Annotated in this window: 111 protein-coding genes, 6 tRNA genes and 1 pseudogene (1 of these 118 running past the window's edge); 45 read left to right on the top strand and 73 right to left on the bottom strand. The window is 52.9% G+C overall.

Annotated features, from left to right (window positions below; genetic code table 11):
* The 6 genes from FDX11_RS05515 to nrdG form a co-directional block, all read left to right on the top strand.
* Window positions 1-117, top strand: partial view of a PTS fructose transporter subunit IIC gene (locus FDX11_RS05515; RefSeq protein ID WP_137397599.1) — the 3' portion only. The gene continues 1293 nt to the left of window position 1, outside the view; the window shows 117 of its 1410 coding nt (coding positions 1294-1410); its start codon lies beyond the left edge, outside the window; it ends in the stop codon at window positions 115-117.
* Between the two features lies 1 nt (window position 118).
* Window positions 119-2728: a glycoside hydrolase family 38 C-terminal domain-containing protein gene (locus FDX11_RS05510; RefSeq protein WP_137397598.1), complete on the top strand. Its 2610-nt coding sequence runs from the start codon at window positions 119-121 to the stop codon at window positions 2726-2728.
* Complete coding sequence (locus tag FDX11_RS05505; RefSeq protein ID WP_042312723.1) at window positions 2725-4428, top strand: sugar phosphorylase; 1704 nt, start codon at window positions 2725-2727, stop codon at window positions 4426-4428. The genes FDX11_RS05510 and FDX11_RS05505 overlap by 4 nt, the downstream gene beginning before the upstream one ends.
* Window position 4429: 1 nt before the next feature.
* Window positions 4430-5014 (top strand): fructose PTS transporter subunit IIA, encoded by a 585-nt coding sequence (locus FDX11_RS05500; protein ID WP_042312726.1) that lies wholly within the window; start codon window positions 4430-4432, stop codon window positions 5012-5014.
* Window positions 5015-5393: 379 nt separating this feature from the next.
* Complete coding sequence (nrdD, locus tag FDX11_RS05495; RefSeq protein WP_038636715.1) at window positions 5394-7532, top strand: anaerobic ribonucleoside-triphosphate reductase; 2139 nt, start codon at window positions 5394-5396, stop codon at window positions 7530-7532.
* Window positions 7533-7652: 120 nt separating this feature from the next.
* The gene (gene nrdG, locus FDX11_RS05490; protein WP_061382751.1) at window positions 7653-8117 is read left to right on the top strand and encodes an anaerobic ribonucleoside-triphosphate reductase-activating protein; all 465 of its coding nucleotides are present in this window, start codon (window positions 7653-7655) and stop codon (window positions 8115-8117) included.
* A 32-nt stretch (window positions 8118-8149) separates the two neighbouring features.
* Here nrdG and FDX11_RS05485 read toward each other — a convergent pair whose 3' ends face one another.
* From FDX11_RS05485 to pmbA, 11 genes are all read right to left on the bottom strand, one after another.
* Entirely contained in the window at window positions 8150-10063 is a 1914-nt protein-coding gene (locus FDX11_RS05485; protein WP_137397597.1) for a BglG family transcription antiterminator, read from the bottom strand.
* A 21-nt stretch (window positions 10064-10084) separates the two neighbouring features.
* The gene (locus tag FDX11_RS05480) at window positions 10085-10825 is read right to left on the bottom strand and encodes a KDGP aldolase family protein (protein WP_042312737.1); all 741 of its coding nucleotides are present in this window, start codon (window positions 10823-10825) and stop codon (window positions 10085-10087) included.
* On the bottom strand, window positions 10822-11940 hold the full coding sequence (locus tag FDX11_RS05475) for a DgaE family pyridoxal phosphate-dependent ammonia lyase (protein WP_042312739.1): 1119 nt from the start codon (window positions 11938-11940) through the stop codon (window positions 10822-10824). The genes FDX11_RS05480 and FDX11_RS05475 overlap by 4 nt, the downstream gene beginning before the upstream one ends.
* Window positions 11924-13057: an amidohydrolase/deacetylase family metallohydrolase gene (locus FDX11_RS05470; RefSeq protein ID WP_137397596.1), complete on the bottom strand. Its 1134-nt coding sequence runs from the start codon at window positions 13055-13057 to the stop codon at window positions 11924-11926. The genes FDX11_RS05475 and FDX11_RS05470 overlap by 17 nt, the downstream gene beginning before the upstream one ends.
* A 58-nt stretch (window positions 13058-13115) precedes the next feature.
* Window positions 13116-13760 (bottom strand): DUF4310 family protein, encoded by a 645-nt coding sequence (locus tag FDX11_RS05465; protein ID WP_038636652.1) that lies wholly within the window; start codon window positions 13758-13760, stop codon window positions 13116-13118.
* Between the two features lie 11 nt (window positions 13761-13771).
* On the bottom strand, window positions 13772-14548 hold the full coding sequence (locus FDX11_RS05460; protein WP_006686375.1) for a DUF4311 domain-containing protein: 777 nt from the start codon (window positions 14546-14548) through the stop codon (window positions 13772-13774).
* Between the two features lie 22 nt (window positions 14549-14570).
* The gene (locus FDX11_RS05455) at window positions 14571-14870 is read right to left on the bottom strand and encodes a DUF4312 family protein (RefSeq protein WP_038636649.1); all 300 of its coding nucleotides are present in this window, start codon (window positions 14868-14870) and stop codon (window positions 14571-14573) included.
* A 2-nt stretch (window positions 14871-14872) separates the two neighbouring features.
* On the bottom strand, window positions 14873-15235 hold the full coding sequence (locus FDX11_RS05450) for an SFCGS family glycine-rich protein (protein ID WP_008786042.1): 363 nt from the start codon (window positions 15233-15235) through the stop codon (window positions 14873-14875).
* A gap of 10 nt (window positions 15236-15245) precedes the next feature.
* Window positions 15246-15554 carry a PRD domain-containing protein gene (locus FDX11_RS05445; RefSeq protein ID WP_016151467.1) on the bottom strand — a complete coding sequence of 103 codons (309 nt, stop codon included), beginning with the start codon at window positions 15552-15554 and terminating at the stop codon, window positions 15246-15248.
* 310 nt (window positions 15555-15864) lie between these two features.
* Window positions 15865-16251: a cytochrome b562 gene (cybC, locus tag FDX11_RS05440; RefSeq protein ID WP_061382747.1), complete on the bottom strand. Its 387-nt coding sequence runs from the start codon at window positions 16249-16251 to the stop codon at window positions 15865-15867.
* 86 nt (window positions 16252-16337) lie between these two features.
* Complete coding sequence (pmbA, locus tag FDX11_RS05435; RefSeq protein WP_137397595.1) at window positions 16338-17690, bottom strand: metalloprotease PmbA; 1353 nt, start codon at window positions 17688-17690, stop codon at window positions 16338-16340.
* 95 nt (window positions 17691-17785) lie between these two features.
* Here pmbA and yjgA point away from each other — a divergent pair, with 95 nt between their 5' ends.
* Entirely contained in the window at window positions 17786-18337 is a 552-nt protein-coding gene (yjgA, locus tag FDX11_RS05430; RefSeq protein WP_038636638.1) for a ribosome biogenesis factor YjgA, read from the top strand.
* Window positions 18338-18436: 99 nt separating this feature from the next.
* On the opposite strand, the gene mpl is transcribed toward yjgA, so the two are convergent.
* Window positions 18437-19813, bottom strand: a complete 1377-nt coding sequence (gene mpl, locus FDX11_RS05425; protein ID WP_016151460.1) for a UDP-N-acetylmuramate:L-alanyl-gamma-D-glutamyl-meso-diaminopimelate ligase — start codon at window positions 19811-19813, stop codon at window positions 18437-18439.
* A 175-nt stretch (window positions 19814-19988) separates the two neighbouring features.
* Between mpl and fbp the strand changes: the two genes are divergently transcribed.
* A complete protein-coding gene (fbp, locus tag FDX11_RS05420) occupies window positions 19989-20987 on the top strand; it encodes a class 1 fructose-bisphosphatase (RefSeq protein WP_042312748.1) in 999 nt (332 codons plus the stop codon).
* Between the two features lie 101 nt (window positions 20988-21088).
* On the opposite strand, the gene FDX11_RS05415 is transcribed toward fbp, so the two are convergent.
* From FDX11_RS05415 to ytfQ, 5 genes are all read right to left on the bottom strand, one after another.
* Window positions 21089-22201 carry a methyl-accepting chemotaxis protein gene (locus tag FDX11_RS05415; RefSeq protein WP_081953364.1) on the bottom strand — a complete coding sequence of 371 codons (1113 nt, stop codon included), beginning with the start codon at window positions 22199-22201 and terminating at the stop codon, window positions 21089-21091.
* Between the two features lie 103 nt (window positions 22202-22304).
* On the bottom strand, window positions 22305-23306 hold the full coding sequence (yjfF, locus tag FDX11_RS05410; RefSeq protein WP_042312751.1) for a galactofuranose ABC transporter, permease protein YjfF: 1002 nt from the start codon (window positions 23304-23306) through the stop codon (window positions 22305-22307).
* Window positions 23293-24315: a galactofuranose ABC transporter, ATP-binding protein YtfT gene (gene ytfT / locus FDX11_RS05405; RefSeq protein WP_137397594.1), complete on the bottom strand. Its 1023-nt coding sequence runs from the start codon at window positions 24313-24315 to the stop codon at window positions 23293-23295. The genes yjfF and ytfT overlap by 14 nt, the downstream gene beginning before the upstream one ends.
* A gap of 13 nt (window positions 24316-24328) precedes the next feature.
* Window positions 24329-25831, bottom strand: a complete 1503-nt coding sequence (ytfR, locus tag FDX11_RS05400; RefSeq protein ID WP_137397593.1) for a galactofuranose ABC transporter, ATP-binding protein YtfR — start codon at window positions 25829-25831, stop codon at window positions 24329-24331.
* Between the two features lie 103 nt (window positions 25832-25934).
* Entirely contained in the window at window positions 25935-26891 is a 957-nt protein-coding gene (ytfQ, locus tag FDX11_RS05395) for a galactofuranose ABC transporter substrate-binding protein YtfQ (protein ID WP_042312755.1), read from the bottom strand.
* 309 nt (window positions 26892-27200) lie between these two features.
* On the opposite strand from ytfQ, the gene ppa reads away from it, so the two are divergent.
* Window positions 27201-27728 carry an inorganic diphosphatase gene (ppa, locus tag FDX11_RS05390; protein WP_038636623.1) on the top strand — a complete coding sequence of 176 codons (528 nt, stop codon included), beginning with the start codon at window positions 27201-27203 and terminating at the stop codon, window positions 27726-27728.
* A gap of 104 nt (window positions 27729-27832) precedes the next feature.
* Here the strand turns inward: ppa and FDX11_RS05385 are convergent, their stop codons facing one another.
* Genes FDX11_RS05385 through tamA form a run of 3 tightly spaced genes read right to left on the bottom strand, consistent with a single transcriptional unit; the run spans window position 27833 to window position 33686 of the window.
* On the bottom strand, window positions 27833-28177 hold the full coding sequence (locus tag FDX11_RS05385; protein WP_003025723.1) for a gamma-glutamylcyclotransferase: 345 nt from the start codon (window positions 28175-28177) through the stop codon (window positions 27833-27835).
* A 2-nt stretch (window positions 28178-28179) separates the two neighbouring features.
* Window positions 28180-31956 carry an autotransporter assembly complex protein TamB gene (gene tamB / locus FDX11_RS05380; RefSeq protein WP_137397592.1) on the bottom strand — a complete coding sequence of 1259 codons (3777 nt, stop codon included), beginning with the start codon at window positions 31954-31956 and terminating at the stop codon, window positions 28180-28182.
* Entirely contained in the window at window positions 31953-33686 is a 1734-nt protein-coding gene (tamA, locus tag FDX11_RS05375; RefSeq protein ID WP_079225621.1) for an autotransporter assembly complex protein TamA, read from the bottom strand. The genes tamB and tamA overlap by 4 nt, the downstream gene beginning before the upstream one ends.
* A gap of 212 nt (window positions 33687-33898) precedes the next feature.
* On the opposite strand from tamA, the gene msrA reads away from it, so the two are divergent.
* Both msrA and FDX11_RS05365 read left to right on the top strand, forming a co-directional pair.
* Window positions 33899-34537 (top strand): peptide-methionine (S)-S-oxide reductase MsrA, encoded by a 639-nt coding sequence (gene msrA, locus FDX11_RS05370; protein WP_042312762.1) that lies wholly within the window; start codon window positions 33899-33901, stop codon window positions 34535-34537.
* 151 nt (window positions 34538-34688) lie between these two features.
* On the top strand, window positions 34689-36029 hold the full coding sequence (locus FDX11_RS05365; RefSeq protein WP_003025713.1) for a hemolysin family protein: 1341 nt from the start codon (window positions 34689-34691) through the stop codon (window positions 36027-36029).
* Window positions 36030-36096: 67 nt separating this feature from the next.
* Here the strand turns inward: FDX11_RS05365 and FDX11_RS05360 are convergent, their stop codons facing one another.
* Window positions 36097-36303 carry a DUF1107 domain-containing protein gene (locus FDX11_RS05360; protein WP_003025710.1) on the bottom strand — a complete coding sequence of 69 codons (207 nt, stop codon included), beginning with the start codon at window positions 36301-36303 and terminating at the stop codon, window positions 36097-36099.
* A gap of 327 nt (window positions 36304-36630) precedes the next feature.
* Between FDX11_RS05360 and FDX11_RS05355 the strand changes: the two genes are divergently transcribed.
* A complete protein-coding gene (locus FDX11_RS05355; protein ID WP_061382743.1) occupies window positions 36631-37188 on the top strand; it encodes a YtfJ family protein in 558 nt (185 codons plus the stop codon).
* Here FDX11_RS05355 and cysQ read toward each other — a convergent pair.
* Window positions 37178-37918: a 3'(2'),5'-bisphosphate nucleotidase CysQ gene (gene cysQ / locus FDX11_RS05350; protein WP_137397591.1), complete on the bottom strand. Its 741-nt coding sequence runs from the start codon at window positions 37916-37918 to the stop codon at window positions 37178-37180. The genes FDX11_RS05355 and cysQ overlap by 11 nt on opposite strands.
* Before the next feature lie 188 nt (window positions 37919-38106).
* Between cysQ and FDX11_RS05345 the strand changes: the two genes are divergently transcribed.
* Complete coding sequence (locus FDX11_RS05345; protein WP_137365042.1) at window positions 38107-40050, top strand: bifunctional 2',3'-cyclic-nucleotide 2'-phosphodiesterase/3'-nucleotidase; 1944 nt, start codon at window positions 38107-38109, stop codon at window positions 40048-40050.
* A 62-nt stretch (window positions 40051-40112) separates the two neighbouring features.
* Here the strand turns inward: FDX11_RS05345 and FDX11_RS05340 are convergent, their stop codons facing one another.
* Complete coding sequence (locus tag FDX11_RS05340) at window positions 40113-40493, bottom strand: helix-turn-helix domain-containing protein (RefSeq protein WP_038642973.1); 381 nt, start codon at window positions 40491-40493, stop codon at window positions 40113-40115.
* 90 nt (window positions 40494-40583) lie between these two features.
* Between FDX11_RS05340 and FDX11_RS05335 the strand changes: the two genes are divergently transcribed.
* From FDX11_RS05335 to FDX11_RS05325, 3 genes are all read left to right on the top strand, one after another.
* Complete coding sequence (locus tag FDX11_RS05335; protein WP_137397590.1) at window positions 40584-41432, top strand: SDR family oxidoreductase; 849 nt, start codon at window positions 40584-40586, stop codon at window positions 41430-41432.
* Between the two features lie 81 nt (window positions 41433-41513).
* A complete protein-coding gene (locus tag FDX11_RS05330; RefSeq protein WP_137397589.1) occupies window positions 41514-42338 on the top strand; it encodes an AraC family transcriptional regulator in 825 nt (274 codons plus the stop codon).
* Between the two features lie 76 nt (window positions 42339-42414).
* Window positions 42415-43383, top strand: coding sequence for a DMT family transporter (locus FDX11_RS05325; RefSeq protein WP_137397617.1), 969 nt, complete (start codon window positions 42415-42417; stop codon window positions 43381-43383).
* Between the two features lie 61 nt (window positions 43384-43444).
* On the opposite strand, the gene FDX11_RS05320 is transcribed toward FDX11_RS05325, so the two are convergent.
* Window positions 43445-45016 (bottom strand): methyl-accepting chemotaxis protein, encoded by a 1572-nt coding sequence (locus FDX11_RS05320; RefSeq protein WP_061382738.1) that lies wholly within the window; start codon window positions 45014-45016, stop codon window positions 43445-43447.
* A 244-nt stretch (window positions 45017-45260) separates the two neighbouring features.
* On the opposite strand from FDX11_RS05320, the gene ytfE reads away from it, so the two are divergent.
* Window positions 45261-45923 carry an iron-sulfur cluster repair protein YtfE gene (gene ytfE, locus FDX11_RS05315; protein ID WP_079225626.1) on the top strand — a complete coding sequence of 221 codons (663 nt, stop codon included), beginning with the start codon at window positions 45261-45263 and terminating at the stop codon, window positions 45921-45923.
* 83 nt (window positions 45924-46006) lie between these two features.
* Here the strand turns inward: ytfE and cycA are convergent, their stop codons facing one another.
* A complete protein-coding gene (cycA, locus tag FDX11_RS05310) occupies window positions 46007-47416 on the bottom strand; it encodes a D-serine/D-alanine/glycine transporter (protein ID WP_137397588.1) in 1410 nt (469 codons plus the stop codon).
* A gap of 308 nt (window positions 47417-47724) precedes the next feature.
* Entirely contained in the window at window positions 47725-48345 is a 621-nt protein-coding gene (gene fklB / locus FDX11_RS05305; RefSeq protein ID WP_038642968.1) for an FKBP-type peptidyl-prolyl cis-trans isomerase, read from the bottom strand.
* Between the two features lie 219 nt (window positions 48346-48564).
* Here fklB and FDX11_RS05300 point away from each other — a divergent pair, with 219 nt between their 5' ends.
* Window positions 48565-49215, top strand: a complete 651-nt coding sequence (locus FDX11_RS05300; RefSeq protein WP_137371456.1) for an OapA family protein — start codon at window positions 48565-48567, stop codon at window positions 49213-49215.
* Window positions 49216-49262: 47 nt separating this feature from the next.
* Here FDX11_RS05300 and FDX11_RS05295 read toward each other — a convergent pair whose 3' ends face one another.
* From FDX11_RS05295 to FDX11_RS05270, 6 genes are all read right to left on the bottom strand, one after another.
* Complete coding sequence (locus tag FDX11_RS05295; protein WP_137350097.1) at window positions 49263-50186, bottom strand: DMT family transporter; 924 nt, start codon at window positions 50184-50186, stop codon at window positions 49263-49265.
* Between the two features lie 141 nt (window positions 50187-50327).
* Entirely contained in the window at window positions 50328-50777 is a 450-nt protein-coding gene (gene rplI / locus FDX11_RS05290; RefSeq protein WP_003025676.1) for a 50S ribosomal protein L9, read from the bottom strand.
* 41 nt (window positions 50778-50818) lie between these two features.
* Window positions 50819-51046, bottom strand: a complete 228-nt coding sequence (gene rpsR / locus FDX11_RS05285; RefSeq protein ID WP_000135199.1) for a 30S ribosomal protein S18 — start codon at window positions 51044-51046, stop codon at window positions 50819-50821.
* 4 nt (window positions 51047-51050) lie between these two features.
* Window positions 51051-51365: a primosomal replication protein N gene (gene priB / locus FDX11_RS05280; RefSeq protein ID WP_006686338.1), complete on the bottom strand. Its 315-nt coding sequence runs from the start codon at window positions 51363-51365 to the stop codon at window positions 51051-51053.
* A 6-nt stretch (window positions 51366-51371) separates the two neighbouring features.
* Complete coding sequence (gene rpsF, locus FDX11_RS05275) at window positions 51372-51767, bottom strand: 30S ribosomal protein S6 (RefSeq protein WP_003025672.1); 396 nt, start codon at window positions 51765-51767, stop codon at window positions 51372-51374.
* A gap of 158 nt (window positions 51768-51925) precedes the next feature.
* Window positions 51926-52690 (bottom strand): TSUP family transporter, encoded by a 765-nt coding sequence (locus FDX11_RS05270; protein WP_137397587.1) that lies wholly within the window; start codon window positions 52688-52690, stop codon window positions 51926-51928.
* A 298-nt stretch (window positions 52691-52988) separates the two neighbouring features.
* Here FDX11_RS05270 and yjfY point away from each other — a divergent pair, with 298 nt between their 5' ends.
* Together yjfY and FDX11_RS05260 are read left to right on the top strand one after the other, a co-directional pair.
* A complete protein-coding gene (gene yjfY / locus FDX11_RS05265) occupies window positions 52989-53264 on the top strand; it encodes a DUF1471 family protein YjfY (protein WP_003025668.1) in 276 nt (91 codons plus the stop codon).
* 170 nt (window positions 53265-53434) lie between these two features.
* Entirely contained in the window at window positions 53435-54628 is a 1194-nt protein-coding gene (locus FDX11_RS05260; protein ID WP_137397586.1) for an MFS transporter, read from the top strand.
* A 62-nt stretch (window positions 54629-54690) separates the two neighbouring features.
* Here FDX11_RS05260 and FDX11_RS05255 read toward each other — a convergent pair whose 3' ends face one another.
* From FDX11_RS05255 to ulaA, 6 genes are read right to left on the bottom strand one after another with little or no spacing between them, the layout of a single operon-like run.
* Window positions 54691-55377, bottom strand: coding sequence for an L-ribulose-5-phosphate 4-epimerase (locus FDX11_RS05255; protein WP_137365037.1), 687 nt, complete (start codon window positions 55375-55377; stop codon window positions 54691-54693).
* Entirely contained in the window at window positions 55377-56231 is an 855-nt protein-coding gene (locus FDX11_RS05250) for an L-ribulose-5-phosphate 3-epimerase (RefSeq protein ID WP_137365036.1), read from the bottom strand. Before FDX11_RS05250 ends, FDX11_RS05255 begins: the two co-directional genes overlap by 1 nt.
* A gap of 9 nt (window positions 56232-56240) precedes the next feature.
* Entirely contained in the window at window positions 56241-56891 is a 651-nt protein-coding gene (ulaD, locus tag FDX11_RS05245) for a 3-keto-L-gulonate-6-phosphate decarboxylase UlaD (protein ID WP_003025660.1), read from the bottom strand.
* Window positions 56892-56903: 12 nt separating this feature from the next.
* Window positions 56904-57371 carry a PTS ascorbate transporter subunit IIA gene (gene ulaC / locus FDX11_RS05240; protein WP_006686330.1) on the bottom strand — a complete coding sequence of 156 codons (468 nt, stop codon included), beginning with the start codon at window positions 57369-57371 and terminating at the stop codon, window positions 56904-56906.
* An 11-nt stretch (window positions 57372-57382) separates the two neighbouring features.
* Entirely contained in the window at window positions 57383-57688 is a 306-nt protein-coding gene (gene ulaB, locus FDX11_RS05235) for a PTS ascorbate transporter subunit IIB (protein ID WP_001577590.1), read from the bottom strand.
* A 15-nt stretch (window positions 57689-57703) separates the two neighbouring features.
* On the bottom strand, window positions 57704-59101 hold the full coding sequence (gene ulaA / locus FDX11_RS05230; RefSeq protein ID WP_137397616.1) for a PTS ascorbate transporter subunit IIC: 1398 nt from the start codon (window positions 59099-59101) through the stop codon (window positions 57704-57706).
* Window positions 59102-59467: 366 nt separating this feature from the next.
* Between ulaA and ulaG the strand changes: the two genes are divergently transcribed.
* On the top strand, window positions 59468-60532 hold the full coding sequence (gene ulaG / locus FDX11_RS05225; RefSeq protein WP_038636551.1) for an L-ascorbate 6-phosphate lactonase: 1065 nt from the start codon (window positions 59468-59470) through the stop codon (window positions 60530-60532).
* A gap of 107 nt (window positions 60533-60639) precedes the next feature.
* Window positions 60640-61395: an HTH-type transcriptional regulator UlaR gene (gene ulaR, locus FDX11_RS05220; protein ID WP_042312798.1), complete on the top strand. Its 756-nt coding sequence runs from the start codon at window positions 60640-60642 to the stop codon at window positions 61393-61395.
* Here the strand turns inward: ulaR and yjfP are convergent.
* Entirely contained in the window at window positions 61392-62141 is a 750-nt protein-coding gene (yjfP, locus tag FDX11_RS05215) for an esterase (RefSeq protein ID WP_137397585.1), read from the bottom strand. The genes ulaR and yjfP overlap by 4 nt on opposite strands.
* Window positions 62142-62322: 181 nt before the next feature.
* On the opposite strand from yjfP, the gene bsmA reads away from it, so the two are divergent.
* Entirely contained in the window at window positions 62323-62652 is a 330-nt protein-coding gene (bsmA, locus tag FDX11_RS05210; protein ID WP_038636544.1) for a biofilm peroxide resistance protein BsmA, read from the top strand.
* Window positions 62653-62799: 147 nt separating this feature from the next.
* The gene (gene yjfN, locus FDX11_RS05205) at window positions 62800-63075 is read left to right on the top strand and encodes a DUF1471 family protease activator YjfN (protein ID WP_077223936.1); all 276 of its coding nucleotides are present in this window, start codon (window positions 62800-62802) and stop codon (window positions 63073-63075) included.
* An 87-nt stretch (window positions 63076-63162) separates the two neighbouring features.
* Here yjfN and FDX11_RS05200 read toward each other — a convergent pair whose 3' ends face one another.
* From FDX11_RS05200 to nnr, 15 genes are all read right to left on the bottom strand, one after another.
* On the bottom strand, window positions 63163-64785 hold the full coding sequence (locus FDX11_RS05200) for an isovaleryl-CoA dehydrogenase (RefSeq protein WP_137397584.1): 1623 nt from the start codon (window positions 64783-64785) through the stop codon (window positions 63163-63165).
* A gap of 120 nt (window positions 64786-64905) precedes the next feature.
* Window positions 64906-65637, bottom strand: coding sequence for a 23S rRNA (guanosine(2251)-2'-O)-methyltransferase RlmB (rlmB, locus tag FDX11_RS05195; RefSeq protein WP_038636534.1), 732 nt, complete (start codon window positions 65635-65637; stop codon window positions 64906-64908).
* Between the two features lie 72 nt (window positions 65638-65709).
* The gene (rnr, locus tag FDX11_RS05190) at window positions 65710-68172 is read right to left on the bottom strand and encodes a ribonuclease R (protein ID WP_137397583.1); all 2463 of its coding nucleotides are present in this window, start codon (window positions 68170-68172) and stop codon (window positions 65710-65712) included.
* 38 nt (window positions 68173-68210) lie between these two features.
* Entirely contained in the window at window positions 68211-68636 is a 426-nt protein-coding gene (gene nsrR / locus FDX11_RS05185; protein ID WP_137365027.1) for a nitric oxide-sensing transcriptional repressor NsrR, read from the bottom strand.
* 216 nt (window positions 68637-68852) lie between these two features.
* Complete coding sequence (gene purA / locus FDX11_RS05180; RefSeq protein ID WP_003025606.1) at window positions 68853-70151, bottom strand: adenylosuccinate synthase; 1299 nt, start codon at window positions 70149-70151, stop codon at window positions 68853-68855.
* A 102-nt stretch (window positions 70152-70253) separates the two neighbouring features.
* A complete protein-coding gene (locus FDX11_RS05175; RefSeq protein ID WP_042312802.1) occupies window positions 70254-70451 on the bottom strand; it encodes a DUF2065 family protein in 198 nt (65 codons plus the stop codon).
* 82 nt (window positions 70452-70533) lie between these two features.
* A complete protein-coding gene (gene hflC / locus FDX11_RS05170; protein WP_042312803.1) occupies window positions 70534-71538 on the bottom strand; it encodes a protease modulator HflC in 1005 nt (334 codons plus the stop codon).
* Between the two features lie 2 nt (window positions 71539-71540).
* Entirely contained in the window at window positions 71541-72794 is a 1254-nt protein-coding gene (hflK, locus tag FDX11_RS05165; RefSeq protein ID WP_042312805.1) for an FtsH protease activity modulator HflK, read from the bottom strand.
* Window positions 72795-72920: 126 nt separating this feature from the next.
* Window positions 72921-74201, bottom strand: a complete 1281-nt coding sequence (hflX, locus tag FDX11_RS05160) for a ribosome rescue GTPase HflX (RefSeq protein WP_042312807.1) — start codon at window positions 74199-74201, stop codon at window positions 72921-72923.
* 74 nt (window positions 74202-74275) lie between these two features.
* Complete coding sequence (gene hfq, locus FDX11_RS05155) at window positions 74276-74584, bottom strand: RNA chaperone Hfq (protein WP_003025584.1); 309 nt, start codon at window positions 74582-74584, stop codon at window positions 74276-74278.
* A gap of 84 nt (window positions 74585-74668) precedes the next feature.
* Window positions 74669-75619: a tRNA (adenosine(37)-N6)-dimethylallyltransferase MiaA gene (gene miaA / locus FDX11_RS05150; RefSeq protein ID WP_038636521.1), complete on the bottom strand. Its 951-nt coding sequence runs from the start codon at window positions 75617-75619 to the stop codon at window positions 74669-74671.
* Window positions 75612-77465, bottom strand: coding sequence for a DNA mismatch repair endonuclease MutL (gene mutL, locus FDX11_RS05145; protein WP_137365026.1), 1854 nt, complete (start codon window positions 77463-77465; stop codon window positions 75612-75614). The genes miaA and mutL overlap by 8 nt, the downstream gene beginning before the upstream one ends.
* A gap of 9 nt (window positions 77466-77474) precedes the next feature.
* Window positions 77475-78800 (bottom strand): N-acetylmuramoyl-L-alanine amidase AmiB, encoded by a 1326-nt coding sequence (amiB, locus tag FDX11_RS05140; RefSeq protein ID WP_137397582.1) that lies wholly within the window; start codon window positions 78798-78800, stop codon window positions 77475-77477.
* 16 nt (window positions 78801-78816) lie between these two features.
* Window positions 78817-79278: a tRNA (adenosine(37)-N6)-threonylcarbamoyltransferase complex ATPase subunit type 1 TsaE gene (gene tsaE / locus FDX11_RS05135; protein WP_008786002.1), complete on the bottom strand. Its 462-nt coding sequence runs from the start codon at window positions 79276-79278 to the stop codon at window positions 78817-78819.
* Window positions 79250-80797 carry a bifunctional ADP-dependent NAD(P)H-hydrate dehydratase/NAD(P)H-hydrate epimerase gene (gene nnr / locus FDX11_RS05130; protein ID WP_137397581.1) on the bottom strand — a complete coding sequence of 516 codons (1548 nt, stop codon included), beginning with the start codon at window positions 80795-80797 and terminating at the stop codon, window positions 79250-79252. Before nnr ends, tsaE begins: the two co-directional genes overlap by 29 nt.
* Here nnr and queG point away from each other — a divergent pair.
* On the top strand, window positions 80796-81935 hold the full coding sequence (gene queG, locus FDX11_RS05125; RefSeq protein ID WP_137397580.1) for a tRNA epoxyqueuosine(34) reductase QueG: 1140 nt from the start codon (window positions 80796-80798) through the stop codon (window positions 81933-81935). The genes nnr and queG overlap by 2 nt on opposite strands.
* Window positions 81936-82203: 268 nt before the next feature.
* On the opposite strand, the gene FDX11_RS05120 is transcribed toward queG, so the two are convergent.
* The 6 genes from FDX11_RS05120 to orn form a co-directional block, all read right to left on the bottom strand.
* Window positions 82204-82279 (bottom strand) — tRNA-Gly (locus FDX11_RS05120).
* Between the two features lie 37 nt (window positions 82280-82316).
* Window positions 82317-82392, bottom strand: a tRNA-Gly gene (locus tag FDX11_RS05115).
* A gap of 37 nt (window positions 82393-82429) precedes the next feature.
* A tRNA-Gly gene (locus tag FDX11_RS05110) sits at window positions 82430-82505 on the bottom strand.
* A gap of 37 nt (window positions 82506-82542) precedes the next feature.
* Window positions 82543-82618: transfer RNA gene (locus tag FDX11_RS05105), tRNA-Gly, on the bottom strand.
* Between the two features lie 156 nt (window positions 82619-82774).
* Window positions 82775-82850, bottom strand: a tRNA-Gly gene (locus tag FDX11_RS05100).
* A 241-nt stretch (window positions 82851-83091) separates the two neighbouring features.
* Complete coding sequence (orn, locus tag FDX11_RS05095) at window positions 83092-83637, bottom strand: oligoribonuclease (protein ID WP_006686300.1); 546 nt, start codon at window positions 83635-83637, stop codon at window positions 83092-83094.
* A gap of 105 nt (window positions 83638-83742) precedes the next feature.
* Between orn and rsgA the strand changes: the two genes are divergently transcribed.
* From rsgA to mscM, 3 genes are all read left to right on the top strand, one after another.
* Entirely contained in the window at window positions 83743-84795 is a 1053-nt protein-coding gene (gene rsgA / locus FDX11_RS05090) for a small ribosomal subunit biogenesis GTPase RsgA (RefSeq protein WP_170972957.1), read from the top strand.
* Window positions 84796-84886: 91 nt separating this feature from the next.
* Window positions 84887-85855: an archaetidylserine decarboxylase gene (gene asd, locus FDX11_RS05085; RefSeq protein WP_137365023.1), complete on the top strand. Its 969-nt coding sequence runs from the start codon at window positions 84887-84889 to the stop codon at window positions 85853-85855.
* A 17-nt stretch (window positions 85856-85872) separates the two neighbouring features.
* A complete protein-coding gene (gene mscM / locus FDX11_RS05080) occupies window positions 85873-89187 on the top strand; it encodes a miniconductance mechanosensitive channel MscM (RefSeq protein WP_042312827.1) in 3315 nt (1104 codons plus the stop codon).
* Between the two features lie 55 nt (window positions 89188-89242).
* Here the strand turns inward: mscM and FDX11_RS05075 are convergent, their stop codons facing one another.
* The 4 genes from FDX11_RS05075 to epmA form a co-directional block, all read right to left on the bottom strand.
* A complete protein-coding gene (locus FDX11_RS05075; RefSeq protein WP_079225638.1) occupies window positions 89243-89557 on the bottom strand; it encodes a YjeO family protein in 315 nt (104 codons plus the stop codon).
* On the bottom strand, window positions 89557-90273 hold the full coding sequence (locus tag FDX11_RS05070; protein WP_137397579.1) for a hypothetical protein: 717 nt from the start codon (window positions 90271-90273) through the stop codon (window positions 89557-89559). Before FDX11_RS05070 ends, FDX11_RS05075 begins: the two co-directional genes overlap by 1 nt.
* A gap of 295 nt (window positions 90274-90568) precedes the next feature.
* Entirely contained in the window at window positions 90569-92071 is a 1503-nt protein-coding gene (gene yjeM / locus FDX11_RS05065; protein WP_079225639.1) for a glutamate/gamma-aminobutyrate family transporter YjeM, read from the bottom strand.
* Between the two features lie 213 nt (window positions 92072-92284).
* A complete protein-coding gene (gene epmA / locus FDX11_RS05060) occupies window positions 92285-93262 on the bottom strand; it encodes an elongation factor P--(R)-beta-lysine ligase (protein WP_003830517.1) in 978 nt (325 codons plus the stop codon).
* Window positions 93263-93586: 324 nt separating this feature from the next.
* On the opposite strand from epmA, the gene frdA reads away from it, so the two are divergent.
* Genes frdA through frdD form a run of 4 tightly spaced genes read left to right on the top strand, consistent with a single transcriptional unit; the run spans window position 93587 to window position 96877 of the window.
* Entirely contained in the window at window positions 93587-95377 is a 1791-nt protein-coding gene (gene frdA / locus FDX11_RS05055) for a fumarate reductase (quinol) flavoprotein subunit (RefSeq protein WP_038636496.1), read from the top strand.
* Window positions 95370-96104, top strand: coding sequence for a fumarate reductase iron-sulfur protein (gene frdB, locus FDX11_RS05050; protein ID WP_006686291.1), 735 nt, complete (start codon window positions 95370-95372; stop codon window positions 96102-96104). Before frdA ends, frdB begins: the two co-directional genes overlap by 8 nt.
* Before the next feature lie 10 nt (window positions 96105-96114).
* Window positions 96115-96510, top strand: a complete 396-nt coding sequence (gene frdC, locus FDX11_RS05045) for a fumarate reductase subunit FrdC (RefSeq protein WP_006686290.1) — start codon at window positions 96115-96117, stop codon at window positions 96508-96510.
* A gap of 10 nt (window positions 96511-96520) precedes the next feature.
* Window positions 96521-96877 carry a fumarate reductase subunit FrdD gene (gene frdD, locus FDX11_RS05040; protein ID WP_003025535.1) on the top strand — a complete coding sequence of 119 codons (357 nt, stop codon included), beginning with the start codon at window positions 96521-96523 and terminating at the stop codon, window positions 96875-96877.
* Window positions 96878-96895: 18 nt separating this feature from the next.
* On the opposite strand, the gene ampR is transcribed toward frdD, so the two are convergent.
* Entirely contained in the window at window positions 96896-97771 is an 876-nt protein-coding gene (gene ampR, locus FDX11_RS05035; RefSeq protein WP_137365180.1) for a LysR family transcriptional regulator AmpR, read from the bottom strand.
* Window positions 97772-97902: 131 nt separating this feature from the next.
* On the opposite strand from ampR, the gene blaCMY reads away from it, so the two are divergent.
* Together blaCMY and FDX11_RS05025 are read left to right on the top strand one after the other, a co-directional pair.
* Window positions 97903-99048: a CMY-2 family class C beta-lactamase gene (gene blaCMY, locus FDX11_RS05030; RefSeq protein ID WP_042312838.1), complete on the top strand. Its 1146-nt coding sequence runs from the start codon at window positions 97903-97905 to the stop codon at window positions 99046-99048.
* A 94-nt stretch (window positions 99049-99142) separates the two neighbouring features.
* Window positions 99143-99676: a lipocalin family protein gene (locus FDX11_RS05025; RefSeq protein WP_042312840.1), complete on the top strand. Its 534-nt coding sequence runs from the start codon at window positions 99143-99145 to the stop codon at window positions 99674-99676.
* Here FDX11_RS05025 and sugE read toward each other — a convergent pair.
* Window positions 99673-99990 carry a quaternary ammonium compound efflux SMR transporter SugE gene (gene sugE, locus FDX11_RS05020; protein ID WP_000118520.1) on the bottom strand — a complete coding sequence of 106 codons (318 nt, stop codon included), beginning with the start codon at window positions 99988-99990 and terminating at the stop codon, window positions 99673-99675. The genes FDX11_RS05025 and sugE overlap by 4 nt on opposite strands.
* Window positions 99991-100245: 255 nt before the next feature.
* On the opposite strand from sugE, the gene FDX11_RS05015 reads away from it, so the two are divergent.
* A complete protein-coding gene (locus FDX11_RS05015) occupies window positions 100246-100845 on the top strand; it encodes a LuxR C-terminal-related transcriptional regulator (protein ID WP_042312843.1) in 600 nt (199 codons plus the stop codon).
* A gap of 30 nt (window positions 100846-100875) precedes the next feature.
* Here the strand turns inward: FDX11_RS05015 and ecnB are convergent, their stop codons facing one another.
* From ecnB to efp, 3 genes are all read right to left on the bottom strand, one after another.
* On the bottom strand, window positions 100876-101022 hold the full coding sequence (gene ecnB, locus FDX11_RS05010) for a lipoprotein toxin entericidin B (protein WP_032940256.1): 147 nt from the start codon (window positions 101020-101022) through the stop codon (window positions 100876-100878).
* A 107-nt stretch (window positions 101023-101129) separates the two neighbouring features.
* Window positions 101130-101264 carry a lipoprotein antitoxin entericidin A gene (gene ecnA, locus FDX11_RS05005; RefSeq protein ID WP_016151394.1) on the bottom strand — a complete coding sequence of 45 codons (135 nt, stop codon included), beginning with the start codon at window positions 101262-101264 and terminating at the stop codon, window positions 101130-101132.
* Window positions 101265-101321: 57 nt separating this feature from the next.
* Window positions 101322-101888, bottom strand: coding sequence for an elongation factor P (gene efp, locus FDX11_RS05000; protein ID WP_006686282.1), 567 nt, complete (start codon window positions 101886-101888; stop codon window positions 101322-101324).
* A 41-nt stretch (window positions 101889-101929) separates the two neighbouring features.
* On the opposite strand from efp, the gene epmB reads away from it, so the two are divergent.
* Together epmB and yjeJ are read left to right on the top strand one after the other, a co-directional pair.
* Window positions 101930-102958 (top strand): EF-P beta-lysylation protein EpmB, encoded by a 1029-nt coding sequence (epmB, locus tag FDX11_RS04995; RefSeq protein ID WP_137397578.1) that lies wholly within the window; start codon window positions 101930-101932, stop codon window positions 102956-102958.
* Between the two features lie 184 nt (window positions 102959-103142).
* Window positions 103143-104006: a YjeJ family protein gene (gene yjeJ / locus FDX11_RS04990; protein WP_137397577.1), complete on the top strand. Its 864-nt coding sequence runs from the start codon at window positions 103143-103145 to the stop codon at window positions 104004-104006.
* A gap of 88 nt (window positions 104007-104094) precedes the next feature.
* Here the strand turns inward: yjeJ and FDX11_RS04985 are convergent, their stop codons facing one another.
* From FDX11_RS04985 to FDX11_RS04975, 3 genes are all read right to left on the bottom strand, one after another.
* Window positions 104095-104448, bottom strand: coding sequence for a DUF4156 domain-containing protein (locus tag FDX11_RS04985; RefSeq protein WP_042312852.1), 354 nt, complete (start codon window positions 104446-104448; stop codon window positions 104095-104097).
* 133 nt (window positions 104449-104581) lie between these two features.
* Complete coding sequence (gene groL / locus FDX11_RS04980) at window positions 104582-106228, bottom strand: chaperonin GroEL (protein WP_006686275.1); 1647 nt, start codon at window positions 106226-106228, stop codon at window positions 104582-104584.
* Window positions 106229-106271: 43 nt separating this feature from the next.
* Entirely contained in the window at window positions 106272-106565 is a 294-nt protein-coding gene (locus FDX11_RS04975) for a co-chaperone GroES (protein ID WP_000027827.1), read from the bottom strand.
* A gap of 275 nt (window positions 106566-106840) precedes the next feature.
* Here FDX11_RS04975 and yjeH point away from each other — a divergent pair, with 275 nt between their 5' ends.
* The gene (gene yjeH / locus FDX11_RS04970) at window positions 106841-108106 is read left to right on the top strand and encodes an L-methionine/branched-chain amino acid transporter (protein WP_061382719.1); all 1266 of its coding nucleotides are present in this window, start codon (window positions 106841-106843) and stop codon (window positions 108104-108106) included.
* Between the two features lie 49 nt (window positions 108107-108155).
* On the opposite strand, the gene FDX11_RS04965 is transcribed toward yjeH, so the two are convergent.
* Window positions 108156-108632, bottom strand: a complete 477-nt coding sequence (locus FDX11_RS04965; protein WP_006686272.1) for an FxsA family protein — start codon at window positions 108630-108632, stop codon at window positions 108156-108158.
* A gap of 337 nt (window positions 108633-108969) precedes the next feature.
* Here FDX11_RS04965 and aspA point away from each other — a divergent pair, with 337 nt between their 5' ends.
* From aspA to FDX11_RS04930, 7 genes and pseudogenes are all read left to right on the top strand, one after another.
* On the top strand, window positions 108970-110406 hold the full coding sequence (gene aspA, locus FDX11_RS04960) for an aspartate ammonia-lyase (protein WP_032940252.1): 1437 nt from the start codon (window positions 108970-108972) through the stop codon (window positions 110404-110406).
* Window positions 110407-110520: 114 nt separating this feature from the next.
* Window positions 110521-111822, top strand: a complete 1302-nt coding sequence (gene dcuA / locus FDX11_RS04955) for an anaerobic C4-dicarboxylate transporter DcuA (RefSeq protein ID WP_038636462.1) — start codon at window positions 110521-110523, stop codon at window positions 111820-111822.
* A gap of 131 nt (window positions 111823-111953) precedes the next feature.
* A complete protein-coding gene (cutA, locus tag FDX11_RS04950; protein ID WP_003025447.1) occupies window positions 111954-112301 on the top strand; it encodes a divalent cation tolerance protein CutA in 348 nt (115 codons plus the stop codon).
* Window positions 112277-113986 (top strand): protein-disulfide reductase DsbD, encoded by a 1710-nt coding sequence (locus FDX11_RS04945; protein ID WP_137397576.1) that lies wholly within the window; start codon window positions 112277-112279, stop codon window positions 113984-113986. The genes cutA and FDX11_RS04945 overlap by 25 nt, the downstream gene beginning before the upstream one ends.
* Window positions 113987-114022: 36 nt before the next feature.
* Entirely contained in the window at window positions 114023-114598 is a 576-nt protein-coding gene (locus tag FDX11_RS04940) for a transcriptional regulator (RefSeq protein ID WP_006686267.1), read from the top strand.
* A gap of 305 nt (window positions 114599-114903) precedes the next feature.
* A tRNA-Phe gene (locus tag FDX11_RS04935) sits at window positions 114904-114979 on the top strand.
* 160 nt (window positions 114980-115139) lie between these two features.
* Window positions 115140-115235, top strand: a pseudogene (locus FDX11_RS04930) (GNAT family N-acetyltransferase); the annotation flags it as partial.
* Window positions 115236-115343 lie beyond the last annotated feature (108 nt).

The raw sequence follows: 115343 nt of genomic DNA, 5'->3' as shown, positions 1-115343 counted from the left end.
TGGCCGCTTGCCACCAACGTTACGGGTTATCTAATCAGTGTTTTCGCAGGCTCTCTGGTGTGCGCGTTAGGCGTGCTTTTCTTCAGCCCGAAACTGGCAACAAATTCAGGAAAGTAAAATGAGTCATATCCATGTCATCGCGCACACGCACTGGGATCAAGAGTGGTATTTCACCCTACAGGACAGCAATATTCTGGCATCGCGAAACTTTGCCGATGTTATCGACACTTTAGAAATTCACCCCGATTACACCTGTTACCATTTCGATGGACAAACCGCTGTTGTTGAGGATTTTCTGGCCGTCAATCCGCAGTATGTTAACCGTCTGAAAAAACTCGTCAAACACAAACGGCTTTTTATAGGCCCCTGGTATACCCAAACGGATACTTTCAACGTTCACGGCGAATCGATTATCCGCAACCTGAAATACGGCATTCTTTCTGCGCGAAAACTGGGTCATGCTATGATGGTGGGCTATCTGCCCGATACATTTGGTCATAACAGCCAACTCCCTACACTGCTCCGCGGATGCAACCTGGATAACATCGTTTTCTGGCGGGGCATTAATCATGATACTCAGGCTGAGCAGAGCCAGTTTATCTGGCGTGCGCCGTCAGGCTCGGAAGTGATTGCCTGCGTAATGCCGTTCGGCTATGGCGCGGCCAAAAACATTCAGCCAGACGATGCGCACCTGCAAGAAAAAATCTTTCCGATGGTTAATCTCATCCGTCAACGTTCTGGCCTGAATGACCTGCTCCTGCCCTGCGGCGGCGATCAGGTCAACATCGATCCCAACTTGCCGAAAATTCTGCAGACAGTCAGTAAAAAATCATCAGAAGGTGATCGGTTCCTGCTCTCATCGCTGGAAACGTATATCGATACGCTTCGTCAGCAAGCCAAAGGATTTACCTGCTGGCAAGGAGAGTTGAAGTCACCGCGCTATACCCGGATCCACAAAACCATCGGCTCCGTCCGCTACGACATTAAAAAGAAAAATTACGATGTCGAGCAATTTTTACTGGGTAAACTGGAGCCAACGATCGCGCTGGCTCGCCAGCATGGCATTGATGTCAACCTCCAGTGGGTTGATCAAATCTGGAAAAACCTGTTACGCAATCATGCCCATGACTCCATAGGCGGATGCAACAGTGATGCGACTAATCGGGACATTCTTCACCGCCTGGAACAGACCGAACAACTCAGCCATAGCCTGTGGAATCTGGTGATGAAAGAGTTGGCGATGGCCAGTAGCCAGGAGAACGATCTCGTTGTGGTAAACCCCGGCGCTACGTCCTGGTCCGGGATCATCAACGCCACACTGTACAGCCGCACGCCCTCCCTGAAGCTCTTCATTGATGAGCAGCCTCTCTCATTTAGCATGATAGAACAAACGGAACTCCCCGGCGGACGCATGATTCAGGTTACGCCGCAGGGTGAAAAAGAAGTTGAGCTTGCGCCTTATTACCGCTCGCAAGTCGCCATCGACGTAGCACAGTTGCCCGCGCTGGGTTACATCAATATTGCCGTTCGCGAGAGTGAGCACGCAGTCTCTACGCTCCGCTCTTGTGCTGAAAGCCATATTGAGAATGAGCATTATCGGCTAACCCTGGGTGGTGGAACGCTGACGTTTGAGGATAAACGCAGCGGTAGGGTAATTGCTGATCTGCTAGCGTTTGAAGACTGTGCAGATGCTGGCGACAGTTATGATTTTTCGCCACTGGAGGGCGATATCCCCAACCAGTTCAATAATTTTTCGCTCCTCGCTTGTGAAAAAAGTCAGCATGTCGAGCGTTTAACGCTAGGAATCACTCTCAGTCTGCCTTCTTCATTAAGCCAACGTGCAACACAAGATTGTCCGGTACAGATTGTATGCGAGCTACGCCAAGGTGAAGCCCAACTTTTCATTGATGCTCATGTGGAAAACAAGGTTTGCGACCACCGTCTGCGTCTGCTGATCAACAGCGATATTCACACCCGTGAATCAATAGCCTCACAGCCTTTCGGCATTATTCACCGACCCGTGGCCGATGCCCCCGCTGACTGGCGGCAACATTATCGCGAGAAGCCCGTCGATATTGAAACCAGTGAGGGAATTATTGCCATTGCGGAAAACAACAAGGCGCTGATCGTTAACAGCCTGGGCATGAAGGAATTTCAGATCCTGCAAAACGGGACCTCGCAGCTTGCGCTGACGCTCTTCAAATCGACAGGCGTTTTAGGGCGTGACGATCTGGCCTGGCGTCCTGGGCGCGCTTCCGGAATCAATAACACTGTCATTTACACGCCAGAAGCTCAGTTACACAAGCCTCTGCATTTTAGCCTGACGTTGTCTCTCGCCGAACGCGCCGACCATTTGACATTACGTCGCCTGGAAACCCGAGTGCTACGCCAGCCATTCAATTGGCAGAATCAGAAATTGAACACACTGGATAACCGCCTGGAACGCTTCACGCTCAATTTTACACCGCGTTCACTTCCAGAAACCTTCAGCCTGCTGTCGCTTCCAGAGCCGCTCATTCTTTCGGCGCTCCCCCACGCCCAGACGGTAAATGGCACGATCCTACGTGTTTTCAATGCCGGAGAGCATCCGGTTGAGCTTCCGCCATTTCTGCAAGAGATGTCACAGATTAACTATCTGGAAGAACCCGTTGAACACTGCCATGAAATTGCACCGTTCGCCACCTGCGATTTCCTTCTCCCACAACCGGAGCGTCACGTAAAAGTATGAATAATTCCCCGCGTGAAACATTTATCCGCGAGACGCTGGCGCAGCTCTATCCGCAAGCTGATCATCAGGCAATCGCGGCAAAAATTGAGCAACTTATCCAATACTGGAAACCCAAAACACAAACGGCAGTACCGTTAGATCAGAGCCGCATCTGGATGATCGCCTATGGTGATAGCATCTGCGCGCAAGGGGAAAATCCTCTGTCGATTCTCCACCAGTTTGCAAAACTGTGGTTAAAAGGGACGATCAGCGATATCCATCTGTTACCTATGTTCCCCTGGTCCTCCGATGATGGTTTCAGCGTGGTGGATTACCGGCAGATTGATCCCAATCTTGGGCAATGGTCAGATATTGCGGCACTGGCTGGCGATTTTAATTTGATGTTCGATTTTGTGATTAACCATATTTCACAGCAAAGCCGTTGGTTTCAGGGCTATCTTCGCGGCGAGCCTCGCTACCAGAACTACTTTATCAACGCCGATCCGGATGAGGATTATCATCTGGTAACCCGCCCACGGACGCTGCCGTTGCTTACCCCCTTCAAGCGATCGACAGGGGAAACGTCACACATCTGGACGACATTCAGCGCCGATCAGATCGATCTCAATTTTCGTGAATCTGACGTTTTATTGGAAAGCATTGATATTATGCTGGAGTATGCCTCACGCGGCGCCCAGGCGATTCGACTCGATGCCGTAGGCTTCCTGTGGAAGGAAAGCAACAGCAGCTGTATTCACCTGCCGCAGACCCATCTGATCATAAAACTCTGGCGAGCGATTCTGGAAGAGAACTGGCCTGACTGCCTGTTGATTACCGAAACCAATGTGCCACATCAGGAAAATATCAGCTATCTGGGTTCAGGGGATGAGGCTCACATGGTGTATCAGTTCCCGTTACCCCCTCTGACGTTACACGCTTTCCTGCGCGGCAATGCGCGTTGGCTACGTCAGTGGGCGCAAAGCCTGGAACAGGAAACGTTTCCAGACAACACCACCTTTTTCAATTTTCTCGCCAGCCACGACGGCATTGGATTGAGACCCGTTGAAAATATCCTCTCTACGGAAGAAAAAACGTTTCTGGTCAATGAAGTAGAACGCAAGCAAGGGCGTATTTCCTGGCGTACCAATCCTGACGGCAGCCAGTCACCTTATGAAATGAATATAAACTTCCTGAGTGCATTAAGCGAACCGGGGGAGGCTACTGACAGACAGGTCGCCAGGTTCGCCGCCGCTCACGCCATCCTCTTTATGCTGCGGGGCGTACCTGCAATTTACTACCACAGTCTTCTTGGTAGTGAAAACGATCTGCACGGGCTTAATACATCAGGGCTAAATCGTCGCATTAACCGTGAAAAGCTGGATTTCGCCGCCACGCATCAGGCATTAGTCACCCCTGAATCCCGACAAGCGAAGATCTATGCTGCGCTGTCGAGATTACTTCGGGTACGTAAACAGCATCCCGCTTTCTCACCATCATCGTCTCAGCAAGTCCTTGAACTGCCAGACGCACTGTTTGGTGTCAAACGCCAGATGGGGGGAGAAACCCTGTACTGTGTTGTCAATCTCACTGCAATCACACAACCACTTTCTTTGCCCACCGAAGGAACAGATCTTCTGATGGGGACACCCTTTAACGGCGCTTGCCTGCTAACCGGCTGGCAAACAGTATGGATCCGTACCGCGACGCAACCGGAGGAATAATATGGAACTGTCGGCACTTACTCGCTCTGAATTAATTTTTATCGATCCACCGCACACTTCTCCCGATGCAGTTATTCGGCATATGTCTTCGGCACTGTTTGAATGCGGACTGATTACTAATAACGAGGATTTTATTGACAGCGTTCTCCGCCGAGAAAAGGAAGGACCAACGGCACTGGGCGAAGAGCTGGCCGTCCCTCATGGAAAATGTGACTCTGTCGTAAAGGCATCGTTTTGTGTCGCCCTCTTTCCCGAGCCGATATTGTGGCCGGGTCTTGAAGGGCCTGAACCTGTACGGTTGGTGTTCCTGCTTGCGATTCCGCCAAATGAAGCCGGCACCACGCATATGCAATTGCTGACCCAGCTTACCTCGTCGCTGGTTGAGGATGAGATGCGAAACGCCATTCTTAATGCCACGTCCGTAGAACAGGTGTTAACGCTGCTCTCACCCAGCACTGCCCCTGCTCAGGAAGCGCCAGAACGTCGCGTGAAAGGTCAGCGCCTTGTCCCTCTTATTCTGGGTCTGGTTGCCCTTGCGGCCTTCATTAACGCGGGTATCCATTGGATGCAGTCGTTATCATCATAACCCTTACTGGGCAGTGTGATACCTGCCCAGCTTTACCTTCCTGTTTTTGCTGAATAAATAATCAGAATTTTCCAAGGGTAATTTACAATCGGCTGTAGCGCCCGTCATCTGTACGCTCCGATTTTTACTTTGCGCTACATCAAAAAAATCGTAAACATCCTTGATGCAAATCACTACATATAGAACTTAAAATGCACGCCGACCCAATATGTTGTATTAATCGCCTATAATTGCTACAACTACAATGCACCGCTTCACGGTGGAATTGTGGATAACGTGGGTCAGGATTGCGGGAAGTCATTGGCAATAGAGATGAATAAAGCCATGGCCGCTTCCCCAACCTCTGTGGATAACCTGTTCTTATAAATATGGAGTGATCATGACACCGCATGTGATGAAACGAGATGGCTGTAAAGTGCCGTTTAAATCAGAGCGCATCAAAGAAGCCATTCTGCGTGCAGCTAAAGCAGCGGGAGTCGATGACGCAGATTACTGTGCCACCGTCGCAGAAGTCGTTAGTAGCCTGATGAATGAGCGCAGCCAGGTCGATATCAACGAGATCCAGACAGCGGTAGAAAACCAGCTGATGTCTGGCCCGTACAAACAACTCGCCCGTGCGTACATCGAATATCGCCACGACCGTGATATCCAGCGTGAAAAACGTGGCCGTCTGAACCAGGAAATTCGTGGTCTGGTTGAGCAAACCAACTCTGCTCTGCTGAATGAAAACGCCAACAAAGACAGTAAAGTGATCCCGACCCAGCGCGACCTGCTGGCCGGTATCGTCGCCAAACACTATGCGCGCCAGCACCTGCTGCCGCGTGATGTCGTTCAGGCGCACGAGCGTGGTGATATTCACTATCACGATCTCGACTACTCGCCGTTCTTCCCGATGTTTAACTGCATGCTGATCGACCTGAAAGGTATGCTGACGCAGGGCTTTAAGATGGGTAACGCGGAGATTGAACCGCCAAAATCCATCTCTACCGCGACCGCCGTGACCGCGCAAATCATCGCGCAGGTTGCCAGCCATATTTATGGCGGTACCACCATTAACCGTATTGACGAGGTTCTCGCGCCGTTCGTGACCGAGAGCTTTAATAAACATCGTAAAACCGCTGAAGAATGGCAGATCCCGGACGCCGACGGTTATGCCCATTCCCGTACCGAGAAAGAGTGCTACGACGCATTCCAGTCCCTCGAATATGAAGTGAACACCCTGCATACCGCCAACGGTCAGACGCCGTTCGTCACCTTTGGTTTTGGCCTGGGAACCAGTTGGGAATCGCGTTTGATTCAGCAGTCTATTCTGCGTAACCGCATTGCTGGCCTGGGTAAAAACCGTAAAACCGCGGTGTTCCCGAAACTGGTGTTCGCGATTCGCGATGGTCTGAACCACAAGTTTGGCGATCCGAACTACGATATCAAGCAGCTGGCGCTGGAGTGCGCGAGCAAGCGTATGTATCCGGACATCCTGAACTACGATCAGGTGGTCAAAGTCACCGGTTCGTTCAAAACACCAATGGGCTGCCGCAGCTTCCTCGGCGTGTGGGAAAACGAGAATGGTGAACAGGTTCACGATGGTCGCAACAACCTCGGCGTTATCAGCCTCAACCTGCCGCGTATCGCGCTGGAAGCCCATGGCGATGAAGCCACCTTCTGGAAACTGCTCGACGACCGTCTGGTACTGGCGCGTAAAGCACTGATGACCCGTATCGCGCGTCTGGAAGGCGTAAAAGCCCGCGTTGCACCCATTCTGTATATGGAAGGTGCCTGCGGCGTGCGTCTGAAAGCGGACGATGACGTGTCTGAAATCTTTAAAAACGGTCGCGCATCTATCTCTCTGGGCTACATCGGTATTCACGAAACCATCAACGCGCTGTTTGGCGACAAGCATGTGTATGACAGCGAGCAGCTGCGCGCCAAAGGTATCGCCATTGTGGAACGTCTGCGTCAGGCGGTCGATCAATGGAAAGATGAGACTGGCTACGGCTTTAGCCTGTACAGCACGCCGAGTGAAAATCTGTGTGACCGCTTCTGCCGTCTGGATACCGCCGAGTTTGGCGTGGTGCCGGGCGTAACCGACAAAGGTTACTACACCAACAGCTTCCACCTCGACGTGGAGAAGAAGGTGAACCCGTACGATAAGATCGATTTCGAAGCGCCATATCCGCCGCTGGCGAGCGGGGGCTTCATTTGCTACGGCGAATACCCGAATATTCAGCACAACCTGAAAGCGCTGGAAGATGTTTGGGATTACAGCTATCAGCACGTGCCGTATTACGGAACCAACACGCCAATCGATGAGTGCTACGAGTGCGGCTTTACCGGTGAGTTCGAGTGCACCAGCAAAGGCTTCACCTGCCCGAAATGTGGTAACCACGACGCCGCGCGCGTGTCGGTCACCCGCCGCGTGTGCGGTTATTTAGGCAGCCCGGACGCACGTCCGTTTAACGCCGGCAAGCAGGAAGAAGTGAAGCGCCGCGTTAAGCATTTAGGCAATGGGCAGATCGGTTAATATCCGTTTGCAAAGGCCGTAGGCCTGATAAGACGCAATCGCGTCGTCATCAGGCATCACAATGTTGCCGGATGCGGTGCAAGCACCTTATCCGGCCTACATGCTTTCTGGACACCCGCTATGCGCTACCATCAATACTATCCCGTCGACATCGTCAACGGCCCAGGAACCCGCTGCACCCTGTTTGTATCAGGGTGCGTGCACGAATGTCCCGGTTGCTATAACAAAAGTACCTGGCGGCTCAATTCCGGCGAGCCGTTTACCAAAGAGATGGAAGATAAGATCATTGCCGATCTGAACGACACGCGTATTCACCGTCAGGGGATCTCGCTGTCGGGCGGCGATCCCCTGCATCCGCAAAACGTGCCGGATATCCTGCAACTGGTACAGCGTATTCACGCTGAGTGTCCGGGGAAAGATATCTGGGTGTGGACCGGCTACAAGCTCGATGAACTCAACGCCGCACAGATGCAGGTGGTCGATTTCATCAACGTGCTGGTCGATGGTAAATTTGTGCAGGACCTGAAAGACCCGGCGCTTATCTGGCGCGGTAGCAGCAACCAGGTCGTGCATCATTTGCGTTGATCTCCAGGCGGTTAATATTCTGTTTTCCGCCTTTAAAAACGACTCACGCACTCCATCGCGACCGTTTTGAACTCGGTGAAATTCCGGCACGCGCAGAGCCGCGTCATGGCGCGTTCGCGCAGGAAAGTGACGAAAATATCGTAGATAGCCATCGCTTCTTCGTATTCGCTTTTGCTGATGGCGAGCAGGAAGATCACGTGCGCCGTTTCATCGCCCCAGGCAATTCCCTGCGGGGCGAGGATGGTGTAGACCACCGTTTTCTTAGCCAACAGACCGAGGGAGTGCGGCAGGGCGATGCCGTCACCCAGCATAGTGCTGACGATGGCCTCACGCTCGACAACCGAATCAAGAAACTCCGCATCGACAAAGCCTTCATCCTGCAACTGACGGCATAATGTATTGAACAACGTTTGTTGATCCATTGGGCCATCGATAATGCGGAAATGGGCGGCATCGAAAAATTTGTTCAGCATCCACGGACGGGTTCTGTCGACCAGCACCAGTTTGCCAATCTGCTCCAGTTGATAATCGGTAGGGAACGGCGCAATCATCACCACAGGCTTATCTTTTTCTCCGATTCGCGCGGTCGAAATCACGAAGTCTTCGCTGATGCTTTCCCGCTGTTCGTAGTCGCGCAGCGTCACGGTATCGACGATTTCTATCTGCGGATATTTACGCGCCAGCACCGCTTCAATCATCCGCGCCATCGCATTTCCGGCATCGCATACCAGCAGAACTTTCGGTTGCCTTTGATAACCAATGTTGTAACTACGCTCCAGCCCAACACCGATATGCAGGACGAGGAAACCAATCTCATTTTCACTGATGGTGTACGGCGTATATTTGCCCCATCCCGAGACGGCGGCCAGCGTCATATCCCATGCCATCGGATAGTGCTGTTTAATATTTTCCAGTAGCGGATTGGGGATCATTATCTGGTAGCGCACCCGGGTGATCATCGTTTTAATATGCGTCAGCAGGTCGGCATGTAACTGTTTGTCATTCAACAGGTTGTAATTGTACTGGCTGTTGATAAACCGCAGGATGTAATTAACCAGCGCTTCGTCATCATCCGCATTAATAGCACTGGGGGCGATCTCCTGAACCTGACGGGCGGCAATATGCACCTGCAGCCAGTTCTCTTCAGAAATGGAGAGCGGTTTATCCGCCAACCGATGCAATACCGCCGCGATTTCCCGCGTGGCCAGGCATACAGATTGATCGGCTTCCTCTGCGGCAAATTCCGGTAGCGGATACCCTTCGCTAATCCGCCGTACTGCCACCGCGCAGTACAAACGCAAAAACAGCTCGCCCTCATCGGTCAGGCGGATATGGAAACGGGAAAAAATGTCCTGCAAAACGGGTTGCAGTTGCTCAGGGATCCCGGCGTTCAATGCTTCTTCGGTCACCAATGGGTGCTGCGGATCCTGCTGTGCCAGCATCCACAGCAGATCGGTCAAACAGGCGCGGATCGCCATCTCGCTGCCGAACAGCTTCATGCCATGACGGGGGCGCGTTTCCAGCGTCAGGTGATAACGTTGCAGATGCTCGCGCACCTCAGCCATATCGTTTTGCAGCGTCGCGCGGCTGATAAACCATTCATCAGCCAAATCTTCCAGCTTCAGCGAAAAGGCCGACGTCAGAAAGCGAGCTATCAGCCAGTGAACCCGTTCCTGGCTGGTGCGTGGGATACGCAGCAACGTGTCGGGCTGCTGCGTCTGCAGGGCATGAAAACTTGCCGGATCGTCAATTTTGAGCTGATAACCGTTACCCCGGCTGAGGACAAACTGCGCGCCATACTGGGTGAGCAGTGCGTTTAACGCGGTGATGTCCGCCCGTACGGTGCGTGTGGAAACCGACAACCGCTGCGCCAGCTCGTCCTGTGGAAGCGCTTCGTTTTGCAACATGCCAAATAGCTGCGCTAAACGTTGGTTGGGGAATCGCACGTCAGTTTCCTCATCAGTCAATTAGCCTACGCAGGCCCGGGTCATCGCCATCAGTTGGCGTACGTCGTCCGGACGGGTATTACCACTCACCTTATCAATAATCGAACTATAGATGTGAGGAATGATTTTGCTCACTCCGGCATCGAGGGCGATCTGCAGGATTTCACTGAAATTATCCAGATCGATCCCGCCCGTTGGCTCCAGCCAGAAGTCATGACGCGCGCAGGCCTGGGCGACCGCGATGTATTCGTCACGGCATTGCAGGCCGCCCATCGGGAAGTATTTAATTGAGCTGCCGCCCATATCTTTGAGCAGCGCAATGGCGGTTTCTACCGGCACAATGCCGTCCGGTGCTTTGCTGCTTAGCGGACCGGTGGAAATCTTTACCAGCCCCGGCGTACCGGTTGGTGAAACCAGACCGTTGACCACCGTGTCCTGCTGGCCCAGCAGCGCACGACTGGTCGCCACGCCGGTAAAGACCTGATTGACATGCTGGGGCTGCACCTGACGGGAAATTTCACTGACCATCGCCGACTGGTTAGGATCGCCCGCCCCCAGCCCCACGGAGAGCGCATTGTCGATAAGCGCCGCGTATTCACGCATATCCGTTACCGCGCTTGCGACATCCGGGTAATTTTTTGACAATACGCCAACCAGCACGTGCCCTTCCGCCGCCTCGTAAATCTCCTGGGCATTTTCTTTGGAGCCTGCCAGTACGTTCAGGCAGACGCGGTCGCGATAAAAGTTAGGGATCAGTTTCATGCTTTTTTCTCCTGCGAAATCACTTCACCAATTCGACGGGCCACAATCTCCAGCTGCGCGCGATCGACGCTGCGCACATCGGCTTCGATAATGCCTTCGTTGGCTTTGTAACCACGGAAGTAAATCGCGTACTCCCCTTGCTTCAGCGCGTCGACCAGTTCGCCAGTGGCGATCCCGGTTACCGCTTCGTCAAACTTAATTTCCGTACGCGCGATGTCGCGCCCTGCACTGTCCCACACCACGCGGGCGCTTACGCCGTGAAGCTGATTCAAGTTATTAATAAACGGCGTCATTTTCTCGACCATTTCCGCACCGCTCTCTTTCTGCGCGTTGAGGTACAGTTCAATAGCGCAGGTCAGGCCAAGTATTCCCTCTTTACCCACTTTCATTGCCCGGCCAATACCCGCCGTTTGACGTTTTACCCACTCAACGTATTGAGTTTTACCGATCACCAGACCGCTGGTTGGCCCTTCAATTGCCTTCGCACCGCTATAGATAACGAGATCTGCGCCCACGCGGTAGTAGCACTGCAAATCTTCTTCCGCCGCCGCGTCCACAATCAGCGGTAGATTATGCGTGCGCGCCACCACCGCAGCCTGCTCCACGCTGAGCATACTTTTCTGTACGCAGTGGTGAGATTTGATATACAGAATGGCCGCGGTGCGCGGTGTGATGGCTGCCGCTAACTGCGCTGCGGAACATTCGTTGGCATAACCGGCTTCTACGACCTTGCCGCCGCCAAGCGCTACCATGGTGCCCACCGGCGCGCCAAAGTTGACGTTGTGACCTCTGGGCAACACGATTTCGTTGTTGTCGATGGGCGTAACGTGCAGGTTCTCCAGCAGCCAGTCGCTGTCTTTAACCAGCACAGCCGCGACCGACTGGGCGATCCCGGCTGAAGCGCAGGAGACAACTGTTGCCCCTTCCACTTCCAGCAATTTCGCGATGTAGTCACCGGTTTTATTCACCAGGTCTTTCATCTCAAAGTATTGGTTCATCCCGGCTATTGCGGCCTCAACCACTTCGGGTCGCGGCGTAGACACACCGAGTGCCGTCATGCGACCTGATGTGTTAATCACCTGTTTTAATTTGTATTTCTCAAAAATCGAAGGCATGTTCCGCGCTCCCTTGTTCGGTCATATAGCCCTTGCCCGCACGTATTGCGGCAAGCGGCACCAGCAGTTGTTCAGCCTGCAGGCTGTCGTTTTCTGCATCTACCAGCACGGTTGGCTGGCGCTTAAGCGTAAAGAGGGTTAAATCGGCATCCAGACCGACCTGCAGTCGCCCCTTCTGTTTCAGGCGCAGACCATTGGCAGCATGGGCGGTAACGCATTCAATGACCTGCGGAAGCGACATGCCAATGGCAAGAAATTTCGACATCACATTCGCCAGGGAATACACCGGGCCGCTAATACGGTTGCGACAATAAATATCGGAGCTGATGGTGTGCGGCAAAATACCCAGGCTGATGGCGCGTTTCGCCACTGCAAAGCTCAGGCTGGCGGTGCCATGCCCAACGTCCAGACGCACGCCGCGTGAAATCGCCCGCGTCACTGATGCCCGCAACTCACCTTGCGGCGTCAGAATGCGGTTCGGCTTACCGTTGTAGCAGTGGGTAATGATGTCGCCTGCGCTCAGGCGCTCGGCGATCTCATCCAGATCCGGCGGGTTGTTGCCGATATGCACCATCAGCGGCAGGCCACCGTTCTGCGCCTGCATCGCTTTGGCGCGCTCCAGCGGCGTGATGCCGTTAACCCCTACCACGCTGCTGCTCATGCGCGCCTTCAGGCCGACGATAAAGTCCGGGTGACGTTTCACCGCCTGCCGCACCGCATCGGCGTCAATATTGGCCATGTTAGCCAGCTCGTTTTGGGCGATCAGCCCAACGCGTGAAACATTCAGCAGCGCATAAACCTCGGTGGCCGCATCACGAGTCAGCGTATAAAAATCGTCAATATCATCAGCGCCTGTGCTACCGGCATCCACCACGGTGGTAACGCCAGTGGCAACACCCACACTGTCCGGTTCGTCATGGTAAATCGGCGATTTCGGGTAGCAGTGAACGTGAGAATCAATCCAGCCCGCGCTAACGTAACATTCGCCGCGCAGGTCAATGGTTTTCAGCGCCGGACCATCAACGTCACCCAACGCCGCGATTTTGCCACCCTGAAGGGCAATATTAGTCAGCGTGTCATCGACCAGACGCGCATGGCGCAGGAGTAAGTCAAACATCGTTCTCTCCTTTGCCGGATGGCGGCGTAACCGCTTTATCCGGCCTACAAATCAACCGTTAGCTAATGGCAATCGGGAAGATGGAACCGAGGATCATCGCGCCGAGAATCGCCCCGCCGGTGATCGGTTTTTGCCAGATATAAAACAGCAGCGCACCCAGCAGTGAACCGACGCCAATCGGAATGGAGGCCGTCATCGCACTGAGGATAATCAAGGGACCGAGGAAGCGGCCAGAAGCGTTACCGGCCCCCATCATCACGTCCGCTCCGTAGGTTGAGTCGCTCTGATTGATGGTGAACTTACGCGCCAGAATGATGATGTAGCCAATCGCCAGACCAATCACTAGGCCGGTGACCAGCGAGGCAGCGAAGTTGGCGACCGGGAAGATAATGCCCGCGCCCAACAGCAGCGCCGGAACGCCTAACCCGACCCCGGTCTGGATCGCCCCGCCGATATCCAGAATCCCCACCAGCGAACCTTCAATGATGCGGGCAAACAGGAAGCTGGCGCCAAATGCCGCTACCGCCCCGTAGGAGCCGGTGTCCATTCCCGCTTTCAACATCGCCACGAACGCCACTTCGTTGAATGCGCCGATACCGTACAGGTAGTACATGTGCGTTCCGGCAAACACGCCGGATGAGAGCAGGCCAACGAAGATCGGGAACGACCAGTCAGCGAACCAAAAACCTTTATTCTGTTCCATGATGGCCTCCGTTATTTACCGCTGAGCGAGTTGTGGATAAGTTCCAACCAGTCAGGCACGGTCAGATGGAAGGATTCGATCATCTTCATGTCGAAGCCGCGGAAGAAGCCGCTCAGGACGAACAGCGCGACGATAGCCACCATCATCACTTTCGTCACGTGGTTCCAGCCGCTCTCTTCAACACCTTTGCCGATCAAAATGCCAAGCACCAGACCCGGGACGGCGTTGCCCATAATTAACTGCGCCGCGCCGCCAAAAACGGTAGCCCAGAAGCCGGATTTCTTGCCGGCATCAATCGCTGCCAGCCAGAAAATCACTGGCATCACGGTGTTGACCAGCAGGTTTGCCGCGGGCACCAGCACCTTAACGGCAGTAACCTGTAGCGCTTCCGGTACGGATGACGCGGTGAGGTTCAGGAAGGTCACGACAATCATGCCGATAACACCGCAGGCAATCGCCATGCGCTTAGGATCATGCAGCGTTTCACCAACGTTGCGATTTTTAATCATCAGCGCGGCGGCGCCCCAGTTGGGGATGATGCGATGGTCGACGTCCTGCGTGAACGCCCCTGCGGCAACGGAAGAAGCCCAGGCGTTAAAGAAAAAGCCCAGGCCGAACGAGAAGTGAGAAGCCGGATCCCCTTCACAGGAATTCAGTTCTCCCAGAGTACGAAACGCGCCCATCCCTTGAGTGGTCGGCGCATGAAACATGCGTGCAGCCCCAGCGCCGACACCGACGCCAACCAGGCCGCCGATGATGAGCGATTTTATTAATATTATCAGGAACATAATTATGCCTTTTAATAAAGAATCAGCGTTGCGTAACGAAATCCACCTTGTCGAGATTGATGGCAGTCACGTTGACGGTCACGTCCAGCTCCACGCTGAAGGTGCGTCTTTCCCGGCGCAGGAAGAGGAACAAAAACGCCTCTTTGCGCACCGTTTCACGCGCTTGAACAACCTGCACATCCTGTGGCTCAATACGCAGTAAGATATGCGGGGACGCTTTCATCACCGCAGCCTGAACGTGGTTCAGAGCATCGGCAAAGGCGCGCGCTTTGGCCTCCCCCTTGCCCGTGACTCTCACCGTGGTGGTGAATTGCTCTTTCATGCTTAAGCGCCGTATTTCTTTTGCCACGCCTGTACCAGGCGCTCACCGAGTTCTTCTTTGTCCATAAAACCGAACCCCAGCACGTTGCAGCCTTCATTGATGGCGGTTACCCCTTCATCGACCGAGCGCATACCATATTTCGCCTTGTAGCCATATTTGGTTTGCGCGGTAATCGCGCCCGCCCCGCCGCTGCCGCAAAACGAGATGCCAAAGGTGGCATTTTCCGCTTTCATCACATCGCCCAGCTTCATATCTGCCGCCACACCCGGCACCACGACCGCTCGGCCACCCGCTTTCTCAACGCCTGCCGCCACTTTCTGGCCTTTACCCAGACGATCGCCAATCACTACGGTAATTTGTTCCATCTTTTGCTCCTTACAGGTTGTCTTTCGCGACTTCGAAGTGCACCGACAGCAGCCAGGCCTCTTCCTCAGGAAGATTGCCAAACTCAGCGACCACGTCGCGGGCAAGCGCCATTGATTCGGCAGATATTTCATCGAACAAGCTGGCATCGACTTCTGGTAAGGGTTCACCCGTTACCGAGCGGTGCGCCATAGCGCGAACATGCGATGTCAGCATCTGTTCCTGTACGGCGTTGGGAATAATGTGGCGTTCACGCAGCAAGGCATACACCTGCGCCAGCATGCGGTCGGCCAGTTCAACCGATTCCCCCATGTCATTCATTACAGCTCCGTTATTCACTCGTCTTACCCCGCTAATGGCTCTGAGGGTAAATTAGCGGTGGGGGTTAAAAGTTTGTAGCGAGTTGTTTTCCACTTCGAAGTGGAAAGAGGCGCAGCGATAGTGATCTATGCCGCAGAAAAGGCGATATTTGCGCTTTAGTGGCGGGAAATTGTGACGGGTATCGCAAGAGATGAGCAGAAAACAGCCGGTTCGGCGAATGATTTCCCTAACTCTAAAGTTGAAAAAATGTGACGGGGATAGCCTTTGGCGTCTTATCCGGCCTACGATTATGCAGGCCGGATAGAGCAGATTAACGGAACTTCTTGTGGTTTTCGTTGCGTGTTTTTTTCAGGTCTTCCGCAACGGCTTTCGCCTCTTTGACTTTACCTTCGTTCGCCAGCTTCAACGCGCCGTCGATCTGACCGATCAGCGTGTCAAAGCCGTGGCGGAAATCCTTCATCTCCGGGCTGTCCGGGGATTTGTTTTCCAGCTTCGGCGGCGTTCCCTTTTGCGCGTCCAGCGCGGCTGCACGCATTTTGGTTAACGCGTCTTTCAGCTCAGTCGCATTATCCGTTTTTTCGACGATTTTCAGGTTGTCGTTGAGGATCCCCATATCGTCTTCAAGATCGGCTGCAAATGCAGAAGAACCAAGAACCAGCGTTGAAGCTGCGACGATCGCTAACAGGTGTTTACGCATTGCTCACTTCCTTTTTTATTATTCAAAAATAAACAAACGCCAGATACCCTCAATAATTCACGCCACAGCTTGAAGTATGACGGGTATTATTGCCCGGCGATCTTCATCTCCGGCAACAGGACTGAACCACACTGAATATTACTGCGCGTTTCAATATCGTTGCCGACGGTGACGATATTACGCCACATCTCTTTTAAGTTGCCGGCGATGGTAATTTCACTCACCGGGTACTGAATTTCGCCGTTTTCGACCCAGAAGCCCGCCGCGCCACGCGAGTAATCGCCGGTAATGCCGCTTACGCCCTGCCCCATCAGCTCAGTCACCACCAGGCCCGTGCCCATCTCTTTGAGCATCTGCTCGAAGCTTAGACCTTGTCCAGGAATACGCCAGTTGTGAATCCCGCCCGCATGACCGGTGCTCTTCACCCCCAGCTTACGGGCAGAGTAGTTGGTCAGCAGCCACTGGGTCAAAATGCCGTCTTTAATAATGTCACGGCGCTCTGTGCGTACGCCTTCGCTGTCAAATGGCGAGGAGGCCAGCCCTTTCAGGAGATGTGGATGCTCTTCAATGGTCAACCATTCCGGCAGAATTTGTTTGCCCAGCGAGTCCAGCAGGAAGGTGGATTTGCGATATACGGAGCCACCAGCAATCGCGCCGACCAGGTGTCCGAACAGTCCAGTCGCCACTTCATTGGCGAAAATGACCGGCGCTTTCATGGTGGAAAGCTTACGCGGAGACAGGCGAGATAAGGTACGGCGCGCGCAGTCTGCCCCTACCCATTCCGGCGTTTGCAGATCGCCCATCGCCCGGCCAATGGTGTAAGCGTAATCACGCTCCATATCGCCATTTTCTTCCGCGATCACGCAGCTGGAAAGGGAATGACGCGTGGAGCAGTAGCCCTGCAGCATGCCATGGCTGTTGCCAAACACTTTGATGCCATAGTGGCTGTTAAAACTGCCGCCTTCGGTATTGGTGATACGCTTATCAGCCTGCAGCGCCGCTTGTTCAGCACGAGCAGCCAGTTCGATGGCTTCATCAGGGGAAACGTCCGCGGGGTGGAACAGGTCCAAATCGGGCGCATCAAAGGCCAGCAGTTCTTTATCTGCCACGCCCGCGCACGGATCCGGCGAAGTGTAGCGTGCAATATCCAGCGCGGCCTGGACGGTACGGGCAATCGCCTGCGGACTTAAATCGGTGGAGGATGCGCTGCCCTTACGGTTCTGGTGATAAACCGTAATCCCCAGCGCGCCATCGCTATTGAATTCTACGTTCTCCACTTCACCATAACGGGTGCTGACGCTAATACCCGTGGTCTTGCTAACAGCGACTTCCGCGCCATCCGACTTACCTGACGCTAATTCCAGAGCCGTCGAGACCGCTTCTTCCAGAATCTTACGCTGCGCTTCAACTTGTGAGATTACTTTCATCGCAAATGCCATAATGTAGAGAGAGTTTCTCTGAAGTCTAACAGAGAACCGTTTTTCAGTGCGCATCTTAACTGGTAACATTAGCCTCTTTTTTTAAGGAGCCTGACATGACTAAGCAGCCCGAAGACTGGCTCGACGACGTTCCCGGTGATGACATCGAAGACGAAGACGATGAAATTATCTGGGTCAGTAAAAGTGAAATAAAACGTGACGCCGAGGAGTTAAAACGCCTGGGTGTGGAACTGGTAGAACTGGGGAAAAACGCGCTGGATAAAATCCCGCTCGACGCGGATTTACGTGCCGCCATTGAGCTGGCCCAGCGCATTAAGATGGAAGGTCGCCGCCGCCAGCTGCAGCTGATTGGCAAAATGTTGCGCCAGCGCGATGTTGATCCTATCCGTCAGGCGCTGGACAAGCTGAAAAACCGCCACAACCAGCAGGTCGTTGTCTTCCATAAGCTGGAGCAACTGCGTGACCGTATGGTTGACGGTAGCGATGAAGCCATCGAAGAAGTGATGAACCTGTGGCCTGATGCCGATCGTCAGCAACTGCGTTCGCTGGTGCGTAACGCCAGGAAAGAAAAAGCGGGCAACAAGCCGCCGAAATCAGCGCGTCAGATTTTCCAGTACCTGCGTGAACTGGCGGAAAACGAGGCGTAACCTCTTCGTCTGCCGAAAGTGCCGGATGGCGGTACAAACACCTTATCCGGCCTACAACGCATCGTAGGCCCGGTAAGCATAGCGCCACCGGGCATTTTTTTACTCTTCTTCTGCCTGAGCTTTCTTCGCCAGGCCATCCAGCAGTTTCTGATGAATGCCGCCAAACCCGCCGTTGCTCATCACCAGGATGTGATCGCCTGGCTGTGCGGTTTTCACCACCATATCTGCCAGCGCATCCACATCGCCGCTCCAGTGCGCAGGCTGTACGCAGGCTTCAGCGACTTCTGCTACCTGCCACGGAATGTGCGGCGGTTGCAGCAGGAACACTTCGTCCGCACGACCTAACGATGGCGCCAGGTCATCTTTGCACAGGCCCATTTTCATGGTGTTCGAGCGAGGTTCCAGGACCGCGATAATGCGCGCAGTGCCGCCCACTTTACCGCGCAGTGCAGCAAGCGTTGCCAGAATCGCCGTCGGGTGATGAGCAAAATCGTCATACACCGTCACGCCGTTCGCTTCGCCGCGCAGTTCAAGACGACGACGGGCGTTGATGAATGAGCCCAGCGCATTCGCCGCGTCGGCAGGCACTACGCCAACATGACGGGCAGCCGCAATCGCCATCAGACCGTTGTGCATGTTATGTTCGCCAACCAGCCCCCACTTCACTACGCCAACGTTTTCACCGTCCAGCCACACTTCCCACTCGGAGGCATCGGTAGTGAGTTTTTTCGCCTGCCAGTGGCCTTGTTCGCCCACCAGCTCTTGTTCGCTCCAGCAGCCCATCGCCATCGTCTGTTTCAGATTGATGTCGTTTTCCGGGTAGATGATGCGTCCCTGGCCCGGCACGATACGCACCAGGTGATGGAACTGTTTCTGAATAGCTTTCAGATCGTCAAAGATGTCCGCGTGATCGAACTCAAGATTGTTGAGGATCAGCGTGCGCGGGCAGTAATGCACGAATTTAGAACGCTTATCGAAGAAGGCGCAGTCGTACTCATCCGCCTCAATCACGAAGAAGTCGCTTTCGCCCAGACGCGCAGAAACCTCAAAGTTGCCCGGAACGCCACCGATCACAAAGCCTGGCTTATAGCCGCAGGCTTCAAGGATCCAGGTCGCCATTCCGGCAGTGGTGGTTTTGCCGTGCGTCCCCGCAACCGCCAGTACCCAGCGATCGCGCAAGACAAAGTCATGCAGCCACTGCGGGCCAGACATGTACGGAATGTTCTTCTCAAGCACCGCTTCCACGCAGGGATTACCACGGGTCATGGCGTTGCCAATGATCACCAGGTCCGGCTGCGGGTCGAGCTGGCTGGCATCGTACCCCTGAATCAAATCAATGCCTTGCTTCTCAAGTAAGGTACTCATCGGCGGATACACATTGGCGTCCGAACCGGTTACTTCATGACCAAGCGAGCGCGCGAGCATCGCCAGACCGCCCATGAAAGTGCCACAAATTCCCAAAATATGAATGCGCATACGTCACTATCCTTTTTTAATCTGGGGGCCATTTTACGCACATGTCCGGCAAGTGAGAAACGCATTTCAGGATATTCCGTAGTTTGCTGGCGCGATTCACCTAAGCGCAACAATGGAAATATTTGTTAATATTGTTGCGGTCGCTTTACTCCACATAAATTGCAGGGAAAGTGTTATGAAAACGTTAGGTGAATTTATTGTCGAAAAGCAGCACGAGTTTTCTCATGCTACCGGTGAACTCACTGCTTTGTTGTCGGCAATAAAGCTGGGCGCCAAGATCATCCACCGCGATATCAACAAGGCCGGTCTGGTCGATATCCTGGGTGCCAGCGGTGCTGAGAACGTGCAGGGAGAGGTTCAGCAGAAACTCGATCTGTTCGCGAACGAAAAACTGAAAGCTGCACTGAAGGCGCGCGACATTGTGGCGGGCATTGCCTCGGAAGAAGAAGATGAAATCGTCGTCTTCGAAGGCTGCGAACACGCAAAATATGTTGTGCTAATGGATCCGCTGGATGGCTCATCCAACATCGATGTTAACGTCTCTGTCGGTACGATTTTCTCTATTTATCGCCGCGTAACCCCAGTCGGCACACCGGTTACGGAAGAGGATTTCCTGCAGCCGGGCAACAAGCAGGTTGCTGCGGGCTACGTTGTTTATGGTTCTTCCACCATGCTGGTATATACCACCGGCTGTGGCGTACACGCTTTTACCTACGATCCTTCTCTGGGCGTATTCTGCCTCAGCCAGGAACGTATGCGCTTCCCGGCGAAAGGCAGCACGTACTCCATTAACGAAGGCAACTACATCAAATTCCCGAATGGCGTGAAGAAGTACATTAAATTCTGTCAGGAAGAAGATAAGTCAACCCAGCGCCCGTACACCTCGCGCTACATTGGCTCTCTGGTTGCGGATTTCCATCGCAATCTGCTCAAAGGCGGGATCTACCTGTACCCAAGCACCGCCAGCCACCCGCAAGGGAAACTGCGTCTGCTGTACGAATGCAACCCGATGGCCTTCCTGGCCGAGCAGGCGGGCGGCAAAGCCAGCGATGGTAAAGAGCGTATTCTGGATATCATTCCGGAAAGCCTGCACCAGCGCCGCTCCTTCTTCGTGGGCAACGACCATATGGTTGAAGATGTAGAACGCTTTATCCGCGAGTTCCCGGACGCGTAATTGTCTTGATCGTACGGACGTAGGCCGGATAAAACGCGCAGCGTTGCCATCCGGCAATTCATTGACTGATGGCGGCTTCGCCTTATCAGGCCTACGTTCGGTTACACTGTCTGTAGCTTAAACGCCGCCATCGCCTCCAGCAGCGCATGTGACTGCTCTTCCAACGAGCGGGTAGCCGCTGAAGACTGCTGTACCAGTGCCGCATTTTGCTGCGCCGTTTCATCCATCTGCATCACCGCGATATTCACCTGCTCTATGCCGCGACTCTGTTCCTGGGACGCGCTGGCGATTTCACGCATCAGCTTAGTCATGCGCATCACTTCAGTGGCAATTTCATCCATGGTTTCACCCGCCTGCTGCGCCAGCTCACTGCCTTCACCGACATGGGTGTGCGAATCGCTGATTAACGCGCGGATCTCTTTTGCCGCTTCGGCGCTGCGGCTGGCCAGATTACGTACTTCACCTGCGACAACCGCAAAACCCCGTCCTTGCTCACCGGCCCGCGCCGCTTCAACGGAGGCATTGAGCGCCAGAATATTGGTCTGAAATGCAATGCCGTCAATCACGCTAAGAATGTCGGCAATGCGGCTGGAACTGCCGGCAATATCGCGCATTTTCTCGATCACATAGCACACCATCTCGCTGCCGCGATCGGCGGTATCCGATACCGATTTTGCCAACTGGTGCGCCTGTTCGGCGTTGTCCGCATTCTGTTTCACGGTTGCCGTTAACTCCTCCATGCTGGCGGCGGTTTGTTCCAGCGACGTGGCTGTCGATTCAGTGCGCTGCGCCAGATGCTGATTTCCGGCCGTCAGTTCACGGCTACCGATATCAATTTGCGAGCTGGCGTCACGCACGCGTTGCACCGAGTCGCCCAGCGCATGGCGCATGTCATCCATCGCTGCGTTCAGGCGGTTGAATTCGGCGCTGGCCGACAGCGCAGCAACCGACGATAAATCTCCCGTCGCCAGACGTTCCAGCTGTTCAACAATATTATCCAGCGGTTTGAGAAACTTATTTCGCAGCATAAACCAAATAACCGCCAGCAATGCGATGGCCGCCAGCATCGCTGCACTCATAATACCGTGATAAATCAATGAAGTAATAATGCGGGTAGAGGCGTATAGCCCCATTCCGCCGGTCAGCAAAAGAAGAAACGCCAGCAGAGACAATAACACCAACAAACTTGATCGAATTGAAAGGGATTTTGGCATTGTTATATTTCCGGTTGTAGGGTTAAAACAGACCTGTACAGAACCTATCGACTACAACCGGAAAAAGTTTAGCTATTTAAATGTCTTGTGAAAAATCATGATGTTACTTTGGTGTTGTCGCCGTGCTTACGCGGGTGACCGGCGAGCTTTGACGATTTTCCCAAAGCACCGTGAGACCGCGTTGTAAGGCAATAAAAATAAACAATAAAATACCAATCGCGATCTTGGTCCACCAGGAACTTAATGTGCCGTCAAAATTAATATAGGTCTGGATCAGCCCCTGAATAGCCACGCCAAACAAGGCGCCTAAAACCGTACCCACTCCGCCGCTCAACAGCGTACCGCCAATCACGACTGAGGCAATCGCATCCAGCTCGACACCGACGCCCGCCAGCGCATAGCCGGCCTGGGTGTAAATGGAAAAAACAATGCCAGCCAGCGTAGCCAAACCGGTAGACAACATATAAATACGGATGGTGGTGCTGCGAGTGGAGATCCCCATCAAGTTAGCAGAGGTGGCGTTGCCGCCAATCGCATAAACCTGATTACCGAACCGCGTACGGTGCGCCAGAAAGATGCCGATGACCACCACCGCCAGCATCAGCAATCCCATCGCGCTCAGACGGCCGCCGCCGGGGATTTTCCATGCCAGGCTGGAGAGCATGTCATAAACCGGATGGTTAATTGGGATCGACTCTTCAGAAACCAGATAGCTAACGCCGCGCAAAAAGAACATTCCCGCCAGGGTAATGATAAACGCCGGGATCTTCAGCGCATCAATCAGCAATCCCATAAACGCGCCAAACGCGCAGCCCATCAGCAAAATCAGCGGGAACGCCAGTAACGGAGAAATACCCCAGTAGCCAATCGCCTTTGCCAGAAATACGCCGGTAAAGGCGATTACCGAGCCAACGGAAAGGTCGATCCCGCCAGAGAGGATTACGAAGGTCATGCCGACGGCAATAATCCCTAAAAAAGCGTTATCGGTCAGGATATTGCAAATCACCCGGGTGGAAGCAAAAGCCGGAAATTGCGTCAGACAGTAGAGGTAGCCCAGCGCAAACACGCCGAGGGTGATCATCAGCGGTAAATTACGTTTTATCATGACCACGCACTCCTTTTATCAGGCTGATAAAGCGTTGTGACTGCACAACCAGCACACACAACACCACGACGGCTTTGACCACCTGATTCAGTTCCGGCTGGAAGCCCGACAGTAAAATACCGGTGTTCATTCCCTGAATAATTAACGCGCCGATCACCGACAGCAGCAGGTTAAAACGCCCGCCCATCAACGAGCCGCCACCAATGACCACCGCCAGAATAGCGTCCAGCTCCAGCCATAATCCGGCGTTATTCGCATCCGCGCCGCGAATATCCGCCGTGACAATGATCCCGGCGATAGCGGCACACAGGCCGCTCAGCACATAGGTGAGCATCACGATAATGCGGGTGTTGACCCCGGCATTTTTCGCCGCACGAATGTTGATACCCACCGCTTCAATAAACATGCCCAGCGCCGTTTTACGCGTCAGCAGCCAGAACACCACCAGCGTCAGTAGCGCAATAATCACCGGCGTGGGGAACAGTAACAGCGAGCCGCTGCCAAGCCAGGAAAGCTCAGGCGAGTTGAAGGTGACGATCTGCCCGGAGGTGATCAACTGCGCCACTCCGCGCCCGGCGACCATCAGGATCAGCGTGGCGACGAAGGGTTGGATCTTGAGGATGGCCACCAAAACTCCGTTCCACAATCCCGCCAGAATGCCGGAGCCTAAGGCGGCAAGCAGCACCACCGGCAGGCTGTGCCCGGCCACCGTCATCGCCGCGGTCGTGGCCCCGGCAATGGCCATCACGGCGCCCACGGAAAGGTCGATACCGCCGGTGGCAATCACCAGCGTCATACCAATCGCCAACAGCGCCACGGGTGCGGCGCGGTTGAGAATATCAATCGGGCTACCGAACAAACGTCCATCCTGCAAAATCACCTGATAGAAGTGCGGCGCAACCAGACTGTCCACCAGCAGTACCAGCAACAACGCTACCAGCTGTGGCATCCCCTTGGGCCAATGAAGCCGTCGTTTAGGCGGATTGGATTGAGGGAGAGATTGAGGCATCACCATAGTCTCCTTAGGCCGCAATGGCGTTCATGATCGCCGGGACGGACAATTCAGCCAGTGGGATCTCGGCCACCTGTTTGCGATCGCGCATAATAATGACCCGATCGGCATAGCCCACCAGTTCTTCCAGTTCCGATGAGATAACCAGCAGGGCCAATCCATCGGCGCACAACGTTTCGATCAGGCGGATGATCTCGGCATGCGCGCCGACATCGATCCCGCGCGTGGGTTCATCGAGGATCAGAAACTGCGGTTTGGTCAGTAACCAGCGCGACAACAAGACTTTTTGCTGATTGCCGCCGGAGAGAAATTCGATCGGCTGTTCAGCGTTAGGGGTGCGAATACCAAGCTGGCGAATAAAGCGCTCGGCAATCTCGTTTTGTTCTTTACGGGGAATTGGGCGCAACCAGCCGCGCTGCGCCTGCAACGCCAGAATGATGTTTTCGCGTACCGAGGCGGCGGCGATTATGCCATCCGTTTTGCGATCCTCCGGGCAAAAACCGATCCCCAGGCACGAAGCCTGATGCGGCGATCGCAAGGTCTGCGGTTTACCTTTGATCAGTGCGCTGCCGCTGTCGGCGGGTTTAATGCCAAAAATCACTTCCGCGGTTTCCGTCCGCCCGGATCCCAGCAGCCCGGCAAGACCGACGATCTCACCAGGACGCACCTGCAGATCGAACGGGGCAATAGTGCCTTTCTTGCCAAAATCGCTAAACGCCGCCACCGGTTTATCGCTCAGCAACGTGCGGCCCGCGCGCTGTAGCGCATGGGTATCCAGTTCGCGACCCAGCATCATTTTGACCAGTTCGATCTGTGGCAGTTCGCGAGTTTCACGACAGCCCACAAAGCCACCGTTACGCAGAACGGTGATGCGATCGCTGACCTGATAAACCTGATCGAGGAAATGGGTGACGAAAATCAGACTGACGCCGCGATCGCGCAGATGCCGCATCAGGCCGAACAGCATTTCAACTTCCTGGGTATCAAGGCTGGCGGTAGGCTCATCGAGGATCAGCACCTTCGCAGAGAGATCGATCGCCCGGCAAATGGCGACGATCTGCTGCATTGCCACGGAAAAGCGGTTCAGAGGCTCGCGCACATCAAGAGAAAAACCGTACGACGCCATCAGCTCCGTCGCGCGCTTTTCCATCTGTTTACGCTGCAACAGGCCAAAGCGTCGCGGTTCGCGGCCAATAAACAAATTATCCGCTACCGACATATTGGGCAGCAGGTTCACTTCCTGGTACACGGTGCCAATCCCCAGTTGCTGGGCATGGGCAGTATTTTTGGGGGAGACTGGTTGGCCTTCGAGCCAAATCGTGCCGCGATCGGCATGATAAACACCGGTCAACGCTTTGATCAGCGTCGATTTCCCCGCCCCGTTTTCGCCGAGCAATGCCATGATCTCGCCGCGTCGCAGGCTGAAATCCACGTTATCCAGCGCTTTGACGCCGGGAAAGAATTTGCTTAAGCCCTCTGTACGGAGGATTTCCTGGTATTGGTCGGTGGTCATGGTTCCCCCTGCATCACGCCGGATGGCGCTACGCTTATCCGGCCTACAAAAGAGCTTAATGTAGGCCGGGCAAACGCAGCGCCCCCGGCAGTTTCATGAAGGCTTAGTAGCCCATGTTTTTCTTCTTCTCTAGCTCTTCTTTCGCGGTATCCGGCAGATAGAGGATCGATTTGGTAATGGTCAGCTTCTCAGGCATCGTGCCGTCTTTTTTGAATTTCTCCAGCGCGTCAAATGCCGGGCCTGCCATATTCGGCGTCAGCTCGACGCTGGCATTGGCTTCGCCATCAATCATCGCTTTGTAGATATCCGGTACGCCGTCGATTGACCCCGTCAGAATGTCTTTGCCTGGTTTCAGGCCAGCCTCTTTGATCGCCTGAATAGCGCCGATCGCCATGTCATCGTTGTGGGCGTAAACCATGCAGATGTTCTTGCCGTTGTTTTCCGCTTTGATAAAGCTCTCCATCACTTCTTTCCCTTTACTGCGGGTGAAATCGCCGGACTGAGAGCGGATAATTTTGATGTTTGGCGCGTTAGCGATGGCTTCAGCGAACCCTTTCTTACGATCGATCGCCACGCTGGCACCAACGGTCCCTTGTAACTCAACGACGTTACACGGCTTGCCGTTCACCTCTTTAATTAGCCAGTCGCCGATCAATTTGCCTTCCAGCACGTTATCGGCGGTGACGGTAGTCATATAGAGAGATTTGTCTTTTACATCGATGGAACGATCAAGCAAAAAGACCGGAATATCGGCATCTTTGGCCTCTTTTAACACCGGCTCCCAACCTGTTGCCACGACCGGCGCAATAAAGATGGCATCGACGCCCTGGGCAACAAATGAACGGACTGCTTTAATCTGGTTTTCCTGCTTTTGCTGGCCGTCAGCGATTTTCAGCGTAATTCCGCGTTTTTCGGCCTCGCTTTTCGCCACGTTGGTTTCTGCGGCGCGCCAGCCGGATTCAGAGCCAACCTGCGAAAATCCTACGGTTAAAGGGGCTGCTATTGCCATAGACGACATGGCTGCCGAAACTGCTGTGACTATAAGTAAGCGCTTCCACATAAGTGCGTCCTCGTAGGGTGATTATTGTTGGTTAATAAACCGTCGCGAAAAAACTATAGACAATTGAGCATGTAACGGATTGCGTTACATCACACTTCAAAAAAGTAAATAAAACGTTAATCACAAGTTTGTAATCGCTTTCATATCACTATGAAAAATGCGGCTGAAGATATGGATTTTTCTGTCACCAGAGAGGAGCAAAAAGAAGAAAATGGGAGTAGAGAAAGCGAAAACAAGCGGAGACATTCTGCGCGAGTTGGCTATAATACCCGCCACTTGTTTGCCATAGCTTATTTAAAGGAAACAGACATGAGCTTACTCAACGTCCCTGCCGGTAAAGACCTGCCGGAAGATATCTACGTTGTTATCGAGATCCCTGCCAACGCAGATCCGATCAAATACGAAGTTGACAAAGAGAGCGGCGCCCTGTTCGTTGACCGCTTCATGTCCACCGCGATGTTCTATCCGTGCAACTACGGTTACATCAACCACACCCTGTCTCTGGATGGCGATCCGGTTGACGTTCTGGTCCCGACTCCGTACCCGCTGGAGCCAGGTTCAGTGATCCGCTGCCGTCCGGTTGGCGTTCTGAAAATGACCGACGAATCCGGTGAAGATGCGAAACTGGTTGCGGTACCGCACACCAAGCTGAGCAAAGAATACGATCACATCAAAGATGTGTCCGACCTGCCGGAACTGCTGAAAGCGCAGATCACCCACTTCTTCGAGCATTACAAAGATCTCGAAGCAGGCAAATGGGTAAAAGTTGACGGTTGGGACAACGCCGAAGCGGCTAAAGCTGAAATCGTTGCTTCCTTCGAGCGCGCGAAGAAGTAATTCTTACTTATGATGCTTAGCCCCGCATGTCGGGGCTTTTTTGTGCCCAAATGCGAGTGCAACGGGCACATAAAACAACGCCACCCGAGGGTGGCGTGTTCATATCAGTACTGGTCTCTGTCTAACCAGTTACCGCTTTCAATCAGCGTTAAGCCATCAACCGGACGTTGGTACACGTACATCCATGCACTTCCGTACGGCGTTTGAATTAGCTGGCGTGCGTATTCACCACCACGGGTACGCAGAGCGTCAAGCTCTGCCAGCGTGGCGTTATCAATACGATAAACTTCCCCGTGTACTGTTCCATTTCCCGGAACGGCGCCTGGATAGTGGCCCAGGCTGTACAACTGGTAGTTGTCGATACTGAAATTTCCCAGCAACAGGGCATTGGTCATCCAGTGGCTGTTGCCTTGTTTGGTTCGTAAACTGCCGTAGACAAATATTCGCATTGCTAAAACTCGAACTGATAGAGCAAATCAAGTGCCTGATCTACGCCAGACACTGCTTCCAGATATAGCTTAGGCATCAGACGATAACGTAGCGTGAGTGTCGCTAAGGAGTCAAATATACCCACACCATATTTCACCTGCAGACCTGGCAGTACGTATCCGCTGACAACGACCTGAGATGAGTCACCCACCCCTTGCGTGTCCAGTGCCAGATTGCTTACGCCAAATGTCTCCCCGATTTTACCCACAACCTGACCACTTTGTGCAACCCCCAGGCCAATAAGCATTGAAGTCATCGCCGCGCTGTCGCTCTGTTCACTATCCAGTCCTTGCCCACGAAGCAGGTAGGACAGCGCCATTTGCTGCGACATCGCCGGGTCGGAGAAGATCTCCGCTTTCGGTTCATCAGCCGTGCCCGTGACGCGAACACCAGCGATCACGTCATCTTCGGTAGCATCCGGGTTACGAATCGCTTCAATATTGAGCAACGGCTGATCCGGCGGACCGGAGAATAACAGCTCGCCCTTACGCACAATCAGATCCTGACCATAGGCATGGAAGCGACCGCTCGGGATATTAATCTGTCCGTTAAGCCCCAGTCCCTGTTTATCCTGCACCACCTTCAGATCGCCCGTCAGCCGCGCTTTCAGACCAAAGGCATCAAGACGCACGTTATTACCGACGTGGATGTTCAGGTTGCTGTTGATCGGGATCCCGGCGGTCTGCGGTTTCTCAGGCTGGAGATCGTTATTAAGCATCACCATATCGCTGGACACCCCTACCGCGCTTTCCGGCAGATCGTGGACCACGATACGCGCCCACGGCACATCGACATTGCCGTTCAGGGTAAACAGGCTCGGTGTCGCTTCAAATTCCACATCCGGCGAGACATCCAGACGCACCATCGGCGGCACGGTGATCCGCACCCGACTGCCTTTCGCCGCAACGCGCGCCCGCCAGTTGTCGATCTGACTCCAGTCAGCGTCGCCGCTCAGGTTGATTTCCCCCTGCTGCGTACGCACCACACCCGCCAACGTTGAGCGTGTTCCGGTGAAGTTAACGGCTAACTGGCTTGGCTGCATGTCAAACGGCATAAAGTTACCGTCTATATTCAGTCCGCTCAGTTGCAATTGTCCAAGCAGCTGTGGGCTTTGCACATCGCCGCCCAAACGCAGGTTGGCGTTGATCGTCCCCGCGGCCTTTTCACCACGTGAGAAGATAGGGTTCACCATCGCCAGATTGAAGTTGCGGATATTGACGTTGCCGCCCAGGTTACGGCGCCCTTGTGGATCGGTTACCTGCACCTTTCCGTCAAACTGTCCGTTATTGGTCAGGCGAATCAGCCAGCCCAGTTCGGCACGGTTGTCGTGCAGGTCGGCGGTCAGATTCAACGTTTCAAATGCCACTGGCAGCGGCGCATCGTTCACGCTTTGCGTGACCTTCACGTTGCGTCCGGAAAGCATGACCTGCCCCTGCGGCAGCCCCTCTTTGGTCGTGTCCCAACTGACATCGGCTTTGCCGGTGAACACCCCGCTGGCCTGAGTCGTATCCGGCATAAACGGTTTCAGCATCGCCAGGTCGAAACGGTTGAGATTCACCACCGCGCGTCCTTCTGCACCGGCATCAATGGTTTGCGGTACGCATAGCTCTGCATTCGGGTTGTTCCAGCAGTGCGGCCCAATGCTGATTTTTTGCTCCTGATTGCGGTAATCCAACGCGATAGCACGATTGAGCGCCCACGGACCAACCGGTGTCTGGAAACGGGTATTGCTTAATTCCCCTTTCCAGCGCTGCTCTTTGCGATCAAAGCTGCCTGCCAGGGAGAGCTGTCCGGAGACCGGCTCCCCCTGAATGCGCAACTGTAGCTCATGCTGCTTCTCACTGCCTTTGGCGTTAAGCGTCACCAGGCCGATATTCACGTCAGGTTGTACAATCCGTTCTACGCGAACGTTGAGATTACCGGCGATTTGCTCCGCCGATTTCACGTCGCCTTCGACGCGAACCTGAGCAACGGAAAGCTCCTGCCAGCGCAGGCCGCGAGCGGTGATGTCCGCCAACAGCTGTGGCGCTTCTACCGTCCCGCGAACTTTTACCAACCCTTTCGCCGTACCGCCTAATCCCGGCAGCGCGTTATCCAGGCTTGGGGCATCAATCGTCGCGTCGAGATTAAGGTCTTTGACCCCCAGTTCCCCTTTCACGTCCGCACTGTTGCGTCCCAGTTCCAGATGCAGGCCAGGGATCGTCCACTGCAGGTAGCTGTTCCCCTTCAGCGAGCCATTCACATTAACCTTGTTCTGCTTCACGTTACCGGTCAGCTTCAGCTCAGGAATCTCCATCTGCCAGCTTCCGCCGTACAGACTCCCGCGCGTTTTCACCAGACCATTCAGCTTTGACGGCCAGTCCGGGATTGTTTTCGCAGTGTCGATGCCGTCCAGCGTTAACTCCCCGCGCCAACTGATCGCCTGCTGCCAGTCCACCAGCGCTTTCAGCTCGGTTTTCCCTTCCAGCGCCGCAATGCTCAGTTTATCGAGATTGATCTGCTGTTCGTTGCCTTTGGCATCCAGTGTGATGGTAGCCGGAGGAATATCCTGCCCTTTCACCGCGGTACGCATCGACAACGTATAGTCGGTCATTTTGCCGGTCAGCTTGAGCTTAATGTCATCGGCCTGGAACTGCTTGTCGCCGGTAAACGGCCAGTAAACCTGCTTACTCACCACTTCCAGATTGAGCGGTAATCCGGCTTCTGCCAGACGCGTTTGCGCGCGCAGGTCCATATCAACCGGGCCAGACAGATTGACGCCGACTTCCAGCTGTTCACGCAGCGCGCCACCGACCTTCAGCTTCACATTTTCGCCTTTTAATGGATCGACGTTCAGCGTGCTGTTGAGGGTAATATCCACCGGCCATGTGTTGGTGAGCTGCGCCGTACCGCTGGCGTTTACCGTACCCTGATTAGAGTCGATATCCAGCGCGTCGAGCTTCATGTTGCCGTCAATGCTGCTCACTTTGAGCAGCATGTTATGCACCGTTAAATCCGTATCCCCGGTCACGCGCAGTTGCTCGCCGCGAAACTCCTCAATATTGAGGTTGAGCGGCAGATGGACATCGGTCATTTCCGGTAGCACCGGCTTTGAGAACAGATCTTTTAGCGTTTCACCGAGCGGTTTTTCATCCGGCTGCGGGTTTTGAATCTTCGGTTCAACGACCTCTTCCTGCGCCACTTCCGCCACTTTAGGCAGGGCAATCAGCAGGCCCTGTAATGACGTTGGCTTCAGGGTCAGCGTTTTTTCCTGCCAGTTCAGGCCGGAGGTAAAATCGAGCACTGAAACTGTGGTGTCGTCAATTTTGATATTGATGTTATTCAGCGCCACGCGCGAAAGCGTGATCGGATAAGGTGTGGAAAGGTTAAGCGGGCCGCTATCCTCCTCCTCAACCGGTGCTGAAGGCGGCATCTTTTTGCTGTCGATCGCCACGTTGATATTTTTCAGCGACAGATCGTTGACGCACAGGCTACTATCCCAAAGACACTCCAGCCCGACGGCCAGATGCACTTCACCGGCATTCACCGCCACGCCAGGCTGGTCATAACGAATATTTTTGAGCGATAAATCCCGCCAGCCGCCGCTGACCTGACCAATTTCCAGCCCCGGAACCCAGCGATTAGCTGCCTTGAAGATCAGGTGCAGGCCCGAGGTAGTACCGACAAGGAACGCCACCGTGCCTAACAACAGCAGGATAAAAATTAGCACGCCGAGGCTTATCTTCTTCCATAAACTCATAATTCAGGCCCCAGACCGATGTAAAACTGTAAACCATGTTCATCTTTGTCGCCGACAGGGACGGCAAAGTCGAGCTTGATAGGTCCGACCGGCGACTGCCAGCGCACACCGACCCCGGCGCCGGTTTTGAAATCGCTTTTGCGAATATCGCTGACCGCTTCGCCGCTATCGACAAACATTGCGCCCCACCATTTCCCGGTCACGTTGTACTGGTATTCCAGCGAGCCGGTTGCCAGCTTCGAGGCCCCTTTCAGCTTACCGTCGCTGCCTTCGGGCGAAATAGATTTGTATTTGTAACCGCGAATACTGCGATCGCCCCCGGCGAAGAAACGCAGATCCGGTGGCACTTTGTCGAAGTCCCCGGTTTCAATCCAGCCGAGGTTACCGCGCATCACAAAGCGATGCCTGTCGTACAGCGTACGGATCCAGACGTTTTGCGCCTGGAAGACGGAGAAATCAACGTCTGAACCCCAGGCCGTATTGGAATAATCAATGGAATAGCGTTGAGAATCGCCCCAGACGGGCATCAGACCGCCGCGCGAACGCGTCCGGCTAATCATCACGCCCGGATAGAGCAGCATGGTGGTATTGGTGACGTTACCCTGGGTAAAGTGGTCGAGGCTCCAGCGCAGGTTAATCGCGCGCTGCCAGCCGCTGGAAAGGTCCCAGTAACGGGAAACCGCAAGCGTCGTGGAGTCCTGCTCGGTGTCGTTTAAATCAGTACGCTTAAAGCCCCCCTGCACCAGGTAATACTGCTCCAGTGGGTTCTTTAACAGCGGCATTTTATAACTAAAATCAATGACCTGCTCTGGCGCAGAGATACTGGCGCTAGTGGTCAGGCTGTGGCCATAGGAGTTCATCCACGGCTTTTTCCACGAGGTCTTTACCCGTGGTCCGACGTCAGTTGAATAACCAACCCCGGTTTCGATGGTGTTTTCGGTTCGCGGCGAGACCACGCCTTTAAGCGGCAACACTTTGGTTTTGCGGGCTTTATCAAATTCTGGCGCGACAACCACAGAATTAAACCATCCGGTCGCCGACAGACGACGGTTAAGTTCCCCCAGATCTTTCGACTCGTACTCTTCACCTTCTTTAAATGGCACCAGGTTTTGCAGGTACTCATCACGAATTTGCGAGCCTTCAAAGGTGACATGCCCAAAGCGATAGCGTTCACCGCTGTTGTAATCGATATCCCAGAACGCCTGACGGCGCTCAAGCGCTATTCCAAGCTGGCTTTTATTAAATTCACTGTCGAAATAGCCTTTGCGCAGCGCCACGCTGGTGAGGGATTTTTTGAAGTTGTCATAATCACCCTGATTCAACACGGTGCCGATTGCCGGGCGCGTTTTCAGCAGATCCAGATAATCTTTATCCGTACGCGCGCCACCGCGCAAAATCACTTCGGTGCCGCCAATCAGCACCGGCTCGCCGGGGGTTACTTTGGCAATCAGCACCTGGCGTCCTTTTGCCGGTGGCGGGCGCAGCTCAAAATCGATGGTCGGCTCAAAGTAGCCCAGCGCTTTTAGCCCTTCGCGGATGGCATCATCAACGCGCGCACGAAAGCGTCGGTCTGGAGTGACTTCATCACTTTGAATCGTGGACAACTGCGCACGAACGTTTTTCTCCAGCGGTCCTGATAATCCTTCGACCTGTAAGCGAACATTCGCGGCGGCGGCGGAGCCACTTAAGCACAGTAATCCCACCCAACATAACTGACGGATATGTGGCACATTTTCTCCTGAATATCCTTTTTTCCCACCCCTGGAAAAAAATACTATGCCGTTCCTCGGCTTAACAAAAAATCAACAATAAGAGTTGAAAAACAGACGACAACCCAAATATTTCTTATGTTTAACTCTAGACGTATTCATGCCGTTTATTGTGGGCAAAGACGCGTCTCGTTACAACCTTAACCCAAATGACTGATTTCGGGAGAACGGCCATGAGTTTATTTGATAGAAAGCATCTCGTTACTCAAGCAGATGCGCTACCTGGACGCAACACCCCGATGCCAGTGGCAACGCTGCATGCGGTTAACCAACATTCGATGACCAACGTGCCCGACGGTATGGAAATCGCCCTTTTCGCCATGGGATGTTTCTGGGGCGTGGAGCGTTTATTCTGGTCATTACCCGGCGTGTACAGCACCGCAGCCGGATACACCGGCGGCTATACCCCTAACCCGACCTATCGGGAAGTCTGTTCTGGCGATACCGGGCATGCCGAAGCGGTGCGCGTCGTCTATGACCCGCATGTTATCAGCTACGAGCAACTGCTGCAGGTGTTCTGGGAAAATCACGATCCGGCGCAAGGTATGCGTCAGGGGAACGACCACGGTACGCAGTATCGTTCCGCTATTTATCCCTTAACGCCAGAGCAAACCGCCGCGGCACAGGCCAGCCTTGAGCGTTTTCAGGCGGCGATGACCGCCGCTGGCGACGAGCGCACCATTACAACGGAAATCAGTACGGCAACCCCGTTCTATTATGCCGAAGACGATCACCAACAATATCTGCACAAAAACCCTTACGGATACTGTGGGATTGGCGGGATTGGCGTGTGTTTGCCACCACAAGGATAAATTTCCCCCTCTGGCGACGTTACAGTACCTTACGCTATACTAGCTCCTGAATTTACCGGCTCACTTCCACGAGCCGGTTTTCAATGTGTATTTCACACGGATTTATCAACTTCTCCCTTCCGAGGATCTGACCCGAACGGTCGGATAAGATATGTTAAACAGTATTTTAGTCATTCTCTGCCTGATCGCCGTGAGTGCGTTTTTCTCGATATCCGAGATCTCGCTTGCCGCATCACGCAAAATCAAACTTAAGCTGCTTGCCGATGAAGGCAATGTGAACGCACAGCGTGTTTTGAAGATGCAGGAAAACCCCGGCATGTTTTTTACCGTGGTGCAGATTGGCCTAAACGCGGTCGCCATTCTCGGCGGTATCGTTGGTGATGCGGCCTTTTCCCCGGCGTTTTACAGCCTGTTCTCAAAGTACTTCGCTCCAGAGCTGTCCGAACAGTTAAGTTTTATTCTGTCCTTCTCACTGGTTACTGGCCTGTTCATCCTGTTCGCGGATTTAACCCCGAAACGCATCGGTATGATTGCGCCAGAAGCTGTGGCTTTGCGTATCATCAACCCGATGCGCTTCTGTCTGCTGGTCTTCCGCCCATTGGTGTGGTTCTTTAACGGTCTGGCAAATAACATTTTCCGCCTGTTTAAAATTCCGATGGTGCGTAAAGATGACATCACGTCAGACGACATTTACGCCGTGGTCGAAGCCGGTGCGCTGGCGGGTGTTCTGCGCAAGCAGGAACATGAGCTGATTGAAAATGTGTTCGAACTGGAATCCCGTACCGTACCGTCTTCAATGACCTCGCGCGAGAACATTATCTGGTTCGATCTTCACGAAGACGAGCAGAGCCTGAAGAACAAAGTGGCGGAACACCCGCACTCCAAATTCCTGGTGTGTAACGAAGATATCGACCACATCATTGGCTATGTCGATTCAAAGGATCTCCTCAACCGCGTGCTGGCCAACCAGAGCATGGCGCTGAACAGCGGCGTGCAGATCCGCAATACGCTGATCGTCCCGGATACGCTGACGCTCTCTGAAGCGCTGGAAAGCTTCAAAACCGCAGGCGAAGATTTTGCCGTCATCATGAACGAGTATGCATTGGTGGTGGGGATTATCACGCTCAACGATGTGATGACGACGCTGATGGGCGATTTAGTCGGTCAGGGCCTGGAAGAGCAGATCGTGGCGCGTGATGAAAACTCATGGTTAGTCGACGGCGGTACGCCGATTGATGACGTCATGCGCGTCCTGGATATCGACGAATTCCCGCAGTCCGGCAACTATGAAACCATCGGCGGCTTTATGATGTTCATGTTGCGTAAAATCCCGAAACGCACCGACTCGGTGAAGTATTCAGGCTACAAATTTGAAGTAGTGGATATCGATAACTACAAGATCGATCAGCTGCTGGTGACGCGTCTGGACAGTAAACCTACCGTTCTGGTACCGAAACTGCCGGATGCGAAGGAAGAGGCAAAGGCGTCATAGCGCCTTGCAGAAACATCAACGGCTCCTGTCCTGGAGCCGTTTTTTTAACTACCGCATAGCACTTTGATCAAGCCATCTCAGTTTGCAGACGCAAGACCTGACGGTTAACTTCGGACATCACGGAAAAATGCAGCTTGTCCTTCACTTTTGGGATAAGAATCTTACCCTTATCAAATTCAAAAGCGCCTACATCCTTGATATATAACCGTCCACGAAACAGGATCTTCACGTACTTCGCCACCTGCAGCGGGTTGTATCGTTGGAAAATTTTCATTGTTGTCTCCTGCTGAGCATTACGCCTTTGCGGTACCACAATCGGTCCGACAATCCTCAGGCGCAAATTTTAATGCCCTATGACTATAGACTATCTCGTTGATGTTTCCAGCGTGTATAAGTTTATTTACCTTCCAGTTACAATTATTCAGAATTATCTTTTCAACGCTTCGCTGTCTTCAGTATAAGCCTTCGATTTTCGCAGGATTTGTGCGCCCGTCCGCAAACTGGCATCGCGCTTGCGGGAAAAAGCATCAATCGCACATATGATTAAATTCCAGGCCCAAGTGGTCGGATCACCTGCAAAATAAAGAAAGAAGGAAAACCTATGACCTTACGAAAACTGCTGGCGCTGTCGTGCCTGCTGCTGCCGATGATTGCCTCCGCCCATAAGTTTGAGACTGACCAGCGCGTACCGCCGGTGGGGATCGCCGATCGCGGCGAACTGATTCTCGATAACGATAAGTTTAGCTACAAAAGCTGGAATAGCGCGCAACTGCCCGGCAAAGTACGCATTGTGCAACACATTGCCGGACGCACCTCCGCCAAAGAGAAAAACGCGAACCTGATTGAAGCCATCAAAGCGGCGAACCTGCCGCACGACAAATACCAGACCACCACTATCGTCAACACGGATGACGCCATTCCCGGCTCCGGTATGTTTGTGCGCAGCAGTCTGGAGAGCAATAAGAAGCTCTACCCATGGTCACAATTTATCGTCGACAGCAACGGCATTGCGCGTAAAGCCTGGCAACTGGATGAAGAGAGCTCCGCTATTGCGGTACTTGATAAGGACGGACGCGTACAGTGGGCAAAAGATGGCGCATTAACGCAGGAAGAGGTGCAGCAGGTGATTGCCCTGCTGCATAAATTGCTCAGTAAATAGAGACGCGGAAGCCGGGGTTGAGGAACGATTCACGTGGGGTATAGTCCAGAGGTTTCCCCTGCCAGTCGTGAACGTGCGCTCCGGCTGCGGCGGCAACGGCGTGGCCAGCGGCAGTGTCCCAGACGTTAGTTGGCCCAAAACGCGGATACAGCTGCGCGCGCCCTTCCGCCACCAGGCAGAATTTCAGCGACGATCCAATCGACGTGGTCTGGTGCTCGCCCAGTTGTTGCAGATACTCTTTTAACTCATTGTCGGCATGCGAACGGCTAATCACCACCAGCGGTGGACGCGCGTCACGTACCTGGATTTGTTTGCGCACACCGCACTCTTCTTTCCACGCTTTACTTTCTGCCGCACTGTACATGACCTTCATTACTGGCGCGTAAACCACACCAAGCACCGGCTTTCCCTGCTCAATCAGCGCAATATTGACGGTAAATTCACCGTTACGTTTAATAAACTCTTTGGTACCGTCCAACGGATCGACCAGCCAGTAGCGCTGCCAGTGCTGGCGAACATCCCAGCCAGGAGGGGCTTCTTCAGACAGAACCGGAATATCCGGCGTCAGCGTCTGTAATCCTTCGAGGATCACCGTATGCGCAGCGATATCCGCCGCCGTGACCGGAGAATCATCCTGCTTGCTGGTAATCTCCATCGGTTTGATTCCATCGTAGACCTGCATAATGGCATCGCCCGCGTTCCGTGCAAGCTGGCATACATGTTCTAGCATTCTCCACCTCGTTTCTGTCAGTGGTGTTAACTCGTTGTTTTACTTATACCCGATCGTCAGGGGATCCGCCAACTGTGATAGCGTCTGCGGTTTTAAACGCTATATTCATGTCATGATTCACAGTTCTGTAAGCAAGAAGATTTATATACATTTTCTTTTGTGGCTTAGATCTTAAAAGGATGCCCCTGATGATTAAGTTTAGTGCAACGCTTCTGGCAACGCTGATTGCAGCCAGCGTGAATGCCGCGACCGTCGATCTGCGTATAATGGAAACCACTGATTTACATAGCAATATGATGGATTTCGATTATTACAAAGATACGCCGACTGAAAAATTTGGCCTGGTGCGTACGGCAAGTCTGATCAACGCCGCGCGTGGTGAAGTCAAAAACAGCGTGCTGGTTGATAACGGCGATCTGATTCAGGGCAGCCCGCTCGGGGATTATATGGCGGCCAAAGGGCTGAAAGCGGGCGAAACTCACCCGGTATATAAGGCGCTGAATACTCTGGATTACGCGGTAGGTAACCTCGGCAACCATGAATTCAACTACGGTCTGGAGTATTTGCATAACGCGCTGGCCGGGGCGAAGTTCCCCTACGTTAACGCCAATATCATCGACGTTAAGACCAAAAAGCCGCTGTTTACGCCTTATCTGATCAAAGACACTGAGGTAATTGACCAGGAAGGTAACAAGCAGACGCTGAAGATTGGCTATATCGGCTTTGTGCCACCGCAGATTATGACCTGGGATAAAGCCAACCTCAGCGGCAAAGTGACGGTAAATGACATCACCGAAACCGCACGTAAGTATGTGCCGGAAATGCGGAAAAAAGGCGCTGATGTCGTGGTGGTGGTTGCTCACTCCGGCCTTTCTGCCGACCCGTATCAGACGATGGCGGAAAACTCCGTTTATTATCTCAGTGAAGTACCGGGCGTGGATGCCATTATGTTTGGTCATGCTCACGCCGTCTTCCCGGGGAAAGATTTTGCCAACATTAAAGGTGCAGATATCACAAAAGGTACGCTCAATGGCGTGCCGGCGGTGATGCCTGGCATGTGGGGCGATCATCTGGGCGTCGTGGATTTGGTACTGAATAACGATAGCGGTAAATGGCAGGTCAGCCAGGCGAAAGCAGAGGCACGCCCCATTTATGACGCCGCGGCGAAAAAATCACTGGCAGCAGAAGACAAAAAAATCGTTGAGATCCTGAAAGCCGATCACGACGCCACGCGTGAGTTTGTCAGCAAACCGATCGGTAAATCCGCCGACAACATGTACAGCTATCTGGCGCTGGTTCAGGATGACCCGACCGTGCAGGTGGTGAATAACGCCCAGAAAGCGTATGTGGAGCACTTTATCCAGGGCGATCCGGACCTGGCAAAATTGCCGGTACTTTCCGCGGCCGCGCCGTTTAAGGTCGGTGGACGCAAGAACGATCCGGCCAGCTTTGTCGAAGTAGAAAAAGGCCAGTTAACCTTCCGTAATGCCGCTGATTTGTATCTCTATCCCAATACCCTGGTGGTAGTGAAAGCCAGCGGCAAAGAGGTGAAAGAGTGGCTGGAATGTTCCGCCGGGCAGTTTAATCAAATTGATATTCACAGCAGCAAGCCGCAGTCGCTGATCAACTGGGATGGGTTCCGTACTTATAACTTTGACGTGATCGACGGCGTGAATTATCAGATTGATGTTTCACAACCCGCCCGCTACGACGGTGAATGTCAGACCATTAACCCGAAAGCGGAACGTATTAAAAATCTGACCTTTAACGGCAAACCAATCGATCCGAATGCCACCTTCCTCGTCGCGACCAACAACTACCGCGCCTACGGCGGTAAGTTTGCCGGAACCGGCGACAGCCACATCGCGTTTGCTTCTCCGGATGAAAACCGCTCGGTGCTGGCCGCGTGGATTGGTGCTGAGACGAAGCGTGCCGGTGAAATTCACCCGGCGGCAGATAACAACTGGCGTCTGGCGCCAATTCATAGCGACACACCACTGGATATTCGCTTTGAAACATCACCGTCTGATAAAGCCGCTGCATTTATTAAAGAGAAAGGCCAGTATCCGCTGAAGAAAGTCGCGACCGATGACATCGGTTTCGCTATTTATCAGCTGGATTTGAGTAAGTAACTTTCGTGCCGGATGCGACGCAACAGCGTCTTATCCGGCCTACAAAACACACTGCCAACCTATCACGCGACCCGCTCTTCCCGTTGCGCCAAAACCTGCGGCAAATTCAGTTCTATCCAGTCCGCCAGCGCGGCGACTTTATCGCTCACCTGCTCGCCCAACGGCGTCAGGCTATATTCCACATGCGGCGGCACCACCGGATAAGAGACTCGATTGATAAACCCGTCCTGCTCAAGCGCCTGCAGCGATTGCGCCAGCATCTTTTCGCTGACGCCGCCCATCTTACGGCGCAAATCGCTAAAGCGGTGCGTACCGTCGCGCAGCGCCACCAGAATTAACACGCCCCAGCGGCTGGTGACGTGTTTTAACACCTCGCGGGAGGGACACTGTTCGGCAAACAAATTGCCATCGCGTAATTGCTGGGAGAGCGTCGACGCTGTCATTTTCATACTAACCTTTTTGTGCGTACTTACTAAAAGTTAGTTTAAGTGTTAGCGTGATTAAACACAAGACCAATACCAAGGAGTTACCCCATGATCGCAATTACCGGTGCCACCGGCCAACTGGGCCAACACGTAATTGAATCTCTGCTGAAAACCGTTCCTGCCAGCCAGATTGTGGCTATCGTGCGTAATCCCGCGAAAGCGACGGCGCTTAGCCAGCAGGGCATTACCGTTCGCCAGGCGGATTACAGCGACGAAGCCGCCTTTACGACTGCCTTACAGGGTATCGAAAAGCTACTACTGATCTCCTCCAGCGAAGTGGGACAACGCGCCCCACAGCATCGCAACGTGATTAGCGCAGCAAAGGCTGCCCACGTGAAATTTATCGCCTACACCAGCCTGCTGCACGCCGACACCTCCCCGCTGGGGCTGGCCGATGAACACGTCGCCACCGAGAAGATGCTGGCTGAATCCGGTATCGCGTACGCGCTGCTGCGTAACGGCTGGTACACAGAGAACTATCTCGCCAGCGCGCCAGCGGCACTGGAACACGGCGTCTTTATCGGGACGGCGGGAGAAGGCAAAATCGCCTCGGCAACCCGTGCCGACTATGCCGCTGCCGCCGCGCGCGTCATCAGTGAAGAGGGGCACGCCGGTAAAACCTATGAGCTTGCGGGCGACGCAGGCTGGACCCTGAGCCAGTTGGCTGCCGAACTGGCAAAACAGAGCGGTAAAAAAGTGGTGTATCAGAACCTGAGCGAAGCTGATTTTGCCGCCGCGCTAAAAGGGGTGGGCCTGCCTGCCGGACTGGCGGACATGCTGGCTGACTCAGACACTGGCGCCTCCAAAGGCGGCCTGTTCGATGACAGCCATACGCTGAGCAAACTGATTGGTCGCCCGACCACCTCGTTGGCTGACAGCGTCAAAGGCATCGTGTAAGTGTTAAAAATTAGTTAATTATGGTGGCATCCCCGCGCATCCTCTCTGATAATGACAGGATGATGCGTGGGGAGAGAAAACGTGCAAGGTGTACCTGAGCAATTTATTGATGAAAAAGACAGCGCCCGCTTTCGCCATCTGGCGCAGGTGCCGGGCGTTGAGCTGTATCATGCGCACATCTCACGTTACGCCTTTGAACCACATACCCATGAAGCGTTTGGCATTGGCGCGATAGAAGCCGGAGCCGAACGTTTTCGCTATCGCGGTACGCAGTACGTCGCGCCCGCCCATTCTGTCGTCACCATGAATCCCGATGAGTTGCATACCGGCGAAGCCGAAACCGCCGACGGCTGGCGCTATCGGATGATCTATCTTGAGCCCGATCTTCTGGAAGAGGTCACCGGGATCCGCCACTGGTGGTTTCAGGACGTCACGCGTCACGATCCGCTGCGCTCGCGGCAGATCTGCTCGCTGATCCATGGCCTGTGGAACACGGAGGATGCGCTGGCGCAAAAAGGGTTGTTGCTCGATCTGATCGAGACGTTCCAGCCGCTGGCCCGCCATGCGCCAATATCTGCAGAGGGGGCGCATCGCTTTGAGCGGGTACGCGAGTACCTGCATGATAATTACATGCACCCGATAACGCTCGACGAACTGGCGCGGGTTGCCTCACTGAGTCCCTGGCATTTTCAACGCCAGTTTAAATCTCATTTCCACGTTACGCCGCACCAAATGCTGATGGCCATTCGCCTGTGGCGAGCCAAAGGTTTTCTCACTCACGGAATGCCCGCCGCAGAGGTCGCTGCCGCAACCGGTTTGACCGACCAGTCGCATCTCACCCGCGCATTTACTCATCGCTACGGCATTACGCCGGTACGTTATCAGAAGCAGGTTTATTCGCGCTAATGCGCAATCTCATACAATACGGCTGCACTCTCCCTGCCTACACTCAACGCAATGTTTAATGATGTGGATGTTAACAATGATTAGCGGCGTGTTGTATGCCCTGCTGGCCGGGCTGATGTGGGGATTAATTTTTGTCGGGCCGCTGATCGTGCCGGAATACCCGGCGGTATTGCAGTCGATGGGGCGCTATCTGGCGCTGGGGCTGATCGCCGTGCCGATTGCCTGGCTGGGGCGTGTGCGCCTGCGCCAGTTGGCGCGTAAAGACTGGATAACGGCGCTGGCGCTAACGATGATGGGTAACCTGATTTATTACGTTTGCCTGGCCAGCGCCATCCAGCGTACCGGCGCGCCGGTATCAACGATGATTATTGGTACATTACCGGTGGTGATCCCGGTCTTCGCCAACCTGCTCTATAGCCAGCGTGACGGTAAATTATCCTGGTGGCGTCTGTCACCTGCGCTGATATTGATTGCTATTGGCCTGCTGTGCGTGAATATCTCGGAGCTGAACCAGGGATTACCCGATTTTAGCGGCTGGCGTTATGGCTCTGGTATCGTGTTGGCGCTTGTCTCAGTGGTGTGCTGGGCGTGGTATGCACTGCGTAATGCCCGCTGGCTGCGCGAGAATCCAGATAAGCATCCGATGATGTGGGCGACGGCTCAGGCGCTGGTGACGCTGCCCGTTTCTCTGCTGGGGTACATTGCAGCATGTCTGTGGCTGCATGGGCAAACGCCAGGTTTCGCCCTGCCCTTCGGCCCGCGTCCGGATGTGTTTATCGGCCTGATGATAGCCATTGCGGTATTGTGTTCGTGGGTGGGCGCGCTGTGCTGGAACGTCGCCAGCCAGAAGCTGCCGACGGTGATCCTCGGCCCGCTGATTGTCTTCGAAACGCTGGCTGGCCTGCTGTATACCTTTATGCTGCGCCAGGCTTTTCCGCCGCTGCTGACGCTAAGCGGTATTGCGCTGCTGGTAATAGGCGTGGTGATAGCGGTGCGGTCAAAACCGCAGAAACCGGCGGTAGTGCCGGTTTCGGGGGATGCCTGATGGCGCTGCGCTTATCAGGCCTACAAGGACTGTACGCTCTCATGCTGGCCGAATAAGGCGTTTACGCCGCCATCCGGCGCGACACTTTAAACACCGCCACGGTCTGATTCAATCGTGCAGCCTGCTCTTCAAGCGCGGCGGCAGCGGAAGCGGACTCCTCCACCAGCGAAGCATTTTGCTGCGTCACGCGATCCATCTCGGCAACGGCCTGGCCTACCTGATCGATACCCCGGCTCTGTTCATCAGAAGCCGAGGCAATTTCGCCCATAATGTCGGTCACGCGGGTCACGGCGCTGACGATCTCCGCCATCGTTTCGCCTGCTTCATGCACCAGCGCCGTACCGGCATTGACCCGATTGCCCGAGTCATCAATCAGCGCCTTAATCTCTTTTGCCGCCTGAGCGCTACGCTGCGCCAGAGTACGAACTTCGCCAGCGACCACGGCAAAACCACGGCCCTGTTCGCCCGCACGCGCCGCTTCTACCGCCGCGTTCAGCGCCAGAATATTGGTCTGGAAGGCAATACCGTCGATAACAGAGGTAATTTGCGCGATTTTGCTGGAACTGGTGGCGATTTCGTCCATCGTACGCACTACGCCATCAACCACGGTTCCACCTTTCAGCGCCGTCTGTGAGGCGTTTTTTGCCAGACTGGTCGCCTGACGCGCGTTATCCGCGTTCTGCTTCACGGTGGCGGTGAGTTGTTCCATGCTGGCAGCGGTCTCTTCCAGAGAGGCAGCCTGCTGCTCGGTACGTGAAGAGAGATCGTTACTGCCTGCGGCAATTTCACCCGCGCCGGTGTAGATAGTGTCAGCCCCGTCACGCACCACGCTGACCGTATTCGCCAGCGCCTGCTGCATGTCACGCACATTACTTGCCAGCAGCGCCATTTCATTGCTGCCATCGGCGTTGATGCTATGCGTCAGGTCACCCGCAGCGATGTGGCGAATATGTCCCATCACCTCGTGGAGCGGCTTGAGCAACACGCGCTGCATCGCCAGCCAGCTGGCGACAATCACAGTGACGACAGTCAACATCACGGCAGACAACAGCCAGATTATCTTGCGGTAATCACTCTCATTGTCCTGCACGCCGGCAGTGGCCAGCGCCGTTTGCGCAGCACGCCATTCCCGATATACTTCCTGCATGGCCGTCTGCTTCTGCTCAGCATTCTGCTTGAACATCTCTTCCAGCTTACCTTCAGCCAGCAGCGCGTTCATTTTAGCCAGCGTCGCAGAATAGATGCCGTACTGTTCTTCCAGTCGATCGGCCAGACGCTCATCCAGCCCCGGCGTTTCTGGCAGGGCGTAGTATTTATCGTAATGCTCTTTCGACTCGGCCAGCAGACGATTTGCCGTGTTCACCAGCTCTTTCAACTGACCACCGTTGATCTCGCTGGCCATCGTTCCCTGTAAACGCAGCATCCCCCGGTTGAGCGTGACGCGAGCCTGGTTCAGGCTAATCCACGCATCGGTAAATTCAGCCACGTTCTGACTGGAAAGCTGAGAGACATTAAAGTTCTGTTTATCGTTATTGAGTGCGCCAATAAAGACGCCTGCGGAGATGAGCTGCATCGCGCCCAGCGCGAGTAACACGGTGATAAGTAAGGTTATCACTTTGATTCGTTTGAACATCTGTTGCCTTTTATTATGCAGGTATTGTCTGAGGTCTAACTATCGGCAGCGGCGTGCGCTTATTTAATTCTCTGGCGCAGCTTTTTTCGCCGTATCTCTCCTTTCCAATAAGATTCAGCACCTTAACGAATTAAGAAATTTTCGTGACGCTCATCACAAAACACCCCACCCCGAAAGGGTTATAGCCTTCCTTATAAGATGCATTTAAAATGCATCTTATATTATTGAGAATGAGGTAACGGCAATGTCTTATCGCGATCAACCTTTAGGTGAACTGGCGCTCTCTATTCCTCGCGCTTCGGCCCTGTTTCGTAAATACGATATGGATTACTGCTGCGGCGGTAAGCAAACGCTGGCACGCGCTGCCGCGCGTAAAGAGCTGGATTTAGACGTTATTGAGGCGCAGCTCGCGCAGCTGGCTGAACAGCCGCTGGAGAAAGACTGGCGTACCGTAGCGCTGGCTGAAATCATCGACCATATTATCGTGCGTTATCACGACAGACATCGCGAACAGCTGCCGGAACTGATCCTGCAGGCCACGAAAGTTGAACGCGTTCACGCAGACAAACCGAACGTACCGCGCGGTCTGGCGAAGAACCTGAGCATGCTGCATGAAGAGCTGTCCAGCCACATGATGAAGGAAGAGCAGATCCTGTTCCCGATGATTAAACAGGGCATGGGTAGCCAGGCAATGGGACCAATCAGCGTGATGGAAAGCGAGCATGACGATGCCGGTGAACTGGTCGAAGTGATCAAACACATCACCCACAACGTGACGCCGCCACCAGAAGCCTGCACTACCTGGAAAGCCATGTATAACGGCATTAACGAGATGATCGATGACCTGATGGAACACATCAGTCTGGAAAATAATGTGTTGTTCCCGCGTGCCCTCGCAGGTGAATAAAAAAAGGCGCCCGAGAGCGCCTTCCTGAAGTCCGAATTCGGCCACTGCTTATGTGGCCTTTTTTGTGTCCGATATGGCTACGCTTAACGCACGCCTGCCATACGTTTCTTACCGATAAACAACCAGCCCAGACCCAGCGCGATGAACCACAGCGGCGTCACGATCAGCGCCTGGCGGGTATCCTCTTCCAGCGTCAGCAGTACCAGTACGAAAACAAAGAACGCCATACACACCCAGCACATCAGCTTACCGAGCGGCATCTTGTAGATTGATTTTTCATGCAGGTGCGGACGCTGCTTGCGGTACACCAGGTACGAGCAAAGAATGATGGTCCATACGAACATGAACAGAATCGCCGACACGGTGGTGATCATGGTGAACGCGCCAATCACGCTCGGATTCACATACAGCATCACCACGCCGCCCAACAGGCAGATACAGGAGAAGGTTAAACCTTTCGCCGGAACCGCGCGTTTAGACAGCTTGGCAAACGCTTTAGGCGCCACGCCTTCCTGCGCCAGACCAAACAGCATACGGCTGGTAGAGAACACGCCGCTGTTTGCAGAAGAGGCCGCAGAAGTTAGCACCACAAAGTTGATCAGGCTCGCCGCCGCGGGCAGACCGACCAGGACAAACAGTTCAACGAATGGGCTCTTGGATGGCACCACCGAGCTCCACGGCGTGACGGACATAATCACAATCAACGCGAAAACGTAGAACATGATGATACGGATCGGGATCGAGTTAATGGCGCGCGGCAGAGATTTCTCCGGGTCTTTGGTTTCCGCAGCGGTTGTCCCCACCAGTTCAATGCCCACAAACGCGAACACCGCAATATGGAAGCCAGCAAAGAAGCCGCTCAGCCCTTTCGGGAACCAGCCACCGTCATTCCACAGATGCGTGAACGATGCCTGAACGCCAGTTGGCGACTGAAAGTGCGTCAGTACCATCACCAGGCCAACGACAATCAGACCGATAATGGCAACAATTTTGATCATCGCGAACCAGAACTCCATCTCACCGAACATTTTTACCGTGGCGAGGTTAAGGCTCAGCAGTAGCACGATCACCGCCAGCGAGGCGACCCAGTCTGAGAGTTCGGGGAACCAGAATTGCGCATACGCGGTAATGGCGACAACGTCTGCCATCCCGGTAACAACCCAGCAGAACCAGTAAGTCCAACCGGTAAAATATCCGGCCCATGGCCCGAGCAGGTCGGAGGCAAAATCACTAAAGGATTTGTACTCCAGATTCGAGAGCAGCAACTCTCCCATTGCGCGCATCACGAAAAACAGCATAAAACCGATGATCATATACACAAAGATGATCGACGGTCCGGCGAGACTAATGGTTTTACCGGAGCCCATAAACAGGCCGGTACCGATAGCGCCGCCAATGGCAATAAGTTGAATATGACGGTTTGTGAGATTGCGCCGTAGCGACTGTTCAGACGAAGCCTCTTCTGCGGCTTCGACTTTTACCTGATCTACCATGTTTTTTCTTCCTGTACCTGTCTGTGTTGTTCAGGCTCTACGGCCTTTAATGTGTCTATGATACGACGATCCTGTTATCAGGACTCATCGATATTAGGTAAGAATTGGCGGGATGAATACTAAGATTTAGATATAATGTTAATTTAATGTTTAAAGTGAGTGTCATATCACTCTGATAGCGCGAATCAGCTCACAAAAATACACGCTGGTGAAGCATTTGCAATATAAAATATCGACAACAGCGTAACTATAGCTTTTCACGCTATTTCTTTGCTCCCCCCGGCCTCGGGGGGAACAGAAGTCACTGCTTACAGAATCTCAAGCAGTTCAACGTCGAATACCAGCGTGCTGAACGGAGGAATGGACGCGCCAGCGCCACGCTCGCCGTAAGCCAGTTCCTGAGGAATAGTCAGTTCCCATTTGGAACCCACCGGCATCAGAGTCAGCGCTTCAATCCAGCCTGGGATGACGCCGTTAACCGGGAATTCAGCCGGTTCGCCACGTGCGACAGAGCTGTCAAACACGGTACCGTCGATCAGTTTACCGGTGTAGTGCACGCGAACACGGTCAGTGCGTGCCGGGATAGCACCTTCGCCCTGGGTCAGAACACGGAACTGCAAACCGGATTCAGTGCTGTTCACACCCTCTTTCTCACGGTTTTCTTCCAGATATTTAACGCCATCAGCGGCCATAGCCTGGAAACGCTCGCGACGAACTGCATCAGCACGCTCGTGGATTTCACGCAGTGCGCGATGTACAACATCAACAGGCACTGCCGGATGCTTGCCTTCCAGCGCGTCAGCGATACCCGCTACCAGCGCTTCAGGCAACAGCCCTTCCAGACCGGATTCGCTCAGCTGCTGTCCTACCTGCAAACCAATGCCGTAGCTTGCTTGCGCTTCGATAGTGTCAAAAGTCGGGGTAGCCATCATATTTCCTTTCATCGGATGTAAAGTAGCGGGCAGCATATCAGCCATGCCGCATCCGGTAAAACTTTGTCTCGGGAACTGATGACAAATCGCGAGGAAAAAGAAACAATGACTATTGTCCGCATGAATGTCACGAAAGCGGGTACCCGAACAAGTATCATAGAGTTAGCGATCTATACTCTATGACTGAGGAACGAGACGCGGAGCAGGAGGAAAGCCATGCCCGGGCGCTTTGAATTAAAACCAACCCTGGCGAAAATCTGGCATGCACCGGACAATTTTCGCATTATGGACCCGCTGCCGCCGATGCACCGCCGCGGCATTATTGCTGCTGCCATCGTGCTGGTGATCGGTTTCCTGCTCCCTTCCAGCGACACTAGCGATGCACCAGTGGTCACGCGTACTGCCCAGTTGGATTTGCAGTCGCAGTCACAGCCGCCGACAGAGGCTCAACTTCAGGCACAACTGGTCGCCCCGCAAAACGACCCAGGCCAGGTCGCGCCCGTTGCGCCGGAACCTATCCAGGAAGGGGAACCAGACGCACAGCCGCAGGCCCAGCAATCCCAGCCACAGACGCAACCTTTCCAGCCGGATAGCGGGATTGACCAGCAGTGGCGTTCCTACCGCGTAGATTCGGGTAAAACGCTGGCCCAGGTATTCCGTGACCATAATCTCCCGCCAACCGATGTGTACGCCATGGCGCAGGTAGAAGGTGCCGGAAAACCGCTGAGCAATTTGAAAGACGGACAGATGGTGCAGATCAGGCAGAATGCCAGTGGCGTAGTGACAGGGTTAACCATCGATACGGGTAATGGCCAGCAGGTCCTGTTTACCCGCCAGCCTAACGGCAGTTTTATTCGCGCCCGATAGCCAGCACACCTGATAAGCGCAGTGCCATCAGGCAGCAAGGTGAAGCGTTAGCGTTTCACCTTGTTCACCCACCAGATCCCCGAACAGACCAGCACCAACGCTACTGCATATTTCCATTCGAGAATATTTTCGCCGAGGAAAACCGCCGACAGTACCGCGCCTGAAACCGGGATCAGGAAGTTAAACGGCGCAATCATTCCCACGCGGTTGTGTTTAAGCAAAATACTCCACAAGGCAAATGCCACCGAAGAGAGCAACGTCAGGTAGCCCAGAATCGCCAACGAAGACGCGCCGTGTACGGTCAGGGTGCCACCAAAAGCGTAACCGCCGATCACCAGCGCCAGACCGCCACCGCCCAGTTGATACCCCGTCATTACCGTCGGGTCGACCGTCTGAGAAATGCGTTTGCCGTATAACGTAGCGGCGGAGAGAATAAAGGCTGCCATCACTACCGAGCCGTCCCCTAACAGGCTGAAGCTAAAATCCAGTCCGCTGTTAAAGTTCACCACCATCACGCCGAGAAAGCCCAGGATACAACCCAGCGCCTTGTTGTAGCTGAGTTTATCGTTCTGATAGATAAAATGCGCCAGCAGCACGCTGAAGAACGTGCCTGTCGCGTTCATGATGGACCCTTTCACCCCCGTGGTGAACGCCAGGCCAATATAAAAGAAAATATATTGCAGCGAAGTCTGCGTCAGCCCCAACAGCGTGAGCTGACCATATTGACGCGGGCTTAACCGACCAATCGGTTTACGCTGCGCCATCGCCAGCAGGAGCAGCAATAATCCCGCAAACAGAAAGCGATAGCCGGCAAAGACAATTTTCGAGGGGATGTCATCCGTGGCAATCTGGAAGATTTCATATCCGCTTTTGATCGCCGGATAGGCGCTTCCCCACAGCAAGCAGCAGAACGCCGCGCTCAGGTAGACAACATTTTTACGCGCAAACAGAGGTTGGTGCGTTGGTTCCATTCCATAACCACTTTGAAATAATGTTTTATTTTTGTGATTATCCCGAAAAGGACAAAGAATAGCCAGAGAGAAAAGCGGGGAACAGAAAAGCAAAACGCCGGCACAGGGCCGGCGCTTTTACGCGGTTAGCAGAATAAAAACTTATTCTGCAACTACGTTTACAGTCAGCTTAGCAAACACTTCGCTGTGAACCTGGAAGCTCACTTCGTGCTCGCCAGTGGTACGCAGAACGCCGTTCGGCAGACGAACTTCGCTCTTAGCTACTTCAACGCCAGCTGCAGTTACAGCGTCAGCGATGTCGCGAGTACCGATGGAACCGAACAGTTTACCTTCGTCGCCTGCTTTAGACGCGATGGTTACGGTTTCCAGTGCGTTGATTTTCTCAGCACGAGCTTCAGCAGCGGACAGTACGTCAGCCAGTTTAGCTTCCAGCTCAGCGCGACGCGCTTCGAAAAATTCAACGTTTTTCTTGGTAGCAGGAACAGCTTTACCCTGTGGTACCAGGAAGTTACGAGCATAGCCCGCTTTAACGTTAACCTGATCACCCAGGCTACCCAGGTTTGCTACTTTATCAAGCAGAATAACTTGCATTACCTTATCCTCTCAAAGTCGTATTAATGGACCGTGACCGATTACTGATGACGATCAGTGTACGGCAGCAGGGACAGGTAGCGAGCGCGTTTGATAGCGCGAGCCAGCTGACGCTGGTATTTTGCACGGGTACCGGTGATACGGCTTGGGACAATCTTACCGCTTTCGGTGATGTAGTTTTTCAGCGTAGCGATATCTTTATAGTCGATCTCTTGAACGCCTTCCGCGGTGAAACGGCAGAACTTGCGACGACGGAAATAACGTGCCATATGGCTAGTCTCCAGAATCTATCAATTCAATCTGCTCGGCATGCAGAACCATTTTGCTCAGGCCGTTCTTTGCCTTATGGCAAGAGATGAACCCCTGAACGGTTACTGCGCTACCGACCGTTATACTGTGAGTAATGGCCTGGTTTTCGTGTCCGCTAACAATAACGGGCATTTGGCACCACGCCTGCCGGTGAAACCCGGCTTCCTCCTGCACAGAACGATGCTCAAGCACGAACTGGCAATGAGGAATTCCTGATGGACTGACCTTTCGAAGGGGGGCCCTGCACACGGTGCCGGACAACGCCAGACGGTTGGTCATCAGAAATTACTCTTCAGAATCCCCAGCTTCAGCATCATCTGCGGTTTCGTTTGCGAAATCATCGCGACGCTCACGGCGCTCGTCTTTCGCTTTAACCATCGGAGATGCTTCGGTAACAGCGTGTTTAGTACGCATAACCATGCTGCGGATAACGGCATCGTTGAAGCGGAAGGTAGTTTCCAGCTCATCGATCACTTCCTGCGGCGCTTCAACGTTCATCAGAACGTAGTGCGCTTTGTGCAGTTTGTTGATCGGGTAAGCCAGCTGACGGCGGCCCCAGTCTTCCAGACGGTGGATCGTGCCTTCTGCACCAGTGATGGCAGCAGTGTAGCGTTCGATCATACCCGGAACCTGTTCGCTCTGGTCAGGATGGACCATAAAAACGATTTCGTAATGACGCATCGAATTGCTCCTTACGGATTATTCAGCCTCCTGTCTGGGTCAGCCGAGGCCCATGGAGGCAAGGAACGTGTTAAAGGTCGGCTGAAAAATGACGCGTCATAATACTGGGGTCAGACGCTAAACTCAAGGTGCTTGTACGATTATTTACCATGCCGCGATTAATACATATCCAGCAGCATCTTGACGCTGATGCAAATAGAGACAATGACAATCATCGGCCGGATAACTTTCTTCCCGCGCGTCAGTACCACCGTTGCGCCAAGGCGCGCGCCGAGGGACTGCCCGGCAAACATCACCAGTCCCAGCGACCAGATCATTTTGCCGCCGAAAATGAAGAACAAAATCGAGGCGATGTTCGATGCAAGGTTAATAAAATTCGAGTGAATTTGCGCCTTATCGATGCTGTATCCCCACAACAGGATATAGCAGAGCGTATAAAAGGAGCCAGCACCAGCGCCAAGAAATCCATCATAAAAGCCAATGCAGCCGCCGCAGATCAGGGAAAAGAAAAACAGGGATACCTGCTGCTTTCTCTTCGGTTCGCTGAGGTTGGGAGCAGAAATAAAGTAGATGGCGACGGCGATAATCAGTACCGGAAGCAGTTTTTTCAACACTTCCGGTTCAATGAACTGAATGAGCGTCGTGCCTAACGCTGAGCCGATAAAAGCAGACAGGAAGACATACTTGTGCTCCTGCACATTGATATGTCCCCTGCGTAAAAAGTAAATACCGGAGGTCAGCGAACTGCCCAACGCCTGAATTTTATTGGTTGCCAGCGCGTTCGCCGGGGGTAAACCAGAAATTAACAGTGCGCCAATAGAGAGAAACCCGCCGCCGCCCGACACCACGTTAATAAAGCCAGCCACCAGCGCGACCATAAACATAATCACGAAGTAGCTGAAATTCATGAATGAAGTATCCATAAGTTTTTGCCTTATTATCATAAAGTTATATTACTTATCCGGTCCACTATAGTCGGGGTACCCATCCGTTTAAATTGACTATTTGGTAAGAGCTTGTGCGCGAAAGACAGGTATTTTTTAACGCAGCGGTATCTATCAGTTACCTGTAAATAAAAGAAAAGGTGGGCATGCGGTAATTTTTTGAACAACTGCATCAGAAATGGTCGCTAACGCCTGCGCCGGTAGCGGTTAAAATTACATCAGAAGCTCATCACTCACAGGAGAGAGGCAACCAGAGACCGCAGTCGAGGAGGTACATATGCGAGCCCGTGTTTTGACCCTTCTGGCTGTGCTTTTGCTCAGTGCAAATGCAACGGCAGCCATCAAAATTGACAATCATCAGGCCAGGAATATGGATGATGTGCAGAGCTTAGGCGTTATTTACATAAATCATAACTTCGCCACTGAAAGTGAAGCCACTCAGGCCCTGAATGAAGAGACCGATGCGCAAGGCGCAACATACTACCACGTGATCCTCACCAGGGAGCCCGGTAGTAACGGAAATATGCACGCCAGTGCAGACATTTATCGCTAGCTACCCGCAAATAACCAACGAGAACATTGCCACAGTTTGACTTGCCCCCTTCACCGGGGGCTTTTTTTTGCGCATCAGGTAAATGAGAATTATTTTTCTTTGTATCTTATCCTGGTCATCATTTACTGATTAAATAAAGCATTACCGAACTGATTCTCTGGAGCGAAACCATGTTTGCACGCTATGCGACGCTGAATCGCATACCAAAAGGCGTTTGGGTGCTGGGCGGCGTGAGTCTGCTCATGGATGTCTCCTCCGAAATGATCCATAGCCTGCTGCCGTTGTTTATGGCAACCACGCTGGGAGCCAGCGTCATTATCATTGGCCTGATTGAAGGATTAGCTGAAGCCACCGCGCTCATCATTAAGGTTTTTTCCGGCGTCCTCAGTGATTATCTGGGAAAGCGCAAAGGGCTGGCGATGCTCGGTTATGGTTTGGGGGCACTAAGTAAGCCCCTGTTCGCGATGGCGGGCTCATCAGGCATGGTATTCAGCGCTCGCATGATTGATCGTGTGGGTAAAGGTATTCGCGGCGCCCCCAGGGATGCGTTAGTCGCAGATGTCACCCCGTCCGAGATCCGCGGTGCCGCCTATGGTCTGCGCCAGTCTTTGGATACCATTGGCGCATTTCTGGGACCGCTGCTCGCCGTCGGGCTAATGCTGCTCTGGAACAACGATTTTCGCACTATCTTCTGGGTTGCCGTCATCCCTGGAGTACTATCTATCGCCCTGCTATGGTTTGGCCTGAGTGAACCGAAAACCCCCGTCACTAATAAACGCACCAATCCGTTACGACGGGAAAACCTGAAAAAGTTGAGTGCAGCCTACTGGTGGGTCGTGGGACTGGGCGCGCTCTTTACGCTCGCCCGCTTTAGCGAGGCGTTTCTCGTGTTACGCGCATATCAAATGGATATCCCGCTGTTTGCCATTCCGCTGGTGATGGTCGCCATGAATCTGGTCTACAGTCTGTCGGCTTATCCTTTTGGTAAAATGTCTGACAGCATGAACCACACCCGCATGTTACAGGCGGGCCTGCTGGTCCTGATCGCGGCGGATATCACTCTGGCGCTGAGTCACCACTGGAGCACGTTACTGATAGGCGTGGGACTGTGGGGGATTCATATGGGCATGACGCAAGGGTTGCTGGCTGCCATGATTGCGCATACCGCGCCAGCAGAGCTACGCGGTACAGCCTTCGGTATGTTTAATCTGATCAGTGGCATCGCCCTACTGTTAGCCAGTACCGGCGCGGGCATTCTGTGGGAAACGATGGGCGCAGCCTCGACGTTTTACGCTGGTGCTGTCATTTGTGCGATAGTTTTAGCAGGAATGCGATTTACACCAGCGGCTTACCAGCAACGCTGAAGATTGCCCCGAACAGATCGGTGACGCACATCCGTAGATGCACGTTGTCCGGGGCAAAGACGTTACTTCTGCCCGTAGTAGGCGTTTGGGCCGTGCTTACGCATGAAGTGTTTATTCATCAGATAACTGTCGATGGGGCTAAGAGCCGGATTAATGCCACGCGCAATCCATGCCATTTTCGCGACCTCTTCCATCACCACAGCGTTGTGTACCGCGTCGTGAGCATCTTTACCCCAGACAAACGGGCCATGCTGATACACCACTACGCCGGGCGTATGGAGAGGCTCCACGTTCCCCAGCGTTTCGATAATCACCTTGCCGGTATTCAGCTCATACTCGCCCTGAACCTCTGCTTCAGTTAATGCCCTCGTGCAGGGGATATCACCAAAGAAGTAATCCGCATGCGTCGTGCCGAGTGCCGGAATTGCCCGCCCTGCCTGCGCCCACGCCGTCGCGTGGGTTGAGTGGGTGTGCACCACGCCGCCGAGAGAGGAATAGCGATGATACAGCGCCAGATGAGTGGCGGTGTCGGAAGAAGGACGATAGCGTCCTTCCACCACATTGCCATCCAAATCCACGATCACCATGTCGTCAACCTGCATCGTTTGATAGTCGACGCCGCTGGGCTTAATCACCACCAGCCCCCGCTCGCGGTCGATGGCGCTGACGTTACCCCAGGTAAACGTCACTAGCCCATAACGCGGCAGATCCATGTTGGCTTCAAAAACCTGCTGTTTAAGTTTTTGCATTACACCGCCTCCACCAGACCTGCGCTGGCCATCCGCGCTTTCACCCAATCGCGCGCCTTCGCCACCTCATGCGCCGGATCGTCCGTCGTTTCACTCCACATCTCAATCAGGTATGGCCCGCAATACCCACTCTGTTTGAGAGTCGTAAAACAACGTTCAAAATCGACAACGCCTTCACCAAACGGCACATTTTTGAACACGCCGGGTTTGGTGTCCTTCACGTGGACAGCCACGATATGGCCTATTCCAGCCTGTAACTCCATCTGTACATCGTTATCCCACGCTGACAAATTGCCAATATCGGGATACAGCTGGAACCACGGATTATTGAGATAGTGGGCATAACCCAGCGCCTTACTGATCGAATTCATCAACGGATAATCCATGATTTCCATCGCCAGCGTCACCTGCGCGCGACTCGCCATCTCAACGCTCTCTTTTAGCCCCTCGCGAAATCGACGACGCGTTTCGTTATTAGCCTGCTGGTAATAGACGTCATAACCCGCCAGTTGAATCACGCGAATACCAATATCCTGCGCAAACTGAATGGCTTTCCGCATGATCGCCAGTCCCTGATCGCGCACCGCATCATCTTCGCTCCCCAGCGGGAAACGGCGGTGAGCGCTCAGGCACATAGAAGGGACGCGTACTCCCGTTTCGGCGATGGCGGTCACCAGCGCCAGACGCTGCTCGCGGCTCCAGTCAAGGCGCGCAAGGCGGGCGTCGGTTTCATCAACCGACATTTCGACAAAGTCAAAACCTAACTCTTTCGCCAGCCGCAAGCGATCCAGCCAGCACTCCCCTCCGGGGAGCGCTTTTTCATAAATACCGAGCGGGACCTGTTTCGACAACATAGTCGCTCCTTAGCCCCACAACTGGGCGATGGAACGTTTGAACTGACGCGCAGCCTCAACCGGAGAAGCGGCATCACGAATACTGCGACCAGCTATAAACACGTGAATCGGAATTCCCTGGAACAGCGGCAGATCTTCCAGCGCCAGACCGCCGGTGACGGTGACTTTAAAGCCCATCTCGGACAGGCGTTTGATGGCACTGATATCCGCCTCTCCCCACGCCACACCTGCGGCCTGCGCATCACGACTGCGATGATATACAACCTGCCCGATACCCGCATCACGCCACTCCTGAGCCTGTTCCCAGGTCCAGTAACCGGTCAGTTCAATCTGTACGTCGCCGTTAAATTCTTTCGCCACCTCGAGCGCACCTTTGGTGGTATTGATATCCGCACAGCAGATGACAGTGACCCAATCAGCGTTAGCTTCGAAACACATGCGGGAGAGGATTTTACCCGCATCGGCGATTTTGGCGTCCGCCAGCACAATTTTATGCGGGTAGAGCGCCTTCAGGTCACGTACGGCACGTACGCCCTCGGCAACACAAAGAATAGTGCCCACCTCAATAATATCGACCTCTTCGGCGATCAGACGCGTCGTTTCGTACGCAGAAGACATTGATTGGTTATCCAGCGCAACCTGCAACATAGGTAATGACATTTCGGTATCCTTTTAAACAGCCGCCGCAGTGGCGTTATCAATTAAATCCAGCACTTCCTGCGCGGTGCGGCAGGCACGTAAACGGTCGAAATTGGCTTCATCGTCAAACAGATTCACGATCTGCATGATGCCAACTTCCTGATGCGTGTTGGCGTCGACCGCCGCCATCGTGATCAGAATGTCCACCGGGTCGTTATCTTCGTGGTTAAACACCAGCGGGGTTTTCAGCGTCACCAGCGCAAAGCCGGTCTTCTTCACGCCTTCTTCCGGGCGACCGTGCGGCATCGCCAGTCCTGGGGCAATCACAAAGTACGGACCGAACTGTTCTACCCCATCAAGAATGGCCTGGTAGTAGCGCGGTTCAACCACGTCTGCCTTAACCAGCAAATCGACGCCCAGCTTTACCGCTTCCTGCCAGGTACTGGCTTCGGCTTGCAAAAGGATGGAATTATTATCTGCCAGCGAATCACGTAATTTCATATGCCGTGTCCTTACTTCACGTCCTGAGGGAAATGCGCTTTGATCACTTCAAGCAGTTTTGGGCCAAAATCGGCGGGCGACAGCATGTTGCGTACGCCAACAACATATTTATTGCCGGTTACGGTAATTTCACCGGCAATATGGGTAGAGGCGATGATGATATCCGCGCCGTTCAGTTCACTTTTGTACTCACCCACTGCGCAGCTGTTCACCGTATGGTCAATATTTGACTGGGTTAAAAACTGGTCCACTTTCATCTTCATGATCATGGAACTGCCCTGCCCATTGCCACACACAGCCAGAATACGTACGGTCATAATCGGAACTCCTTATTAAGCAGAGTGTTCTGCCAGTTGTTTTTCTGCGTTTTCCTCAGCGCGCAACGTGCGTCCTGCGAAAAACATATAAGCCAGTGCAATCAGAATAATGACGGCCATAAACACGATGCCGATGGAGGCAAAGCCCTGCATCATCGGCGGCGCCAGAATTGACCAGTCCGCCATCCCCATCCAGGCGCTCATACCGGTGAGCTTTACCGCCCAGACGCAGCCAAAGATTTCAATCATCCCCATCACCAGACAAATCTTGAGCGCCGCGCGCCAGCCGCCAAAGTGATTAGCAAACACGCCGATAGTGGCATTAGAGAAAAACATCGGGATAAAGCCGGGAATTATCAGGATGGAAGAGCCGCAGCCCACGAGGATGCCGACCGCAATCAGTTGGCCGATGGTGCCCCACATGAAGCCCCACACCACCGCGTTGGGAGCAAAGCTGTATATCGCCGCACAGTCAATCGCCAATACCGCACCGGGAATCAGGCGCTGCGAGATACCGTTGAACGCTTCTGAAAGTTCGGCGACGAACATACGTACGCCCTGGGTGATGATGAAGATCGCGACGGCAAACGAAAAACCGGTCTGCAGGATGTACACCGTCCAGTGCGTTTTCCCTGCCATCGCCTGAACCACATCAATGCCGAAAGAGAGCAGGATCGCCCCGAAGAAAATGGTCATGACAATCGCGGTCGAAACGATGTTGTCATGGAAGATATTCAGCCAGCCAGGCAGTTTGAGATCTTCTACGCTCTCCTCTTTTTTACCCAGATAAGGCGCGACCTTGTAGGCAATCCATGAAGCGAACTGCTGCTGGTGGCCGATGGAAAAACCGCAGCCGTCGGTCACTTCCTGCGTCGGCTTGTACATCATATTGGAGGTAATCCCCCAGTAGAGCGACACCAGCACCGCCGTGCAAATAATGGTTGTCCACATGGAATAGCCGAAGATATAGAAAGAGACCGCAATCAAGCCCGCCTGCTGGAACATGATGTGCCCGGTGAGCATGATGGTGCGAATGCCAGTAATACGCCGTAGCAGTACGTAACAAATGTTCAGCGCCAGCGCCAACAATACGGCGTACCCTACCCAACTGTAGGCATCCCCCATTCGTTCGATGGTTGCCATCATGGAGGCATAGGTATCGGAAATCGCACCATTGATACCGTAAACCTCGGACATCTTCGCCACTACCGGTTTAAACGTGCTGGTCAGAATGCCCGATCCCGCCTGCAGCAGCATAAAACCGATAATCGTTTTGATCGTGCCTTTGATAATAACGCTGACGCTTTTGCGCAACAGGATGTAGCCGAGGCAGGTCACAATACCCAACAGCAACGGCGCGTTGGTCATGACCTGATTAAAAAAGACGGTAAAGATGTTGTAGAGGATCTCCATAACGATCTCCAGTAGACGAAGTTGCTGAACATTCATTACAGATGCTCAGGATGTTGTGCCCCCACTCTAATTTTCAAAAGTAATCACAACAAGATTGAATTTGATTAAATGTGATGGAGTACGCAAATAAATCTCTTACCCGAGACAGGGTTTTATTGAGCATTCATAGAGCAAAAAATAAAACTCATAAAAACAATAAAATACAGAAATAGATTCCTGCAAAGCATCCCGTTACGTTGTGAGTTATAGACGCTTTACGACGGAATCAGAAAAATCCACGCATTGCCTTCTTGATAAATTGATGTCAGTATCAATCAAAACAAATCATAATTTGATTTAACTTGAACCAACATGAAGGTAAATGCGATGAGTAAAGTAAAAAGCATCACGCGCGAATCATGGATTCTGAGCACATTCCCGGAGTGGGGAAGCTGGCTGAATGAAGAGATCGAACAGGAACAGGTCGCACCTGGCACCTTTGCTATGTGGTGGCTTGGCTGTACCGGAATTTGGCTAAAGTCGGAAGGCGGGACTAACGTCTGCGTCGATTTCTGGTGCGGAACAGGTAAACAAAGTCACGGTAATCCGCTGATGAAAACCGGTCACCAGATGCAACGCATGGCGGGCGTGAAGAAACTGCAGCCAAACCTGCGTACCACGCCGTTTGTGCTTGATCCGTTTGCCATTCGTCAGATCGATGCGGTGCTGGCTACGCACGATCATAACGATCACATCGACGTAAATGTCGCGGCTGCGGTCATGCAGAACTGCGCGGACGACGTGCCGTTTATTGGACCACAAACCTGTGTGGATCTGTGGGTCGGCTGGGGTGTGCCGAAAGATCGCTGCATCGTGGTAAAACCCGGAGATGTGGTTAAAGTGAAAGATATTGAAATTCACGCGCTTGATGCGTTTGATCGTACCGCGTTGATCACTCTCCCCGCCGATCAGAAAGCGGCGGGCGTGCTGCCGGACGGCATGGACGCGCGCGCCGTTAACTATCTGTTCAAAACGCCAGGCGGCACGCTGTATCACAGCGGCGACTCTCACTACTCCAACTATTATGCAAAACACGGCAACGAGCATCAGATCGACGTCGCGCTCGGATCCTATGGCGAAAACCCGCGTGGCATTACCGACAAGATGACCAGCTCCGACATGCTGCGTATGGCGGAAGCGTTGAATACAAAAGTCGTCATCCCCTTCCATCATGACATCTGGTCAAATTTCCAGGCCGACCCTCAGGAGATTCGCGTATTGTGGGAGATGAAAAAAGATCGTCTGAAGTATGGCTTTAAGCCATTTATCTGGCAGGTCGGTGGCAAATTCACCTGGCCGCTGGATAAAGATAACTTTGAATACCACTATCCACGCGGCTTTGATGATTGTTTCACGATTGAACCGGATCTACCGTTTAAATCCTTCTTGTGATCCACACCAAATGCCGGGCCTAACCCGGCATTTTTTCCCATTTACTTTAGTATTTCCAGGCTATTTCAAATATCATCTTTTCAAATCAATTTGTATCGGAATAGCTCATGACTGAAGCACAAAGACATCAAATATTGCTGGATATGCTGGCGCAGTTGGGCTTTGTTACCGTTGAGAACGTAATTGAGCGCCTGGGTATTTCACCCGCCACAGCCCGCCGGGATATCAACAAACTCGACGAAAGCGGCAAACTCAAGAAAGTTCGCAACGGCGCAGAAGCCATCACTCAGCAGCGCCCGCGCTGGACGCCAATGAATCTGCACCAGGCACAGAACCACGATGAAAAAGTTCGTATTGCCAAGGCCGCATCCCAACTGGTGAATGCGGGTGAAAGCGTGGTGATCAACTGCGGCTCGACCGCCTTCCTGCTCGGACGTGAAATGTGCGGCAAGCCAGTGCAGATCATCACTAATTATCTGCCGCTGGCGAACTATTTGATCGACCAGGAGCATGAGAGCGTGATCATCATGGGAGGGCAATACAACAAAAGCCAATCCATCACGCTTAGCCCGCAAGGTAGTGAAAATAGCCTGTATGCCGGGCACTGGATGTTCACCAGCGGCAAAGGGTTGACCGCAGATGGACTGTATAAAACCGATATGCTGACCGCGATGGCGGAGCAGAAGATGCTTAACGTGGTGGGCAAACTGGTGGTGTTGGTCGATAGCAGTAAGGTCGGTGAACGCGCGGGGATGCTGTTCAGCCGCGCCGATCAAATCGATATGCTGATTACCGGCAAAAATGCGAACCCTGAGATCCTGCAACAACTCGAAGCTCAGGGCGTGAGCATTATGCGCGTTTAAAGGTGCTGGCGGAAAAACGTCACCGTCGCAGCCAGCGCTTCTGGCGTAATGCGGTGGCGTACGCCTGCTTCCCACAGGCAGGTCAAATTATTGTCCAGACCGGCCTGAATCAGCGCCTGCTGTAAGCGGAAGGTTTCAACGGCCGGTACCACATCATCTTCCTGCCCGTGCCATAGCAGCAACGGCCTGTCGGCCAGGCGTGGCAACTGGTGCGTCACTTCCCATTCGGCCAGCGGCGCGATGAGGGCATCAAACTCAGCCTGCTGTTCTGGCGTCCGGACCAATAAAGGCGGAAAAAGCGTCTGCGCAAGCCGGGTAAAGTAGCCCGAACCCATCAGGCTGGCTACACATTTAACCTCGGGATAGCGGGCCATAATGCCCAGGGCCGTCATTCCCCCCATTGACGCCCCGCCTACGGCAAGCCGTTCATCTGACAACCAATTTTCTGCCACCAGCGCCGCACGTAACGTCGAAAACTCCTGCATGTTTTGCTGCAATATGTGCCAAAAGCGGTATATCCGCCCCTGTGCGTTACCCTTGAAGCGGGCACCATGGTCTGGCGCATCTGGCATCACTACCCGGAATCCGGCCTGAGCCAGAGCAACGGCAAAATAGCTGTAGACCAGGCTGGAAGATGTAAATCCGTGATAAAAAATAATACAGGGGAGTGAACAGTCGCGTTTGCCAGCCGGAACGGCGTGCAGAACAGGGATACCCGCCAACTGTCGTGTTTCAATTTCGATCATTTGTCGCCTCTTTCTTTCTGGTATGCCATGCAGCAATACTTAACGCAAGCGAATGTGTTCGACAATGATTCATAATGTTGAGAACTGGGTTACGCTTTCGCAACATTTTCATTCGAAAATCGCGTGAGAGATAACAATTCGGGAACATTCCCCTAAAGGGAAATTAATAAGGCACTACACTATGGCTATCAGGAAACGAGATAGAGTTATGCGTCGGTTTGCCTCTTTGTTGCTGGTTTTATTTTTAAGCGCCTGTAGCGTGCTACAGGGAACGCCGCAACCCGCACCGCCCGTTGCCGACCACCCGCAGGAGATCCGCCGTAACCAGAGTAATGGGTTACAGCGAATAGGGACGGTCAGCGCGCTGGTAAGAGGCTCACCGGATGATGCGCTGGCTGAAATCCGCGACAAAGCCGTCGCGGCAAAAGCTGATTATTATGTGGTCTTATTAGTCGATGAGACCATTGTGACTGGCCAATGGTATTCACAAGCGATTTTGTATCGTAAATAACATTGGCTTGAAATTTAGTCAGCTTTACATTGCTTTGCGCCCCTATGCGTTTACCTGTGCACAATAAACCAACAGCAGGAAGCTTGAGGTTTATTATCGCGATGGAATGCCCTGCCGTGTGTAGGGGTACGAATAATGGAGCTGACGATGAAACAATCACTAGCCTTATCCTCACTGCTGCTTTCTACCGGACTGGTAGGTACTACGGCGCAGTCTGCCGAGTTCGCCAGTGCTGACTGTGTTACCGGCCTGAACGAAATAGGGCTGATATCCGTCAGTAACATTGCAGGAAATCCGCAGGATGTAGAACGTGTCGTGGCGTTAAAAGCGGATGAACAAGGCGCCTCATGGTATCGGATCATTCAAATGTATGAAGATCAGCACCCCGATAACTGGCGCGTCCAGGCCATACTCTATGCGTAACAGATTGCCGGATGGGGTAAACTTATCCGGCCTGCTTTAACGTAGGCATTATGATAAGACGCGCCAGCGTCGCCATCAGGCATATTATTACCGTAGACCTCCCGTTGCCCGTAGCAGCAGATCATTCTGTACCTGTTCAGACAATCGTCGTCCACCACGCGTATCCAACATCATCTGACACCAGGCCTGCGCCACTGGCGGAGAGGCATAGCGCAACATTTGCGCCCCGCAACCGAGCAGGAAAAGCTGCTGCGTAATCTCCCGGCCCAATTCTTCACTGGGTTTACGCAGGTGTTGCTGCAACTGACGAACCATCCGATCGTAATGACGATCCTGCCCTTTGACCTCGGCAAAGGCTTCGCTGAGCATATCGTAGATACCGGGTTGTTTTGTCAGCACCCGCAATACATCAAGGCACATAATGTTGCCGGAGCCTTCCCAGATACTGTTTACCGGCATCTCACGGTACAGACGTGGCAGCTCACTCTCCTCGCAGTAGCCAATCCCACCCAATACTTCCATCGCCTCAGCGACAAACGGCATCCCACTTTTGCAGACAGAATATTTCGCCGCTGGCGTAAACAACCGAGCCCACAGCGCTTCTTTGGCCTCGGCGCGGCGGTCCCAGGCCCGTGCCAACCGAAACAGTAACGCGGTCTGACCTTCCAACTGGAGCGCCATTCGGCTTAAGACCTGACGCATCATCGGCTGTTCAATCAATGGCTTGCCAAATACCTGTCGTTGGTGCGCATGATAAATCGCCACGGAAAAGGCACGTCGCATCATGCTATGGCTGCCAAGCGCACAGTCAAAACGCGTCATCCCGCCCATTTTCAGGATATGGCGTATACCTTCCCCTTCATCACCCAGCAGCCAGCCAATGGCATCCTGGAACTCAACCTCACAGCTGGCATTGGAGCGATTGCCTAACTTATCTTTAAGCCGTTCAAGACGGATGGCATTACGCCGCCCATCGGGTAAAAATCGCGGTACAAAAAAGCAGGATAATCCTCCCTTTGCCTGCGCCAGCACCAAATGAGCATCACTTTGCGGCACGGAGAAAAACCACTTATGTCCCACCAACCGATACGAGCCGTCTGCGAGGCGTTCCGCCTGAGTAGTATTGCTCAGCACATCTGAGCCACCCTGTTTCTCGGTCATTCCCATGCCAATCAGCAGCCCACGCTTTTGCCCACCCGGCAGTAAATGCGAGTCATAGCGGTCGCTTAGCAGCGGCGTAAACCAGTCGTGAAATTGTGAAGGTAGCATCTGCAGTAACAGCGGCGTGGCGGCAAAGGTCATGGTCACCGGACACAAAGTGCCTGCTTCCACCTGCGCATGCAGCATGAAACGCGCCGCACGGGCAACAAATGTTCCCTGCCGCGCTTCGTCTTCCCAGGCAAGGTTATGTACACGGTTAGCGCACAGTCCCTGCATCAGCAAATGCCAGGCAGGATGGAAACGCACATCGTCCAGTCGCTGCCCCTGCGGGTCGTAACGCAACAGTTCAGGTGGAAAAGCATTGGCCAGACGGCCCAGTTCAAGCGATTCCGCGGTGCCTAGCTGCTGGCCAATACTCGCCAACAGATCGCTATCCCAGCCCGCCCCTTCGCGGATAACCGCTTCACACAGGGCGCCATCAGACAGGTATAAGTTACTGTTATTGAGCGGTACAGGTTGGTTAAAAACGGTATGCGTTTGCCAGTGCATTGTGTCTCCCTCCTTCAACGGCTGCGCCATTAAGTATGGTCAGCCAGACAAGAGAGTGCCTGGGATTCAGGTCACAAAAAAGCCATCCCGAGGGATGGCTTAAGAGACATAGAGAAGGAATTAGCCGCGCTGGCGAACAGCTTCAAACAGGCAGATGCCGGTCGCGACTGAAACGTTTAGCGACGAAACGCTCCCTGCCATCGGGATACTGATCAGTTCGTCACAATGCTCACGAGTCAGACGACGCATACCTTCGCCTTCAGCCCCCATGACCAGCGCCATACGTCCGGTCATTTTGCTCTGATAAAGAGTATGGTCGGCTTCACCAGCGGTGCCCACAATCCAGATATTCTCTTCCTGCAGCATACGCATCGTGCGCGCCAGGTTAGTTACGCGGATCAGCGGTACGCTTTCTGCTGCGCCACAGGCCACTTTTTTCGCCGTCGCATTCAACTGTGCGGAGCGATCTTTCGGTACGATAACCGCATGTACACCAGCAGCATCCGCGCTACGCAGGCATGCGCCCAGGTTATGCGGATCGGTGACACCATCAAGGATCAAAAAGAACGGCTGATCGAGCGCGGCAATCAGATCCGGCAGATCGTTCTCCTGATACTGACGACCCGGCTTCACGCGCGCAATAATCCCCTGATGTACCGCACCCTCGCTTTTCTCATCCAGGAACTGGCGGTTAGCCAGCTGAATGACAACACCCTGCGCTTCCAGGGCATGGATCAACGGCAGCAGGCGTTTATCTTCACGGCCTTTGAGAATAAAGACGTCCTGGAAGCGCTCAGGCGCACGTTCCAGCAGAGCCTGCACCGCGTGGATGCCGTAAATCATTTCACTCATGAATGTACTCGTTAATAGTTTGTGCGTAACGCCGGGCAACATGACAGTTGCCCGGCTTACAGTTTATGACTGTTATTGTGCGACGTTCTTTTTCGCCGCGCGTTTAGCTTTGGTGGCGGCAGCGATTTTAAGCGTTTTTGCCGATGGCTTTTTCGCTTTTTTATCGCCTTTCTTCTCAGCCGTTTTTTTATCCGCCTGAGGTTTGGCTCTGCCTTTCTTCTCGCCGCGGAAAGCGCTGTCCGGCTCGAAATTCACCTTTTTGCCCATCTGACGACGTTTACCGGTATTTTTACCTGCATCGCCTTTTTTGGCTTTTTCACGTGCGGTTTTGCCCTCATTGCGCGGCGCACGTTCGCTGGAGATCAAACTGAAATCGATTTTACGCTCGTCCATGTTGACCGCTTCCACGCGAACTTCCACGCGATCGCCCAGGCGATACATCTGACCGCTTGATTCACCCGTCAGGCGCTGCCCAACCTGGTCAAAGCGGTAGTAGTCGTTATCCAGGGAGGAGACATGCACCAGACCGTCGATAAACAGTTCGTCAAGACGGACAAAGAAGCCAAACCCGGTCACGCTGGCGATCACGCCTTTAAAGACGTTACCTACCTGATCCAACATGAAGTCACACTTCAGCCAGTCAGAGACGTCGCGCGTAGCTTCGTCAGCACGGCGTTCGGCCATCGAACAGTGCTGGCCCAGTTGCAGCATCTCTTCCATCGAATAATGATAACCACCGGTTTCCGTGGTGTTGCCTTTATGGCCCTGCTCCTGCGCCAACAAATATTTAATTGCACGGTGCAAAGAGAGATCCGGGTAACGACGGATCGGCGAGGTAAAGTGCGCATAAGATTGCAGCGCCAGGCCGAAGTGACCACGGTTTTCCGGATCGTAAATCGCCTGCTTCATCGAGCGCAGCAGCATAGTTTGCAGCATTTCCGCATCAGGACGGTCAGCAATCGACTCCAGCAGTTCAGCGTAATCGCGCGGCTCAGGTTTGTTGCCGCCAGGCAGTTCCAGACCCAGTTCAGCCAGTACGGAACGGAAGGAGGTAATCGCTTCGGTCGTCGGCTTATCGTGAATACGGAACAACGCTGGCTCTTTGGCTTTCTCAACGAATCGCGCCGCTGAGATATTCGCCATGATCATGCACTCTTCAATCAGTTTGTGCGCGTCGTTACGTTGCGTCTGCTCAATACGTTCGATACGACGTTCAGCGTTGAAGATAAACTTCGCTTCTTCACTTTCAAATGAGATACCGCCGCGCTCTTCACGGGCTTTATCCAGCACTTTGTAGAGATTATGCAGCTCTTCAATGTGTTTCACTAACGGCGCGTACTGCTCGCGCAATTCCTGATCGCCTTGCAGCATGTGCCAGACTTTGGTGTAGGTCAGACGCGCATGGGAGCTCATTACCGCTTCGTAGAATTTAAAGCCGGTTAACCGACCTTTCGACGAAATGGTCATTTCGCACACCATACACAGACGGTCTACCTGCGGGTTCAGCGAACACAATCCGTTAGACAGCACTTCCGGCAGCATCGGGACAACCTGCGACGGGAAGTAGACAGACGTGCCACGGCTGCGCGCTTCCTGATCCAGCGGAGTCGGCGGACGAACGTAATAGCTTACGTCAGCAATCGCCACCCATAAACGCCAGCCACCGCCGCGTTTCTTCTCGCAGTAAACCGCATCGTCGAAGTCACGCGCATCTTCGCCATCAATAGTGACCAGCGGGAGATCGCGTAGATCGACACGTCCAACTTTCGCTTCTTCCGGCACTTCTTCTTTCAGTCCGGCGACCTGTTTTTCGACTGCCTGTGGCCAGATATACGGGATTTCGTGGGTACGCAGGGCCATATCAACAGCCATGCTGGTGCCCATGTTGTCGCCCAATACTTCAACGATTTTACCCACCGCTTTAGTGCGACGAGTTGGACGCTGGGTCAGCTCAACCACGACCACAAAGCCCATACGAGCACCCATCACCTGTTCCGGCGGAATAAGGATATCGAAGCTCAGGCGGCTGTCGTCCGGGACGACAAACCCGACCCCAGCGTCGGTGAAGTAGCGGCCGACAATCTGGCTGGTTTTCGGCACCAGTACGCGCACAATACGCGCTTCGCGACGTCCTTTACGGTCCGCGCCCAGCGGCTGCGCCAGCACCTGATCGCCATGAATGCAGGTTTTCATCTGCTCGCTGGACAGGTACAGGTCATCTTTGCGGCCTTCGACGCGCAGAAAGCCGTAGCCATCACGGTGGCCAATAACGGTACCTTTCAGCAGGTCAAGACGTTCCGGCAGCGCGTAGCACTGACGACGAGTGAAGACCAGTTGCCCGTCACGCTCCATCGCGCGCAGGCGACGACGCAGCGCTTCTTGCTGTTCTTCACCTTCAATGTTGAGTTCAGCGGCCAGCTCATCGCGGTTGGCCGGTTTTTCACGTTTAGTTAAATGTTCGAGGATAAATTCCCGGCTCGGGATAGGGTTCGCGTATTTTTCAGCTTCGCGTTCCTGGAAAGGATCTTGTGACATCTCGGTTCCTCCGTTGTCATCTCTGATGAAGATTTTCGTCACTCCACCAGCAATAATTTATAAAGCGGTTGATTTTGTTCAACCAAATCAGCAAGTGTGTAGTTGTCCAGTTCCGTGAGAAAACTTTGCACTGCTTTAGAAAGCGCCTGTTTGAGTCGGCAGGCAGGGGTTATGTGGCAAAACTCGCTGCTACAGTTGACCAGCGATAAGGGTTCCAGCTCGCGAACCACATCACCAATACAAATATCCTTAGCGGGTTTACCCAGGCGGATACCGCCATTTTTTCCTCGAATAGCAGTAACAAAGCCCGCCCGGCTAAGTTGATTGATTATTTTGACCATATGATTACGGGACACGCCGTAGACTTCTGTCACCTCAGAAATACTGGTCATACGTCCTTCGGGAAGTGACGCCATGTAGATTAGCGCACGTAATCCGTAATCGGTGAAACTTGTTAACTGCACATCAACCTCAGGAAAAGGGATAAAACGGATAAACCTGGTGGTATTAATTATATTGATGATAAACCAGCCACCAGCCAGGTCGCTAATTTATTTCAGTTCGGGAAGGAAAAAAGCGAGGAACTTACGTGATTTTAAGCCGGATTCTGATGCAAAACGCCTCATCCGGCCTAAGATAGTGCAAGCGCAGCGCCATCCGACGCTACGCCATAACCAGAATTATGCGTCGAACGGGTCGCGCAGGATCATGGTTTCAGTACGGTCTGGGCCAGTTGAGATAATATCAATCGGCACACCGGTCAGTTCTTCAATACGCTTGATGTAGTTCAGTGCTGCCTGCGGCAGACCGCTACGTTCCTTCACGCCAAAGGTGGATTCAGACCAGCCTGGCATGGTTTCGTAAATCGGCTCGATACCTTTCCAGTCGTCAGCCGCCAGCGGAGTCGTTGTAACTTCACGGCCATCCGGCATACGGTAAGCGACACAGATTTTCACCTCTTTCAAACCGTCCAGCACGTCCAGTTTGGTCAGGCAGAAGCCAGACAGGGAGTTAATCTGTACTGCACGACGTACGGCAACGGAGTCCAGCCAACCGGTACGACGACGACGGCCAGTGGTTGCGCCATACTCGTTACCTTGTTTGCACAGGAACTCACCAACGTCATCAAACAGCTCAGTCGGGAACGGACCTGCGCCGACACGAGTAGAGTAAGCTTTGATGATGCCCAGAACGTAATCCACATAACGTGGACCCAGGCCGGAGCCGGTCGCCACGCCACCCGCAGTGGTGTTGGAGGAGGTTACGTACGGATAGGTACCGTGATCGATATCCAGCAGCGTACCCTGCGCGCCTTCGAACATGACGAAATCGCCACGCTTACGCGCCTGGTCCAGCAGATCGGAAACATCAACAACCATAGAGGTCAGGATGTCGGCAATCGCCATCACATCATCCAGCACTTTCTGGTAGTCAACGGCTTCGACTTTATAGAAATTCACCAACTGGAAGTTGTGATATTCCATCACTTCTTTCAGTTTTTCAGCGAAGGTTGCTTTATCAAACAGATCGCCAACGCGCAGACCGCGACGAGCCACTTTGTCTTCATAAGCCGGACCGATACCACGACCGGTAGTACCGATCGCTTTCTCGCCACGCGCTTTCTCACGAGCGTTATCCAACGCAACGTGATAATCAAGGATCAGCGGACACGCTTCAGACAGCAGCAGGCGCTCGCGAACCGGGATACCACGATCTTCCAGCCCTTTCATTTCTTTCATCAGCGCGGACGGAGACAGTACAACACCGTTACCGATGATGCTGATGACATTCTCGCGAAGAATACCTGATGGAATAAGATGGAGGACGGTTTTTTCACCGTTGATTACGAGAGTATGGCCTGCGTTGTGACCACCCTGGTAGCGCACAACATATTTAGCCCGTTCAGTCAGAAGATCGACGATCTTCCCTTTACCTTCGTCACCCCATTGGGTGCCCAGTACGACGACGTTGTTACCCATTTTTCAAAATCACCGTTTGCTTAAAAATGGATTCTACCACCGCTTTTTCAGATATACAGCACTTTTTGCATGCTAAAATCCGCAAATTAGGCTACTTATTGATCAGCCAATCGTTTTCCTCAACATGTAGTAGACCACAACGCCCGCGACCACAAGACCTCCACCAAAACGACGCAAAGTATTTTCGGGAAGTTGCGCCATCGCGGAGATCATTTTCTTCCATGCGCTGGGATAAAGCATAGGACCCAGGCCTTCCAGCACCAAAACCAGCGCGAGCGCCAGTAAGATTGTTGAATTCATTCATCGACCTTATATAAAAAGAAAACCACCGCATCCCTGGGGACGCCGGTGGTTTTGCTGGTTTAAAACCGCTGAAACTATTTTAGCGTGTCGCGGTATTCGGTGTCTTCATGTAGCGGAAGAAATCGCTGTCCGGGCTCATGACCATCACGTCCTGGTTACCTTCGAAGCTCTTCTCGTAAGCGCGCAGGCTACGGATGAAAGCGTAGAAGTCAGGATCCTGGCTGAACGCATCGGCAAACAGTTTAGCTGCTTCCGCATCGCCTTCACCACGCATGATGCGGCCCTGACGTTCAGCTTCTGCCAGCGTTTTCGTTACTTCATAATCCGCCGTTGCACGCAGTTTTTCCGCTTCTTCCTGACCTTGTGAACGATGGCGACGAGCTACCGCTTCACGCTCAGCGCGCATACGGTTGTAGATGGCCTCAGACACTTCAGCAGGCAGGTTGATTTGCTTAATACGCACGTCAACCACTTCAATGCCCAATGCCGCCATACTGTTCGGGTTGATGACCGGTACTTTACCGTTCGTTTCAGCCTGAACACGTTCAGCCGCTTCGGCAATCGCGCTATCCGCCGCCGGTGTCGCGACTTCATCTTCCGTGCCAGCAGAACCGGAGTTCAGCGCGTCACGGACTTCCAGAGTCAGGCGACCACGGGAATCGGTAACGATGTCTTTCACGTCGAGACGACCAATTTCAGAACGCAGACGGTCAGAGAACTTACGTTTCAGCAGAACTTCCGCCTGAGAAACGTCGCCACCGCCCGTTGCCAGGTAGTAACGGCTAAAGTCACTGATGCGCCACTTGATATAGGAGTCAACGATTAGGTCTTTCTTCTCTTTGGTGACAAAGCGATCGGCCTGGTTGTCCATGGTTTGGATACGCGCATCCAGCATTTTCACGGATTCAATAAACGGAATCTTGAAGTGCAGGCCTGGTGCAACGACCAACGGCTTGTTGTCATCGTCACGCAGAACTTTACCAAAGCGCAGCGTAATACCGCGCTCGCCTTCTTTGACCACAAAGACAGACATGAACAGAACTACCAGAACGATGATGATAATCGCAATAACTGACTTACGCATCGTTATTCCCCCTGACGCTGGTAGTCGTTACGCTGCGCGTTGGCGCGGCGTTGGTCCATAATATCGCCCTGACTGGTGGACGAGGTGTTGCTTGCTCCAGTGCTGGAGGTCGTCGCTGGCGGCAGACGCAGCAGGTTTGAACTGCTGTCGCTCTTGGCTGCTGGCGCACTACCGCCTTTCAGCATTTGATCCAGCGGCAGAACCATCAGATTGCTGCCCTTATCGTTAACCAGAACTTTGCGAGTATGACTCAGCACTTTTTCCATGGTCTCGATATACAGACGCTCGCGAGTAATTTGCGGTGCGGCTTTATATTCCGGCAGAATTTTAGCGAATCGAGCCACTTCACCCTGTGCTTCCAGGATGGTTTGCGTTTTGTAAGCACGCGCTTCTTCCAGAATACGCTGCGCCTGACCGTTCGCACGAGGTTGCACTTCGTTGGTGTACGCTTCCGCTTCACGGATGTATTGCTGTTCGTTTTCACGCGCGGCAATCGCATCGTCAAACGCGGCTTTAACCTCTTCCGGCGGACGTGCTGCCTGGAAGTTGACGTCCAGCAGGGTGATACCCATGTTGTACGGACGGATCGTTTCTTCCAGTTCACGCTGGGTATCGCTACGAATAACGGTACGCCCTTCGGTCAGTATACGGTCCATAGTGTATTTACCGATAACGCCACGCAGTGCGCTGTCGGTTGCCTGACGCAGACTGTCATCCGCGCTGGTTACGCTAAACAGATAACGCTGCGGATCGGTTACGCGGTACTGCACGTTCATTTCAACGCGCACGACGTTTTCGTCAGATGTCAGCATGACGCCGGATGCGGCAAGTTCACGCACGGCTTCAACGTTGACCGGGGTCACTTCGTCGATAAAGGTCGGTTTCCAGTTCAGACCCGGCTCAACCAAATGGCTGAATTTACCGAAGCGTGTCACCACGCCGCGTTCCGCTTCTTTAATGGTATAGAAACCGCTGGCCGCCCAGATAATGACGATAGCGGCCGCTGCGATAGTAAAGACCCGACCGCCCAGTTGCGGACGCGGACCTTGCGATGAACTACCGCCGCCAGAACCAGTACCTTTACCACCGCCCAGACCACCGAGCTTTTTGCTCAGTTTGCGGAAGATATCATCCAGATCGGGAGGTCCCTGATCGCGACCACCTTTGTTTCCATTTCCCTCAGGGTTGCCGCCAGGTTTGCTGCTTCCCCACGGGTCGCGGTCTTGTCCGTTATTACCGGGCTGATTCCACGCCATGTTTGTGCTCCATATTTGTTATGCGGTGATATACCCCGTTTTTTGCACTACAGGGGCGTTACCGCCGACCTGCAACCCAAAATTCGATGAGTATTGGGCAAAAAATCCCCAGGCATTTCCTCCCGGTCAGATAATGTAATCTGCCAGGGTCGGTTCTTGTTTACAGAGGCGACGCCAGTCTACGATCGGCATACGAACCTGCAGACCTACGCTGCCGTCCTCCTCCATCCACTCTTTTTCTATTGCCTGAAGTTGGTAAAACCGGCTTCTCAGACGCCCTTCCTGCGGCGGCAAACGCAACGTATGCTGCGCTACCTCACCGGAAAGCCGCTCAGTCAAAGCCTGAAAAAGCTGTGGTATTCCTATTCCCGTTTGCGCTGAAACCCAAACGCGAATGGGTTTATTCTCTTCATCTCTGTCGATACGCGGTTCAAAGTCATCCAGCATATCGATTTTATTCATCACCAGCAGGGTCGGGATCTCATGCGCATCGATCTCCTCAAGCACCGTATCAACGGCCTCGATATTTTCTTGCACACGAAAATCTGCTGCATCAATAACGTGCAGCAGCAATGTCGCCTGACGTGTTTCCTGCAAGGTGGCTTTAAACGCCGCCACCAGGTCGTGCGGTAAGTGACGGATAAACCCTACGGTATCCGCCAGCACGGTTTCACCGACATCCGCAACGTCGATCCGGCGCAGGGTCGGGTCCAGGGTCGCAAACAGCTGATCCGCTGCGTAGACCCGGGCTTCAGTTATCTGATTGAACAGGGTGGATTTTCCGGCGTTGGTATATCCCACCAGTGATACGGTCGGGACATCCGCTTTCTTACGCGACTGTCGCCCCTGCTCACGTTGCTTTTCAACTTTTTCCAGGCGCGACTGTATCTGCAAAATGCGATTACGCAGCAAACGACGGTCGGTTTCGAGCTGGGTTTCACCCGGACCGCGCAAACCAATCCCGCCCTTTTGCCTTTCAAGGTGGGTCCAGCCACGGACCAGACGCGTAGCCATATGGCGCAGCTGCGCCAGCTCAACCTGCAACTTACCCTCATGGGTTCGCGCACGCTGGGCAAAAATATCCAGAATAAGACCAGTCCTGTCGATAACCAGACACTGGCACAATTGTTCCAGGTTACGTTCCTGGGCAGGGCTTAGAGCATGATCAAAAATCACCACCGCAGCGCCAGTCGCTTTTACGGCTTCGGCAATTTCGATTGCCTTACCTTCACCAACAAAATACTTCGGGTGCGGTGCTTTACGGCTCCCGGTAATCACCTGCATTGCTTCGACACCGGCGGAAGAAACCAGAGATTCAAACTCCTGGAGGTCTTCCATATCTTTGTCTTGCGAAAAATAGATGTGTACCAGTACCGCCTGCTCACCGGCATCATAACGGTCAAACAAGCGTCAACCCCTTAATATGTATCAACGGGGAACGCAGGTTCGCTGGCTCCCCGTATGTAAAACAGCGATCAACCTTATTCGGTTTCTTCGCTGTCCTGTTGCGCAGATGAACCTTGCGCGTTGCTACCATGATGGTAGTTGCTGCCAGTGCCGCCGGTGGCATTATTGCTGTGATGAGAAACCGGGCGAGACGGGACAACAGTAGAAATCGCGTGCTTATAAACCATCTGGCTGACCGTGTTCTTCAACAGGATCACGAACTGATCAAAAGACTCGATTTGACCTTGCAGCTTAATACCATTCACCAAATAAATAGAAACTGGAACACGTTCCCGACGCAGTGCGTTCAGGAACGGATCTTGTAAAGATTGCCCCTTAGCCATTCTCTCTTTTCCTTATATGCTTATTTGTACTTTGAACCTTTCGATTCTGAAAAATTGCGCACGATACGTTTCAATTGTACACATTCAGTTCGCGATAGCACCAACAACCTGTAATACTTCGTTTCGCGCCTGGTCAGGCTTTTCACTGTCAAGCCAGTGCACCCCTTCCCAACCACGCAACCAGGTTACCTGCCGCTTCGCCAACTGCCTCGTGGCGCAAACACCTCTATAAACCATTTCATCGTATGAAATTTCGCCTTCAATGTATGACCACATCTGGCGATACCCCACACAACGAATGGAAGGCAAATCCGTATGCAAATCTCCACGGGCAAAAAGCGCCCGGACTTCTGCTTCAAAACCTGAAGCTAACATCTGATGAAAACGCTGCTCAATTCGCTGATGGAGCAGTTCACGGCTCGCCGGGGCGATTGCAAACTGATGCACCTCATACGGCAAAGCATCTCCTGACGTTTGCGTCAGCTCCGTTAAAGTTTTACCCGAAATGAAAAAAACTTCCAGTGCCCGGGAAAGTCTTTGCGGATCATTTGGATGAATACGCGCGGCAGCCACGGGATCGATCTCCTGAAGCTGTCGGTGCAATGCGTCCCACCCGTGCTCTGCCGCCTGCTGCTCAATTCTGGCCCTGACGTCCGGGTCTGCCGACGGTAACGGCGACAGCCCTTCAAGCAAGGCTTTGAAATATAACATTGTGCCGCCCACCAGCAGCGGGATACGCCCCGCGGCGGTGATATCGGCCATCTCGGCTAACGCATCGCGGCGAAAATCCGCAGCAGAGTACGCCTGCGACGGATCGCGAATATCCAGCAATCGGTGCGGCGCGGCCTGTAATTCATCTGCATCAGGCTTGGCTGTACCGATATCCATCCCTTTGTAAATAAGGGCGGAATCAACGCTTATCAACTCTACAGGCAAAACTTTACGCAATTCAATTGCTAATGCCGTTTTACCGGAGGCCGTTGGCCCCATTAAAAAAATCGCCTTTGGCAGGCTCGCCTTACGGGTATCACTCATGTTTCAGGGCATTCATTACCGAATGTAAATCAACAGGTTGTAACAGACCACCCGGCGGTGCCTTCACGAGTTGTGGGCAAAGCCGCTCAACATCCGCTAGCAGCGTAATCGCCTGGGCCATGCTCCACTGCGGATGCTCGCTCATCAGGTTACGTGCAATCCACTGTGCAATATTGCCCGGTTCAAATACGGACTGCTGCGCCAGGTAGCCTATCAGTTCAGGAATCAAGATTTGTAAATTTTGTTGGCGTAAGGGTAAAGGCACTGCCCGGATGGTCACATGCTGCGCATCCAGTTGAAATTCAATGCCCAGATCGGCCAGTTGGCTCTGCCCTTTCTGCAGCGCCGCTTTTTCATCGGCGGTCACTTTTAGACGTAAAGGAATCAGCAACGGCTGGGCGCAAACAGTACCCTCTCCCGGCGTTAACTGCGCCTGACGCAGCCAACGTTCCGCCACCGGTAATGCCAGTAACCGAATATGACCATCACATTCGAGTAAGGCACAGTCCGCACCGACAATCGTTAGCACCCGACCAAAACCTTGACTATTGCCGGTCAGCGGTGCTGATGGCGCTTCAGATTCCGGCGCTTTACGCGTTGGAACTGGCGTCTGCAGCAGTTGCTGATAAATCTCACCCTGCTGCTTTTGATATCCAGGCTGGGCATGAGGCCAGCTGGCGCCCGCCTGACGACCACCACCGCCAGCGGGGGCAGAGTAGCGAGGTGCAGCAGCTTCACGCGCCGGAGCGGGCTCAGCAAAATGGTTACGTCCGGCTGCAATGCGGTTTTCCGGGATGTGCCGGGGGGCGGGCTCGTCGTCATCAGCCAACGGCAGCGGCGTTTCAAGCTGCTGTTGCAGGACGCTCAATACGCCCTGGTAGATAAAATCATGCACCAGACGCGACTGATGGAAACGGACCTCATGTTTGGCGGGATGCACGTTGACATCCACCTGATGCGGATCGATTTCCAGGTATAAAACAAATGCAGGCTGCTGATCGGCGCCCAGCTTATCTTCACAGGCCTGGCGGATAGCGTGGTTGATCAGGCGGTCACGCATCATCCGGCCATTCACGTAGCAGTACTGGATTTCCGCCAGCGCCGTCGTCGTGTGGTGCGGATCGGCTACCCAGCCCCGCAGCGTCAAATCGCCATGCTGCCATTCAATCGCCAGCGCATGTTCCAGAAACGGCATACCGCAAATCGCGCCCAGTCGGCGCTCTTTTTGCCCATCTGCTGCCACTGCACGGTACTGACGCACCACTTTGCCGTTGTGCGACAGATTAATCGTCACATCGAACCGCGCCAGCGCAATGCGGCGGATAATCTCGTCGATATGATTAAATTCGGTTTTCTCGGTGCGCATAAACTTGCGCCGCGCCGGGGTGTTGTAGAACAGATCCAACACCTCCAGCGTGGTGCCCACCGGATGCGCGGCGGGTTTCACTGTGACATCCATGTCGCGCCCTTCGGCATAGGCTTGCCAGGCTTCAGATTGCTCTTGCGTGCGCGACGTCAGGGTTAAACGAGAGACTGAGCTAATGCTGGCTAACGCTTCGCCGCGAAACCCGAGGCTCACGATGGCTTCGAGATCGTCAAGCGAGGCAATTTTACTGGTGGCGTGACGCGCCAGCGCCAGCGCCAGCTCGTCTTTTTTAATCCCGCAGCCGTTGTCACGAATACGGATAAGCTTCGCGCCGCCGCGTTCGACATCAATATCAATACGCGTCGCGCCGGCATCGATACTGTTTTCCACCAGCTCTTTCACCACTGACGCAGGCCGTTCTACCACCTCGCCCGCGGCAATCTGGTTCGCCAACTGTGGCGGTAGAACCTGAATCGGCATGGCTAATCCTTAATTTGTTAACGTGTTGCCAGGCGACACGGCACTGGCGGTTTGCGCCGGCGCTCCCTGCGGCCCGGTTTGCATCGGGTGCGCCTGGAAATAGTTACGCAATCCTTTGTAAATCGCCTCGGCCAGTTGCTGCTGGTAATCATCACTCGCCAACAGACGCTCTTCGCTGTTGTTACTGATAAAGCCGGTTTCAACCAGCACTGACGGGATATCAGGCGAACGTAATACGCCCAGGCTGGCATGTTCCGGCCGACGTTTATGCATTGAGCCAATACGTTCTAACTGACCGATCATGCTGGTCGCCACATCATACCCGACGCGTTGCGAATGACCGAACTGCAGATCCAGCACGGCCTGACTGAGGTAAGGATCGGCCTGGCTGTTGGCCAGCACATCACCCGCACCGCCTAACAGTTCCGATTGCTTCTCGTGCTGCTCCAACCAGCCGGCCATTTCACTGTTCGCCCGGCGGTTTGACAGTACCCAGACGGAAGCGCCAGTGGCATCCCGGTTTGGCGCGGCATCCGCATGAATCGAAACCAGGAAGTTGGCGTTTTGTTTACGCGCAACGTCGGAACGCCCCATCACCGAGATGAAGTAATCGCCATCGCGGGTGAGAACACCTTTAAACATCGGGTCATCATTCAGCAAACTGCGTAGTTTACGCGCCACGGCAATCGTGACATTTTTCTCACGCGTACCGCCGGGGCCAATTGCGCCGGGATCCTGTCCACCGTGCCCGGCATCAATGGCGATAACCACTTTGTCGCCGCTGTTGGTGCTGGCGCGCGCCGCAGGTCGCGTGGACGTATTACTGCTGGTAACCGCCGTGGTGCGGTCGTTTTCCGCTTTAAACGGGTTACGTGCAGGCTCGACAGGACGCGGGGCGACAACCGGCGCCTCGACACGCTTCGCGACCACCGGAGGCGGTGGCGGCGGCGTATCCGCTTTGATGGTAAACACGACGGTATAATTGCCGCCGTTTTGTCGTTTAACGGCTTCTGCTTTACCGTTCTCGGTTAAATCCACCAGCAGGCGCAGAGACTGCACGTCTTTTGGCGTACCGGAACGAATAGATTTGACCAGATTATTACCGCTAAACAGCAGCGGTAATCCCTGAATCACACCGGTTTGTTTAATATCCAGCGCGACGGTTCGTTTCCCATCCTGCGAAACGGCGTATTCAGGATCGCCAATAAAGCTCAGCGTAATCCGCGCCTGTTGATCACCATTGGAAACCTGAAGATCGGAGAGGCTGGCGGCCCCTGCCTGCGCGCACAGCAGGACCAGGGTTGCCATCAGCCAGTTTCTGATGCGATAAATCATCCCGCCACCCTTAAGGTTAATCGGCTAAACGCGCCAGCAATAAATCACCCGATGAGGAGACTGCGCTTACGCGCGCCTCTCGACCTTGTGCCTGGTATTCAATGTGTATTTCGACGTCCGGGTCTGGCAGTACACCTTTACCTTGTTGTGGCCATTCCACCAGGCAGATGGCATCATTGGCAAAATAATCACGGATCCCCATAAATTCCAGCTCCTCCGGGTCCGCAAGTCGATACAGATCGAAGTGATAAACCATCAAATTATCGAGCGAATAGGGTTCAACCAGCGTGTAAGTCGGGCTTTTTACATTACCTTTGTGGCCTAACGCCTGCAGGAATCCACGGCTGAAAGTGGTTTTGCCCGCACCCAGGTCGCCGTACAAATAAATTACCGTCGCGCCGTCACAGGCTTTGGCTACCCGCAATCCAAGGTCTAAAGTCGCCTGTTCATCAGGTAGTGGAATTACTCGATTCATCATGATAAACGTCAATCACATCAGGGTTAACAATACGCTGTAGCGTAGTAAAGAGATCGGTCGCCAGCATGCCGCGCGTACCAAAACGCGCCGCCAGCACATCCGCCGCCGCACCGTGCGCAACACATCCCGCACATGCTGCATCATACGGGGTAAGCTTCTGTCCGAGCAATGCGCCAATAATACCGGAAAGCACATCACCCATTCCGCCGCTGGCCATGCCTGCATTGCCGGTATCAATAATACCCAACTCAGCCTGTTCAGCAGCAACAACCGTACCCGCGCCTTTCAGCACTACCACGCCTCCGTACCGTTTTACCAGACGTTGTGCACAAAGTAAGCGATCGTCTTCAATTTCTGCAATGGAACAGCCCAGCAGTCGCGCGGCTTCTCCCGGATGCGGCGTGATCACGCGATTGTGACGTTTATCGGGGTTGATTGCCAGCAGGTTCAGCGCATCGGCATCCCAGAGCATCGGTTTGCGAAAATTCTCGACCTTTTGCAGCGCTTTTTTGCCCCACTCCTGCTGACCAAGCCCGGGGCCAATCACAACAACATCCGCCCACGCCAGGCTTTCATCCAGAGTTTGCGGCGTTAGCGTATCAACCATCAGTTCGGGCCTGGCGGTCAGAATCGGCGCGATGTTTTCACTGCGGGTCAGCATTTTGACCAGCCCGGCGCCTGCACGCAGCGCCGCTTCACCGGCCATACGTATTGCGCCTGCCGTCCCGTGGTCACCGCCGATAATCACCAGCCGACCGTGGGAACCTTTGTGCGAGGTAGGTCGGCGTGGCGTTAGCCAGTGCGCAAGCTGTTGAGCATCAAAACGTTGAATTGGCGCATTCTGCCCAACCAGCCAGTCGTCCAACCCAAGCGCGTTAACATGCAGGCGTCCGGTGACATCGCGCGCTTTACCCGTTAACAGGCCTGGTTTGAGTGCAATAAAGGTGACGGTATGCGCCGCATTGATGACCGATCCCGGTGTCGCTCCGGTTTGTGCCAGCAGGCCGGAAGGAATATCGATCGCCACGATGGGAGCTGGGTAAGTATTGGCACGTTCAATCAATACCGAGAGAGAGTCACGCGGCGCGTACTTTAAGCCAGTCCCTGACAGCGCGTCGATGATGACGTCCACGCTACCAGGCCAGGTGATATCCGCAGCATGAATGACGCCACCGGCATTAAGCCAGGCGTCGCGCGCATGCTGTGCTTCCTCCGGGAGCGGTTTGTCACTCTCTTGCGCCAGTAGCGTGACCTCAAGCCCTTGCGCTTTGGCGAGCCTTGCCACCACGTAGCCATCGCCGCCATTGTTACCATGGCCGCACAGCACCAGCCAGTGCTGGGCATGCGGATAGGCTTCGCGCGAGACCTGAAACGCAGCCTCTCCCGCCCGTTGCATCAGTTCGTATAACGTCAGCCCTAAACTGTCTGCTGCCTCTCGCTCCATCCGCCTGATGTCATCGGCGTGCCAGATGGAGTGTGGTATACTTGCGGGGTTTTTCTTCATTGTATGGTCCATCATGTCAGAGCCCCTCGATCTCAATCAGTTAGCGCAAAATATTAAGCAGTGGGGGCTGGAGCTTGGCTTTCAGCAGGTCGGTATTGCCGATACCGACCTAAGCGAAGCGGAGCCCAAACTGCAGGCCTGGCTGGATCAACACTATCACGGCGAGATGGACTGGATGGCCCGTCACGGCATGATGCGCGCCCGACCTCACGAATTATTGCCCGGTACGCTACGTGTCATCAGCGTACGTATGAACTATCTCCCAGCCAACGCGGCCTTTGCCAGTACGTTGAAAAATCCCTCTCTGGGTTACGTCAGTCGCTACGCACTGGGGCGCGACTACCATAAGCTGCTGCGTAACCGCTTAAAAAAGCTGGGCGAGATGATTCAACAACACTGCGTTTCGCTGAATTTTAGACCTTTTGTCGATTCCGCGCCCATTCTTGAGCGTCCGCTGGCGGAAAAAGCCGGGCTTGGCTGGACAGGTAAGCACTCACTTATCCTCAATCGCGAAGCCGGTTCATTTTTCTTCCTCGGTGAATTGCTGGTCAACCTGCCCTTGCCGGTCGATAAGCCAGTAGAAGAAGGATGCGGGAAATGCGTCGCCTGTATGACCATCTGTCCCACCGGGGCCATCGTTGAACCCTACACCGTAGATGCGCGCCGTTGTATCTCTTATCTCACTATCGAACTGGAAGGCGCTATCCCGGAAGCGTTTCGTCCCTTGCTGGGGAATCGAATTTACGGCTGCGATGATTGTCAGCTCATTTGTCCCTGGAACCGCTATTCGCAACTGACGGTAGAGGATGACTTTAGCCCACGTAAGCAGCTGCATGCTCCGGAGTTAATAGAGCTGTTTAGCTGGAGCGAAGCGTGGTTTTTAAAAGTCACGGAGGGGTCTGCCATTCGTCGTATTGGCCATCTGCGCTGGCTGCGAAATATCGCTGTTGCGTTGGGCAATGCACCCTGGGATGAAGCCGTAATTAACGCACTGGAAAAGCGCAGAGGTGAGCACCCACTTCTCGACGAACACATAGAGTGGGCGGTTGCTCAGCAAATTGAGAAGCGAAATGCCTGCGTAGTTGAGGTGCAGTTGCCGAAGAAACAACGTTTAGTCAGGGTCATCGAAAAGGGTCTACCGCGCGACGCTTAAGTCATCCACAGCTTGTGTATAAAAATAGAAACACATTGATATTCAAGAGGGAAAAAATCGTCAAGTGATCGCATTAACAATTTGAAATGATAATTAGTCCATTAATTTCAATGTGTTAAAATGATACTATTAACCAGGCGAAGTTTTTTGCATTCCAGGAATAATACCCGGACCTGTGGATAAGTCTGTTTACAAGAGTATGTCAACGACGAAACAAAACGTCCCCAACGCGATTCTTCGTTGTGGATATTTTTTTGAGGTAAGAATTTGGAGCGGGAAACGAGACTCGAACTCGCGACCCCGACCTTGGCAAGGTCGTGCTCTACCAACTGAGCTATTCCCGCTTGGGTGTGTCTGTGCTTAACAAGCACTTTCAAATTTTGGAGCGGGAAACGAGACTCGAACTCGCGACCCCGACCTTGGCAAGGTCGTGCTCTACCAACTGAGCTATTCCCGCTTGGGTGTGTCTGTGCTTAACAAGCACTTTCAAATTTTGGAGCGGGAAACGAGACTCGAACTCGCGACCCCGACCTTGGCAAGGTCGTGCTCTACCAACTGAGCTATTCCCGCTTGGGTGTGTCTGTGCTTAACAAGCACTTTCAAATTTTGGAGCGGGAAACGAGACTCGAACTCGCGACCCCGACCTTGGCAAGGTCGTGCTCTACCAACTGAGCTATTCCCGCATAATCTTCGTCTTTCGAACCGCTACTGCGTTGGCTGCCTTCACTCGCCTAAGTCACTTACTTCAGTAAGCTCCTAAGGACTCATTCAGTTGCCGCCTTGTCGCAATTCGAAATCCTGCGATTGGTGGTCTGTGCTTAACAAGCACTTTCAAATTTTGGAGCGGGAAACGAGACTCGAACTCGCGACCCCGACCTTGGCAAGGTCGTGCTCTACCAACTGAGCTATTCCCGCAAATTTGTACTGCTTTTGTTGCTGCCGTAACGCGTAATTCTCTGTCGTTACGGGAGGCGCATTATACGAGAAATCCGTTTAGCTGCAACCCCCCTAAAAGCGATTTTCTTGTTTTTTCGTTTAAGTGCTGAATTTATCGGCAAGTCGTTTAATTTAGCGACAATCCTGACTTAGTGCAAGCTCGCAGGAACGATTTTCGTAGGCCGGGTAAGGCACAGCCGCCACCCGGCAATCCACAAAATCAAAGCTTAATAAAATGTTCGCGATAGTAAGCAAGCTCAGCAACCGACTCACGGATGTCATCCATCGCCTGATGCGTTCCTTGCTTGGTGAAGCCAGCAAGGATCTCCGGCTTCCAACGACGCGCCAGCTCTTTCAGCGTGCTGACGTCGAGATAGCGGTAATGGAAATACGCCTCCAGTTCCGGCATGTATTTAAACAGGAAACGACGATCCTGCCCGATGCTGTTGCCGCAGATAGGTGATTTTCCTGCCGGAACCCATTCTTGCAAAAATGCCAGCGTAGCCAGTTCTGCTTCGCGATCGCCCATGGTGCTCGCCTTCACACGCTCCACCAACCCGCTACCGGTATGCGTACGTACGTTCCAGTCATCCATTAATGCCAGTTGTTCGTCGGACTGGTGCACTGCAATCGTCGGTCCTTCAGCCAGAATATTTAAGTTGGCATCCGTCACCAGCGTGGCGATCTCAATAATGCGATCGCGCTCGGGATCCAGACCAGTCATCTCCAGATCGATCCAAATCAGGTTGTTTTCATTGGCACTCATGCTATTTTCCACCCTTCAGCGTCACATTCAGTGTGACTATATTCATCTAAAATTGCGTGTATCATAAATGTTTTGCCCATCATGGGCGACCAGGAGCCAGTCCGATTGAGTAAGAATAAACTCTCCAAAGGCCAACAGCGCCGTGTGAACGCCAATCACCAGCGTCGTCTTAAAACGTCCGCGGAGAAGCCCGACTATGACGACAACCTGTTTGGCGAAACTGCTGAAGGCATCGTGATCAGCCGTTTTGGCATGCATGCCGACGTGGAATCTGCTGACGGCGACATTCACCGCTGCAACATCCGCCGCACAATTCGTTCGCTGGTTACCGGCGATCGCGTCGTCTGGCGTCCAGGTAAAGCGGCCGCAGAAGGCGTAAATGTCAAAGGCATCGTAGAGGCGGTACACGAGCGCACCTCGGTACTGACACGTCCCGACTTTTACGACGGGGTAAAGCCGATTGCTGCCAACATCGACCAAATTGTTATTGTCTCAGCCATCTTACCCGAGCTGTCACTCAATATTATCGACCGCTATCTGGTTGCCTGCGAAACGCTACACGTCGAACCGATTATCGTACTGAATAAGATCGATCTGCTGGATGCCGAGGGCATGGCCTTTGTTAACGAACAGATGGATATCTATCGCAACATTGGCTATCGCGTGTTGATGGTATCAAGCCGCACTAAAGACGGTCTGAAACCGCTTGAAGAAGCATTAACCGATCGCATCAGCATTTTTGCTGGCCAGTCGGGTGTAGGTAAATCCAGCCTGCTCAATAATCTTCTCGGCCTGCAGGAAGCGATCCTGACCAACGATGTCTCCGATAACTCCGGTCTTGGGCAGCACACCACTACCGCTTCTCGCCTGTATCACTTCCCACATGGTGGCGACGTTATCGATTCCCCGGGCGTACGCGAGTTCGGACTGTGGCATCTGGAACCGGAACAAATCACCCATGGTTTTGTCGAATTCCATGACTACCTGGGTCATTGTAAATACCGCGACTGCAAGCATGATACCGATCCAGGCTGTGCTATCCGTGAGGCTGTAGAAAAAGGGGAAATAGCCGAAACTCGGTTTGAAAATTATCACCGCATCCTGGAAAGCATGGCACAGGTAAAAACGCGTAAAAACTTTTCTGATACAGACAACTGACAACTAAGCTAAGCATCGCTAGAATCGTCCCCCTTTTTCAGGATCCGGCCCGTATGCCGGATCGGGAACAAATTATGGCCTGGAGGCTACCTTGTTAAACTCATTTAAGCTTTCGCTACAATACATTCTGCCGAAACTATGGCTCACTCGCCTGGCGGGTTGGGGTGCGAGCAAACGAGCGGGATGGCTGACCAAACTGGTAATCGATCTGTTCGTGAAATATTACAAGGTCGATATGAAAGAGGCGCAAAAGCCGGATACAGCCAGCTATCGCACCTTTAACGACTTCTTTGTTCGTCCCCTGCGCGACGAAGCTCGTCCAATTAACACCGATCCTAATGTATTGGTGATGCCTGCTGACGGTGTGATTAACCAATTAGGTAACATCGATGAAGACAAGCTGTTACAGGCCAAAGGGCACAGCTATACGCTTGAAGCGCTGTTGGCCGGCAACTACCAGATGGCGGACAAATTCCGCAACGGTACGTTTGTGACCACGTACTTATCACCACGCGATTACCACCGCGTACATATGCCCTGTAACGGTATCCTGCGCGAAATGATGTACGTGCCGGGTGACCTCTTCTCTGTAAACATCCTGACGGCGCAAAACGTACCGAACCTGTTTGCCCGTAACGAACGCGTTATTTGCCTGTTTGATACCGAGTTTGGCCCGATGGTGCAAATTCTGGTCGGGGCAACTATCGTTGGCAGTATTGAAACCGTCTGGGCTGGCACCATTACCCCGCCGCGTGAAGGCGTAATTAAACGCTGGACCTGGCCGGAAGGCGAAAGCGAAGGGTCAGTGGCACTGCTCAAAGGTCAGGAAATGGGCCGCTTTAAGCTCGGTTCTACCGTCATCAACCTGTTTGCACCGGGCAAAGTTAACCTGGTTGAGCAATTGCAGGACCTCTCAGTCACGAAAATCGGTCAGCCAATGGCCATCTCAACAGAGACTTTCGTGACGCCAGAGGCAGAACCTGCCCCACTGCCGAAAGAAGAGATCGAGGCAGAACACGACGCCAGCCCGCTGGTTGACGACAAAAAAGACGAAACTTAAACATAGGAATCGCTGCTGTGCGCCTGATTATCACTTTTCTGATGGCCTGGTGCCTCAGCCTGGGGGCGTACGCTGCGACGGCCCCCGATGCCAAACAACTCACCCAGGAACTGGAGCAGGCCAAGGCGGCGAAACCCGCTCAGCCAGAAACCGTTGAGGCGCTCCAGTCCGCGCTGAATGCCCTTGAGGAGCGTAAAGGCTCTCTTGAGCGCGCTGCGCAATATCAGCAAGTTATTGATAACTTCCCCAAGCTCTCCGCAACGCTACGCGCACAGCTTAGCAATCTGCGTGACGAACCGCGCAACGTACCAAGCGGACTGACAACTGATGCGTTAAACCAGGAGATCCTCCAGGTCAGCAGTCAGTTGCTGGAAAAGAGTCGTCAGGCCCAGCAGGAGCAGGATCGCGCCCGGGAAATCGCCGACTCGTTAAGCCAGCTCCCTCAACAGCAAACCGATGCCCGCCGCCAGCTAAATGAGCTTGAGCGGCGTATTGGTACCGCCAACGCCAATCCCGCGCAGAATCAGGCGATGCAGGCTGAATCAGCCAAACTCAAAGCCCTGGTCGATGAACTGGAGCTGGCGCAGCTTTCCGCCAACAACCGTCAGGAACTGGCGCGTATGCGCTCCGAACTGGCGGAAAAACAGAGCCAACAGCTCGACGCTTATCTGCAGGCATTACGTAATCAACTCAACAGTCAGCGGCAGCGTGAAGCTGAACGAGCGCTGGAGAGCACCGAACTGCTGGCGGAAAACAGTGCGGGATTGCCCGAAGGCATTGTTGACCAGTTCAAGGTTAACCGCGAACTGTCCCAAGCCTTAAACCAACAGGCACAGCGAATGGACCTGGTCGCATCGCAACAGCGTCAGGCCACCAGCCAAACGCTGCAGGTGCGTCAGGCGTTGAATACGCTGCGCGAACAGTCCCAGTGGCTTGGGGTCTCGAATATGCTGGGGGAAGCACTACGCGCGCAGGTATCTCGTCTGCCCGAAATGCCCAAACCTCAGCAGTTAGATACCGAAATGGCGCAGCTACGCGTGCATCGTATGCGCTATGAAGATCTACTCAATAAACAGCCGCAACTGCGCCAGATCCATCAGGCCGATGGGCAACCGCTGACCGCGGAACAGAGCAGCATCCTCAACGCCCAGTTGCGCACTCAGCGTGAATTGCTGAACTCACTGTTACAGGGTGGCGATACGCTGATCCTTGAACTGACCAAGCTAAAAGTCTCCAATAGCCAACTGGAAGATGCGCTAAAAGAGGTCAACGAAGCGACACACCGCTATCTGTTCTGGACGTCTGACGTCAGCCCTATCTCACTCTCCTGGCCTGTTGACATTGTTCAGGATCTGCGGCGTCTGATCTCATTAGATACATTTAATCAGTTAGGTAAAGCCAGCATCATGATGCTGACCAGCAAGGAAACGCTGCTACCACTGTTCGGTGCGCTGGTGCTGGTTGGATTTAGCCTCTATTCTCGCAAACACTTTACCCGTTTTCTTGAACGCTCGTCCGCGCGAGTGGGTAAAGTGACCCAGGACCACTTCTGGCTGACGATACGCACGGTATTCTGGTCGATACTCGTCGCCTCACCGCTACCGGTGCTGTGGGCCACCCTGGGTTACGGCTTGCAGGAAGCCTGGCCTTATCCGTTGGCTGTCGCTATCGGCGATGGCGTAACCGCCACGGTGCCCATGCTGTGGGCGGTGATGATTTGCGCCACCTTTGCACGCCCTAACGGTCTGTTCATTGCCCACTTTGGCTGGCCGCGTAATCGCGTCGCGAAGGCCATGCACTATTACCTGATGAGTATCGGGCTGATTGTCCCGCTGATCATGGCGGTAATCATGTTTGATAACCTCAATGACCGGGAATTCTCCGCCTCATTGGGACGCTTGTGCTTTATCTTGATTTGCGGCGCGCTGGCGGTCGTGACTCTGAGCCTGAAGCGCGCCGGAATACCGCTGTACCTCGATAAAGAGGGCAACAGCGATAACATGGTCAACAGCATGCTGTGGAATATGTTGATGGGTGCTCCGCTGATTGCCATCCTCGCGGCCGCAGTCGGCTATCTCGCCACATCACAAGCTCTACTGGCACGTCTGGAAACGTCCGTGGCTATCTGGTTCTTGTTACTGGTGGTGTATCACGTTATTCGCCGTTGGATGCTGATCCAGCGCCGCCGCCTGGCGTTCGACCGCGCCAAGCATCGACGCGCCGAAATGCTGGCACAGCGCGCGCGGGGTGAAGAAGAACCGCCGCACTCCACCAGTCTTGAAGGCGCAATTGACGTTGATGAAAGCGAAGTGGATCTCGACGCGATCAGCGCACAATCGCTACGTCTGGTGCGCTCTATTTTGATGCTTATCGCCCTGCTTTCAGTCATTGTACTGTGGTCAGAAATTCATTCCGCATTTGGCTTCCTGGAAAACATCTCGTTGTGGGATGTCACCTCTACGGTTCAGGGCGTGGAAAGCTTAGAGCCAATCACGCTGGGCGCGGTGCTCATCGCGATACTGGTATTTATCATCACCACCCAGTTAGTGCGCAACCTCCCCGCGTTGCTGGAGCTGGCGCTGCTGCAACATCTGGATTTAACCCCCGGCACCGGTTACGCCATTACCACCATTACCAAGTATTTGCTGATGCTGATTGGCGGTCTGGTTGGCTTCTCGATGATCGGCATTGAGTGGTCCAAACTGCAATGGCTGGTGGCTGCTCTCGGTGTTGGTCTGGGCTTTGGTTTGCAGGAAATCTTCGCCAACTTTATTTCCGGCCTGATTATCCTGTTTGAGAAACCGATTCGCATTGGCGACACGGTGACCATTCGCGATCTAACCGGTAGTGTGACAAAAATTAATACTCGCGCCACCACTATCAGCGACTGGGACCGCAAAGAGATCATCGTGCCCAATAAGGCCTTTATCACCGAGCAGTTTATCAACTGGTCGTTGTCAGATTCGGTCACCCGTGTGGTGTTAACTATCCCGGCGCCGTCAGAGGCTAACAGCGAGGAGGTCACGCAGATTTTGCTGACTGCCGCGCAGCGCTGTTCGCTGGTTATCGATAACCCGGCGCCAGAAGTCTTTCTGGTAGACCTGCAGCAAGGGATTCAAATCTTCGAACTGCGTATTTATGCCGCAGAGATGGGACACCGCATGCCGCTGCGCCATGAGATCCACCAGCTGATTCTGGCAGGCTTCCGCGAGCACGGTATTGATATGCCATTCCCACCGTTCCAGATGCGTCTGGAGAGCCTTGGCGGTAAACAAACGGGGAGAACGTTAAGTTCTGCGGGCAGAGGCAACCGCCCGGCGGGGAGTTTGTAAATCGTGTCACAATAAGATGAACGTTGGGTGTGTTGAGCACTACCCAACGTCTTATTTACCAACATAATTGGTATCGTATAACAAAGCGCCATAACCAAAAGAACAGGAGAGCCGCTATAACAGAATATTGCCAGATACTACGTTGCCTTCTCCATACAGTTGCATAGATAAAAGGAATAAACAGAGGTAGAGTTAAAGCTATACCCACAGTTCGAATATCATCATTCTCAATATATTTCATGACATCACAGATATCATTGATTCCCCTGCCATCGATAAACCATTCCTTGTCCTGCGTTGAAAATATAATTATCGATATAATACTTACTATACTCCAGATAAAATTCAACGTAAAAGACTTCCAACTCATTAACCGCCTCGCATAATTTTAAGTATTATATCTTTCTTTTCTATAATTCGACGACCATATTCACTATATTCACGCCCCGGAGAACCGGGCAACTCACTAATTGATTGAACAATATCATCTTTACTTCTCATTATTCCACGATTATATCTGGAACCTGCCAATATTATCTGCTCGTCAGTCAAGTACAAAGTATCAGCGTCTGGATTATCATATAAAATAAGATCATGTAAATGGAATGCTACAACCCGAATGTTAAAGCTGTTATCAAGTAAACACTGCGACAGGCGGAATTGCTGAAAATGAGTCAATTTATCAGGGTGGATACCTATAGTTTTGGCTGCAACACCTATCTGGATAGCAATTGAACCGACCGATGTAGCATTAGACGATTCATTACTGTTCTTTCCCAATATTTCTTCAATTATCTGTCTAAATTGCAGAACACCAACACCTTTAAATCTCTCTGGAGTTCCGCCTACTTCAGCAACAGCAACACCTGCAAGGAGTAATTCAGGGATTCTTGCTTCAAAAGCGTATTGTTTTATCATTGCCCTATGGTGAACTAACCAAGCTGTTTTATAATACCAGAGATATGCTTTCCCAGTCATAAAACGCCAATTAGTAGGTAAGGCATACCATCGAAAAAAATCTAACCCATTCCAATGAGGAAAACCATATTCATCGATCTCACAAAAAGGTGGAGAGCTAATCATCATGAAAATTCATCACCAAAGTTAATTTAGCATTGACCCGACAATAGCTATGGTTCTCAATTAGTAATGAGATAGACATCACATGTATAGAAAAAGCAATCAAAAATTATATTTACAAATAGATTCATAGTAGCAATGATTTTCACCATAAGAAATCACTTCCCTGGATGGGATATGTAAACAATCATAAAATATATATGCAAATATCATTCTGATAAAAATCTCGAAATTATTTTATATGAAAAAGCCCGGAGGGTGTTCCATTCGGGCTTTGGGAAAATTCAATATGTACCTTTCCTCAGTCTGTCACCCAGCGAAACTGTTTCGCCATGCGGCGGCTGTAGTTCTGATAAATCGCCATCGCCAGCAGCGAGAAGAAGATCGGGCCGCCGGTCATCCACAATGCGCTGTTCCAGTCCCCGGCTTCAATCACCGGCTGGATGATGGTGAACACGTTGGCAAACGTCACCACCAATACCACCACGCCTGTTGTCAATAACGTCGCCGCTCGCGTTTTAAAAATCACAAACGGCCTTTCCAGATCCGTACGCGCTTTAAAGAATGGGAAAGCAAGTGCGAGGAACAGATACGGCAGCGTCATTGAGACGTTCGCCATCAGGGTCAGTTTGTTATAAAACGCTGAAGCCGTGTCGCCGCCAAACGAAACCAGCAGGATAAACAGGCTCACCAACAGACACTGCAACCACATTGCCGTCGTCGGCATCCCCACCGCATTCAGCCTGGTCATCGGCGCGGGCCACAATGCCTTCGGCGTTCCCTGAATAATCGCTTTCAGCGGCGAGTAACTGAGCGTGAAAAAAGCGCCAGTATAGGCGAGGAACATAGAAAGGCCGGTGATACGCGCGAACCATACGCCCAACGCCATCGCGCTTTCTGGGGAAAGTTGCAGCGCATTACCCAACGTCATCCCGAGGCTTTTCATCAGGATATAGGTGATGTTGCCGAGGTTGACCGAGCCATCACTTAATACCTGTTGCCAGTTGGTGCTAACGCCCCATAAAAATATCGCCAGTGAATAACCGACAGAAATGACAATAGCGGCAAAGACAATCCCTTTCGCGAAGTTCTTTTCTGGCTTTTCTGTTTTATCTACCAGTCCACCCACGGCCTCAATTCCGCCGTAAGCAAAAATAGCAAATACAACAAATGACAACATTGCCAGACCGGACTGATATCCCGGATTAGGCGAGGAGATAAAATTAATATCCTGCGCAAAGTGGCCACCCGTTAATAACAAAATAGCGACACTCACTAACAACAAAACTAAATTAAGACACATTACGGCAATTCCACCTACAGCCGTAATACGGGCAATCTTATTAATCCCCCGTGAGGCCACGCAGGTCACCAGAATCATCCAGCCGACGGCGAGCAGACCGACAACCTGCGTAGGCTCAAGCCCCGCAATACGCCAGTGCTGCGTCATGTCTGCGCCAAATAAGAAGGTCGAAAAAGGTACCCAGACTTTTGCCGCCGTGCTTACCATCCATATCACATAGGAAGAAAACCACATAAACGTGCCGATAAACGCATAGCGTGGGCCAACGCTATTATTCATCCACGAATAGATTCCCCCCTCTTCTTTCCGATAGGCAGAACCCATTTCCGCCATCATTAAAGCAAATGGAATAAAAAATAATAATGCGGAAAATATATACCATGGAATCGCGCTATACCCCATTAAATAGAACGCGGAGGGGCTGTTAGCAAAACCAAAAACAGACGTAAATATCATAAGGATGAGACCAATCAGGCTCATCTTTTTTATTGTTTGGGTCATTAAACCATCCCTTACTCTGGCAAGCGTTTAACAAACGCCGCTCACCGATTGGCACTGCTCTCATTGCGGAGTTCAGCGATAAAAAATTAACACAGAATTGATACCTGAAAGATACCAAACATCCAGATGTAAATTGTGGCTATTAGAGGGTAATTGAAAAAATATGCTACAAAGTGGCGGTTTATCCGCCACTTTGTATGGAGAGAGCGTGAATTACGCGCGATCGACGGTAAATGCGATAACCTCAGCCAGGCTTTCCGCGCCCAATGCCAGCATCACCAGACGGTCAACGCCGAGCGCCACGCCAGAGCAATCCGGCATGCCCACTTTTAACGCTTCAAGCAGGTTGGTATCGATAGGTTGCTGTGGCAGGCCGCGTGCGGCACGTTTGCGGTTATCCTGTTCAAACCGTTGCTGCTGCTCGCGCGCGTCGGTCAACTCATGGAAACCATTCGCCAGCTCAATACCTTTGTAATACACCTCGAAACGCTCAGCCACGCGGTGATCTTCGGTACTGATTTGCGCCAATGATGCCTGGCTGGCGGGGAAATGATAAACAAACGTCGGTTTGTCTTTGCCGATATGCGGCTCAACGCCCATCGTGAACAGCAGTTGCAGTAAGGTGTCCCGGTCTTCTTCGGTATCGGCGATGTTGCTGAGATCCAGCTTAGCCGCCACTTCCCGCAGTTGGGTTTTGTCTGCAGACAGTGGATCTATCTCCAGATGACGCTGGAAGGCCTGCTGATAAGAAAGGCTTTCCGCGGGAGAGCAGTCCAGCACCTGCTGGAGCAAATCATCCACTTCATTCATCAGGCGATACATATCGTAGTGGGGACGATACCACTCGAGCATGGTGAACTCAGGGTTATGATGACGCCCCATCTCTTCATTACGAAAGCTGCGACACAGTTGATATACCGGGCCACATCCTGCCACCAGCAGGCGCTTCATATGATATTCCGGACTGGTCATTAAATAGAGATTCATTCCCTGGGAATGTCCAGGGCCGACGAAACGTGTTTCGAACGGGAACAGATGGATGTCCGTTACCGTTGCCTGACTCATACAAGGGGTCTCAACCTCAAGCACGCCACGATCGGCAAAAAAGCGGCGAATCTCCGCTATAATTGCTGCACGTTTTAACAGATTGGGGATGGACGCGCTCGGCTGCCAGGTTGCCGTTTCGCTCATGGTTGTTTCTCCGATTTAAGACAAGGGCACGAAGTCTACTCGTATCGCGCTAACGAGACAAATTTCACGCGGTAGTAATCAGCACAGGCAATCGGGTAAAAAAAGCGACATGGGGTGGTTTAGTAATTAAATTAATCAAATTCAATGATAATTCCCCCCTTTGACACGCTAAAAAAATCGAACACGTCAAATTTCCCGCACATCCCTAAGACTATACTATTGTACCTATAAAGGAGCAGTGGAAACGCGTTCATAACCTGTTTGAAGCCGATGAAGCATCTGAGTTCAGGCGGGGATGAAATAACAACAATCTGGAGGAATGTCGTGCAAACCTTTCAAGCCGATCTTGCCATTATAGGCGCCGGTGGCGCGGGATTACGTGCTGCAATTGCTGCCGCACAAGCAAATCCCAACGCTAAAATCGCACTGATCTCAAAAGTGTACCCAATGCGCAGCCATACCGTTGCTGCCGAAGGCGGCTCTGCTGCTGTCGCGCAGGATCATGACAGCTTTGACTACCATTTTCACGATACGGTAGCAGGCGGAGACTGGCTGTGTGAGCAGGATGTCGTGGATTACTTTGTCCACCACTGCCCAACTGAAATGACGCAACTGGAACAATGGGGCTGCCCATGGAGCCGTCGTGAAGACGGTAGCGTCAACGTACGTCGCTTCGGCGGCATGAAAATCGAGCGTACCTGGTTTGCCGCGGATAAAACCGGCTTCCACATGCTGCATACGCTGTTCCAAACGTCTTTACAGTTCCCACAGATTCAACGCTTTGACGAACACTTCGTTCTGGATATCCTGGTTGACGACGGTCATGCTCGCGGCGTCGTCGCGATGAACATGATGGAAGGCACGCTGGTACAGATCCGTGCTAACGCAGTCGTGATGGCAACGGGCGGCGCAGGTCGTGTTTACCGTTACAACACCAACGGCGGCATCGTAACCGGCGACGGTATGGGCATGGCGCTGAGCCACGGCGTTCCGCTGCGTGATATGGAATTCGTTCAGTATCACCCGACGGGTCTGCCAGGCTCCGGTATCCTGATGACTGAAGGCTGCCGTGGTGAAGGCGGTATTCTGGTCAACAAAAATGGTTACCGTTATCTGCAAGATTACGGCATGGGTCCGGAAACCCCACTGGGCGAGCCGAAAAACAAATATATGGAACTCGGTCCGCGCGACAAAGTTTCTCAGGCTTTCTGGCACGAATGGCGCAAAGGCAACACCATTTCCACTCCGCGTGGCGATGTGGTTCACCTCGACCTGCGTCACCTCGGCGAGAAAAAACTGCTCGAACGTTTACCGTTCATCTGCGAACTGGCGAAAGCCTACGTGGGTGTCGATCCGGTTAAAGAGCCGATCCCGGTACGTCCGACCGCACACTACACCATGGGCGGTATCGAAACCGATCAGCACTGTGAAACCCGCATTAAAGGTCTGTTCGCTGTCGGCGAATGTTCCTCTGTTGGTCTGCATGGCGCTAACCGTCTGGGCTCTAACTCCCTGGCGGAACTGGTGGTCTTCGGTCGTATGGCCGGCGAGCAGGCTGCGGAACGTGCTGCAACGGCTGGCGCTGCAAACAGTGCCGCGCTTGATGCACAGGTTGCCGGTATTGAAAAACGTCTGAAAGATCTGGTTAACCAGGAAGGTAACGAAAACTGGTCTAAGATCCGTGACGAAATGGGGATCTCCATGGAAGAAGGTTGCGGTATCTACCGTACGCCGGAACTCATGCAGAAAACCGTTGATAAGCTGGCTGAGCTGCAGGAGCGCTTCAAGCGCGTGCGTATCACTGATACCTCCAGCGTCTTCAACACCGACCTGCTGTACACCATCGAACTGGGTCACGGTCTGAACGTTGCTGAATGTATGGCGCACTCCGCTCTGGCGCGTAAAGAATCCCGCGGCGCGCATCAGCGTCTGGATGAAGGCTGCACCGAGCGTGACGACGTGAACTTCCTCAAACACACCCTCGCCTTCCGCGATGCTGACGGCACGACTCGCCTGGAATACAGCGACGTGAAAATCACCACTCTGCCACCGGCTAAACGTGTTTACGGTGGCGAAGCGGAAGCAGCCGATAAGAAGGAGAAGGCGAATGGCTGAGATGAAAAACCTGAAAGTTGAGGTGGTGCGCTATAACCCGGAAACCGATACCGCGCCACACAGTGCTTTCTACGAAGTTCCTTACGATGAAACCACGTCTCTGCTCGATGCGTTGGGCTACATCAAGGATAACCTGGCGCCGGACCTGAGCTATCGCTGGTCCTGCCGTATGGCAATCTGCGGCTCCTGCGGCATGATGGTCAACAACGTGCCGAAGCTGGCGTGCAAAACCTTCCTGCGTGATTACACCAACGGTATGAAGGTTGAAGCGCTGGGCAACTTCCCGATTGAGCGCGATCTGGTCGTCGACATGACGCACTTTATCGAAAGCCTGGAAGCGATCAAACCGTACATCATCGGTAACCCGCGTACACCGGATCAGGGCCCAAACACCCAGACTCCGGCGCAGATGGCGAAGTATCATCAGTTCTCCGGTTGCATCAACTGTGGTCTGTGCTATGCCGCGTGCCCGCAGTTCGGCCTGAACCCTGAGTTCATTGGACCGGCTGCGATTACGCTGGCGCATCGTTACAACGAAGATAGCCGCGACCACGGTAAGAAAGAGCGTATGGCTCAATTGAACAGCCCGAACGGCGTCTGGAGTTGTACTTTCGTGGGCTACTGCTCCGAAGTCTGCCCGAAACACGTCGATCCGGCTGCGGCCATTCAGCAGGGTAAAGTTGAAAGTTCAAAAGACTTTCTTATCGCAACCCTGAAACCACGCTAAGGAGTGCAACATGACGACTAAACGCAACGCCTATGTGCGGCCAATGACGTCCACCTGGTGGAAAAAACTGCCGTTTTATCGCTTTTACATGCTGCGTGAAGGCACAGCCGTTCCGGCTGTCTGGTTCAGTATTGAACTGATCTTCGGCCTGTTTGCGCTTAAGCACGGTGTGGAATCCTGGGCTGGCTTTGTCGGGTTCCTGCAGAACCCGGTGGTGGTGATCCTTAACATCATCGCCCTGGCAGCCGCGCTGCTGCATACCAAGACCTGGTTTGAGCTGGCGCCGAAAGCGGCCAACATCATCGTAAAAGACGAAAAAATGGGGCCAGAGCCAATCATCAAAGGGCTTTGGGCGGTTACTGTGGTTGCGACAGTAGTAATACTGTTTGTTGCCCTGTTCTGGTAAGGAGTCCGGAATGATTAATCCAAATCCAAAACGCTCTGACGAACCCGTATTCTGGGGCCTGTTTGGTGCAGGCGGTATGTGGAGCGCAATCATTGCGCCGGTAATGATCCTGCTGGTAGGCATTATGCTGCCGCTGGGCTTTGTTCCTGATGCCTTCAGCTATGAACGCGTCCTGGCATTCGCGCAGAGCTTTATCGGTCGCGCATTCCTGTTCCTGATGATTGTCCTGCCGCTGTGGTGCGGTTTACACCGTATGCACCACGCGATGCATGACCTGAAAATCCACGTGCCTGCTGGCAAATGGGTATTCTATGGACTGGCAGCTATCCTGACCGTTGTAACGGCCATTGGTATCCTGACCATCTAATCGCATTGGCGGGCCTTTTTATTTGTGCAGAGCCCCAGCCAACCAACGGGAAAACTCACGCATTGCAGATGTCTCCGGTCGGGATTGCAAACGCGTTATCCAATAGCTCCCCAGATCAATCTGCGTTAGAAACGGTTGAACGATACGTTCACTACCAAGCAGATGAGTGAACATTCTTACCGGGGCAATCGCCACTCCGATCCCTGCCTGCGCGGCCTCCAGCATTGTGACGGAAGAATCAAACACCACCACGTTGTGCGTCGGTGACGGAGGCGCTTCTCCGGCGGCCTGCATCCAAAGCGTCCATTCATCTCGCCGATAAGATCGTAATAGCGGGAATTTCAGGAGGTCTGCAGGTACCTTGATCTGTGCGGCTAATTCTGGCGAGCAAAGCGGGGACATCAGCGCGCTACACAAATATTGTGCGTCGGTATCATGCCAGGCTCCTCCCCCGTAACGAATGGTATAGTCCAGTCCCTCAGCGGCGGGATCCACGCGGTTATTGTGGGTGGAAATATGCAAATCAATATGCGGATAGTTACGCTTAAAGTCGCTGAGTAGAGGAAAAAGACAACCGATCGCAAAGGTCCCCACTACCCCGATTTTAAGTTTTTCCTGGGTTTGTTTAGTGGCAAAACGATCCAGCATCCCCGCCATACGATCGAAAGAATCATTAAGTACAGGTAACAGACTTTCCCCTTCTGTCGTCAGCATCAACCCACGAGAGCCGCGCACAAAAAGCTGACAATTTAGCTGCTGTTCCAGCGCTTTGACATGCTGGCTGATGGCAGAGTGCGTTACGTTGAGCTCAATTGCAGCGCGGGTAAAGCTAAGGTGTCTGGCCGCGGCTTCAAAAGCCCGCAGCGAGTTAAGGGGGATATAGCTACGCGTCATCATCTGGCCTGTTAGAAAAACTTATATCTGCTGCTAAATTTAACCGTTTGTCAACACACTGCAAATCAAACAAACTGATTGCGTCTGACGGGCCCGGACACCCTTTTGCTTTTTATTACGGAACTGATTTCATGATGAAAAAATCGTTATGCTGCGCGTTGCTGCTGACAGCCTCTGTCTCAACGTTTGCCGCCGAAAAAACAGAACAACAGATTGCCGATATCGTAAACCGCACCATCACACCGCTGATGCAAGAACAGGCTATTCCGGGTATGGCCGTGGCAATTATCTACCAGGGAAAACCTTATTACTTTACCTGGGGTAAAGCCGATATCGCCAAAAACCGTCCTGTCACCCAGCAAACGCTGTTTGAACTAGGCTCAGTCAGTAAGACGTTCAACGGTGTGCTGGGCGGCGATGCTATCGCCCGTGGTGAAATTAAGCTCAGCGATCCGGTCACCCAATACTGGCCCGAATTAACTGGCAAACAATGGCAGGGTATCAGCCTGCTGCACCTGGCCACCTATACGGCGGGTGGTCTGCCGCTTCAGGTACCTGACGATGTTACAGATAAAGCGGCATTACTGCGCTTTTATCAAAACTGGCAGCCGCAATGGGCCGCGGGTGCTAAACGTCTCTATGCTAACTCCAGTATTGGTCTGTTTGGCGCACTGGCGGTGAAACCTTCAGGAATGCGCTATGAAGAGGCGATGACCAAACGCGTCCTGCAACCATTAAAACTGACGCATACCTGGATTACGGTTCCGCAGAGCGAACAAAAGGATTATGCCTGGGGCTATCGCGAAGGAAGGCCCGTGCATGTATCTCCGGGGCAGCTTGATGCCGAAGCCTATGGGGTAAAATCCAGTCTTGTCGATATGACCCGCTGGGTTCAGGCCAACATGGACGCCAGCCAGGTACAAGAGAAAACGCTCCGACAGGGAATTGAAATCGCGCAGGCTCGTTACTGGCGTATTGGCGATATGTACCAGGGATTAGGCTGGGAGATGCTGAACTGGCCGGTGAATGCCGACTCGATAATCAACGGTAGCGACAGTAAAGTCGCGTTAGCGGCGCTTCCCGCCGTTGAGGTCAATCCGCCAGCCCCGGCCGTGAAGGCCTCATGGGTGCATAAAACCGGCTCCACTGGCGGATTTGGCAGCTACGTTGCTTTCGTTCCAGAAAAAAATCTTGGCATCGTGATGCTGGCAAACAAAAGCTATCCAAATCCTGCTCGCGTCGATGCAGCCTGGCGCATTCTTGAAAAATTACAGTAACTGACGACGAGGTCCGCTATAGCGGACCTCGTTTCTTCCTCTTCTTTTTCCTGCTGTCATCTACACTTAACAAAAAAACAGCAAGGAAAATCTTATGCGTATTCTGCCCGTCGTTGCTGCAGTTACCGCTGCATTTCTGGTTGTCGCCTGCAGTACCCCTACACCGCCAAAAGGCGTTACCGTTGTGAATAACTTTGACGCTAAACGCTATCTTGGTACCTGGTATGAAATTGCACGTTTAGACCATCGCTTCGAACGTGGACTGGAAAAAGTGACCGCAACGTATAGCTTGCGCGACGACGGCGGTATCAACGTGATCAATAAGGGCTATAACCCGGACAGAGAGATGTGGCAAAAAACGGAGGGTAAAGCCTATTTCACTGGCGACCCAAATCGGGCTGCGCTCAAGGTGTCATTCTTCGGCCCCTTTTACGGCGGGTATAACGTGATTGCGCTCGACCGGGAATATCGCCACGCGCTGGTTTGCGGTCCGGATCGCGATTACCTGTGGATCCTTTCACGGACCCCCACCATTTCAGATGAAATGAAGCAGCAAATGTTGGCTATCGCGACCCGGGAAGGGTTTGACGTCAATAAACTGATTTGGGTAAAACAGCCTGGTACTTAGTGAGTGCTCAGCTTCAGACCAATAATGCCAGCCACAATCAGCCCCAGACTCAGCAAACGCGCCGGACTGGCGGATTCACCCAACAGCAGAATCCCGGTAATGGCCGCCCCGACGGCCCCAATACCGGTCCAGACGGCATAGGCGGTCCCAACTGGCAAAGTACGCATCGCCCAGGAGAGCATGGCGATACTGACGATCATGGCCGCAATAGTGATAATACTTGGCGTCAGACGTGTGAAACCGTGGGTATATTTCAGGCCAATCGCCCAGACAACTTCGAGCAAACCGGCAATTAATAAAACGATCCAGGACATATCAGGCTCCAGAACAATGGGGCCGTCCCCGGTGAAAGAAGCGTTTGCAGGTCGTCCTGCAAAGCTGTGTGTGAAATGGCATTTTTGCCCGACAGAAAATGAATTTCAACCTTTTTATTCACCGTCTGTTAAAAGCAAGAATTAAGCATAATTAGCGGCGTAGTTCCCGCATTTGGCACTCATCGGAGTTCTCTATGATGAAGGGCTTTCTGAAATCAGAAAGTCGATTGCCCCTCTTCTGAATGCGAAAAGTTTATGCTTAAAATTTTAGTGATTGACCGATGCCACTTTACCCGCACAGGGATAGAGGCATTGCTTAATCATTCTGGCAGGTTCAACTCCTCATTTCTGGTATCAGGAATTAATAATCTTCTGTTGGCAAAAGAGCATATTTTGCAGTGGAAACCGCATCTGGTCATTGCGGATTTATACAGTTTTATTAGCGAGGCGCATTCCACTCCGCCAGTTAAGCCCTTTTTCATGAGCTGTGGCGTAATACCTCTGATCTTACTGCAATCAGCGGACAGACAACACGCGTCCATCCCAGCTTCTCAAGCCACCGCCTATTCGGTATTAACCAAACACACCTCGCTAAACGCACTTACACACACGATTCAGGAAGCGCTACAAGATCGCCCCACATTAGCATTAGCCGAAAACGCGACGCCACTACTTACGCCGCAGGAGGAGAAAGTATTGTCAATGTGGATGGATGGCGTGAGTAACCAGGTTATAGCCGCCACGCTCAGCATTCATGGCAAAACGGTGTATACCTATAAACGAAATATTCGTCTGAAGCTTCATCTGGGGAACCGCTTCTCACCGTTCCTCTCACTCCCACACAGGGAGAGTTAACGGTACGACCCAGCGTCGTACCGTTGAGCATTATTGCTGAGCTTTTGTCGCCGCACCAGAGATAGCGTTACCGCCGTCAGAAATATCCTCCCCTACGCCTCGCGTGGTATTACACGCGGTTAATACGGAAGAAAGTACCAACACAGAAAAGATCGCAGCAATTGTCTTCTTAATCATAACGTCTTCCTTTTCTAGCCAATATTGTTTGTGTATAGCTACTTAATAATAGACAAGATCCGGAAGTGTGATGGATAAACAACCGTTTTTCAGATTATGTGAGAAGTTTAACTGGCGGCGTGAGAGATTGAATTGCCGAGATGTTTGATGTCTTCACCGAAGCCGCGCGCGGTATTACAGCCCGCCAGTAGAGTGCTGGTGAAAAGGATAAGCATTACAAGACTGAGAAGACGTTTCATCATTCCTGCCCTGGAAAAAGTATGGCGCAGCAACCTGCGCCACAAGATCAAATAAGTGTCTTATTTTACGCGGGAAACGTATTCGCCTGAGCGAGTATCCACTTTGATCACTTCGCCGATCTGTACGAACAGCGGAACTTTAACGACTGCGCCGGTAGACAGGGTAGCCGGTTTGCCGCCAGTACCAGCGGTATCGCCTTTCAGACCTGGGTCGGTTTCAATGACTTCCAGCTCAACGAAGTTCGGCGGAGTCACAGAGATCGGCTGACCGTTCCACAGGGTCACGATGCATTCAGCCTGGTCCAGCAGCCATTTAGCGTTATCGCCTACCGCTTTCTCGTCTGCAGCCAGCTGTTCGAAAGTGGTGTTGTTCATGAAGTGCCAGAATTCACCGTCGCTATACAGGAAGGTCAGGTTCATGTCGGCTACATCTGCGCCTTCGGCAGAGTCGGTAGACTTGAAGGTTTTCTCTACGCGAGTACCGGTCAGCAGGCGACGCAGCTTAACGCGCGCAAACGCCTGGCCTTTACCTGGTTTAACGAATTCGCTGGCTTCAACCGCATAAGGTTCGCCGTCCAACATGATTTTAAGACCAGCACGAAAATCGTTGCTATAGTACGTTGCCATAAGGCCCTCTGAAAATTGTTAACTGGTAGCTAAGCCACAAAATGGCGCATATTGTAACCCTAAATACCCCATCCAGAGAAGATTGGTTATCGCAACTTGCCGATGTTGTGACCGATCCCGATGAACTTCTGCATCTTTTGAATATAGACGCAGATGAAAAACTGTTGGCCGGACGCGGCGCGAGACGACTTTTCGCCCTGCGCGTGCCGCGCGCGTTTATTGCGCGCATGGAGAAAGGCAATCCAAACGATCCGCTTCTGCGTCAGGTACTTACCGCCGAGGAAGAGTTTGTTGCCGCACCCGGTTACTCGACCGATCCGCTGGAGGAACAGCACAGTGTGGTTCCCGGCCTGCTGCACAAATATCGCAACCGGGCGCTGCTGCTGGTCAAAGGCGGCTGCGCGGTAAATTGTCGTTATTGCTTCCGCCGACACTTCCCGTACGCCGAAAATCAGGGCAACAAGCGCAACTGGCAAGTCGCTCTGGACTATATTACCGCCCATCCAGAACTGGATGAAATCATCTTCTCCGGCGGCGATCCGTTGATGGCCAAGGATCACGAACTGGACTGGCTGCTCACGCAGCTGGAAACCATTCCACACATTAAGCGTCTGCGCATTCACAGCCGTTTACCAATTGTGATCCCGGCGCGTATTACCGAAGGGCTGACCGAACGTTTTGCTCACTCTTCACTGCAAATTCTGCTGGTCAATCATATTAACCATGCCAATGAAGTTGATGAGACATTTCGTCAGGCGATGCTCAGACTGCGCAAAGCAGGCGTTACGCTACTCAATCAAAGCGTATTGCTACGTGGTGTTAACGATAACGCCCAAACCCTGGCCGACCTTAGCAACGCATTGTTTGATGCGGGTGTTATGCCCTATTACCTGCATGTACTGGATAAAGTGCAGGGTGCCGCCCACTTTATGGTCAGCGACGAGGAAGCGCGTCAGATTATGCGTGAACTGCTGACGCTGGTTTCCGGTTACATGGTCCCTAAACTGGCGCGAGAAATTGGCGGAGAACCTAGTAAAACGCCGTTGGACCTGCAATTACGCCAGCAATAATTCTTAGTGAGTGTCCGATTATGGACACTCACTACCAATCCCGAGTATTTAATATCCGAGCAGGTAGAGTCGCACTTTTAATATGTGCTATTTTAACTAGCACTGTGCAACAACTCATTTGCAAATTTTATAAATTAATACAAGTGTAGATTTCCAATAAATATATGGTTAGGGAGAACCCTGGATGGTTATTAGTATTAAGGGTATTAATACCGGTGTTATTCGTCAGAAGAATGAATTTGTTGCTCTGGCACTTAAGATCAAAGAACCAAGAAATAAAGAGTCGCTGTTTTTTCTCTCACCGTTGGGGCTAAGAGATTTGCTTATCGCCCTGGAGAGCAGACTCCATGCGAAGCACCAGCTTAGCAAAGAAGCGCGTTTGCAATATGAAAAAGAACGCGACAAAGCCAGTAAAAAGATGCACGAGAATATCCCGTTAATTCAGGAAGATGAGTTAAAAAATGCGGATATAAACCGTCGCATCAATTCGCTGATGTTAGTGGATGACAAAGGAGAAAGCTTAGCATTTTCTCTGACGCTACATGACGGACAAACCCACCAATTACTGATTAATGAACTGCAGATCCAGGTATTAGCCCATGCAATCATTCATGCAATAAATAATGCTGGCATGCAGGAATTAGCGTTAAGAATTACATCGCTGCTGGATTTCTTACCGCTGTACGATGTTGATTGCCAGCAAAACGACAATCTTGAATATGATTCATATACACAACCGGAATGGAAACTTAACCTGTTTAACCATTACCTGGCGATTATCTACCGCTATAAGGATGAAAAGGGTAAAGCTCAATTCTGTGGCTCAGTAGTAAAAACTCGCGCCCTTTCCGGCAGTAAAGAAGCTGAGGCCATTACCCGACGCCTTCTGGACTTCAGCCCACGACTGAAAAAACTTGCCGGTGTACCGTGCCAGGTGTTTGTCAGAACATTGACGGGTGATAAAACCCAAAAGCTCAATCAGGATCAGTGTTTGCGCGCGCTACATCATTTACGCGTTCAGTCTGCGCATAAAGCTCAGAATGCCTGATGGCGCTGCGCTTATCAGGCCTACGATCATGTGTACCGTAGGCCGGATAAGACGCTTTAGCGTCGCCATCCGGCATCAACCGCGTTTATCAATTTGGGCACTTATAAACCTGACCATTCATCTCGCTGGCGGTAGGCACAAAGCTGGACAGCATTCCCTGTGATGGGCTGCTGACGCCATAAATCACGTTACCACCCATTGCTGCGGCCTGGTTACGCAGATCGTTCGCTGCACCACGCATAGACCCACCCTCTTCGCCATGCTGACCAGAAAGCCAGTTGCTCTGCGTACCGGTTGCGGTGCCAATCAGCTGGCACTCTGCGCCTGGCTTGTCTTCGACAAAGCGTACGCTTTGTCCGGCTGAACTCAGTTCGTTGCTGGAGCTACAACCCGCCATCAGTAGCGCGGCACCAACGATCCCTGCTAAATATTTCACGTGCATGTCATTCCCCATAATCAATTAGTTGGACGTTATGTCCGTAGCTGAATCATATACTAAAAAGATGACCAAAAGAAAAACCCCCGGACAATTCTGCCCGGGGGTTTTCAATTCTGAGAGGTTCAGAACAACATGATTACATCATGCCGCCCATTCCACCCATACCGCCCATACCACCAGCAGCACCTAAGTCAGGCGCATCGCCTTTCGGCAGGTCGGTAACCATGCACTCGGTGGTGATCATCAGACCCGCAACAGAAGCTGCATACTGCAGAGCAGAACGCGTTACTTTGGTTGGATCCAGGATACCCATGTCGATCATGTTGCCGTATTCTTCAGTTGCAGCGTTGTAACCGTAGTTACCGTCACCCGCTTTCACGGTGTTAGCCACTACAGACGGCTCTTCGCCGCAGTTCAGAACGATTTGACGCAGCGGAGCTTCCATTGCGCGCAGCGCAACTTTGATACCGACGTTCTGGTCTTCGTTCTGACCTTTCAGGCCGGCAATTTTGGACGCTACGCGAATCAGCGCAACACCACCACCAGCAACCACGCCTTCTTCTACCGCAGCACGGGTTGCGTGCAGGGCATCTTCAACGCGAGCTTTCTTCTCTTTCATTTCAACTTCAGTCGCAGCACCAACTTTGATTACCGCAACGCCGCCTGCCAGTTTCGCTACGCGCTCCTGCAGTTTTTCACGGTCGTAGTCAGAAGTTGCTTCTTCGATCTGCTGACGAATCTGAGTTACGCGACCCTGGATTGCAGCTTCATCGCCTACGCCATCAATGATGGTGGTGGTGTCTTTGTTGATAACAACGCGTTTTGCCTGACCCAGATCTTCCAGAGTTGCTTTTTCCAGCTCCATACCGATCTCTTCAGAGATAACGGTACCACCGGTCAGGGTAGCGATATCTTGCAGCATCGCTTTACGACGATCGCCGAAGCCAGGTGCCTTAACAGCAGCGACTTTCACGATACCGCGCATGGTGTTAACAACCAGAGTTGCCAGCGCTTCGCCTTCAACATCTTCAGCGATGATCAGCAGCGGTTTGCCTGCTTTCGCTACGGCTTCCAGAACCGGCAGCATTTCACGGATGTTGGAGATTTTCTTATCAGCCAGCAGAATGAACGGGCTTTCCAGTTCTACAGCGCCAGTTTCCGGCTTGTTGATAAAGTAAGGAGACAGGTAGCCACGGTCGAACTGCATACCTTCAACCACGTCCAGTTCGTCCTGCAGACCGGTACCGTCTTCAACGGTAATCACGCCTTCTTTACCGACTTTGTCCATCGCTTCAGCGATCAGTTTACCTACGGTTTCGTCGGAGTTAGCGGAGATGGTACCAACCTGAGCAATAGCTTTGGAGTCAGAGCACGGTACGGACAGCGCTTTCAGTTCTTCAACGGCAGCAGCGACCGCTTTGTCGATACCGCGTTTCAGATCCATCGGGTTCATACCCGCAGCAACAGCTTTCAGACCTTCAGTGATGATGGACTGAGCCAGTACGGTTGCGGTGGTGGTACCGTCGCCTGCAGCATCGTTCGCTTTAGAGGCAACTTCTTTCACCATCTGCGCACCCATGTTTTCGAACTTGTCTTCCAGTTCGATTTCACGTGCTACGGAAACACCATCTTTAGTGATGGTCGGTGCACCGAAAGATTTATCCAGAACTACGTTACGGCCTTTTGGACCGAGGGTAACTTTCACTGCATCTGCCAGTACGTTGACGCCGCGCAGCATTTTCACACGAGCGTCGTTACCGAATTTTACGTCTTTAGCTGCCATTTTCTCTTTCCCTTAAATTCGTATGTTCAGTGTCGTTCGCGGATTAGGCTTCAACAATTGCCAGGATGTCACTTTCAGACATGATCAACACTTCTTCATTGTCGATCTTCTCAGATTTAACACCGTAGCCATCGTTGAAAATAACGATATCGCCGACTTTCACGTCCAGCGGCTGTACGGTACCGTTGTCCAGGATGCGACCCTTACCGACAGCGATGATTTCGCCACGAGTTGATTTACCTGCTGCAGAACCGGTCAGTACGATGCCGCCAGCAGATTTGGATTCAACTTCTTTACGTTTGACGATCACACGATCATGTAACGGACGAATACTCATTGATAGCTCTCCTTTGAGAAAGTCTTTATCAGTTATGGGTGACGCCGGCCCGTAAACGGTTTCCCGGCTAGTGACCAGAGAGATGGGGATGGGGTTTTGTGCCTTCAAGGGGGCAAGCGAAAAAAAATTTTTATCAGCAGAAAATCCCGTCAAAACACCGACGCACCTCACATTCCATAACGATTTCAGTCACGTCGTCATAAGCAAATCCGATTGTGATACCATCAAAAATCTGCGCTGTAGCCCAGTCAACGGGCATAACCGGATAACAACTTATGAGCGGACTGAAACAAGAGCTGGGACTGGCTCAGGGCGTTGGCCTGTTGTCGACATCATTGTTAGGTACAGGCGTTTTTGCCGTCCCCGCGCTGGCTGCGCTGGTGGCTGGCAACAATAGCTTGTGGGCCTGGCCGGTGCTAATTGTTTTAGTCTTTCCCGTGGCGATTGTCTTCGCCGTGCTCGGCCGCCATTTCCCCAGCGCGGGCGGCGTGGCGCATTTTGTCGGTATGGCCTTTGGCTCGCGCCTGGAGCGCGTCACCGGATGGTTGTTTTTATCAGTAATCCCCGTGGGCTTACCTGCGGCATTACATATTGCCGCAGGATTCGGCCAGGCGATGTTTGGCTGGCATGACGAGCAGCTTCTGCTGGCAGAACTCGGTACACTGGCGTTGGTCTGGTACATAGGCTCCCGCGGCGCCAGCTCCAGCGCTAACCTACAAACGGTCATTGCCGGGCTGATCGTTGCTCTCATTGTCGCCATCTGGTGGGCGGGCGATCTAAAACCCAATGAAATCCCTTTCCCTGCGGTTAGCGAAATTGAACTTCCCGGACTGTTCGCCGCGCTGTCGGTGATGTTCTGGTGCTTTGTCGGCCTTGAAGCATTTGCCCACCTGGCCTCTGAATTTAAAAATCCGGAGCGAGACTTCCCGCGCGCGCTGATGATCGGTCTACTGCTGGCAGGTTCTGTCTACTGGGCATGCACCGTCGTCGTCCTTCATTTTGACGCTTACGGCGAGCAAATGGCAGCGGCGGCATCACTGCCCGAAATTGTTGTACAGCTGTTTGGCGTACAGGCACTGTGGGTTGCCTGCATTATTGGTTATCTGGCCTGCTTTGCCAGTCTCAACATTTATATTCAAAGTTTCGCCCGGCTGGTCTGGTCGCAAGCGCAATACAAGCCGGAGAGTTATCTGGCGCGTCTGTCCCCTCGTCATCTTCCGCGCAATGCGCTGAACGCCGTGCTAGGTTGCTGCGTGGTCAGTACCTTGTGCATCTATATGCTGCAAATCAATCTCGATGCGTTAATCGTCTACGCTAACGGCATCTTTATTATGATTTATCTGCTGTGCATGCTGGCAGGTTGTCGATTACTGAAAGGACACTATCGCGCATTGGCGATCGTTGGCGGTTTGCTATGTCTGCTATTGCTGGCGATGGTCGGTTGGAAGAGTCTCTATGCGCTGATTATGCTGGCGGCGCTGTGGCTGTTTTTACCCCGCAGGCCGGATAAGTCGACGCTGACGCCATCATCCGGCATATAAACATGTTTGCCGGATAGCGCTAACGCTTATCCGGCCTACAAACTGATACTTAATCCCGACGATCGTCTTTATGTTCAATACTGTCGCGATGCTCGTCTTTACGCTGAAACTCACCGTCAAAGGTCTCGCCCCCACCCGTTCCGGCGCTAAAACCACCGCCGGGCATACGAGAAAAACGCAAATGTGGCAGCAGTTTCATCGTCAGATGCTTCTGCACCGGGGGTAGTAAAAGAAGAAGACCAAGGAAATCGGTAAAAAAACCAGGCAGCACTAATAGCAGACCGGCAATAATCAGCGAAACGCTCTTGATCATTTCTGCAGCCGGGCTTTCACCTGCCGCCATTTTTTGTTGCATCAGTAAAAAGTTCTTAAATCCCTGGTTACGAACCAGAGACATCCCGATAACCGACGTAAAAATAACCAAAATCAGGGTCATCAGAACACCCAACACATGGGCAACCTGAATAAAAATAGATATCTCTATGTAAACATAGAGAAAAATGGCAAGTAATGGTATCCAGCGCAAAGGGGACTCCTGTTAATAACAGGCGTTTTGTACAACGTCTGTCCAAAAATTATGTTAATCGCATCGATTTGATATTGAGGTGGTTAGCAAAATTTCAAGCCGCTTGTACACTAATATTTAGTGTTAATCCTAAAGGGGTGATCTATTTCACAGAATAATAAATAAGGGGTAAATTCCACGTTTTAAGTGATCCAGATTACGGTAGAAATCCTGAACCAGCATATGATCTCGGGTATCAGACCGATGCAGGGGATAATCGTCGGTCGAGAAACAATCGAAATCACATATATCCTGTGTGTTTAGTCAAATCATTGGCAGCTTGAAAAAGAAGGTTCACATGTTAAACAACATTCGTATCGAAGAAGACTTGTTGGGTACCAGGGAAGTTCCAGCGGACGCTTACTATGGTGTTCACACTCTGAGAGCGATTGAAAACTTCTACATTAGCAACAACAAAATCAGCGACATTCCTGAATTTGTTCGCGGCATGGTAATGGTGAAAAAGGCAGCGGCTATGGCCAACAAAGAGCTGCAAACCATTCCTAAGAGTGTGGCAAATGCCATCATCGCGGCGTGTGATGAAGTCCTGAATAACGGAAAATGCATGGATCAGTTCCCGGTAGACGTTTACCAGGGTGGTGCGGGTACCTCCGTCAACATGAACACCAACGAAGTGCTGGCCAATATCGGTCTGGAACTGATGGGTCACCAGAAAGGTGAATATCAGTACCTGAACCCGAACGACCACGTTAACAAATGTCAGTCTACCAACGACGCATACCCAACTGGCTTCCGTATCGCGGTATACGCATCCATCATCAAACTGATTGATGCTCTGAACCAGCTGCGTGAAGGCTTCGAGAAAAAAGCCGATGAATTCCAGGACATCCTGAAAATGGGTCGTACCCAGTTGCAGGATGCTGTGCCGATGACCCTCGGTCAGGAATTCCGTGCTTTCAGCATCCTGCTGAAAGAAGAAGTGAAAAACATTGGGCGTACTGCAGAGCTGCTGCTGGAAGTTAACCTCGGCGCAACGGCAATCGGTACGGGTCTGAACACACCGAAAGAATACTCTCCGCTGGCAGTGAAAAAACTGGCTGAAGTAACCGGTTTTGCCTGTGTTCCTGCAGAAGACCTGATTGAAGCTACTTCTGACTGCGGCGCATACGTTATGGTGCACGGCGCACTGAAACGTCTGGCTGTGAAGATGTCCAAAATCTGTAACGACCTGCGTTTGCTCTCCTCTGGTCCACGTGCCGGCCTGAACGAGATCAACCTGCCGGAACTGCAGGCTGGCTCTTCCATCATGCCAGCTAAAGTGAACCCGGTTGTTCCGGAAGTCGTAAACCAGGTGTGCTTTAAAGTCATCGGTAACGACATCACTGTCACCATGGCGTCTGAAGCAGGTCAGCTGCAGCTGAACGTTATGGAGCCAGTAATCGGCCAGGCAATGTTCGAATCCATTCACATTCTGAGCAACGCTTGCTACAACCTGTTGGAAAAATGCGTTAGCGGCATTACTGCAAACAAAGAAGTGTGCGAAGCATTCGTTTACAACTCTATCGGTATCGTTACTTACCTTAACCCGTTCATCGGCCACCACAACGGCGACATCGTTGGTAAAATTTGTGCCGAAACCGGTAAGAGCGTACGTGAAGTTGTCCTGGAGCGCGGCCTGTTGACCGAAGCCGAGCTGGACGATATCTTCTCAGTACAGAACCTGATGCACCCGGCTTATAAAGCAAAACGTTATACTGATGAAAGCGAACAGTAATCGTGTAGGGTAGTACCAGAGAAGGCACGTCAGATGACGTGCCTTTTTTCTTGCACGAAGTTACTTAAAAACAACAATTTAATATCAACTTGTTAAACAACAAGGAAGGCTAATATGATAGTTTTAGAACTTATCATCGTTTTGCTGGCAATCTTTTTAGGTGCCAGACTTGGGGGTATCGGTATTGGATTTGCAGGTGGGCTGGGTGTCCTGGTTCTCGCCGCTATCGGCGTAAAACCCGGTAATATCCCGTTCGATGTCATTTCCATTATCATGGCGGTTATCGCTGCCATCTCAGCTATGCAGATTGCAGGTGGTCTGGACTATCTGGTTCATCAAACTGAAAAACTGCTGCGTAAGAACCCGAAATACATCACGATCCTTGCACCCATCGTGACCTATTTCCTGACCATCTTTGCGGGTACGGGTAACATCTCTCTGGCAACTCTGCCGGTTATCGCTGAAGTTGCGAAGGAACAAGGGATCAAACCTTGCCGTCCGCTCTCAACTGCGGTGGTTTCTGCTCAGATTGCGATCACAGCATCACCAATCTCTGCAGCCGTGGTTTACATGTCTTCCGTAATGGAAGGTCATGGCATCAGCTATATTCACCTGCTGTCCGTGGTTATTCCGTCCACCCTGCTGGCCGTTCTGGTAATGTCCTTCCTGGTGACTATGCTGTTCAACTCTAAACTGTCTGACGATCCGATTTATCGTAAGCGTCTGGAAGAAGGTTTGGTTGAGCTGCGTGGTGAAAGACAAGTTGAAATCAAAGCAGGCGCAAAAACCTCCGTTTGGCTGTTCCTGCTGGGCGTAATTTGCGTTGTTGTCTATGCGATCGTCAACAGCCCAAGCCTGGGTCTGGTCGCTAAACCGCTGATGAACACCACCAACGCTATCCTGATCATCATGCTGAGCATCGCGACGCTGACCACCATCATCTGCCGCGTTGAAACAGATTCCATCCTCAACTCCAGTACCTTCAAAGCCGGTATGAGCGCCTGTATTTGTATCCTGGGCGTTGCGTGGTTGGGTGATACCTTCGTATCTCATAACATTGACTGGATCAAAGATACTGCAGGTAGCGTAATTCAGGGCCATCCGTGGCTGCTGGCTGTCATCTTCTTCTTTGCTTCTGCGCTGCTGTACTCTCAGGCAGCAACCGCTAAAGCACTGATGCCGATGGCTCTGGCGCTGAACGTTTCCCCGCTGACAGCTGTTGCCTCTTTCGCAGCTGTTTCCGGCCTGTTCATTCTGCCAACCTACCCAACTCTGGTTGCGGCGGTTCAGATGGATGACACCGGTACAACCCGTATCGGTAAATTCGTCTTTAACCATCCGTTCTTCATCCCAGGTACTCTGGGTGTGGTTCTGGCTGTCTGCTTCGGCTTCTTGCTGGGCAGCTTCATGTTGTAAAATTTTCCTGCAGGGTGCCTCTGCACCCTGCAGTTCCTCCGCTTCATCACCCCGCTTTAGCTAACATCCTTCCCTCGTCCGTTGTATAGTGACCACTCTTTAGCTGGTTACTCTGTTCTTTCGAGGTGTTTATGCTTGATGTAAAGAGTCAGGATATTTCCATCCCCGATACCGTTGTGGTGCTCTGTACTGCTCCGGATGAAGCAACCGCCCAGGATCTGGCTGCAAAAGTGCTGGCGGAAAAGCTGGCAGCCTGCGTGACACTTCTGCCCGGAGCAACCTCCCTCTATTATTGGGAAGGTAAACTGGAGCAGGAATATGAAGTCCAGATGATTTTAAAAACCACCGTCACGCACCAGCAAGCCCTTCTCGATTGCCTGAAGTCACATCACCCGTATCAAACACCTGAACTTCTGGTTTTACCCGTCACTCACGGAGACTTTGATTACCGCTCATGGCTCAACGCATCCTTACGCTGATCCTGCTGCTGTGCAGCACATCTACCTTTGCCGGATTATTTGACGCGCCCGGCCGCTCGCAGTTTGTTCCTGCCGATCGGGCGTTTGTTTTTGATTTTCAGCAAAACCAACACGATCTGAACCTCTCATGGCAGGTAAAAGATGGCTACTATCTCTATCGCAAACAGATAAGCATTACGCCATCTCAGGCCGATATTGCCGAGGTAAAACTGCCGCCAGGCGTCTGGCATGAAGATGAGTTTTACGGCAAAAGTGAGATTTACCGTAAACAGTTGAATATTCCGGTTACGGTTAATCGGGCCGCATCTGGCGCAACATTAACGGTCACGTACCAGGGCTGTGCCGACGCCGGTTTTTGCTATCCGCCGGAAACTAAAACTGTCCCTTTAAGTGAAGTGTCAGCCGCTGTCGGGGGGGCTCCGGCTACCGTACCTGTCACTGAAGCCCCGGAAGAGAAACCACAGCCCGCAGCCCAACTTCCCTTTTCCGCGCTGTGGGCATTGCTAATCGGCATTGGCATCGCTTTCACGCCCTGCGTACTGCCGATGTATCCGCTGATTTCCGGCATCGTGCTGGGCGGCAAGCAACGGTTATCAACCGGGCGAGCGCTGCTGCTGACGTTTATCTACGTCCAGGGAATGGCGCTCACCTATACTGCGCTGGGTCTGGTTGTTGCCGCCGCCGGATTACAGTTTCAGGCGGCGTTACAGCATCCTTATGTTCTGATCGGTCTTGCCATCATCTTTACGCTGCTGGCTCTGTCTATGTTCGGCCTGTTCACGCTGCAACTCCCTTCCTCACTGCAAACGCGCCTCACGTTGCTGAGTAACCGCCAGCAAGGCGGCTCTCCCGGTAGCGTCTTTACGATGGGGGCGATTGCGGGTCTCATCTGTTCTCCTTGCACAACAGCGCCGCTAAGCGCGATTTTGCTGTATATCGCTCAGAGCGGAAATATGTGGCTGGGAGGCGGTACGCTGTATCTGTACGCGCTGGGGATGGGCTTGCCGCTGATGTTGATTACCGTCTTTGGCAACCGCCTGCTGCCTAAAAGCGGTCCATGGATGGAACAGGTTAAAACCGCTTTCGGCTTCGTCATCCTGGCGCTTCCCGTCTTCTTGCTTGAACGCATCATTGGCGACGTATGGGGCGTGCGCCTGTGGTCGCTGTTGGGCGTCGCGTTCTTTAGCTGGGCATTCATTACCAGCCTGCAGGCAAAGCACGCCTGGATGCGCATCGTGCAGATTGTCCTGTTAGCCACAGCGCTTGTCAGTGTACGTCCATTGCAGGACTGGGCGTTTGGCACGCCGCATGCTCAAACCCAGACACACCTTAACTTCACGCCAGTGGCCTCGGTGGAGGCATTAAATCAGGCGCTGGCACAAGCTAAAGGCAGGCCCGTCATGTTGGATCTGTATGCCGACTGGTGCGTGGCCTGTAAGGAGTTTGAGAAGTACACCTTCAGCGATCCGCAGGTTCAGCAAGCGCTAGGCGACACAGTGCTTTTACAGGCGGACGTAACTGCAAACAATGCCAAGGATGTCGCTCTCCTGAAACATCTACAGGTTTTAGGTTTGCCCACTATCCTGTTTTTTGATGCCGAGGGTAAAGAGCATCCGGAGGCTCGGGTAACGGGCTTTATGGACGCAGCGACCTTCAGCGCACATTTGCGCGATCGTCAACCGTGAGCGACACTTGCAAAAGGAAATACGGAGGAGAATACCGTGCAACGTGAAGATGTCCTGGGAGAAGCCCTGAAATTACTTGAGGTTCAAGGGATAGCCAATACCACGCTGGAAATGGTGGCCGAACGTATCGATTATCCGCTTGATGAACTACAGCGCTTTTGGCCAGATAAAGAAGCCATCCTGTATGATGCGTTACGTTACCTCAGCCAGCGGGTGGATATCTGGCGGCGTCAGCTTTTGCTGGATGAGACCCTGAGCGCTGAACAGAAATTACTGGCACGCTACAGCGCGCTATCCGAATGTGTGAGCAATAATCGCTATCCCGGCTGCCTGTTCATTGCCGCCTGCACGTTTTATCCCGATCCTGGACATCCAATCCACCAGTTAGCCGACCAACAAAAAAAAGCAGCGCATGACTTCACTCATGAGCTACTGACTACGCTGGAAGTTGACGACCCGGCCATGGTCGCCAAACAGATGGAACTGGTGCTGGAGGGATGTCTGAGCCGCATGCTGGTGAATCGTAGCCATGCTGATGTCGAAACGGCACACCGTCTGGCGGAAGATATTCTGCGCTTTGCCCAGTGCCGTATGGGTGGCGCGCTAACCTAAGTGAACAGGCCCGTCCAGGCCGAAGTGAGTGAGCATCAGTCGCTGAAAACGCACCATCGCCACGGTGGTGCGAAATAATCTGTTAACCGCCCTGATCAGCGTTTTATTAAAATGCAGCGAATTACTCTTTTGCTATACAGCCCTCTTCTTTCGCTCAGCATTCCCTGTCGACATCATGACGGTCTGGAAGATTTGTGCAAACTTCAGGCACAAACGCACAGATTGCCGCAATATTAAGCGGTTGAACCGTTTTTCCTGAAATTTGATTGACTGACAGACGTGAATACGGTTTAATGCGCCCCGTTGCCCGGATAGCTCAGTCGGTAGAGCAGGGGATTGAAAATCCCCGTGTCCTTGGTTCGATTCCGAGTCCGGGCACCACTATTTAAAGAACCCGCCCACAAGGCGGGTTTTTGCTTTTGTAGTTTCTGATAGCTTCCAGCCGATCGTTTTACTCTATTTCTGAGCCACCACCTCTCACCAACTCCACACGCAAACTCAATCTCGCAGTTAGCAGCCAACTTCAGTAAGCAGACGCCAGGGATACTATATAAAAATGGGATTCAGCGTGACGGGACGTACAGAGGTGGACGATCTTGGGCGACCGTACCCGTTGCTCAGTCTCGTGCGCGGGTAGCAGGACAAGCTTTTGCGTGGTGCGGAATTGCCTGATGCGCTGCGCTTATCAGGCCTACAAAATACGTTCAGCCCAGCGCAGGCCGGATAAGGCGTTTACGCCGCATCC

Origin of the sequence: Citrobacter sp. wls714 (genome assembly GCF_005281025.1) — a bacterium.
GTDB lineage: Bacteria > Pseudomonadota > Gammaproteobacteria > Enterobacterales > Enterobacteriaceae > Citrobacter > Citrobacter werkmanii.
This window is presented reverse-complemented; position numbering and strand designations above follow the sequence as displayed.

What these genes read in the sequence shown, in the direction of transcription:
- FDX11_RS05510 (WP_137397598.1), top strand. Translation starts at nt 119, where the DNA reads ATGAGTCATATCCATGTCATCGCGCACACGCACTGGGATCAAGAGTGG.
- FDX11_RS05505 (WP_042312723.1), top strand. Translation starts at nt 2,725, where the DNA reads ATGAATAATTCCCCGCGTGAAACATTTATCCGCGAGACGCTGGCGCAG.
- FDX11_RS05500 (WP_042312726.1), top strand. Translation starts at nt 4,430, where the DNA reads ATGGAACTGTCGGCACTTACTCGCTCTGAATTAATTTTTATCGATCCA.
- nrdD (WP_038636715.1), top strand. Translation starts at nt 5,394, where the DNA reads ATGACACCGCATGTGATGAAACGAGATGGCTGTAAAGTGCCGTTTAAA.
- nrdG (WP_061382751.1), top strand. Translation starts at nt 7,653, where the DNA reads ATGCGCTACCATCAATACTATCCCGTCGACATCGTCAACGGCCCAGGA.
- FDX11_RS05480 (WP_042312737.1), bottom strand. Translation starts at nt 10,825, where the DNA reads ATGAAACTGATCCCTAACTTTTATCGCGACCGCGTCTGCCTGAACGTA.
- FDX11_RS05475 (WP_042312739.1), bottom strand. Translation starts at nt 11,940, where the DNA reads ATGCCTTCGATTTTTGAGAAATACAAATTAAAACAGGTGATTAACACA.
- FDX11_RS05470 (WP_137397596.1), bottom strand. Translation starts at nt 13,057, where the DNA reads ATGTTTGACTTACTCCTGCGCCATGCGCGTCTGGTCGATGACACGCTG.
- FDX11_RS05465 (WP_038636652.1), bottom strand. Translation starts at nt 13,760, where the DNA reads ATGGAACAGAATAAAGGTTTTTGGTTCGCTGACTGGTCGTTCCCGATC.
- FDX11_RS05460 (WP_006686375.1), bottom strand. Translation starts at nt 14,548, where the DNA reads ATGTTCCTGATAATATTAATAAAATCGCTCATCATCGGCGGCCTGGTT.
- FDX11_RS05455 (WP_038636649.1), bottom strand. Translation starts at nt 14,870, where the DNA reads ATGAAAGAGCAATTCACCACCACGGTGAGAGTCACGGGCAAGGGGGAG.
- FDX11_RS05450 (WP_008786042.1), bottom strand. Translation starts at nt 15,235, where the DNA reads ATGGAACAAATTACCGTAGTGATTGGCGATCGTCTGGGTAAAGGCCAG.
- FDX11_RS05445 (WP_016151467.1), bottom strand. Translation starts at nt 15,554, where the DNA reads ATGAATGACATGGGGGAATCGGTTGAACTGGCCGACCGCATGCTGGCG.
- cybC (WP_061382747.1), bottom strand. Translation starts at nt 16,251, where the DNA reads ATGCGTAAACACCTGTTAGCGATCGTCGCAGCTTCAACGCTGGTTCTT.
- pmbA (WP_137397595.1), bottom strand. Translation starts at nt 17,690, where the DNA reads ATGGCATTTGCGATGAAAGTAATCTCACAAGTTGAAGCGCAGCGTAAG.
- yjgA (WP_038636638.1), top strand. Translation starts at nt 17,786, where the DNA reads ATGACTAAGCAGCCCGAAGACTGGCTCGACGACGTTCCCGGTGATGAC.
- mpl (WP_016151460.1), bottom strand. Translation starts at nt 19,813, where the DNA reads ATGCGCATTCATATTTTGGGAATTTGTGGCACTTTCATGGGCGGTCTG.
- fbp (WP_042312748.1), top strand. Translation starts at nt 19,989, where the DNA reads ATGAAAACGTTAGGTGAATTTATTGTCGAAAAGCAGCACGAGTTTTCT.
- FDX11_RS05415 (WP_081953364.1), bottom strand. Translation starts at nt 22,201, where the DNA reads ATGCCAAAATCCCTTTCAATTCGATCAAGTTTGTTGGTGTTATTGTCT.
- yjfF (WP_042312751.1), bottom strand. Translation starts at nt 23,306, where the DNA reads ATGATAAAACGTAATTTACCGCTGATGATCACCCTCGGCGTGTTTGCG.
- ytfT (WP_137397594.1), bottom strand. Translation starts at nt 24,315, where the DNA reads ATGCCTCAATCTCTCCCTCAATCCAATCCGCCTAAACGACGGCTTCAT.
- ytfR (WP_137397593.1), bottom strand. Translation starts at nt 25,831, where the DNA reads ATGACCACCGACCAATACCAGGAAATCCTCCGTACAGAGGGCTTAAGC.
- ytfQ (WP_042312755.1), bottom strand. Translation starts at nt 26,891, where the DNA reads ATGTGGAAGCGCTTACTTATAGTCACAGCAGTTTCGGCAGCCATGTCG.
- ppa (WP_038636623.1), top strand. Translation starts at nt 27,201, where the DNA reads ATGAGCTTACTCAACGTCCCTGCCGGTAAAGACCTGCCGGAAGATATC.
- FDX11_RS05385 (WP_003025723.1), bottom strand. Translation starts at nt 28,177, where the DNA reads ATGCGAATATTTGTCTACGGCAGTTTACGAACCAAACAAGGCAACAGC.
- tamB (WP_137397592.1), bottom strand. Translation starts at nt 31,956, where the DNA reads ATGAGTTTATGGAAGAAGATAAGCCTCGGCGTGCTAATTTTTATCCTG.
- msrA (WP_042312762.1), top strand. Translation starts at nt 33,899, where the DNA reads ATGAGTTTATTTGATAGAAAGCATCTCGTTACTCAAGCAGATGCGCTA.
- FDX11_RS05365 (WP_003025713.1), top strand. Translation starts at nt 34,689, where the DNA reads ATGTTAAACAGTATTTTAGTCATTCTCTGCCTGATCGCCGTGAGTGCG.
- FDX11_RS05360 (WP_003025710.1), bottom strand. Translation starts at nt 36,303, where the DNA reads ATGAAAATTTTCCAACGATACAACCCGCTGCAGGTGGCGAAGTACGTG.
- FDX11_RS05355 (WP_061382743.1), top strand. Translation starts at nt 36,631, where the DNA reads ATGACCTTACGAAAACTGCTGGCGCTGTCGTGCCTGCTGCTGCCGATG.
- cysQ (WP_137397591.1), bottom strand. Translation starts at nt 37,918, where the DNA reads ATGCTAGAACATGTATGCCAGCTTGCACGGAACGCGGGCGATGCCATT.
- FDX11_RS05345 (WP_137365042.1), top strand. Translation starts at nt 38,107, where the DNA reads ATGATTAAGTTTAGTGCAACGCTTCTGGCAACGCTGATTGCAGCCAGC.
- FDX11_RS05340 (WP_038642973.1), bottom strand. Translation starts at nt 40,493, where the DNA reads ATGACAGCGTCGACGCTCTCCCAGCAATTACGCGATGGCAATTTGTTT.
- FDX11_RS05335 (WP_137397590.1), top strand. Translation starts at nt 40,584, where the DNA reads ATGATCGCAATTACCGGTGCCACCGGCCAACTGGGCCAACACGTAATT.
- FDX11_RS05325 (WP_137397617.1), top strand. Translation starts at nt 42,415, where the DNA reads ATGATTAGCGGCGTGTTGTATGCCCTGCTGGCCGGGCTGATGTGGGGA.
- FDX11_RS05320 (WP_061382738.1), bottom strand. Translation starts at nt 45,016, where the DNA reads ATGTTCAAACGAATCAAAGTGATAACCTTACTTATCACCGTGTTACTC.
- ytfE (WP_079225626.1), top strand. Translation starts at nt 45,261, where the DNA reads ATGTCTTATCGCGATCAACCTTTAGGTGAACTGGCGCTCTCTATTCCT.
- cycA (WP_137397588.1), bottom strand. Translation starts at nt 47,416, where the DNA reads ATGGTAGATCAGGTAAAAGTCGAAGCCGCAGAAGAGGCTTCGTCTGAA.
- fklB (WP_038642968.1), bottom strand. Translation starts at nt 48,345, where the DNA reads ATGGCTACCCCGACTTTTGACACTATCGAAGCGCAAGCAAGCTACGGC.
- FDX11_RS05300 (WP_137371456.1), top strand. Translation starts at nt 48,565, where the DNA reads ATGCCCGGGCGCTTTGAATTAAAACCAACCCTGGCGAAAATCTGGCAT.
- FDX11_RS05295 (WP_137350097.1), bottom strand. Translation starts at nt 50,186, where the DNA reads ATGGAACCAACGCACCAACCTCTGTTTGCGCGTAAAAATGTTGTCTAC.
- rplI (WP_003025676.1), bottom strand. Translation starts at nt 50,777, where the DNA reads ATGCAAGTTATTCTGCTTGATAAAGTAGCAAACCTGGGTAGCCTGGGT.
- rpsR (WP_000135199.1), bottom strand. Translation starts at nt 51,046, where the DNA reads ATGGCACGTTATTTCCGTCGTCGCAAGTTCTGCCGTTTCACCGCGGAA.
- priB (WP_006686338.1), bottom strand. Translation starts at nt 51,365, where the DNA reads ATGACCAACCGTCTGGCGTTGTCCGGCACCGTGTGCAGGGCCCCCCTT.
- rpsF (WP_003025672.1), bottom strand. Translation starts at nt 51,767, where the DNA reads ATGCGTCATTACGAAATCGTTTTTATGGTCCATCCTGACCAGAGCGAA.
- FDX11_RS05270 (WP_137397587.1), bottom strand. Translation starts at nt 52,690, where the DNA reads ATGGATACTTCATTCATGAATTTCAGCTACTTCGTGATTATGTTTATG.
- yjfY (WP_003025668.1), top strand. Translation starts at nt 52,989, where the DNA reads ATGCGAGCCCGTGTTTTGACCCTTCTGGCTGTGCTTTTGCTCAGTGCA.
- FDX11_RS05260 (WP_137397586.1), top strand. Translation starts at nt 53,435, where the DNA reads ATGTTTGCACGCTATGCGACGCTGAATCGCATACCAAAAGGCGTTTGG.
- FDX11_RS05255 (WP_137365037.1), bottom strand. Translation starts at nt 55,377, where the DNA reads ATGCAAAAACTTAAACAGCAGGTTTTTGAAGCCAACATGGATCTGCCG.
- FDX11_RS05250 (WP_137365036.1), bottom strand. Translation starts at nt 56,231, where the DNA reads ATGTTGTCGAAACAGGTCCCGCTCGGTATTTATGAAAAAGCGCTCCCC.
- ulaD (WP_003025660.1), bottom strand. Translation starts at nt 56,891, where the DNA reads ATGTCATTACCTATGTTGCAGGTTGCGCTGGATAACCAATCAATGTCT.
- ulaC (WP_006686330.1), bottom strand. Translation starts at nt 57,371, where the DNA reads ATGAAATTACGTGATTCGCTGGCAGATAATAATTCCATCCTTTTGCAA.
- ulaB (WP_001577590.1), bottom strand. Translation starts at nt 57,688, where the DNA reads ATGACCGTACGTATTCTGGCTGTGTGTGGCAATGGGCAGGGCAGTTCC.
- ulaA (WP_137397616.1), bottom strand. Translation starts at nt 59,101, where the DNA reads ATGGAGATCCTCTACAACATCTTTACCGTCTTTTTTAATCAGGTCATG.
- ulaG (WP_038636551.1), top strand. Translation starts at nt 59,468, where the DNA reads ATGAGTAAAGTAAAAAGCATCACGCGCGAATCATGGATTCTGAGCACA.
- ulaR (WP_042312798.1), top strand. Translation starts at nt 60,640, where the DNA reads ATGACTGAAGCACAAAGACATCAAATATTGCTGGATATGCTGGCGCAG.
- yjfP (WP_137397585.1), bottom strand. Translation starts at nt 62,141, where the DNA reads ATGATCGAAATTGAAACACGACAGTTGGCGGGTATCCCTGTTCTGCAC.
- bsmA (WP_038636544.1), top strand. Translation starts at nt 62,323, where the DNA reads ATGGCTATCAGGAAACGAGATAGAGTTATGCGTCGGTTTGCCTCTTTG.
- yjfN (WP_077223936.1), top strand. Translation starts at nt 62,800, where the DNA reads ATGAAACAATCACTAGCCTTATCCTCACTGCTGCTTTCTACCGGACTG.
- FDX11_RS05200 (WP_137397584.1), bottom strand. Translation starts at nt 64,785, where the DNA reads ATGCACTGGCAAACGCATACCGTTTTTAACCAACCTGTACCGCTCAAT.
- rlmB (WP_038636534.1), bottom strand. Translation starts at nt 65,637, where the DNA reads ATGAGTGAAATGATTTACGGCATCCACGCGGTGCAGGCTCTGCTGGAA.
- rnr (WP_137397583.1), bottom strand. Translation starts at nt 68,172, where the DNA reads ATGTCACAAGATCCTTTCCAGGAACGCGAAGCTGAAAAATACGCGAAC.
- purA (WP_003025606.1), bottom strand. Translation starts at nt 70,151, where the DNA reads ATGGGTAACAACGTCGTCGTACTGGGCACCCAATGGGGTGACGAAGGT.
- FDX11_RS05175 (WP_042312802.1), bottom strand. Translation starts at nt 70,451, where the DNA reads ATGAATTCAACAATCTTACTGGCGCTCGCGCTGGTTTTGGTGCTGGAA.
- hflC (WP_042312803.1), bottom strand. Translation starts at nt 71,538, where the DNA reads ATGCGTAAGTCAGTTATTGCGATTATCATCATCGTTCTGGTAGTTCTG.
- hflK (WP_042312805.1), bottom strand. Translation starts at nt 72,794, where the DNA reads ATGGCGTGGAATCAGCCCGGTAATAACGGACAAGACCGCGACCCGTGG.
- hfq (WP_003025584.1), bottom strand. Translation starts at nt 74,584, where the DNA reads ATGGCTAAGGGGCAATCTTTACAAGATCCGTTCCTGAACGCACTGCGT.
- miaA (WP_038636521.1), bottom strand. Translation starts at nt 75,619, where the DNA reads ATGAGTGATACCCGTAAGGCGAGCCTGCCAAAGGCGATTTTTTTAATG.
- mutL (WP_137365026.1), bottom strand. Translation starts at nt 77,465, where the DNA reads ATGCCGATTCAGGTTCTACCGCCACAGTTGGCGAACCAGATTGCCGCG.
- amiB (WP_137397582.1), bottom strand. Translation starts at nt 78,800, where the DNA reads ATGATTTATCGCATCAGAAACTGGCTGATGGCAACCCTGGTCCTGCTG.
- tsaE (WP_008786002.1), bottom strand. Translation starts at nt 79,278, where the DNA reads ATGATGAATCGAGTAATTCCACTACCTGATGAACAGGCGACTTTAGAC.
- queG (WP_137397580.1), top strand. Translation starts at nt 80,796, where the DNA reads ATGTCAGAGCCCCTCGATCTCAATCAGTTAGCGCAAAATATTAAGCAG.
- nnr (WP_137397581.1), bottom strand. Translation starts at nt 80,797, where the DNA reads ATGATGGACCATACAATGAAGAAAAACCCCGCAAGTATACCACACTCC.
- orn (WP_006686300.1), bottom strand. Translation starts at nt 83,637, where the DNA reads ATGAGTGCCAATGAAAACAACCTGATTTGGATCGATCTGGAGATGACT.
- FDX11_RS05075 (WP_079225638.1), bottom strand. Translation starts at nt 89,557, where the DNA reads ATGAGTTGGAAGTCTTTTACGTTGAATTTTATCTGGAGTATAGTAAGT.
- FDX11_RS05070 (WP_137397579.1), bottom strand. Translation starts at nt 90,273, where the DNA reads ATGATGATTAGCTCTCCACCTTTTTGTGAGATCGATGAATATGGTTTT.
- yjeM (WP_079225639.1), bottom strand. Translation starts at nt 92,071, where the DNA reads ATGACCCAAACAATAAAAAAGATGAGCCTGATTGGTCTCATCCTTATG.
- epmA (WP_003830517.1), bottom strand. Translation starts at nt 93,262, where the DNA reads ATGAGCGAAACGGCAACCTGGCAGCCGAGCGCGTCCATCCCCAATCTG.
- frdB (WP_006686291.1), top strand. Translation starts at nt 95,370, where the DNA reads ATGGCTGAGATGAAAAACCTGAAAGTTGAGGTGGTGCGCTATAACCCG.
- frdC (WP_006686290.1), top strand. Translation starts at nt 96,115, where the DNA reads ATGACGACTAAACGCAACGCCTATGTGCGGCCAATGACGTCCACCTGG.
- frdD (WP_003025535.1), top strand. Translation starts at nt 96,521, where the DNA reads ATGATTAATCCAAATCCAAAACGCTCTGACGAACCCGTATTCTGGGGC.
- ampR (WP_137365180.1), bottom strand. Translation starts at nt 97,771, where the DNA reads ATGACGCGTAGCTATATCCCCCTTAACTCGCTGCGGGCTTTTGAAGCC.
- blaCMY (WP_042312838.1), top strand. Translation starts at nt 97,903, where the DNA reads ATGATGAAAAAATCGTTATGCTGCGCGTTGCTGCTGACAGCCTCTGTC.
- FDX11_RS05025 (WP_042312840.1), top strand. Translation starts at nt 99,143, where the DNA reads ATGCGTATTCTGCCCGTCGTTGCTGCAGTTACCGCTGCATTTCTGGTT.
- sugE (WP_000118520.1), bottom strand. Translation starts at nt 99,990, where the DNA reads ATGTCCTGGATCGTTTTATTAATTGCCGGTTTGCTCGAAGTTGTCTGG.
- FDX11_RS05015 (WP_042312843.1), top strand. Translation starts at nt 100,246, where the DNA reads ATGCTTAAAATTTTAGTGATTGACCGATGCCACTTTACCCGCACAGGG.
- ecnB (WP_032940256.1), bottom strand. Translation starts at nt 101,022, where the DNA reads ATGATTAAGAAGACAATTGCTGCGATCTTTTCTGTGTTGGTACTTTCT.
- ecnA (WP_016151394.1), bottom strand. Translation starts at nt 101,264, where the DNA reads ATGATGAAACGTCTTCTCAGTCTTGTAATGCTTATCCTTTTCACCAGC.
- efp (WP_006686282.1), bottom strand. Translation starts at nt 101,888, where the DNA reads ATGGCAACGTACTATAGCAACGATTTTCGTGCTGGTCTTAAAATCATG.
- epmB (WP_137397578.1), top strand. Translation starts at nt 101,930, where the DNA reads ATGGCGCATATTGTAACCCTAAATACCCCATCCAGAGAAGATTGGTTA.
- yjeJ (WP_137397577.1), top strand. Translation starts at nt 103,143, where the DNA reads ATGGTTATTAGTATTAAGGGTATTAATACCGGTGTTATTCGTCAGAAG.
- FDX11_RS04985 (WP_042312852.1), bottom strand. Translation starts at nt 104,448, where the DNA reads ATGCACGTGAAATATTTAGCAGGGATCGTTGGTGCCGCGCTACTGATG.
- groL (WP_006686275.1), bottom strand. Translation starts at nt 106,228, where the DNA reads ATGGCAGCTAAAGACGTAAAATTCGGTAACGACGCTCGTGTGAAAATG.
- FDX11_RS04975 (WP_000027827.1), bottom strand. Translation starts at nt 106,565, where the DNA reads ATGAGTATTCGTCCGTTACATGATCGTGTGATCGTCAAACGTAAAGAA.
- yjeH (WP_061382719.1), top strand. Translation starts at nt 106,841, where the DNA reads ATGAGCGGACTGAAACAAGAGCTGGGACTGGCTCAGGGCGTTGGCCTG.
- aspA (WP_032940252.1), top strand. Translation starts at nt 108,970, where the DNA reads ATGTTAAACAACATTCGTATCGAAGAAGACTTGTTGGGTACCAGGGAA.
- dcuA (WP_038636462.1), top strand. Translation starts at nt 110,521, where the DNA reads ATGATAGTTTTAGAACTTATCATCGTTTTGCTGGCAATCTTTTTAGGT.
- cutA (WP_003025447.1), top strand. Translation starts at nt 111,954, where the DNA reads ATGCTTGATGTAAAGAGTCAGGATATTTCCATCCCCGATACCGTTGTG.
- FDX11_RS04945 (WP_137397576.1), top strand. Translation starts at nt 112,277, where the DNA reads ATGGCTCAACGCATCCTTACGCTGATCCTGCTGCTGTGCAGCACATCT.